Annotated in this window: 108 protein-coding genes and 2 tRNA genes (2 of these 110 running past the window's edge); 72 read left to right on the top strand and 38 right to left on the bottom strand. The window is 65.4% G+C overall.

What is annotated here, in order from left to right; all coding sequences use genetic code 11:
• The 5 genes from CI41S_RS05810 to CI41S_RS05790 form a co-directional block, all read left to right on the top strand.
• On the top strand, positions 1–6 hold the 3' portion of the coding sequence (locus tag CI41S_RS05810; RefSeq protein WP_139857789.1) for an NAD(P)(+) transhydrogenase (Re/Si-specific) subunit beta. Its footprint begins 1,392 nt before the window's first position; the window shows 6 of its 1,398 coding nt (coding positions 1,393–1,398); its start codon lies off the left edge, out of view; it ends in the stop codon at positions 4–6.
• 196 nt (positions 7–202) lie between these two features.
• On the top strand, positions 203–1,021 hold the full coding sequence (locus CI41S_RS05805) for an alpha/beta hydrolase (RefSeq protein WP_139857788.1): 819 nt from the start codon (positions 203–205) through the stop codon (positions 1,019–1,021).
• A gap of 56 nt (positions 1,022–1,077) precedes the next feature.
• Positions 1,078–2,175: a calcium:cation antiporter gene (locus tag CI41S_RS05800; RefSeq protein WP_139857787.1), complete on the top strand. Its 1,098-nt coding sequence runs from the start codon at positions 1,078–1,080 to the stop codon at positions 2,173–2,175.
• Between the two features lie 27 nt (positions 2,176–2,202).
• Positions 2,203–2,487: a cupin domain-containing protein gene (locus tag CI41S_RS05795; RefSeq protein WP_139857786.1), complete on the top strand. Its 285-nt coding sequence runs from the start codon at positions 2,203–2,205 to the stop codon at positions 2,485–2,487.
• A gap of 256 nt (positions 2,488–2,743) precedes the next feature.
• Positions 2,744–3,613: a hypothetical protein gene (locus tag CI41S_RS05790; protein WP_139857785.1), complete on the top strand. Its 870-nt coding sequence runs from the start codon at positions 2,744–2,746 to the stop codon at positions 3,611–3,613.
• A gap of 11 nt (positions 3,614–3,624) precedes the next feature.
• On the opposite strand, the gene CI41S_RS05785 is transcribed toward CI41S_RS05790, so the two are convergent.
• Positions 3,625–4,278 (bottom strand): tetratricopeptide repeat protein, encoded by a 654-nt coding sequence (locus CI41S_RS05785; RefSeq protein ID WP_139857784.1) that lies wholly within the window; start codon positions 4,276–4,278, stop codon positions 3,625–3,627.
• Positions 4,279–4,394: 116 nt separating this feature from the next.
• The gene (gene rpsU, locus CI41S_RS05780) at positions 4,395–4,697 is read right to left on the bottom strand and encodes a 30S ribosomal protein S21 (protein WP_139857783.1); all 303 of its coding nucleotides are present in this window, start codon (positions 4,695–4,697) and stop codon (positions 4,395–4,397) included.
• Positions 4,698–4,960: 263 nt separating this feature from the next.
• On the opposite strand from rpsU, the gene aqpZ reads away from it, so the two are divergent.
• Entirely contained in the window at positions 4,961–5,683 is a 723-nt protein-coding gene (gene aqpZ, locus CI41S_RS05775; RefSeq protein ID WP_139857782.1) for an aquaporin Z, read from the top strand.
• A 55-nt stretch (positions 5,684–5,738) separates the two neighbouring features.
• Here aqpZ and CI41S_RS05770 read toward each other — a convergent pair whose 3' ends face one another.
• Both CI41S_RS05770 and purE read right to left on the bottom strand, forming a co-directional pair.
• Positions 5,739–6,842, bottom strand: a complete 1,104-nt coding sequence (locus CI41S_RS05770) for a 5-(carboxyamino)imidazole ribonucleotide synthase (protein ID WP_139857781.1) — start codon at positions 6,840–6,842, stop codon at positions 5,739–5,741.
• Positions 6,839–7,327 (bottom strand): 5-(carboxyamino)imidazole ribonucleotide mutase, encoded by a 489-nt coding sequence (gene purE / locus CI41S_RS05765; RefSeq protein WP_139857780.1) that lies wholly within the window; start codon positions 7,325–7,327, stop codon positions 6,839–6,841. The genes CI41S_RS05770 and purE overlap by 4 nt, the downstream gene beginning before the upstream one ends.
• 154 nt (positions 7,328–7,481) lie before the next feature.
• Here purE and CI41S_RS05760 point away from each other — a divergent pair, with 154 nt between their 5' ends.
• Positions 7,482–8,213, top strand: a complete 732-nt coding sequence (locus tag CI41S_RS05760; RefSeq protein ID WP_139857779.1) for a GGDEF domain-containing protein — start codon at positions 7,482–7,484, stop codon at positions 8,211–8,213.
• A gap of 58 nt (positions 8,214–8,271) precedes the next feature.
• Here the strand turns inward: CI41S_RS05760 and CI41S_RS05755 are convergent, their stop codons facing one another.
• The 3 genes from CI41S_RS05755 to CI41S_RS05745 all read right to left on the bottom strand — a co-directional run bounded on the left by CI41S_RS05755 (position 8,272) and on the right by CI41S_RS05745 (position 9,147).
• Positions 8,272–8,523: a hypothetical protein gene (locus tag CI41S_RS05755; protein ID WP_139486584.1), complete on the bottom strand. Its 252-nt coding sequence runs from the start codon at positions 8,521–8,523 to the stop codon at positions 8,272–8,274.
• 18 nt (positions 8,524–8,541) lie between these two features.
• Positions 8,542–8,751 (bottom strand): hypothetical protein, encoded by a 210-nt coding sequence (locus tag CI41S_RS05750; RefSeq protein ID WP_139486585.1) that lies wholly within the window; start codon positions 8,749–8,751, stop codon positions 8,542–8,544.
• Between the two features lie 189 nt (positions 8,752–8,940).
• Positions 8,941–9,147 (bottom strand): YdcH family protein, encoded by a 207-nt coding sequence (locus tag CI41S_RS05745; RefSeq protein ID WP_029085523.1) that lies wholly within the window; start codon positions 9,145–9,147, stop codon positions 8,941–8,943.
• 243 nt (positions 9,148–9,390) lie between these two features.
• Between CI41S_RS05745 and CI41S_RS05740 the strand changes: the two genes are divergently transcribed.
• Complete coding sequence (locus CI41S_RS05740; RefSeq protein ID WP_139857778.1) at positions 9,391–9,582, top strand: YdcH family protein; 192 nt, start codon at positions 9,391–9,393, stop codon at positions 9,580–9,582.
• Between the two features lie 88 nt (positions 9,583–9,670).
• On the opposite strand, the gene CI41S_RS05735 is transcribed toward CI41S_RS05740, so the two are convergent.
• Positions 9,671–10,774 carry an NAD(P)/FAD-dependent oxidoreductase gene (locus tag CI41S_RS05735; protein WP_139858579.1) on the bottom strand — a complete coding sequence of 368 codons (1,104 nt, stop codon included), beginning with the start codon at positions 10,772–10,774 and terminating at the stop codon, positions 9,671–9,673.
• Positions 10,775–11,024: 250 nt separating this feature from the next.
• Here CI41S_RS05735 and CI41S_RS05730 point away from each other — a divergent pair, with 250 nt between their 5' ends.
• From CI41S_RS05730 to CI41S_RS05720, 3 genes are all read left to right on the top strand, one after another.
• A complete protein-coding gene (locus CI41S_RS05730; RefSeq protein ID WP_139857777.1) occupies positions 11,025–13,712 on the top strand; it encodes a sensor domain-containing protein in 2,688 nt (895 codons plus the stop codon).
• Positions 13,713–13,980: 268 nt separating this feature from the next.
• Positions 13,981–15,558, top strand: a complete 1,578-nt coding sequence (locus CI41S_RS05725) for an ABC-F family ATP-binding cassette domain-containing protein (RefSeq protein ID WP_244626410.1) — start codon at positions 13,981–13,983, stop codon at positions 15,556–15,558.
• A gap of 673 nt (positions 15,559–16,231) precedes the next feature.
• The gene (locus CI41S_RS05720; RefSeq protein WP_139857776.1) at positions 16,232–17,692 is read left to right on the top strand and encodes a glycerol-3-phosphate dehydrogenase; all 1,461 of its coding nucleotides are present in this window, start codon (positions 16,232–16,234) and stop codon (positions 17,690–17,692) included.
• A gap of 325 nt (positions 17,693–18,017) precedes the next feature.
• Here the strand turns inward: CI41S_RS05720 and CI41S_RS05715 are convergent, their stop codons facing one another.
• Entirely contained in the window at positions 18,018–19,247 is a 1,230-nt protein-coding gene (locus CI41S_RS05715; RefSeq protein ID WP_139858577.1) for a tetratricopeptide repeat protein, read from the bottom strand.
• Positions 19,248–19,518: 271 nt separating this feature from the next.
• Between CI41S_RS05715 and CI41S_RS05710 the strand changes: the two genes are divergently transcribed.
• The 3 genes from CI41S_RS05710 to CI41S_RS05700 are packed head-to-tail and all read left to right on the top strand — an operon-like array spanning position 19,519 to position 22,369.
• Positions 19,519–20,643, top strand: coding sequence for an ABC transporter ATP-binding protein (locus tag CI41S_RS05710; protein ID WP_139857775.1), 1,125 nt, complete (start codon positions 19,519–19,521; stop codon positions 20,641–20,643).
• Positions 20,640–21,554 carry an ABC transporter permease gene (locus tag CI41S_RS05705; RefSeq protein ID WP_139857774.1) on the top strand — a complete coding sequence of 305 codons (915 nt, stop codon included), beginning with the start codon at positions 20,640–20,642 and terminating at the stop codon, positions 21,552–21,554. The genes CI41S_RS05710 and CI41S_RS05705 overlap by 4 nt, the downstream gene beginning before the upstream one ends.
• Complete coding sequence (locus CI41S_RS05700; protein WP_139857773.1) at positions 21,554–22,369, top strand: ABC transporter permease; 816 nt, start codon at positions 21,554–21,556, stop codon at positions 22,367–22,369. Before CI41S_RS05705 ends, CI41S_RS05700 begins: the two co-directional genes overlap by 1 nt.
• Before the next feature lie 547 nt (positions 22,370–22,916).
• On the opposite strand, the gene CI41S_RS05695 is transcribed toward CI41S_RS05700, so the two are convergent.
• From CI41S_RS05695 to CI41S_RS05680, 4 genes are all read right to left on the bottom strand, one after another.
• On the bottom strand, positions 22,917–23,768 hold the full coding sequence (locus tag CI41S_RS05695) for a carbohydrate ABC transporter permease (protein WP_139857772.1): 852 nt from the start codon (positions 23,766–23,768) through the stop codon (positions 22,917–22,919).
• Positions 23,765–24,637, bottom strand: coding sequence for a carbohydrate ABC transporter permease (locus CI41S_RS05690; RefSeq protein ID WP_139486593.1), 873 nt, complete (start codon positions 24,635–24,637; stop codon positions 23,765–23,767). Before CI41S_RS05690 ends, CI41S_RS05695 begins: the two co-directional genes overlap by 4 nt.
• A gap of 185 nt (positions 24,638–24,822) precedes the next feature.
• Positions 24,823–26,208: an ABC transporter substrate-binding protein gene (locus CI41S_RS05685; RefSeq protein WP_139857771.1), complete on the bottom strand. Its 1,386-nt coding sequence runs from the start codon at positions 26,206–26,208 to the stop codon at positions 24,823–24,825.
• A 185-nt stretch (positions 26,209–26,393) separates the two neighbouring features.
• Positions 26,394–28,349 carry an AsmA family protein gene (locus CI41S_RS05680; protein ID WP_172627163.1) on the bottom strand — a complete coding sequence of 652 codons (1,956 nt, stop codon included), beginning with the start codon at positions 28,347–28,349 and terminating at the stop codon, positions 26,394–26,396.
• A gap of 246 nt (positions 28,350–28,595) precedes the next feature.
• On the opposite strand from CI41S_RS05680, the gene CI41S_RS05675 reads away from it, so the two are divergent.
• From CI41S_RS05675 to CI41S_RS05655, 5 genes are all read left to right on the top strand, one after another.
• Positions 28,596–29,303 (top strand): CoA transferase subunit A, encoded by a 708-nt coding sequence (locus tag CI41S_RS05675; protein ID WP_139486596.1) that lies wholly within the window; start codon positions 28,596–28,598, stop codon positions 29,301–29,303.
• A 24-nt stretch (positions 29,304–29,327) separates the two neighbouring features.
• Positions 29,328–29,978, top strand: coding sequence for a 3-oxoacid CoA-transferase subunit B (locus CI41S_RS05670; protein ID WP_139486597.1), 651 nt, complete (start codon positions 29,328–29,330; stop codon positions 29,976–29,978).
• A gap of 7 nt (positions 29,979–29,985) precedes the next feature.
• Complete coding sequence (locus CI41S_RS05665) at positions 29,986–30,624, top strand: GNAT family N-acetyltransferase (RefSeq protein ID WP_347339234.1); 639 nt, start codon at positions 29,986–29,988, stop codon at positions 30,622–30,624.
• 246 nt (positions 30,625–30,870) lie between these two features.
• A complete protein-coding gene (locus CI41S_RS05660; protein ID WP_139857769.1) occupies positions 30,871–32,814 on the top strand; it encodes a PASTA domain-containing protein in 1,944 nt (647 codons plus the stop codon).
• A gap of 266 nt (positions 32,815–33,080) precedes the next feature.
• Positions 33,081–33,566, top strand: a complete 486-nt coding sequence (locus CI41S_RS05655) for a Crp/Fnr family transcriptional regulator (protein WP_139857768.1) — start codon at positions 33,081–33,083, stop codon at positions 33,564–33,566.
• Here CI41S_RS05655 and CI41S_RS05650 read toward each other — a convergent pair.
• The 4 genes from CI41S_RS05650 to CI41S_RS05635 all read right to left on the bottom strand — a co-directional run bounded on the left by CI41S_RS05650 (position 33,505) and on the right by CI41S_RS05635 (position 38,440).
• Positions 33,505–34,332, bottom strand: coding sequence for a metallophosphoesterase family protein (locus tag CI41S_RS05650; protein WP_139857767.1), 828 nt, complete (start codon positions 34,330–34,332; stop codon positions 33,505–33,507). The two genes, CI41S_RS05655 and CI41S_RS05650, sit on opposite strands and share 62 nt — an antisense overlap.
• A 474-nt stretch (positions 34,333–34,806) precedes the next feature.
• Positions 34,807–36,174, bottom strand: coding sequence for an MFS transporter (locus tag CI41S_RS05645; protein ID WP_139857766.1), 1,368 nt, complete (start codon positions 36,172–36,174; stop codon positions 34,807–34,809).
• Between the two features lie 89 nt (positions 36,175–36,263).
• Positions 36,264–37,793, bottom strand: a complete 1,530-nt coding sequence (locus CI41S_RS05640; protein WP_139857765.1) for an aldehyde dehydrogenase — start codon at positions 37,791–37,793, stop codon at positions 36,264–36,266.
• Positions 37,790–38,440, bottom strand: a complete 651-nt coding sequence (locus CI41S_RS05635; RefSeq protein ID WP_139857764.1) for a GntR family transcriptional regulator — start codon at positions 38,438–38,440, stop codon at positions 37,790–37,792. The genes CI41S_RS05640 and CI41S_RS05635 overlap by 4 nt, the downstream gene beginning before the upstream one ends.
• Positions 38,441–38,617: 177 nt before the next feature.
• Between CI41S_RS05635 and CI41S_RS05630 the strand changes: the two genes are divergently transcribed.
• Complete coding sequence (locus CI41S_RS05630; protein WP_139857763.1) at positions 38,618–39,412, top strand: alpha/beta fold hydrolase; 795 nt, start codon at positions 38,618–38,620, stop codon at positions 39,410–39,412.
• A 300-nt stretch (positions 39,413–39,712) separates the two neighbouring features.
• Here CI41S_RS05630 and CI41S_RS05625 read toward each other — a convergent pair whose 3' ends face one another.
• Positions 39,713–43,462: a PAS domain-containing protein gene (locus CI41S_RS05625; RefSeq protein ID WP_139857762.1), complete on the bottom strand. Its 3,750-nt coding sequence runs from the start codon at positions 43,460–43,462 to the stop codon at positions 39,713–39,715.
• 341 nt (positions 43,463–43,803) lie between these two features.
• Between CI41S_RS05625 and CI41S_RS05620 the strand changes: the two genes are divergently transcribed.
• From CI41S_RS05620 to CI41S_RS05580, 9 genes are all read left to right on the top strand, one after another.
• Positions 43,804–44,187, top strand: a complete 384-nt coding sequence (locus CI41S_RS05620; RefSeq protein ID WP_139857761.1) for a phasin family protein — start codon at positions 43,804–43,806, stop codon at positions 44,185–44,187.
• Positions 44,188–44,448: 261 nt separating this feature from the next.
• On the top strand, positions 44,449–44,883 hold the full coding sequence (locus CI41S_RS05615; RefSeq protein WP_139486520.1) for a phasin: 435 nt from the start codon (positions 44,449–44,451) through the stop codon (positions 44,881–44,883).
• Positions 44,884–45,072: 189 nt separating this feature from the next.
• Positions 45,073–45,149, top strand: a tRNA-His gene (locus tag CI41S_RS05610).
• 582 nt (positions 45,150–45,731) lie between these two features.
• On the top strand, positions 45,732–48,071 hold the full coding sequence (locus tag CI41S_RS05605; RefSeq protein ID WP_139857760.1) for a hypothetical protein: 2,340 nt from the start codon (positions 45,732–45,734) through the stop codon (positions 48,069–48,071).
• A 93-nt stretch (positions 48,072–48,164) separates the two neighbouring features.
• Positions 48,165–49,181 (top strand): TAXI family TRAP transporter solute-binding subunit, encoded by a 1,017-nt coding sequence (locus CI41S_RS05600; RefSeq protein WP_139858576.1) that lies wholly within the window; start codon positions 48,165–48,167, stop codon positions 49,179–49,181.
• Positions 49,178–49,735, top strand: a complete 558-nt coding sequence (locus CI41S_RS05595) for a hypothetical protein (RefSeq protein WP_139857759.1) — start codon at positions 49,178–49,180, stop codon at positions 49,733–49,735. The genes CI41S_RS05600 and CI41S_RS05595 overlap by 4 nt, the downstream gene beginning before the upstream one ends.
• Positions 49,736–49,765: 30 nt before the next feature.
• On the top strand, positions 49,766–50,332 hold the full coding sequence (locus CI41S_RS05590; RefSeq protein WP_139857758.1) for a DsrE family protein: 567 nt from the start codon (positions 49,766–49,768) through the stop codon (positions 50,330–50,332).
• 259 nt (positions 50,333–50,591) lie between these two features.
• On the top strand, positions 50,592–50,897 hold the full coding sequence (locus tag CI41S_RS05585) for a hypothetical protein (protein WP_139486516.1): 306 nt from the start codon (positions 50,592–50,594) through the stop codon (positions 50,895–50,897).
• Between the two features lie 168 nt (positions 50,898–51,065).
• Entirely contained in the window at positions 51,066–51,383 is a 318-nt protein-coding gene (locus tag CI41S_RS05580) for a hypothetical protein (RefSeq protein ID WP_172627154.1), read from the top strand.
• Between the two features lie 9 nt (positions 51,384–51,392).
• Here the strand turns inward: CI41S_RS05580 and CI41S_RS05575 are convergent, their stop codons facing one another.
• Complete coding sequence (locus tag CI41S_RS05575) at positions 51,393–51,590, bottom strand: hypothetical protein (protein WP_139857757.1); 198 nt, start codon at positions 51,588–51,590, stop codon at positions 51,393–51,395.
• A gap of 34 nt (positions 51,591–51,624) precedes the next feature.
• Here CI41S_RS05575 and CI41S_RS05570 point away from each other — a divergent pair, with 34 nt between their 5' ends.
• Positions 51,625–52,305: a ParA family protein gene (locus CI41S_RS05570; RefSeq protein WP_139857756.1), complete on the top strand. Its 681-nt coding sequence runs from the start codon at positions 51,625–51,627 to the stop codon at positions 52,303–52,305.
• A gap of 181 nt (positions 52,306–52,486) precedes the next feature.
• On the opposite strand, the gene CI41S_RS43305 is transcribed toward CI41S_RS05570, so the two are convergent.
• On the bottom strand, positions 52,487–52,639 hold the full coding sequence (locus CI41S_RS43305) for a hypothetical protein (protein WP_172627927.1): 153 nt from the start codon (positions 52,637–52,639) through the stop codon (positions 52,487–52,489).
• A 146-nt stretch (positions 52,640–52,785) separates the two neighbouring features.
• On the bottom strand, positions 52,786–53,079 hold the full coding sequence (locus CI41S_RS05565; RefSeq protein ID WP_139857755.1) for a DUF4282 domain-containing protein: 294 nt from the start codon (positions 53,077–53,079) through the stop codon (positions 52,786–52,788).
• Between the two features lie 333 nt (positions 53,080–53,412).
• Here CI41S_RS05565 and CI41S_RS05560 point away from each other — a divergent pair, with 333 nt between their 5' ends.
• From CI41S_RS05560 to CI41S_RS43300, 3 genes are all read left to right on the top strand, one after another.
• Entirely contained in the window at positions 53,413–53,871 is a 459-nt protein-coding gene (locus CI41S_RS05560) for a MaoC family dehydratase (RefSeq protein ID WP_139857754.1), read from the top strand.
• Between the two features lies 1 nt (position 53,872).
• A complete protein-coding gene (locus tag CI41S_RS05555) occupies positions 53,873–54,355 on the top strand; it encodes a MaoC family dehydratase (RefSeq protein ID WP_139486510.1) in 483 nt (160 codons plus the stop codon).
• A gap of 160 nt (positions 54,356–54,515) precedes the next feature.
• On the top strand, positions 54,516–54,659 hold the full coding sequence (locus CI41S_RS43300) for a hypothetical protein (RefSeq protein WP_172627152.1): 144 nt from the start codon (positions 54,516–54,518) through the stop codon (positions 54,657–54,659).
• A gap of 51 nt (positions 54,660–54,710) precedes the next feature.
• Here CI41S_RS43300 and CI41S_RS05550 read toward each other — a convergent pair whose 3' ends face one another.
• The 4 genes from CI41S_RS05550 to CI41S_RS05535 form a co-directional block, all read right to left on the bottom strand.
• Complete coding sequence (locus tag CI41S_RS05550; RefSeq protein WP_139857753.1) at positions 54,711–54,911, bottom strand: hypothetical protein; 201 nt, start codon at positions 54,909–54,911, stop codon at positions 54,711–54,713.
• Between the two features lie 396 nt (positions 54,912–55,307).
• On the bottom strand, positions 55,308–56,348 hold the full coding sequence (locus tag CI41S_RS05545) for an IS110 family RNA-guided transposase (protein WP_139857752.1): 1,041 nt from the start codon (positions 56,346–56,348) through the stop codon (positions 55,308–55,310).
• Between the two features lie 187 nt (positions 56,349–56,535).
• Entirely contained in the window at positions 56,536–57,318 is a 783-nt protein-coding gene (gene pcaD / locus CI41S_RS05540; RefSeq protein ID WP_139857751.1) for a 3-oxoadipate enol-lactonase, read from the bottom strand.
• A 19-nt stretch (positions 57,319–57,337) separates the two neighbouring features.
• The gene (locus CI41S_RS05535) at positions 57,338–58,693 is read right to left on the bottom strand and encodes a 3-carboxy-cis,cis-muconate cycloisomerase (RefSeq protein ID WP_139857750.1); all 1,356 of its coding nucleotides are present in this window, start codon (positions 58,691–58,693) and stop codon (positions 57,338–57,340) included.
• Between the two features lie 219 nt (positions 58,694–58,912).
• Between CI41S_RS05535 and CI41S_RS05530 the strand changes: the two genes are divergently transcribed.
• The 9 genes from CI41S_RS05530 (at position 58,913) to CI41S_RS05490 (ending at position 66,638) form a co-directional block, all read left to right on the top strand.
• A complete protein-coding gene (locus CI41S_RS05530; protein ID WP_139857749.1) occupies positions 58,913–59,359 on the top strand; it encodes an SRPBCC family protein in 447 nt (148 codons plus the stop codon).
• Between the two features lie 155 nt (positions 59,360–59,514).
• Positions 59,515–60,000, top strand: a complete 486-nt coding sequence (locus CI41S_RS05525) for a (2Fe-2S)-binding protein (protein WP_139484683.1) — start codon at positions 59,515–59,517, stop codon at positions 59,998–60,000.
• Between the two features lie 85 nt (positions 60,001–60,085).
• Positions 60,086–60,892: an FAD binding domain-containing protein gene (locus CI41S_RS05520; protein ID WP_139857748.1), complete on the top strand. Its 807-nt coding sequence runs from the start codon at positions 60,086–60,088 to the stop codon at positions 60,890–60,892.
• 45 nt (positions 60,893–60,937) lie between these two features.
• Complete coding sequence (locus CI41S_RS05515; protein ID WP_139857747.1) at positions 60,938–61,846, top strand: AAA family ATPase; 909 nt, start codon at positions 60,938–60,940, stop codon at positions 61,844–61,846.
• Positions 61,847–61,964: 118 nt separating this feature from the next.
• Positions 61,965–63,167: a vWA domain-containing protein gene (locus CI41S_RS05510; protein ID WP_172627926.1), complete on the top strand. Its 1,203-nt coding sequence runs from the start codon at positions 61,965–61,967 to the stop codon at positions 63,165–63,167.
• Positions 63,168–63,195: 28 nt separating this feature from the next.
• Positions 63,196–63,519 carry an XdhC family protein gene (locus tag CI41S_RS05505; RefSeq protein ID WP_066499895.1) on the top strand — a complete coding sequence of 108 codons (324 nt, stop codon included), beginning with the start codon at positions 63,196–63,198 and terminating at the stop codon, positions 63,517–63,519.
• Between the two features lie 2 nt (positions 63,520–63,521).
• Positions 63,522–64,223 carry an XdhC family protein gene (locus CI41S_RS05500; protein ID WP_139857745.1) on the top strand — a complete coding sequence of 234 codons (702 nt, stop codon included), beginning with the start codon at positions 63,522–63,524 and terminating at the stop codon, positions 64,221–64,223.
• Entirely contained in the window at positions 64,220–65,824 is a 1,605-nt protein-coding gene (locus CI41S_RS05495; protein ID WP_139857744.1) for an NTP transferase domain-containing protein, read from the top strand. Before CI41S_RS05500 ends, CI41S_RS05495 begins: the two co-directional genes overlap by 4 nt.
• A 406-nt stretch (positions 65,825–66,230) precedes the next feature.
• Positions 66,231–66,638 (top strand): DUF4189 domain-containing protein, encoded by a 408-nt coding sequence (locus CI41S_RS05490; protein WP_244626409.1) that lies wholly within the window; start codon positions 66,231–66,233, stop codon positions 66,636–66,638.
• Between the two features lie 9 nt (positions 66,639–66,647).
• Here the strand turns inward: CI41S_RS05490 and CI41S_RS05485 are convergent, their stop codons facing one another.
• Both CI41S_RS05485 and CI41S_RS05480 read right to left on the bottom strand, forming a co-directional pair.
• Complete coding sequence (locus CI41S_RS05485; RefSeq protein ID WP_139857743.1) at positions 66,648–67,262, bottom strand: tetratricopeptide repeat protein; 615 nt, start codon at positions 67,260–67,262, stop codon at positions 66,648–66,650.
• 101 nt (positions 67,263–67,363) lie between these two features.
• A complete protein-coding gene (locus tag CI41S_RS05480; protein ID WP_139857742.1) occupies positions 67,364–68,812 on the bottom strand; it encodes a serine hydrolase domain-containing protein in 1,449 nt (482 codons plus the stop codon).
• Positions 68,813–68,910: 98 nt separating this feature from the next.
• Here CI41S_RS05480 and CI41S_RS05475 point away from each other — a divergent pair, with 98 nt between their 5' ends.
• Together CI41S_RS05475 and CI41S_RS05470 are read left to right on the top strand one after the other, a co-directional pair.
• Positions 68,911–69,639: a Crp/Fnr family transcriptional regulator gene (locus CI41S_RS05475; RefSeq protein ID WP_172627925.1), complete on the top strand. Its 729-nt coding sequence runs from the start codon at positions 68,911–68,913 to the stop codon at positions 69,637–69,639.
• A gap of 122 nt (positions 69,640–69,761) precedes the next feature.
• Positions 69,762–70,172 carry a DUF2000 family protein gene (locus tag CI41S_RS05470; protein ID WP_139857740.1) on the top strand — a complete coding sequence of 137 codons (411 nt, stop codon included), beginning with the start codon at positions 69,762–69,764 and terminating at the stop codon, positions 70,170–70,172.
• Between the two features lie 27 nt (positions 70,173–70,199).
• Here CI41S_RS05470 and CI41S_RS05465 read toward each other — a convergent pair whose 3' ends face one another.
• A complete protein-coding gene (locus CI41S_RS05465) occupies positions 70,200–71,189 on the bottom strand; it encodes a hypothetical protein (RefSeq protein ID WP_139857739.1) in 990 nt (329 codons plus the stop codon).
• 255 nt (positions 71,190–71,444) lie between these two features.
• Between CI41S_RS05465 and CI41S_RS05460 the strand changes: the two genes are divergently transcribed.
• The 4 genes from CI41S_RS05460 (at position 71,445) to CI41S_RS05445 (ending at position 75,354) form a co-directional block, all read left to right on the top strand.
• Complete coding sequence (locus CI41S_RS05460; RefSeq protein ID WP_210242623.1) at positions 71,445–71,789, top strand: VOC family protein; 345 nt, start codon at positions 71,445–71,447, stop codon at positions 71,787–71,789.
• Positions 71,790–71,992: 203 nt separating this feature from the next.
• Positions 71,993–72,454, top strand: coding sequence for a (2Fe-2S)-binding protein (locus tag CI41S_RS05455; RefSeq protein ID WP_172627924.1), 462 nt, complete (start codon positions 71,993–71,995; stop codon positions 72,452–72,454).
• Between the two features lies 1 nt (position 72,455).
• The gene (locus CI41S_RS05450; RefSeq protein WP_139857737.1) at positions 72,456–74,711 is read left to right on the top strand and encodes a xanthine dehydrogenase family protein molybdopterin-binding subunit; all 2,256 of its coding nucleotides are present in this window, start codon (positions 72,456–72,458) and stop codon (positions 74,709–74,711) included.
• 10 nt (positions 74,712–74,721) lie between these two features.
• Positions 74,722–75,354 carry a hypothetical protein gene (locus tag CI41S_RS05445; protein WP_139857736.1) on the top strand — a complete coding sequence of 211 codons (633 nt, stop codon included), beginning with the start codon at positions 74,722–74,724 and terminating at the stop codon, positions 75,352–75,354.
• 529 nt (positions 75,355–75,883) lie between these two features.
• On the opposite strand, the gene CI41S_RS05440 is transcribed toward CI41S_RS05445, so the two are convergent.
• Positions 75,884–77,122, bottom strand: a complete 1,239-nt coding sequence (locus CI41S_RS05440; protein WP_139857735.1) for a cytochrome P450 — start codon at positions 77,120–77,122, stop codon at positions 75,884–75,886.
• Between the two features lie 532 nt (positions 77,123–77,654).
• On the opposite strand from CI41S_RS05440, the gene CI41S_RS05435 reads away from it, so the two are divergent.
• The 6 genes from CI41S_RS05435 (at position 77,655) to CI41S_RS05405 (ending at position 83,859) form a co-directional block, all read left to right on the top strand.
• Positions 77,655–78,383, top strand: a complete 729-nt coding sequence (locus tag CI41S_RS05435) for a TetR/AcrR family transcriptional regulator (RefSeq protein WP_139857734.1) — start codon at positions 77,655–77,657, stop codon at positions 78,381–78,383.
• Positions 78,380–79,165: an HlyD family secretion protein gene (locus CI41S_RS05430; RefSeq protein WP_139857733.1), complete on the top strand. Its 786-nt coding sequence runs from the start codon at positions 78,380–78,382 to the stop codon at positions 79,163–79,165. Before CI41S_RS05435 ends, CI41S_RS05430 begins: the two co-directional genes overlap by 4 nt.
• Positions 79,162–80,124 carry an ABC transporter ATP-binding protein gene (locus tag CI41S_RS05425; protein ID WP_139857732.1) on the top strand — a complete coding sequence of 321 codons (963 nt, stop codon included), beginning with the start codon at positions 79,162–79,164 and terminating at the stop codon, positions 80,122–80,124. The genes CI41S_RS05430 and CI41S_RS05425 overlap by 4 nt, the downstream gene beginning before the upstream one ends.
• Positions 80,125–80,129: 5 nt before the next feature.
• Positions 80,130–81,293: an ABC transporter permease gene (locus CI41S_RS05420; RefSeq protein ID WP_139484700.1), complete on the top strand. Its 1,164-nt coding sequence runs from the start codon at positions 80,130–80,132 to the stop codon at positions 81,291–81,293.
• A 133-nt stretch (positions 81,294–81,426) separates the two neighbouring features.
• A complete protein-coding gene (locus CI41S_RS05415; RefSeq protein WP_139857731.1) occupies positions 81,427–82,740 on the top strand; it encodes an adenylate/guanylate cyclase domain-containing protein in 1,314 nt (437 codons plus the stop codon).
• Positions 82,741–82,941: 201 nt separating this feature from the next.
• On the top strand, positions 82,942–83,859 hold the full coding sequence (locus CI41S_RS05405) for a PhzF family phenazine biosynthesis protein (RefSeq protein WP_139857729.1): 918 nt from the start codon (positions 82,942–82,944) through the stop codon (positions 83,857–83,859).
• A 222-nt stretch (positions 83,860–84,081) separates the two neighbouring features.
• On the opposite strand, the gene CI41S_RS05400 is transcribed toward CI41S_RS05405, so the two are convergent.
• Together CI41S_RS05400 and CI41S_RS05395 are read right to left on the bottom strand one after the other, a co-directional pair.
• On the bottom strand, positions 84,082–84,543 hold the full coding sequence (locus tag CI41S_RS05400) for a DUF488 domain-containing protein (RefSeq protein ID WP_139857728.1): 462 nt from the start codon (positions 84,541–84,543) through the stop codon (positions 84,082–84,084).
• Between the two features lie 12 nt (positions 84,544–84,555).
• Positions 84,556–85,410, bottom strand: coding sequence for a DUF72 domain-containing protein (locus CI41S_RS05395; protein WP_430649998.1), 855 nt, complete (start codon positions 85,408–85,410; stop codon positions 84,556–84,558).
• Positions 85,411–85,525: 115 nt separating this feature from the next.
• On the opposite strand from CI41S_RS05395, the gene CI41S_RS05390 reads away from it, so the two are divergent.
• From CI41S_RS05390 to CI41S_RS05355, 8 genes are all read left to right on the top strand, one after another.
• On the top strand, positions 85,526–85,882 hold the full coding sequence (locus CI41S_RS05390) for a hypothetical protein (protein WP_139857726.1): 357 nt from the start codon (positions 85,526–85,528) through the stop codon (positions 85,880–85,882).
• A 70-nt stretch (positions 85,883–85,952) separates the two neighbouring features.
• The gene (locus tag CI41S_RS05385; RefSeq protein ID WP_139484706.1) at positions 85,953–86,153 is read left to right on the top strand and encodes a hypothetical protein; all 201 of its coding nucleotides are present in this window, start codon (positions 85,953–85,955) and stop codon (positions 86,151–86,153) included.
• A gap of 246 nt (positions 86,154–86,399) precedes the next feature.
• Positions 86,400–87,530, top strand: a complete 1,131-nt coding sequence (locus tag CI41S_RS05380) for a glycosyltransferase (protein ID WP_139857725.1) — start codon at positions 86,400–86,402, stop codon at positions 87,528–87,530.
• A gap of 7 nt (positions 87,531–87,537) precedes the next feature.
• Positions 87,538–89,055 carry a glycosyltransferase family 39 protein gene (locus CI41S_RS05375; RefSeq protein WP_139857724.1) on the top strand — a complete coding sequence of 506 codons (1,518 nt, stop codon included), beginning with the start codon at positions 87,538–87,540 and terminating at the stop codon, positions 89,053–89,055.
• Positions 89,056–89,201: 146 nt separating this feature from the next.
• A complete protein-coding gene (locus CI41S_RS05370; protein WP_139484709.1) occupies positions 89,202–89,897 on the top strand; it encodes a DUF899 family protein in 696 nt (231 codons plus the stop codon).
• A 428-nt stretch (positions 89,898–90,325) separates the two neighbouring features.
• The gene (locus CI41S_RS05365) at positions 90,326–91,495 is read left to right on the top strand and encodes a DUF2778 domain-containing protein (protein ID WP_430650006.1); all 1,170 of its coding nucleotides are present in this window, start codon (positions 90,326–90,328) and stop codon (positions 91,493–91,495) included.
• 117 nt (positions 91,496–91,612) lie between these two features.
• Complete coding sequence (locus CI41S_RS05360) at positions 91,613–93,109, top strand: AMP nucleosidase (protein WP_139857722.1); 1,497 nt, start codon at positions 91,613–91,615, stop codon at positions 93,107–93,109.
• 285 nt (positions 93,110–93,394) lie between these two features.
• The gene (locus CI41S_RS05355) at positions 93,395–93,616 is read left to right on the top strand and encodes a hypothetical protein (protein WP_139857721.1); all 222 of its coding nucleotides are present in this window, start codon (positions 93,395–93,397) and stop codon (positions 93,614–93,616) included.
• A 42-nt stretch (positions 93,617–93,658) separates the two neighbouring features.
• Here the strand turns inward: CI41S_RS05355 and CI41S_RS05350 are convergent, their stop codons facing one another.
• On the bottom strand, positions 93,659–94,252 hold the full coding sequence (locus CI41S_RS05350) for a cysteine hydrolase family protein (RefSeq protein ID WP_139857720.1): 594 nt from the start codon (positions 94,250–94,252) through the stop codon (positions 93,659–93,661).
• A gap of 132 nt (positions 94,253–94,384) precedes the next feature.
• On the opposite strand from CI41S_RS05350, the gene CI41S_RS05345 reads away from it, so the two are divergent.
• The 5 genes from CI41S_RS05345 to CI41S_RS05325 all read left to right on the top strand — a co-directional run bounded on the left by CI41S_RS05345 (position 94,385) and on the right by CI41S_RS05325 (position 101,715).
• On the top strand, positions 94,385–95,221 hold the full coding sequence (locus tag CI41S_RS05345; protein ID WP_139857719.1) for a LysR family transcriptional regulator: 837 nt from the start codon (positions 94,385–94,387) through the stop codon (positions 95,219–95,221).
• A gap of 264 nt (positions 95,222–95,485) precedes the next feature.
• A tRNA-Leu gene (locus tag CI41S_RS05340) sits at positions 95,486–95,551 on the top strand.
• 336 nt (positions 95,552–95,887) lie between these two features.
• Positions 95,888–97,051 (top strand): slipin family protein, encoded by a 1,164-nt coding sequence (locus CI41S_RS05335; protein WP_139857718.1) that lies wholly within the window; start codon positions 95,888–95,890, stop codon positions 97,049–97,051.
• 221 nt (positions 97,052–97,272) lie between these two features.
• Positions 97,273–100,641, top strand: a complete 3,369-nt coding sequence (locus CI41S_RS05330) for an adenylate/guanylate cyclase domain-containing protein (RefSeq protein WP_172627923.1) — start codon at positions 97,273–97,275, stop codon at positions 100,639–100,641.
• A gap of 294 nt (positions 100,642–100,935) precedes the next feature.
• Entirely contained in the window at positions 100,936–101,715 is a 780-nt protein-coding gene (locus CI41S_RS05325) for a Crp/Fnr family transcriptional regulator (RefSeq protein ID WP_139857716.1), read from the top strand.
• 16 nt (positions 101,716–101,731) lie between these two features.
• On the opposite strand, the gene CI41S_RS05320 is transcribed toward CI41S_RS05325, so the two are convergent.
• The 5 genes from CI41S_RS05320 to groES all read right to left on the bottom strand — a co-directional run bounded on the left by CI41S_RS05320 (position 101,732) and on the right by groES (position 105,289).
• Positions 101,732–101,923 carry a hypothetical protein gene (locus tag CI41S_RS05320; protein WP_139484718.1) on the bottom strand — a complete coding sequence of 64 codons (192 nt, stop codon included), beginning with the start codon at positions 101,921–101,923 and terminating at the stop codon, positions 101,732–101,734.
• Positions 101,924–101,944: 21 nt separating this feature from the next.
• Positions 101,945–102,169 (bottom strand): hypothetical protein, encoded by a 225-nt coding sequence (locus tag CI41S_RS05315; protein ID WP_139857715.1) that lies wholly within the window; start codon positions 102,167–102,169, stop codon positions 101,945–101,947.
• Positions 102,170–102,384: 215 nt separating this feature from the next.
• Positions 102,385–102,831 carry a phasin family protein gene (locus tag CI41S_RS05310; RefSeq protein WP_244626408.1) on the bottom strand — a complete coding sequence of 149 codons (447 nt, stop codon included), beginning with the start codon at positions 102,829–102,831 and terminating at the stop codon, positions 102,385–102,387.
• 454 nt (positions 102,832–103,285) lie between these two features.
• Entirely contained in the window at positions 103,286–104,926 is a 1,641-nt protein-coding gene (gene groL / locus CI41S_RS05305) for a chaperonin GroEL (RefSeq protein WP_139484721.1), read from the bottom strand.
• A 48-nt stretch (positions 104,927–104,974) separates the two neighbouring features.
• Positions 104,975–105,289 carry a co-chaperone GroES gene (gene groES / locus CI41S_RS05300; protein WP_139484722.1) on the bottom strand — a complete coding sequence of 105 codons (315 nt, stop codon included), beginning with the start codon at positions 105,287–105,289 and terminating at the stop codon, positions 104,975–104,977.
• A 385-nt stretch (positions 105,290–105,674) separates the two neighbouring features.
• Here groES and CI41S_RS05295 point away from each other — a divergent pair, with 385 nt between their 5' ends.
• The 4 genes from CI41S_RS05295 (at position 105,675) to CI41S_RS05280 (ending at position 109,375) form a co-directional block, all read left to right on the top strand.
• Complete coding sequence (locus tag CI41S_RS05295) at positions 105,675–105,965, top strand: usg protein (protein ID WP_139484723.1); 291 nt, start codon at positions 105,675–105,677, stop codon at positions 105,963–105,965.
• 129 nt (positions 105,966–106,094) lie between these two features.
• On the top strand, positions 106,095–106,646 hold the full coding sequence (locus CI41S_RS05290) for a cupin domain-containing protein (RefSeq protein ID WP_139857713.1): 552 nt from the start codon (positions 106,095–106,097) through the stop codon (positions 106,644–106,646).
• A 162-nt stretch (positions 106,647–106,808) separates the two neighbouring features.
• Positions 106,809–107,864 (top strand): caspase family protein, encoded by a 1,056-nt coding sequence (locus tag CI41S_RS05285; protein WP_139857712.1) that lies wholly within the window; start codon positions 106,809–106,811, stop codon positions 107,862–107,864.
• 107 nt (positions 107,865–107,971) lie between these two features.
• Positions 107,972–109,375, top strand: a complete 1,404-nt coding sequence (locus CI41S_RS05280) for an alpha/beta hydrolase family protein (RefSeq protein WP_172627922.1) — start codon at positions 107,972–107,974, stop codon at positions 109,373–109,375.
• Between the two features lie 145 nt (positions 109,376–109,520).
• On the opposite strand, the gene CI41S_RS05275 is transcribed toward CI41S_RS05280, so the two are convergent.
• Positions 109,521–110,777 carry a NupC/NupG family nucleoside CNT transporter gene (locus CI41S_RS05275; protein ID WP_139857710.1) on the bottom strand — a complete coding sequence of 419 codons (1,257 nt, stop codon included), beginning with the start codon at positions 110,775–110,777 and terminating at the stop codon, positions 109,521–109,523.
• Positions 110,778–110,991: 214 nt separating this feature from the next.
• Between CI41S_RS05275 and CI41S_RS05270 the strand changes: the two genes are divergently transcribed.
• Positions 110,992–111,690 carry the 5' portion of an MFS transporter gene (locus CI41S_RS05270; RefSeq protein WP_139484478.1) on the top strand. It continues 525 nt past the right edge of the window, so the window shows 699 of its 1,224 coding nt (coding positions 1–699); the start codon lies at positions 110,992–110,994; the stop codon falls past the right edge of the window.

Genomic DNA, 111,690 nt, shown 5'->3' with positions numbered 1-111,690 from the left:
ATGTGAGGCCGCTGCGGTGGTGCTGAACCGGGAGTGGCATCGCGAGCATCGCATGCCGCCCCGGGCGACGTGCGAGCAGCGGATCAAATGGCACGCGGCGCATGCAGTGGCCTGCGCCTGCCGTCCTGTCCCCGACGGCATCAGGCTTGAGGTCGAGAAGCGGCTCAAGCTCCGCCGCAGAAAATAGCCGCGGTGGCCCGTGATGGCACTGGTCCTCACGATCCTGAAATGGCTGCTGATCGCAGCGGTGGTGATTTATCTCGCCGGCCTCGTGGTGCTGTTCGTCAAGCAGCGCGAGTTGCTGTTTCCGGCGCCGCCGGTCGGGCGGACCGCGCCCGCGGTCGCAGGGCTCCCCGAAGCCGAGGAGCACGTGCTGACCACCGCCGACGGCGAGAAGGTCATCGTCTGGCACGTCCCGGCGAAGCCGGGGCGGCCGGTGGTGCTGTTCTTCCCCGGCAACGGCGATTTCCTCGCCGGCCGCGTGCCGCGCTTCAAGGGCATCACGGCCGACGGCACCGGGCTGGTCGCGCTGTCCTACCGCGGCTACGCCGGCTCGAGCGGATCTCCGAGCGAGCAGGGGCTGTTGCAGGATGGCGCGGCCGCCTACGCGTTTGCCGCCGCGCGCTACCCCGCCGAGCAAATCGTTCCCTGGGGATTTTCGCTCGGCACCGGCGTCGCGGTCGCGATCGCCGCCGAGCATCGCGTCGCCAGGTTGATCCTGGAGGCGCCCTACACGTCGACCGCCGATGTCGCCAGCGAGGCGTTCTGGTACGTACCGATCCGCCTGCTGATGCGGGATCAATTCCACTCCGACCGGCGGATTGCCCGCGTCACGGCGCCACTTCTGATCATGCATGGCACCGACGATCCGGTGATCCCGCTTCTGCTGGGCGAGCGCCTGTTCAGCCTCGCCAACGAGCCCAAGCAGTTCGTGCGCATGCAAGGCGGCGGGCACGACAACCTCGACGATTTCGGTGCCACCGGCGTCGCCATGCGATTTGTCAACGCGCCGGGAGGCTGACGGCGGCGATTGTCTGTCGCATAATCGCGGCCGATCGATGTGAGGGACCTGACGACATGAGCGCACACGGACCGATGCCGCGGTCGGCCTGGCTGTATCCGGTGCTGGCGATGCTGCTGTTTGCCGCGGTCACGGTGTCCGGCTACGGCTTCGCGCCGTCGCCCGGCGGCTGGCTGTTTGCGCTCGTCCTGCTGGTGATCCTGTTCGGCACGGTGTTCGCGGCGGTCCATCATGCCGAGATGATCGCCGAGCGGATCGGCGAGCCGTTCGGAACCCTGCTGCTGACGCTCGCGGTCACCATCATCGAGGTGGCGCTGATCGCGACCATCATGCTCGGCGACACGCCGGCCCCGACGCTGGCGCGCGACACGGTGTTCGCGGTGGTGATGATCGTCTGCAACGGCCTCGTCGGCCTGTGCATTTTCATCGGCGGGCTGCGCTACCGCGAGCAGGATTTCCAGATCACGGGGGCGAACCTCTATCTCAGCGTGCTGTTCGTGCTCGCAACCATCACGCTCGACATGCCGAACTTCACGCTGACGGCGCCGGGGCCGGTGTACTCCACTGCCCAACTCGCCGTCGTCAGCACCGTGACCCTGCTGCTCTATGCGGTGTTCCTCTACACCCAGACCATCCGTCACCGTGATTACTTCGTCAGCGGCGCCAATGCGGCGGCCGAACATGGCGAGGTGATGTCGGACCGCATGCTGGCGATCAGCATTGCGCTGCTGGTGCTGTCGCTGCTCGCCGTGGTGCTGCTGGCCAAGAAATTCTCGCTGGTGGTCGATGTCGTCACCGTGAAGATCGGCGCGCCGCCGGCATTCGCCGGCCTCCTGGTCGCGATCCTGATCCTGTTGCCGGAAAGCGTCGCCGCGCTGTCAGCGGCGCGCAAGAACGACCTGCAGAAGAGCATCAACCTCGCGCTGGGCTCGTCGATCGCCACGATCGGGCTCACGGTTCCCGCCGTGGCGCTTGCCGCCTACACGCTCGACAAGCAGCTCGTGCTCGGACTCAGCAACCAGCACATGCTGATCCTGCTGCTCACCTTCATGGTCAGCATGCTCACCTTCGGCACCGGCCGCACCAACATCATGTTCGGGCTGGTGCACATGGTGGTGTTCGCCGTATTCGTGTTCATGGTGTTCGTGCCGTAGTTTCGTGTCGCAATGGAGAATCAGAAAATGCTCAGCGCCAAATCGGACGTCCAGGTGGATACGGCGGAGGTCCGCGTGACCGAATGGCGGCTGGCGCCGGGCAGCGCGACCGGTCCCCACACCCATGAGATGGACTACGTCATCGTGCCGATCACGGCGGGCGAGATGACGATCGTGGCGCCGAACGGCGACCGCTCGAAGGCTCAGCTCGGCGTCGGCAAGTCCTACTTCCGCAAGGCCGGCGTCCAGCACGACGTGCTGAACGAGACCGCCAGCGAGATCGTGTTCCTCGAGGTCGAGCTGAAGCCCTGACGCCGCGCTGCCGGAACCTCTGCAAAGCCCGAATGGCAGTTCCGAGCCTCAACGCTTGTGGACATTCATAAGCCGTTAACGCCTGCACGATGATCTGGATGGCGGATGCGTTCTGCGCAGGGGGCGCCTCCGGCTGAAACCAAAGTGACACCAAAGGTGACTGGCGGAACGGGCGTTTGCCACCGATCCGACGCAGTTGATCCCTCAATGTGCCTCAAAGTTCCAGCATGAAATCCAGGGCGGGGAGTGGCAGGCCATGCTGAGTTACTTGAAGAAATTCGTGATGGACATCTTGCCGTCAGTGGCGGCGACCATCATCGGCGCCTACATCGTTAACCACTACATCGTCGCCAAACCGGACGCCCCGGCCACCGCCGCCGTGTCCGCCGCCGCCGATCCCAAAGCCACTGATGGAAGGGCCACCGCCAAGCCGACCGAGAAGCCTGAAGCCGGCGTGAAGGCGAAGGGCATGTCGGAGCGGACGCTGATCGAACGCGCCGCGGCCGAGAAGGCCACCGTCACCGAGAAGCCCGCCGAGCAGAAGACGGCCGATGCGCCGGCCGAGACCGCCAGCATCCCCACCGACCCGCGCCATCGTCAGGCTGCGCCCAAGGCGGTCGCCAAGCTGACGCCAACAGCAGTGCCGCAGCCGGCCGCTCCTGCCGCGACGACACCGGCTGCGCCGGTTGAGGCGGCTGCACCGGACGAGGCCCGTGACGCCAACGATCTCGCGCGTGCGGCGATCGAGCGGCTGCGCCGGGAGCGTCCGCAGGACGCCGCCCGGACCCCGGACGCCGCCCGCACCGATGTCGCCCGCCTGCCCGAGACCCCGCGCGCCGCGGCGTCGCCGCCGATCCGGCCGCTGCCGCCGACGATCATGGTGTCGAACCCGGCCGGAGAGAACGCCGACCAGCCCGCGCAGCCGCGTCCGCCCTATGCCGCCAGCCCCCAGGACGCGAATCGGCTGACGCCCCCGGCCGATATCCCGGTTCCGATCGTGCAAGCCCCGCCGCTCGACCTGCGCGCCGAGGCCTCGATGCCCGCGCCGAAGGATGAGCGGACGTCGGTCACCGACGACGTGTTCTCCGGCATGAAGTCGATGTTCCACGCCGTCCTGCCGAAGTAAGCCTGCGAGATCTAGCCGCCGACGCGCGCCAGTCCGCTGCGCGCGCTTTCGTCCCTTGGCCGCAGCGCCAGCGCGCGGTTGTAGGAGGCCGCGGCCTTGGCCTTGTCGCCGAGCCGCTCATAGGCCTGTCCACGCGCACTCCAGGCGGCCACGTTGTTCGGAGACGCCTGCACGGCCTCGTCGAGGTCGGCGGCGGCTTCCCTGGCCTTGTCGAGTGCGAGGTAGCTGGTGGCGCGTCCGATCAGCGGCTCGGCCTTCTGCGGCGATAGCCCGCTCGCCGCGGTGAAATCCTCGACCGCCTGCTGATGCTGGCCCCGGCCCTGATAGATCACGCCGCGGCCATAGAGCGCCTGGATGTTGTAGGGGTCGGATGTGAGCGCCTGGTCGAACGCCGCCAGCGCCTCGTCGGTCTTGCCGGCGCGCGCCAGATCCTGGCCGCGCGCCGCCTGATCCTTGGCGCTGCTGATGTCCTGGCTGGTGATCGTGTCCGCCGGCTTGTCGGCGACGGGAGCCGAGGTTTTCGGCTTGTCGTCCGAACCCCATGATCCGAGGTCGAAGGAACAGCCGCCGAGCGTCAGGCCGAGCGCGCCGGCAAGGATGACGAGTCGCGACGCGTGCCGGCGGTACGCGGGTCCGAGACGAGGGCGGGGCGCCGGAACAGCCATGATGCAAAACGCTCGTGCAGGGGCTTTTGCATAGGTAACCCGGATCGCCGCCTGCTTCAAAACAACAACGCGGGCCCAAGGCCCGCGTTGTTAGACTTTCAGATCGGCAAAACGGTTCAGCGCGGACCGCGACCAGGACCGCCCGCGCCGCCACGGCCGCCGGCGCCGCGATCGCCACCCGGACCAGCGCCGAACACCGGCTTCGGCTTCATCGGCAGCAGGCCTTCGCGCTGCAGCTTCTTGCGCGCCAGCTTGCGTGCGCGGCGCACGGCTTCGGCCTTTTCACGGGCCTTCTTCTCGGAGGGCTTTTCGTAGTGACCGCGGAGCTTCATCTCGCGGAAAATGCCCTCGCGCTGCATCTTCTTCTTCAGCGCCTTGAGAGCTTGGTCGACATTGTTATCGCGGACGAGAACCTGCACGCGGCATCCTCTTTTGCATTGATCGGTTCGGAATTCTGGCGAAGCAAGGGACAGCAAAAGGCCGGCCTCTTAACCCTAGGCGCGCGCATGTATCAGACAAATGCGCAGATGTCCACCGGTGGTGTGACTTTCGGGCCTACTAAAGCCACGAAATGCGGCGAAAATGCCCTTGTGTGGCCCTGATTTGGGAGGTTTGGCGCCGAGATCAGGGCTGCTCCCGGCGTTTTGAGCAACCCGGACATTGGAAATAGGGGAGATGCCACATGGATATGAAGAAATATGCGGCCGAGCTGATCGGCACGTTCTGGCTGACATTCGCCGGCTGCGGCAGTGCGGTGATTGCGGCCGGCTTTCCGCAGGTCGGTATAGGCCTGGTCGGCGTATCGTTGGCGTTCGGGCTGAGCGTGGTCACCATGGCCTATGCGATCGGCCATATCTCGGGTTGCCATCTCAACCCGGCCGTCACCGTCGGGCTCGCCGCCGGCGGGCGGTTTCCGACCGGCCAGATCCTGCCCTACATCATTGCGCAGGTCGTGGGCGCGATCGTCGCTGCCGCGGTGCTCTATGTGATCGCCAGCGGCGCGCCGGGCTTCGATGTCAGCAAGGGCTTTGCGTCGAACGGCTATGACGCGCATTCCCCCGGGCAGTACAGCATGGTGGTGTGCTTCATCACCGAGGTGGTGATGACGATGATGTTCCTGTTCATCATCATGGGATCGACCCATGGCAAGGCACCGGCCGGCTTCGCGCCGCTCGCGATCGGGCTCGCGCTGGTGATGATCCATCTCGTCAGCATTCCCGTCACCAACACGTCGGTCAATCCGGCGCGCAGCACCGGACCGGCGCTGTTCGTCGGCGGCTGGGCGACGGCGCAGCTCTGGCTGTTCTGGGTTGCACCGCTGATCGGCGGCGCGCTGGGCGGCGCGCTCTATCGCTGGCTCAGCGATGAGCCGACCGGTGTCGTCGCCGGTGTGAAGACGGCCTGATGGGCAGAATGGGATCGTGAACGTCACGGTCCCATTTTTCCATCGGCTGAGGGGACTATGGCTTGCGGGCCGGGGTCACTTCGGTGACATGGCCCATCTTGCGGCCGGGGCGCGGCACGCCCTTGCCGTAGAGATGCACCGTGGCGCCGGGAACGGTGAGCCACTGCTGATAGCTCAGGATGTCGTCGCCGATCAGGTTGGTCATGGTGACATCGCCATGGCGCACCGGCTTGCCCAGCGGCCAGCCGGCGATCGCGCGGATGTGCTGCTCGAACTGCGAGATCGAGGCGCCGTCCAGCGTCCAGTGTCCGGAATTGTGCACGCGCGGCGCGATCTCGTTGACCAGCACCGTCGGCGCGCCGTTGCCGGGCACCACGAACATCTCGACCGCGAGCACGCCGACATAGTCGAGCGCTGACGCGATCTTTTCCGCGATGGCCCGCGCCTGGGCCGCGAGCGCATCTGATATCGCCGCCGGCGCGCGCGAAAATTTCAGGATGTGATCGCGATGCTCGTTCTCGGTGACGTCGAAGCATTCGACTTCGCCCGTGGCCGAGCGCGCCGCGATCACCGAGATCTCGCGCTCGAACGGCACGAAGGCCTCGAGGATCGCCGATTTGGTGCCGAGATCCTCCCAGACCTGGTCGACGTCATCACCGTCGCGGATGATCGCCTGGCCCTTGCCGTCATAGCCGAAGCGGCGGGTCTTGATCACGGCGGGCAGGCCGATCCGCGCGATCGCCGCGTGCAGCCTGGCGATCGAGGTGACGTCGGCATAATCGGCGGTACCGATGCCGAGCTTGCTGACGAAATCCTTTTCGATCAGCCGGTCCTGCGTGGTTTCGAGGATCTTGTATGCCGGCAGCACCGGGCGGCGCGCGGCGAGCACCATTGCGGTCGCCGACGGCACGTTCTCGAATTCATAGGTGACGACGTCGACATCATTGGCGAACAGCTCGAGCGCCTCGACATCGGCATATTCGGCGCAGATCGCGTTCTGCACCACGTCGAATGCCGGCGAATCCGGATCGGGCGAGAACACCTGGCATCTGAGCCCGAGGCGCGCCGCGGCCATGGCCAGCATCCGGCCCAATTGCCCACCGCCGAGGATTCCAATGGTGTCGCCCGGCTTCAGCTTCACAGGACCAGAAGCCGTCACGCCGAGGCCTCCGGATCATCCTTGACCGCGTCGGTCTGCTGCTGTCGCCACGCCGCGAGCCGCGTCGCCAAGGCGGGATCGTTGAGCGCGAGCACGCTGGCGGCGAGCAGCGCGGCATTGATCGCTCCGGCCTTGCCGATGGCGAGCGTGCCGACCGGAACGCCGGCCGGCATCTGCACGATCGAGTAGAGCGAATCGACGCCGGACAGCGCCTTCGATTCGACGGGAACGCCGAACACCGGAAGCTCGGTCAGTGAGGCCGTCATGCCCGGCAAATGCGCGGCGCCGCCGGCGCCGGCGATGATCACCTTGTGGCCGGCCGCCTTGGCGCCCTTGGCAAAGGCATAGAGCCGGTCGGGGGTGCGGTGGGCGGACACGATCCGCGTTTCGCAGGCGACGCCGAGCGCCGCCAGCGTCTCGGCGGCGTGGCGCATGGTTTCCCAGTCGGACTGGCTTCCCATGATGATGGCGATCGGGGCGGTCATCTCGTCAATTCAGTGCAGGAATCCAAAAGCATAGGCCGATTATAGGGACGGCCCGGGCGGCATCCAAGGCGTGGCAAGGGAGTTAGAATGCACTATCCTGTCTTGGTGAATCCCGGCAAGCCTTCATTCAGCGGGCCTCAACAAGGATGCGCGCATGAAGAAGACGAAGGCGCCCGGCTCCAAGGCTAAGGCCAAGACTGGCTCCAGAACTGCCGCCAAGACCGCCAAGTCCGCAAAACGGCGGAAAGGTGCGGCCGGGGCGCGCCAGGCGGGGCCCGGCCGGAGCGGAACCGCCGATACCGCGCGGAAGCGGAAGGCGGCCGGTTCCGACGACAAATCGGCGATTCGCCGGCTGAAGGCGCAGCTGGCGCGGGCGCAGGCCCGGATCGAGGAACTGCAGGCCTCCGCCGAGACCGATTTCCTGCTCGACATCCTGAACCGGCGCGGCTTCGAGCGCGAGCTCGCCCGCTCGCTGTCCTTCATCAAGCGCTATCACGCCAGCGGCGCGCTGGTCCTGCTCGACGTCGATCGTCTCAAGCCGATCAACGATACCTATGGCCATGCGGCGGGCGACGAAGTGCTGAAGGCGATCGTCGCCGCCTTGTCGGACCAGGTGCGCGCCTCTGATGTGATCGGCCGGCTCGGCGGCGACGAGTTTGCCGTGCTGCTGTGGAATCTCAGCGAGACCGATGCCCACGCCAAGGCCGCAGCGCTGGAGGAAATGATCGACGATCTGAGCTTCGTGTTTCGCGGCAGCCAGGTCTCCGCGGGCGCGTCCGCCGGAGTCGCGATCTTGACGCCGCATTCGGATGTCCAGCGCGTCCTCGATGAGGCCGATCGCGCGATGTATGTGCGCAAGGCGCAACGGCGGCACGAAGCGCCTTAAGCGTGATCCGGAAAAGTGCGAAGCGGTTTTCCGAAAGAGATCACGCGCCCACAAGGAGCTAAAGCGCGCTCAAATCAGTCGGCACGTTGCCGAACGCCCGCAGCAGCTTGGCGTCGCCGAATTCGCCGATCGCGGGATCTCCGGTGCGGCTGAACGCGACCGCGCCGATGCTGCCGGGCATCCGCGACATCGTCTCCGCACGGCGCAGCGCAATGGTCGGACTCTGGCATTCCTCGGCATTGCCCGCGACCGGCTCGCCGTCATCGTCCTGCAGGAACGGCAGCGCCACGTAGTAGGTCACATCGGACATCGGTTGGCTCCTCACGGATCAGGCGGCGTCACTCGCCGCTTGCGTCGGCGCAGGCACGCAGCCGGCGGTGATCGCGGCCTGCAATTCCTCGAGCTCGGCTTCGAGATATTCGTTGGCCATGATCAGCGCCTTGATGGTGCTGCGCAGGTTGCCGTCGCACATCGCGATCGCCTGATCGCACGCCTTCTCGTAGCGGCTGTTGTCGGACAGGGAAGACGGCGCGGACATGGCAAAACTCCCTTGCTGGCTGGCGGGGCATGTTCTCCTTTTGTTCTAAAGGAGTCAAGGGCCGAAAATCGCCCCTTGCCGGTGTGTTGCCGCGAACGTGAAGCCGGCGGTTGCTGTGGATGACGGGGAAAACACCTGCGCGCCTTGAACCGATCCTGCCGACCGGCCGAACGCCAAAGAATGCGCGTGTCAGGCGATGATGTCGGGCGTGATCTGGTCTTCGATGAAGGCGATGCGATCGCGCAATTGCAGCTTCCGCTTCTTCAAGCGCTGCAGCATCAAGAGGTCCGGCGCCGGCGACTGATGCAGCGCGTCGATCGCGGCATCGAGATCGCGGTGCTCTTGTTGCAGACGCGCAAGCTCGGCGTGGAGTTCGCGCTCATCCTGGTCGTTCATGGGTGTAAGCTAACTGATAAGCACGATAAGGTTGTGGCGGACGAAGCAGCCGCCGCCTGGCGAAATATCGTCCTTGGGCACGCGCCGCGCAAGCTGGACTGGTTCCGTAGTCACGATTGGTTACAGATCAGCCGGAAAATCTGCATGTGGCATTTCGCGTCCCCCATCGACAGTCCGGCGCACTTGTGTACACTCCACCGTCCGGATCGAACCTGAGGTTTAACGCACCGAGGAGAGTTCGCAATGGCAATCCAGGCCCATCTCATTGAGCTGGAGCGTAAGCACAAAATACTAGAGAACGAACTGCACGAAGCCCTCGTGCACCCCTCCGTAGACGACCTCCACATTTGCGAGCTGAAGCGCCGCAAGTTGATGGTCAAGGATCAGATCGAACGGTTGAAGCACTCCGCAGTCCCTGACGATACGGTCCACTAGACCCCCACCAACATTAAAACCTGAGCTGATCTGCCGCCGGATGGACGCTTGAGCGCGACCATCCCTCGGCGGACTATGCTGCAGCTGCTCAGAGTCCGGCCAGCTCGCCGACGTGGCCGGCGATGGCCAGCGACGAGGTCAGCCCGGGCGATTCGATCCCGAACAGGTTGATCAGCCCGGCGACGCCGTGGTCGTGCGGCCCCTGAATCAGGAAATCCTGGGTCGCGACCGCCGGCGGCACGATCTTCGGCCGGATTCCCGAGTAGCTCGGCATCAGCGCGCCGTCCGGCAGGGTCGGCCAGTATTTCCGGATCGCCGGATAGAACCGCTCGGCCCGCGCCGGGTCGACGGCGTAATCGACGTGGTCGATCCATTCGACGTCGGGGCCGAACCGCGCCTGTCCCGCCATGTCGAGGGTCAGGTGCACGCCGAGCCCGCCGGGCTCCGGCACCGGGTAGATCAGGCGCGAGAACGGTGCCCGGGCGCTGCAGCTGAAATAATTGCCCTTGGCAAGGTAGGCGGTCGGGATCAGGTCGAGCGGCATGCCGTCGATGCCGCGGGCGACCGCGCATGCGCCGAGGCCGGCCGCGTTGACCAGGAGATCGCAGCCGAGCGCCATCGGCGCGGCGCCGCCCGCCTCGATCTCGAACCCGCCGGCGGTGGCCCTGGCGTGCAGCAGCGGCGTGTGGAAGGCGAACGCGGCGCCGGCCTCCTCGGCATCGCCGCGCAGCGCCAGCATGTAGGCATGGCTGTCGATGATCCCGGTGGAGGGCGACAGCAGCGCCGCGTCGCAGTTCAGCGCCGGCTCCAGCGCGCGTGCCTTCTCGCCCGACAACAGCTGCATGTCGTCGACGCCATTGGCCTCGGCATGGGCGCGGATCGCCTCCAGCTTCGCGGTTTCCGCAGGTGAGGTGGCGACGATCAGCTTGCCGCAATTCCGGTGCGGGATGCCGTGCTCGGCGCAGTAGCGGTACAGCGCGCGCTTGCCGCTGACGCACATGCGCGCCATCAGGCTGCCGGCGCGGTAGTAGATGCCGGCGTGGATCACCTCGCTGTTGCGCGACGAGGTGACGGTGCCGATCCCTTCGGCCTCCTCGATCACGACCACCTCGCGGCCGGCCTGTGCCAGCCGCCGCGCCACGGCGAGGCCGATCACCCCGGCGCCGACGATTACGCAATCAACCCTGTCCATCTTGTCCTTCAGATCCGCGCCTTCGGCACCGCAACGCGCCGCGATGATCGTTTTGCGCAAGCTCGTTCTCTCGAGCAAGTGCTTGTCGCATCTGGAATAGTCGCAGGAGCCATGCCCTGTTAGTGGACTATTAATCATGTCAGGGCAATTGCCGCAAAATTGAGCGGCATTTTCCGGTTGCATCGGTGTGCGTTTACCCGATCCAAACCGCCGACCCCGGACACTCCGCCGCGAAATCCGCGGGTGACTGATGAGTGGAAGGAAGTGGCAGGCGGGCGGGCAGGATTCGATTCCGGCAAGGGCCGGGCTTTGCCTGATTGCCGTCACCACGGGGAGCAGCGCCGCCTGGGCGGGCTCGGGCTCCTTCGCGCCGTCGGGCTATCTCGGTGACCTCGATCCCAACGTGGTCTGGGAGCTCCTGATCGGCTGCGTCGTCGTTGCCTCCTTCCTCGGTGCCATCGGGCTCTGGATCCTGTCAGCGCTGCGCAAGGCCAAGCGATCGCAACTGCGTCGCAACGCCTTCGTCTCGTCTGCCCTCAACCACCTCAACCAGGGCGTGGTGATGACCGACGCCTGCGGGCGGATCGTGTTCTGCAACGATCGCTATCTCGACATCTATGGCCTGTCGCGTGCCGACATCCGCCGCAACATGACCGGGCCCGAACTGCTGGAGCTGCGCTGCAGCCGCGGCGCGCTCGACGTCAGCCCCGACGATTTCTACACCAGGGCCGCGGCGCCCGAAGGCATGGTCACCGAACTGCCGGGCGGCCGCTCGGTGCTGGTGAAATATTTCCCGCTGCCGAACGGCGGTTCGGTGGCGACTCATCTCGATTGCACCGACCAGCGCCAGCTGTCGCGCAAGCTGGCCTCGACCACGCAGTTCCTGGAATCGGTGCTCGACAACGTCCCGGTCTGCGTCGCGGCCAAGAACATCGAGGATGGCCGCTACATCTTCGCCAACCGCGCTTTCGAGCGCTTCTCCCGCTTCTCGCGCGATCATATCGTCGGCAGGCACGCCGACGAGATCTTCCGCCCGGAGACTGCCGCCAGCATCGCGTCCGCCGACCGTGCGGCGCTGGACGCGCCGGCGGGATACCATCGCAGCGAGTTCGTCGTCGAGCGCGGCGCGGAGAAGCGCATTCTCGCCTCCAATCGCGTCGTCGCCCGCAACGAGGCGGGCGAACCGGAATTCCTGATCGCCCTGTTCGAGGACGTTACCGACCGCCGCTCGCTGTCGCGCGAGCTCGAGAACAACAAGAAATTCCTCGAACTGGTGGTCGACAACATCCCGGTCTCGCTGATCGTCCAGCGCGTCAGCGACGGCGGCTATCTGCTCGCCAACCGCAGCGCCGAGACCATCCTCAACCGCCGCCGCGAGGACGCCACCGGGCTGACCGCCACCGACATCTTCAACCCGCGCGAGGCCAAGCTGATCATCGCCCGTGACGAGGCGGCGATCCGCAAGCGCAGCATGGTCGCCGAGGAGCACCCGATCTCGACCAAGGACGGCCTGCGGCTGTTCCTGACCCGCCGCATGACCGTGCTCGACGACCATGGCGAGCCGCAATATCTGATCAAGACCCATGAGGACGTCACCGACCGGCGCCAGACCGAGTCGCGGATGGCGCACATGGCCTATCACGACGGCCTGACCGATCTGCCGAACCGCGCCGCATTCCTGCAGGCGCTGACCCAGATGATCGAAGCCTGCGCCGGCACCGACGAGGAGTTCGCGGTGCTCTGCGTCGATCTCGACGGGCTGAAGGAGATCAACGACGTCTTCGGCCATGCGATGGGCGACAAGGTGCTGATCGAGGTCGCGCAGCGCCTGCAATCGGTGGCGCGCGGCGGCGTCGTGGCGCGGCTGTCCGGCGACGAATTCGGCCTCATCATCGACGGCAAGCAGCCTGCCGCCGGCATCGCGCTGGCCGAACAGGCGGCCGAGGCGTTCGGCGAGGATTTTGTCATCGACGGCAAGTCGGTCCGCACCGGCATCACCACCGGCATCGCCGTGTTCCCGCATAACGGCTCGGATGCGGCCTCGCTGCTCGCCAATTCCGGCGCGGCGCTGTTCCGCGCCAAGGCGAAGTCGCGCGGCACGATCTCGATCTACGAGCCGGAGATGGACCAGCAGATCCGCGACCGCCGCGTGCTGCACCAGGAGCTGTCGGTCGCGATCAAGAACGGCGAATTGTCGCTCTACTACCAGCCGCAGACGACGGCGGGCGCGAGCGCTGCGGAAAGCTCGGTGATCGGTTTCGAGGCGCTGGCGCGCTGGCACCATCCGCAGCGCGGCTTCGTGCCGCCCGGCGACTTCATTCCGCTCGCCGAAGAGAGCGGCCTGATCGTCGAGATGGGCGAGTGGATCCTGCGCGAAGCCTGCCGCGAGGCGGCGTCCTGGGCGGTGCCGCTGCAGATCGCGGTCAACCTGTCGCCGGCGCAGTTCACCCATGGCGACCTCGTCGGCCTCGTGCATTCGATCCTGCTCGAAACCGGGCTGACCCCCGATAGGCTCGAGCTCGAGATCACCGAAGGCGTGCTGATCGAGGATCTCGACCGCGGCCTGTCGCTGTTGCGGCGGCTGAAGGCGCTCGGCGTGCGTATCTCGATGGACGATTTCGGCAGCGGCTATTCCTCGCTGAGCTATCTGCAGGCGTTTCCGTTCGACAAGATCAAGATCGACCGCGCCTTCGTCATCAATCTCGGCCGCAACCCGCAATCGGCCGCGATCGTGCGTGCGGTGATCGATCTCGGCCATGGCCTCGAAATGTCGATCGTCGCCGAGGGCGTCGAGACCGAGGCGCAACTCGGCTTCCTCGCGGAGGAGGGCTGCGACGCGGTGCAGGGCTATCTGCTCGGCAAGCCGGCGCCGATCGGCCAATATGCCGAGCTGGTCGGCGGCGGCCATCTCCTGGAGACCGTGCGCAAGGCCGGGTAGTTGGCCTGCGCTTGCCATCGGTTGCATGCGCGGCTAAGTTTCAAGCCCGCAACATTCCAGCCGCGAAAGGAGGGCTGCGTCGTGACCAAATATGCCGATCACCACCTGCGGCGTGGCCCCGGTAGCGCCCTGCAAATGCGTTTGCAGGGCTGACCGGAAACTCGCGTAGCACTTCTTCCTGGTCTGCCCTTCGTGGCCGTGCGGCGCCGAACGCGTGAGCGTTCGTGCCTGCACCTCAATCCCCGCCGCGCTTCGACACGCCCATCTGATGATGGCTGTTGCCTCGGATGTCGCGTTCGCCGGCAAGACCAGAGATTTGATCGTGACCATCATCAATATACGCAATCTCGGCGTGACGCTGAACGCGCCGCTGTTTTCCGAGCTCAACCTCGTCGTCAATGCCGGCGACCGCATCGGCCTCGTCGCCGCCAACGGCCGCGGCAAGTCCACGCTGCTGCGCTGTATCGCCGGCACCATGGAGGCCAATGCGGGCGAGATCACCCGGTCGCGTGGCCTCACCATCGGTCATGTCGAGCAGGACGCGCCGGCGGCGCTGCTAGAGGCGCCGTTTCACGCCGCCGTTCTCGCGATGCTAGCCGGCGAGCAGCGGGCCAGCGAAGGCTGGCGGGTCGATGTCGCCCTGCAATCGCTCGAGGTGCCGGAGGAGCTCTGGGAGCGGCCGTTGAAGCAGCTCAGCGGCGGCTGGCTGCGCTTTGCCATGCTCGCCCGCACTCTGGTGACCGAGCCCGATGTGCTGCTGCTGGACGAGCCGACCAACCATCTCGATCTCGCCAAGATCGGCCGGCTCGAAGCCTGGCTGACCACGCTGCCGCGCGAGATGCCGGTGGTGATCGCAAGCCACGACCGCGCCTTTCTCGATGCGACCACCAACCGGACGCTGTTCTTGCGCCCGGAACGCTCGGCGCTGTTCGCGCTGCCCTATACGCCGGCGCGCGCGGCGCTCGACGAGGTCGATGCTGCGGATGAGCGGCGTTACGCCAGGGACATGAAGACGGTGCGGCAGCTCCGCCAGCAAGCGGCGAAGCTCAACAACCTCGGCATCAATTCCGGCAGTGATCTCTTGCTGTCGAAGACCAAGCAGTTGAAGCAGCGCGCCGAAAGGCTGGAGGAGACGGCGAAGCCGGCGCATCTCGAACGCTCCGCCGGCACCATCCGGCTCGCCAACCGCGATACCCATGCCAAGGTTCTGGTCAGGCTCGACAACGCCGGCATCGCCGCGCCCGACGGACGGCTGCTGTTCCGGACCGGCCAGCAATTCATCTGCAAGGGCGACCGCATTGCCCTGCTGGGACCGAATGGCGCGGGCAAGACCCGCTTCGTCACGGCGCTGCGCCAGGCGATCCAGCATCCCGCGACGGCGCCGGTCGAGATCAAGGCGACGGAGTCGCTGGTGCTGGGCTATTGCGACCAGGCGCTCGCCGATCTCACCGAGACCGACACGCCGATGCGGATGCTGACCCGCCGCTTCGAGATCGGCGACCAGCGTGCGCGCGGCCTGCTTGCCGGCGCCGGCCTGTCGATCGAGATGCAGGGCCGTCCGATCGGGCGGCTGTCGGGCGGGCAGAAGGCCCGGCTCGGCATGCTGGTGCTGCGGCTGACCCAGCCGAACTTCTATCTGCTCGACGAGCCGACCAACCACCTCGACATCGAGGGGCAGGAGGCGCTGGAGGAGGAGCTGATGGAGCAGCAGGCCAGCTGCCTGTTGGTGTCGCACGATCGCCAGTTCGTGCGCGAGGTCGCCAACCGGTTCTGGGTGATCGAGGGGAAGAAGCTTGTGGAGGTCGATGGACCCGAGCGCTTCTTTGCCTCTGTTGGTGCGGGGTGATGGAGGGGCGCGACCAATATGGCGAAAACAACCCCATGCAAAGTAGCCGGCGGCGGCCGTTCGACCCGGCCACTGTCCGACCAAGCCGCTTGACACGTCGGGCAAGTCAGGGGTAATCTTCCAATATTCCGAAATTGTGCCGACGTCGTCCCTCGCCCCGCGGGCGGGAGGGCGAAGCGTTTCCGTGCGGCGACGCTCAGGGTGACGGGTTGGCCTGCTCAACTTGCTCGGTGTCATCACCCGCGCATGCGGGTGATCCGGTATTCCAGAGGCGGTTGTGCTTGAGCGGATAGGGTGCGGCGTACTGGATCGCCCGGTCCATGTGCGCAATTGCGCACAGGCCGGGCGATGACAGCGATGGGTGGGAAGAGGCGAAGCGTTTCCATGCGGCGCCAGCTCAGGGTTGCTCAACTTGCTCGGTGTCACCCGCACAAGCCCGGCCATGACGGCATGGGAATGGGGGCAGCTGTGATTGGTCGAGAGGCCGCGGCGTACTGGGTCCCCGGTCCCGTCTCCGCCAAGGCTTCGACGGGGCTCGGTATCAGGCACGCCGAAGCACCTTGCGAGGGCGGCAAGCCGGGGGACGACACTGAGTATGTGGCGCGCCATGCCGTGACGCGATTTGCGTGCGACGACGTATTCCGTTCGCACGGAAATGCGATAGGCATTGCGCATGGCGGACTACGATCTTGCGATCATCGGCGGCGGCTTGAACGGCACCAGCGTTGCGCGCGATGCCGCCGGCCGCGGCCTGCGCGTGATCCTGCTCGAGCAGGGCGATCTCGCCTCCGGTGCCTCGCAGGCTTCGCCGCGGCTGATCCATGGCGACCTCGCCGGGCTGGAGCGTCGCGCTCTGTTCCGCGTCCGGACCGCGTTGAAGGAGCGCGATGTCTGGCTGCGTATCGCACCGCATCTGGTGCGGCCGGTGCGCTTTGCGATTCCCGCCCATGCCGAGGAGCGGCCGCTCTGGCAGTTGCGCACCTGGCTGTTGCTCTACGACCGGCTGGCGTCGCGTAGCGGGCTGCCGCACTCAGTGACGGTCGATGTCACGCACCATCCGATCGGTGATGCGCTGAAGCGGCCGTTCGGAACCGCGTTCGAATATTCCGACTGCGTCGTCGACGATTCCCGGCTCGTCGTGCTCAACGCCGTCGATGCCGCCGCGCGCGGCGCCGATATCCGCACCGGCGCGCGCGTGGCCCGGGCCGACCGCGGTGACGTCTGGCGGCTGGCCGTGATCGATCGCGGCTATCGCCGGGTGATCACGGCGCGGTCGCTGGTCAACGCCACCGGCGCGTGGGCCGCCTCCGTCGCCGACACCGTGCTGCGCGTGGCTGCGCCGCCGCTCACGACCGTGCAGATCGGCCAGATCGTGGTGCGCAAGCTGTTCGACAACGACAATGTCTATGTGTTTCAGAACAGCGACGGCCGGCTGATCTTCGCCAGCCCCTATGAGCGCGACTTCACCCTGATCGGCACCGTCGGTCACGCCTTCAAGGGCGATCCGGCCGTGGTCGCGATGGGCATGCATGACGTCGCCTATCTCTGCGAGGCGGCCAATCGCTACTTCCGCCAGCAGATCGCGCCGTTCGACGTGGTGCGGACGGTGTCCGGCGCCAATTCCGTCATCGCGCGCCGCGCCGCACGCGATGGAGCGATGCGCCTCGATTTCGGACGCGGCAGGGCGCCATTGCTCACCATGCTCGGCGGCGACATCACCACCGCGCGGCGTCGTGCCGAGCGCGCCGTCTCCGAGTTCACCCGGTTCTATCCGATGACGCCGCGCTGGACCGCGACCGCGCCGTTGCCCGGCGGCGCGTTCGGCTGGCAGCTCTTCGAGACCGAGGTCGATATCGCCCGCGACCGCTGGCGCTTTCTCGGCGAGGCCGAGGCGCGGCGGCTGGTGGCCGCCTATGGGCTGAACGTCGAGGAGATCCTGGGCGATGCCAAGCAGAAGGCCGATCTCGGCCCGGCGTTCGGCCCCGAACTGACCGGCGCGGAGGTGCGCTATCTGATGCAACGGGAATGGGCGCGCTTTCCGGACGACGTGTTGTGGCGGCGCACGAAGCTCGGGCTCAGCATGCCGGAAGCCGACCGCGAGGCGCTCGCGGCCTTCATGGCGAAGTTTGATTGACAATTTAGCGCGGCGAGGAGAGAGAACGTTGCGCGCCGCGGGGACGTGAGGCGAGACAAGGGTGGCGCCAACCGCGTGAGGAACGCACCGGCGGAAGGATTCCCTCCCCCCTTGCGGGGGAGGGTTAGGGAGAGGGGTACCACACGGGGACTCTCTCTATTCAACCTATTCAACGCGCTTCAACGACACGCGATCGAGATTGCTGGACCGACGCTCGCGTCAATCATCTCGCCCGGGGCTTACCCCTCTCCCCACCCTCCCCCGCAAGGGGGGAGGGAGCCATACCAGCGTGCTCATCTCACGTCAGCTGCTAAACTGGGTTCGACTACTGCCGTGCCGCCTCCTGCGACCAGATCTGATCGCGCCGCGACGGGCGGCGGTGCAGACGTTCTGAGATCAAAGCGGTGGCTTGGCGGCCCTGGCCTGAGCGCAGGCAGGCCACAATGAACGTGTCTTCCCACAGCTCGCGCTGGGCGTGGCTGCCGCCGATCCGCACCAGCTCGGGCATCAGCGGCGCGAGGATGCGCACCGCTTCGCCATGGTCGCCGGCGGCGAAGGCGGCGATGCCGCGGCAGAGGCCGATCGCGGGTGCGCCGGGCGCCAGCTTGCCGTCGGCGTGGCGCGCTTCCATCTCGGTGAGCCGTCTGTCGAGCGCATCGCCCTTGGTGGTGGCCGCGACCAGTGCCTGGTGCACGTCGGCGAAATGTGCGCCGGCTTTCGGGAAATAGCCGTCGCCATAAGCGGCGACGTCCTTCCAATGCGGCTCGAGGCCGGTCTTGCCGGCGAGCGCCAGCCGCCACAGCAGCGAAGCAGTGTCGGTGTAGATGTTGAGCGGCGGATAGGGCCGGCCCGCCGGCTTGATGTGGCGCTCGTAGATGTCGAGCGCGGCGTCGGCGTCGCCCTCTTCGAGGTCAATCAGCGCGAGATGCCAGGCGAGGTGGCCCTGCAGAAAGCTGGTGCGATCGTTCGCCGGCAGCCAGGCCGAGAGGAACGCGCGGCCCTCCGCGCCGCTGCCCTGCTCGAACAGCGCATGCGCCACGGCATGCGCGGCGCCGGCATTCTCCGGCTTCAGTGCGTAGCCGCGCTCGGTGATGGCGCGGCCCGAGACGACGTCGCCGACCTCGGTCTTCGACCAGCCGAGATAGGTCAGGAACCACCAGTCGTCGCCATAATCGGCGGCGTAGCGTTCGCAGACCGCAAGGCGCGCCGCGTCATGGTCGGCGCGGCCCGAAAAGGCATAGAGGCCGAAGGCGCCGAGCAACAGCGACAGCACCGGCGCATCGCGCGGAAAGTCCTGCAGATGCTGCTCGGCTAACGTCAGGGCCTTCTTGCCCTGGCCCTCGATCGCGGCCGCGATGGTCTCGATGTGCTGGCGCTCGCGCGGGCTCGCGGCCACCGCCAGCTCTCGGGCCTTGGCGGCCTTGGCGCGGGCATCGCCGGCTTCCATGTTGAGCTGGTGCACGCGGGCGCGCCCGAGATGGGCCATCGCGAAGTCGCCGTCCTCGGCGATCGCCGCATCGAACGCCGCGTCCGCGCCATGCAGGGCGGCGAGCATGCGATCGACGCCGTCGACAAAGTAGGCGGCGGCACGGTCCGAGGCGGTGGTCAGCGGCAGGCCGTAGCGGTCGAGCTTCATCGGTTGTCCTCCCGAATTCGGCGCGAAGCTTACCAGAGATGAGGGACGCGACAATATTGCGGGAGTTGCCGCGTGAGGCGGTTGAGCCGGTGGCGATCCGCCGCTAGCTTGCGGCCATTATCGGAGCTGTGGGGAATCGGGGCTGAACGACGTGACGTCAAGCGAAGCGACCGCGGAGGCGGCAAGGCCGATGATCGAATCGGCCGGGCTCGACATGCCCTTGCTGCGCATCGAAGGCGTCGCAAAATCGTTCGGCAATTTTCGCGCGGTCGACCAGCTCTCGCTCGACATCCGCGCCGGCGAGTTTTTTGCGCTGCTCGGCCCAAGCGGCTGCGGCAAGACCACGCTGCTGCGCATGCTGGCCGGGTTCGAGACGCCGGACGAGGGCCGCATCCTGCTCGGCGGCAACGACATCGCCCAGGTGCTGCCGCACGAGCGTCCCGTCAACATGATGTTCCAGAACTACGCGTTGTTTCCGCATCTGTCGGTGCGCGACAACATCGCCTTCGGCCTGAGGCGTGCTGGCATGCCGCGCGCCGAGATCGCGACCCGCGTCGCGGAGATGGTGGCGCTGGTCAGGCTCGAGGGCATGGAGAAGCGCAAGCCGGACCAGCTCTCCGGCGGGCAGCGGCAGCGCGTCGCGCTGGCGCGCTCGCTGGCGCGCCGTCCGCAGGTGCTGCTGCTCGACGAGCCGCTGGCTGCGCTCGACAAGAAGCTGCGCGAGAGCACCCAGGCCGAATTGATGGAGCTGCAGCGCCGGCTCGGCACCACCTTCGTCATCGTCACTCACGACCAGGAGGAGGCGATGACGATGGCCGGCCGGATCGGGGTGATGAACGCCGGCCGTCTGGTGCAGGTCGCGACCCCGCGCAATCTCTACGAGGCGCCGGCGACGCGCTGGATCGCGGAGTTCGTCGGCGACATCAATCTGTTCGAGGGACAGGTGATCGCCAGCGGTCACAGCCGCCTGACCATCTCGACCTCGGAGGCAGGAACGCTCACGGTCTCCGAGTTGTGGCCGCCGGTGACGAAAAATGTCGTCAGCGTCGCGATCCGTCCCGAGAAGGTCAAGCTGTCGCGCCGCGCGCCGGCCATCGAGGAGGGCGGTCCGCAGGCCATCAACCGGCTGGAGGGTGTCGTCACCGAGGCCAACTATCTCGGCGGCGTCACCACCTACAAGGTGAAGCTGGAATCCGGCGCGGTGGTGCGCGCCGCGATGGCCAACACCGCGCGGCTCGATGTCGACGCCTATCTCGCCGGCCAGCGCGTGGTGGCGTGGTTCACCGCCGACGATTGCCTGGTGCTGGAGCAATGAGCGCGCGCCGCATCTTCGCCCGTCCGGCGCGGTTCGCCGCGATCGCGCCTTATCTCTGGATGGTGCTGTTCTTCCTGGTGCCATTCGGCTTCGTGCTGAAGATCAGCCTGTCGCAGACCGCGATCGCGCAGCCGCCCTACACGCCGGTGTTCGACTTCACCGAGGGCCGCGCGGCGCTGGCGGCGGCGTTCGCGCAATTGTCGTTCGACAATTTCAGGCTGCTGGTCTCCGACAATCTCTACATCCTGTCCTACCTGCGCAGCCTCGTCGTCGCGGTGACCTCGACGCTGATCCTGCTGCTGATCGGCTACCCGATCGCCTACGGCATGGCGCGATTGCCGCAGCGCTGGCAGGGCGTCGCGATGATGCTGGTGATCGTACCGTTCTGGACCTCGTTCCTGATCCGGATCTATGCCTGGATCAACATCTTGCAGCATGACGGCCTGCTCAACCAGATGCTGCTGGCGCTGCACATCGTCTCGGCGCCGGTGGTCTGGCTGTCGACCGACAGCGCGATGTATCTCGGCATCATCTATTCCTATCTGCCGTTCATGATCCTGCCGCTCTACGCGACGCTGTCGAAGATGGATGCCGCGCTGCTGGAGGCCGCCGGCGATCTCGGCGCCTCGCCGCGCCAGGCGTTCTGGCTGGTGACGTTTCCGCTGTCGCTGCCGGGTGTCGGCGCCGGCGCGCTGCTCTGCTTCATTCCGATCGTTGGCGAGTTCGTGATCCCGGATCTGCTCGCCGGCTCCAATTCGCTGATGATCGGGCAGACGCTGTGGCTCGAGTTCTTCACCAACAAGGACTGGCCGGTCGCCTCCGCCGCCGCGGTGGCGCTGCTGCTGCTGCTGGTGCCGCCGCTCGTGCTCTACGACCGCCTGCAGCGGCGCCAGCTCGAAGGACGTGGCTGATGGCGCGCACGGTCACCCGCCTCACGCGCTTCAACATGACCTCGCTGGCGCTGGGGCTGGCGTTCCTCTATCTGCCGATCGTTATTCTCGTCATCTATTCCTTCAACGCCTCGCGGCTGGTGACGGTGTGGGGCGGCTGGTCGCTGCGCTGGTACCACGAGTTCTTCAACGACCGCGCCATGCTGGACGCCGCCTGGATGAGCCTTGCCGTCGCCGCGGTGTCGGCGACGGCAGCCGCCCTGCTTGGCACGCTCGCGGCGATCGGGCTGGCGCGCGGCGAGCGGTTCCGGGGACGGGCGCTGTTCTCCGGCATGCTGTATTCGCCACTGGTCATGCCCGAGGTGATCTCCGGCCTGTCGCTGCTCTTGCTGTTCGTGGCGCTGAATGCCGAGCGCGGCTTCTGGACGGTGACGATCGCGCACACCACGCTGACGATGTGCTTCGTCACCGTCGTGGTGCAGTCGCGCCTCGCCGTACTCGACCGCAGCCTCGAGGAGGCGGCGATGGATCTCGGCTGCGATCCGGTGCGCGCCTTCCTGCTGGTGACCTTGCCGCAGATCGTGCCGGCGATCGTCGCCGGCTGGATGCTGGCCTTCATCCTGTCGCTCGACGACGTCGTGATCGCGAGCTTCACCACCGGGCCCGGCTCGGCGACGCTGCCGATCCGGATCTATTCCGAGGTTAGGCTCGGCGTGAAACCCGAGATCAACGCGATCTGCACGATGTTCATCGCGCTGATCGCCGTCATCATCGTGGTGGCCTCGTTCGCCTCGAAGCTGACCAACGCGCGCGGCGAGAGCGCCGCGCCGCTATAGACTCTCGTTTCACGCATTTTTCCCTGCGCGCCGTGAGGGAGCCACCGGCGGAAGGGCTCCCTCCCCCCTTGCGGGGGAGGGTTGGGGAGAGGGGTACCACACGGCACCCTCTCTCCGTTCGGCGCTTCAACAAAGCGGATTCGAGATTGCGAGACCGGCGCTCGCGTCAATCATCTCACCCGGGGTCACCCCTCTCCCCACCCTCCCCCGCAAGGGGGGAGGGAGCCTGCGCAGCGTGCTCGCCTCACGTCGGTTGCTAACGCAGTGAGGAGAGAGAGCTTGCACGTGCCGCCGGACGTGATGGGAGCCACCGGCGGAAGGGCTCCCTCCCCCCTTGCGGGGGAGGGTTGGGGAGAGGGGTGCTACACGGCACGCTCTCTCCGCTCAGCGCATCAACGAAGCGCGATCGAGATTGCGAGACCGACGCTCGCGTCAATCATCTCACCCGGGGGCACCCCTCTCCCCACCCTTCCCCGCAAGGGGGAGGGAGCCTGGGCAGCGTGCTCACCTCACGTCAGTTGCTAGCGCTCGAAAACGCTTCAGGTTCTTACGACTTCACGGCGCCGGCGGTCAGGCCGCCCACCATGTAGCGCTTGAAGGCGTAGTAGACCGCGGCCGGCGGCAGCGCGTAGATGAAGCCGGTGGTCATCAACAGCTCCCACGGCGAATCGTCGGCGGCGAGGAAGTTGCCAAGCGCGACCGGCAGCGTGATGTCGGTGTCCTTCGACAGCAGCAGGAAGGCGTAGAGATATTCGTTCCAGGCGAGCAGGATCGCATAGGTGCCGATCGCGACCAGCGAGGGCATCATCAAGGGCACATAGACCAGGCGGAACAGCTGCAGCGTGGTGGCGCCGTCCATCGTTGCGGCCTCGTCGAGCTCGACCGGCAGCTTGTCGGAGGCCTGCTTCAGCACCCAGATCGCGTAGGGCGAGGCGATCGTCACCATCGCCAGGATCAGCGACCAGTGATTATTCAACAGGCCGTAATTGCCCATGGTGCGGTACATCGGCACGGCGAGGAACGCGGCCGGAATGAAATAGGTGAACAGCGCGAGATTCATCACGGCGCGGCCGCCCGGCACCTTCAGCCGCGAGATCGAGAACGCGGCGGCGGTCGCGACGAACAGCGTCAGCGCGCCGGCGGCGAGCGCGATCACGGTCGAATTCCAGAATTGGATCCAGAAGTCGCGCAGGAAGTAGTGCTGCTGGTGAAACACGATCGAGAAATTATGCAGCGTCGGATGGTCCGGCCACAGCTTGCCGGAGAACGCGTCCTCCTTCGGCGAGATCGCGAACAGGAACATGTGATAGATCGGAATCATGGTCCAGATGAAGACCGGGATGCCGATCAAGAGCAGCTTGGCTTCGGTGCCGACTTCGCGGAGGGTGGGCAGCTTCATCGCGACAACCGTTTCATCATGAAATAGACCAGCGGCAGCACGAACGGCATAGCGCAGACGATCGAGGCCATCGCCAGTGAAAGCTGGTCGAGGCGGAGATAGCGGATGCCGAGCGTCGACAACACGTGGGTGAGGTCGGCCGGCCCGCCGCCGGTGAGCAGATAGACGCTGTTGAAGTCGCCCAGCGTCCAGATCATCGAGAGCAGCGTGCAGGTGACGTACAGCGTCTGCATCGACGGCCAGGTGATGTAGCGGAATTTCTGCCACCAATTGGCGCCGTCGACGTCGGATGCCTCGTACAAATCATGCGAGATGGCGAGCCGTCCGGTCAGCAGGATCAGGGTCCAGAACGGCAGCGACTTCCAGATGTGCACGCCGATCGCCATGGCGAGCGCGACCGCCGGATCGTTCAGCCAGTTCGGGCCGTCCTCGCCGGTGAACTTGAAGATCAATTGATTGACCACGCCCCATTCCGGATTGAGCATGAAGCGCACCGACAGGATGGTCGGGATCGACGGCACCGCCCAGGGCAGGATGAAGATCACCGACAGCCACCTGATCCACGGACGCTGCTGGGCAAAGAAGCCGGACAGGAACAGCGCGATCAGCATCTTGATGTTGATGCCGATGACCAGGAAGATCAGCGTGTTGACCGCGGCGCGCGCGAAGATCGGGTCATGATAGAGCGCGACATAGCTCGCCGGCTCGCGCGCCAGCCACAACCCGTAGCCGACCGGGTAGAGCACGAAGGCGAGGAATACCAGCAGGTAGGGCGTGAGCAGCACGATGCCCCAGACCTGCGGCGGCGTCAGCCGCGCCGACAGCGGCGGGCCCGGTAACGCCTGATCGCCGGAAATCGTGATTGCCATGGTTCGCTAACTCGTCCTCGTCTCTTGGTCTCTTGCACCTCTCCCCGCTTGCGGGGAGAGGTCGGATCACATCGCAGATGTGATCCGGGTGAGGGGGTACGGGACTATCCACGCGCATCGCTCGCGGAGAGAGCCCCTCACCCCGACCCCCTCCCCGTGAAGAACGGGGAGAGGGGGAGTCACTATCAGCCCGCGACCTGCTTGATGCGGGCGATCAGCTCGTCGACGGCCTTGTCCACCGGCACCTTCTCGCTGACCACGCGGTTCATCGCCTTGGCCCAGACGTTCTCGTTGTTCAAGATGGTGAACTTCCAGTTCTTGGTAAAGTCGAACGGCGCGGTGCCGCCGGTGAACTGATTCCACACCGCCATGCGGTGCCGGTCGGCCTGCCAGAACGGGCTGGCTTGGCTCGCCTTGGTCACCGGGAACCAGCGGCCGAGCGCGCCCTCGATATAGGGCCGCAGGTTCTCTTCCTGCATCAGGAACGCGATGAACTGCTTGCCCTCGGCCTTGTTCTTGGCGTTGGCGAAGATCAGCCCGGTCTTGACGTCGGAGCGGTAGCGGATCGTCGAGCCGTCCGGCGCCTTCGGGAACGAGGCGGTGATGATGTCCTGCTCATAGGCCTGCTTGCCGGCGGCGCGCTGCGCGTCGGTGAGCGCCGGGTTGGTGGAATCCTCGAACCACTTCGCCGCGATCGAGATCGTGAAATTGTGCGTCATCACGATCGTCTTGTTGTGGAAGGCGACGTTGTTGTCCGGGTCCTTCCAGGTCGTGGAGGAAGGCGGCGAGCAGCCCTTGATGTAGGTGTCGGTGTAGTCCTTCAGCGCGTGGATCAGCGCATCGCGCACCTTGGGATCGTCGACCAAAAGCTTGCCGTCGTCGTCGACCAGCTTGACGTGGTAGGCGTCCATGAAGGTGTAGAACGACTGGAACGAGTCGGTGGATTCCACGCCCATCGGCTGCCCGACGCCGTAGATGCGCTGGCCGGTCGCCTTGCGGATCGCCGGCTGCACCTTGTCGCACCAGAACGTCCAGTAGTCCTCCCACTTGGTCGGAATGTCGGCGGCCTTGAAGCCCGCCTTCTCCAGCATGTCGCCCCAGATCTGGACGTGCATGCTCTGCTGCTTCAGCGGGAAGCCGTAATAGGTCTTCTTCTTGGCGACGTCGTTGTAGAGCAGCGCCGTCTCCAGCGTGTTCGGCGCGAACGCGTCCTTCATCGGCAGCAGGATGTCGGAGAGATCCTCGAGCTTGCCCTCATAGGCCCATTTGCCCTGCGCCTGTACGTCATAGCTGTCGGAATAGGCGACGTCGGGCACGGTGCCGGAATCGAGCGCGGCGACCGTCTTCGGGATCATGTCCTGGATCGCATACTGCGACAGTTCGACCTTGATCCCGGTCTTGGCCTCGAACTTCTTGATGGTCTCGATCAGCGCGTCGTCTTCGGACTTGTAAAATCCCTTGCCCCACCAGACGGTAATCGTCTTGCCCTGGGCCAAAGCGGGTGCAGTTGCGGCGAAAAGGCCGACCGCAGCGACCGCGAGTGAAAGCGCAGCAATAACCTTGGATCTCACGTTGTTCTCCCTCAGTGAGGCCGGCTTTTTAACCGGTTGGATAAAACACTAGCGCATGGCCGTGACCTGATAAAGATGTCGCGGCGACGACTTCAGTAGGGGCTCGCGGTGCGAATGTGGATCAGTCCCGGCACATCGATGCGAAAAGTGAATGGATCAGTTCGACTTCTCAGTTCGACTTGCTCTCAGTTCGACTTGGCATTCTCGGCGGCCGCCGCCGGTCCGTTCGCCGGCGTCGCCGCATCGGGCGCCGCCTGCCGTGCGCCGCCGCCGGTGAGGCGGTCGAGCACCCCGCGCACCGCATCGCGCGCCTTGGGGTCCTTCAGCGAGTCGATCAATTGCGCGGCGCCGGGCGAGCGCCGGATCAGGATATCCGGATCGGGGAAGATCAAGGGATCGTCCCACGGGCCCTGCACCACGAACGGCAGATCGTAGGCCTTGCCGCCGCTCGATGCCGCAGTCAGGCTGGCGACGCCCTTGAGGTCGTATTCGCGCGACGGCACCGAGGCGGTGCCGGTCAGCGTGATCCGCGCCGCGGGTCCCTCGACGCGGATGTCCTCGGCGGTCGCAATCCCGTCGGCGAATTTCACCGAGATGTTGAGGTTGTCATAGGGCGTCGAGCCGGAGCGGAAATTGCCGCCGCCGGACAGCGGCCGCTTTTCCAGCCGCCGCAGCAGCTGCTCGACATTGAAGCCCGCGATCGCGCCGTCATGGCCGTTCAGCGTGGCGCTGCCGTCGAGCGAGGAGGCGAGGCCGAACGGGCTCGAGCCCGAGGCCATCAGCGAGACGCCGAGATTGCCGCGGCCGGACAGTTTTGTGATGCCGAACAATTCGCTGGCGCAGGCCTGCAGGTCGACATCGGTGAACTGAAATTGCGCCCGCACGTCGGCGACCGCATCCGAGCGCGCGATCGCGAACGAGCCCTTGGCGATGCCGCCGAACATCTGCGCCTCGCCGACGCTGAGCGCCAGCGCGCCGCCGCGCAAGTTTGCGCCGAGCGCGGTGCGGCCGAGCTTGGACGGACCGACGGTCACCTTCGCCGCCGACAGCCGCATGTCGAGGTCGGTCGAGGACAGCGAGGACAGGTCGAACAGCTGCCTGTTCCAGTCGCGCTGGCCGCTCGCCAGCAGGCGGAAGGTCGAGATGTAGGGCGTGAAGTCGAGGTTGCCGGCGGCCAGCGTCGCCTGCAGCGTCTGCCGGCCGTTATTGACGTAGGTCATGACGCCTTCGGCGACGTTGCCGTCGAGCTCGACATTGACATTGGTGAACGCGATCGAGCCGCCGACCACGTTGGTGCGCGCCTTCAGGGCGAAGCGGCCGAAGCCGCCGCCACCGCCGGGCGGTGCCTGTCCCATCCAGCGCAGCGCGTTGCGCAGCGACGGGCTATCCATGGTCGCGACGCCCTCCATCATCAGGCTGGAGCGGTTGGCGACGGTTCCGTCGAACGCGACCTTCAGCGGCGCGCTCGACAGCCGCGCCTTGAGGCCGGAGCGGTCGCCCGACAGCAGCGCGGCGAAATCGCTGGCGGCGATCGAGCCGTCGACCCGCTCGCCGCGCCAGTCGAACTGGCCGGTTGCGGCAAAAGAGCGCGAGATCGACGGCCAGGCCAGCGACAGGTCGATGTCGCCGAGCTTTTCGGAGACATGGTTGGTGCCGTCCTCGTAGTTCAGCTCGCCGTCCTGGATCCGGATCTCGGAGAACGACACCGCATTCTCCGCGCCTGGTGTCATCGCCTTCGCGATGGTCTCGACGAACGGTGTCCAGTTGCTCTCGCCGGCCGCATCGCGCACCACATGGATGTGCGGCCGCAGCATCATGACGTCGGCGATCTCGAACCGCCGCAGCAGCAGCGGCAGCAGCCGCAGGTTGGCGGTCAGCACGTCGACCTGCAGCGCGGGGTCGATGGTATCGGCACCCTTCAGGCCGACATTATGAAAGGAGACGTAGCTGCCCGGAAACACCGAGACGTCAATGTTTCCGTTGACGACCAGTTCGAGCCCGGTCACCGCGCGGATCTGCGCCTCCACCGCGCGCTGCAGCGCGTCCCGGTTGAGGAACCACGACGTGCCGACCAGACCGATCACCGCGAGGCCGAAAAGCGCCGCGATCGGCATCCCCAAGCGCTTAATTCCTTGGGCCATCGTCAATGACATGTCCGGGTCGGGTTGAGGTTTTGTCGGGTCGTCGTCGAGCACTGCGGGCGGCGCTTGGTAGCCCGAGCCAACCCCCGCAACTTGAAGGGTTTTCTTGTCGCTTTCAAGGCCATGTTGGTGTCGCAGGCTGCCGCGCCCCGCCGCCGGTGGGCCGTGATTGACGCATTGCGAAGATTTCGCCTAATAATCCCCGACGCCACCGCGGTTTCGCGCCCTCCATCAGGTATCTGTTTCATGAACAAGGTTTATCCCGACGCCAAATCGGCACTCGATGGTCTCCTCAAGGACGGCATCATGATCATGTCGGGCGGCTTCGGCCTCTGCGGCATCGCCGAGACCCTGTCGGACGCGATCCGCGATTCCGGCGTCAAGGGCCTGACGGTGGTCTCCAACAATGCCGGCGTCGACGGCATCGGCTTGAGCCGCCTCCTGGAAACCCGCCAGATCAAGAAGATGATCTCGTCCTATGTCGGCGAGAACAAGCTGTTCGCCCAGCAATATCTCGCCGGCGAGCTCGAGCTCGAGTTCAACCCGCAGGGCACGCTGGCCGAGCGCATCCGCGCCGGCGGCGCCGGCATCCCGGCCTTCTTCACCAAAACCGGCGTCGGCACGCTGATCGCCGAAGGCAAGGAAGTGAAGGAATTCGATGGCCAGAAATACATCATGGAGCGCGGCCTGTTCGCCGACCTCGCCATCGTCCACGCCTGGAAGGGCGACACAGCCGGCAACCTGGTCTACCGCAAGACCGCGCGCAACTTTAACCCGATGATGGCGACCGCCGCGAAGGTCACCGTCGCCGAGGTCGAGCACCTGGTGCCGGCCGGCGAGATCGATCCGGACCACATCCACACCCCCGGCATTTTCGTCAAACGCATCATCGAGGTCGGCACGGCGAAGAAGCGGATCGAGTTCCGCAACACCCGTCCGCGGCCCGCAGCGTAACCAGCAATTCGTCAGGAGAGCCTCATGGCCTGGACCCGTGAACAAATGGCCGCCCGCGCCGCCAAGGAGTTGCGCGACGGCTTCTACGTCAATCTCGGCATCGGCATCCCGACGCTGGTGTCGAACTACATTCCTGACGGCATCGACGTCAGCCTGCAGAGCGAAAATGGCATGCTCGGCATGGGCCCGTTCCCCTATGAGGACGAGGTCGACGCCGACCTGATCAATGCCGGCAAGCAGACCGTCAGCGAGTTGCCCTCGACCAGCTATTTCTCCTCGGCCGATTCCTTCGGCATGGTACGCGGCGGCCATATCGACCTGTCGATCCTCGGTGCCATGCAGGTGGCGCAGAACGGCGACCTCGCCAACTGGATGATCCCCGGCAAGATGGTGAAGGGCATGGGCGGCGCCATGGACCTCGTCGCCGGCGTCAAGCGCGTCGTCGTGGTGATGGAGCATTCCGCCAAGGACGGCCCAAAACTGCTCAAGCAGTGCAATCTGCCGCTGACCGGCGAGCGCGTGGTCGACATGGTCGTGACTGATCTTGCCGTGTTCACCATCGACAAGCACGGCAATGACGGCATGGCGCTGGTCGAGCTCGCCGACGGCGTCACCCTCGACGAGGTCAAGGCCAAGACCGAGGCCGAATTCCGCGTCGCGCTGAAGAACACCTGAGATGACCATGGCGGGAGGATCATCGATCCGTCCCGCCAATTCTGACGATGCGGCCTTCATCGCCCGCATCGTGCTGGCCGCGCAGCGCGGCCCACTGCCGCGCGGCTGGTGCGACATCGCGCTCGCTCGCTCCGAGCCGGAGTGTCTGGCTTTCATGGCGCGGCTCGCAATTGCGCAGGCGCGGTCATGGTATCACACCGATCATTTCCTGATCGCCGAGGTCGACGGCGTGCCGGCCGCGGCGCTGTGCGCGCTGCCGGCATCCGGAACGCTCGCGGCCGTGCGCGCGGCGATCGCGGAGGTCGTGGCCGAGACCGGCGATGATGCGGCGGCGATCTTCGCGCGCGGCGCCTACGCCCGTGATTGCTGGGTGCAGGGCGGCGAGGGTGACTGGTTGATCGAGCATGTCGCCACCAATCCGGCCTATCGCGGCGGCGGCCTGGTGCAGGGGTTGATCGCCCGCGCGCTCGCCGACGGCCGAGCGGCGGGTTTTGCGAAGGCGTCGATCTCGTTCCTGATCGGCAACGCTGCCGCCGAGCGCTGCTACGCCAAGGCCGGCTTTGCCTTCGCCGAAGAAAAGCGCGATGCCGCCTTCGCGGCGCTGACCGGCGCGCCCGGCTTTCGCCGGTTTGCCCGCGCGATGTGATTGACACGGCGATGCCAGGCTCGTCGTCCTGGCTTTGCGCCAGGACGACGCTGAATGCGTTGTACGGAGCTGCATCCGGGGCCGTGTTTCGCCGACCGCGCATCCTCAGCCGCGGCCGATGACCGCCTTTGAGACCCGTGCGCTACGGAGTTTGCTGCAACCAATTCGCAACCACAGCTTGTATTTTGCTGCCAAGTTCCTTAGCCTGCTGCCCCATAGGATCTGTGGGACGTTTTGGGGGCGAGCATGGAGTTCTTCCGTGTGCATGAGGCCGTTGGGACGCGAATTCCAACCTATTTCATCGAGAGCACCGCGCCGTACAATGTCGACGACACGCAGTCGCCGGAGTCCAAGGAGCGGAAAGCGGCCGCTTCCCGCGTGCAAAAGATCGATTCCGACGAAGCAATCAAGCAGATCGCCGCGCGACTGCTCGCCGGATCGCGGCCGAATCTTGTTGTGATGGTCCACGGCTTCAACAATCCTGAGCCGGCCGTCCTGAAGATGTACACGTCTGCTGCGCTTGCCGTCGACCGCGACCAGGCGATCAACGGCGGACAGGGCCTTGTCTGCGTGGGCTACCGCTGGCCGTCGGAAAGGATGGGAATGCCTTGGCGCGGAACGTGGGACGCGTTACCGACGCTGCCGACCTGGATCCTGTATTTCGGCGCGTTGGTCGTCCTGTTCACCTTCCCGCTGTTCTATTTCACATCGGAGACTAGGCAATGGTGGATCGATGTGTTCCGCTACGTCTGGAATCCGACGGCCGTCCACTTCATCACGTTGCTCGGCTGGACGATCGCCGGCCTCGTGCTGATGACGGTGCTGCTGAGGACCATCGTCTATTTCCGCGACAACTATCGGGCATCCAATTATGGCGTACCCGATCTCATCCAGGTGATCAGCGTCATCGATGCCGAGATCATGCGACAGCATCGGCAAAGCGGCGAGGCAAGCCCTCCGCCGAGCGTCGAGCTCTCTTTTATCGGTCACAGCATGGGGGCCTTCGTCGTCACCAACGCCATCCGCGCCCTCTCGGACGTCTTCGCGGTCCCCGCCCAATCCCTCAATTCCTACGGCGCGGCCGCCACGGACGAGGCGCCGAGGCACGGCATCGGCAGAGCGTTCCAGCTGAAGCGTTTTGTGCTCGCCTCGCCCGACATTCCAGCCGAGACGCTGCTGTCGAGCCGCAGCAACTTCCTCGCCTCCGCCCTGTCGCGCTTCGACGAGGCCTATCTGTTCAGCAACGAAGGCGACGCGGTGCTTCGCCAGATTTCGACGCTGGCGAACTACTTCGTGTTTCCGACCAAGAGCAAGAACCACGGCTTCCGTCTCGGCAACGTCGAAATCCTGTCGCGCAATTTCGGGCTCATCGATGTCGGCGGAGCCGATTTCCTGCGCGTCCTGCGCATCGGAAACCGGACCCTGCAACAGCTCTATGACGATCTCGAGGATGCCAAAGCGCAGCGCCAGCCGACCCAGCAATTGGGGCCGGAGCAGGCGCCGTTGCCGCAACGCTTCACCTATTTCGACTGCACCGACTACGTCGACATCGACGATCCAAACGAGGCGGACAAGCAGGGCAACAGGCGGCCGCTGCTCACCTTCGCAAAATGGAAAAAGCGGGACGACGCGGAGGCGCAGCTGCGTTGGTATTCGCACCTCTGGTTGCTGATCGTCTATGTGTTCAACCAACAGAAGCCGAACGTGCACGGCGGATATTTCGAAGGTCAGCTGTCGCAGCAATTGATCTATCGTCTCGCCTGTCTCGGCTATGGCGGCACTGTCGCGGCCTACGGCGGCGAGCCCGCGCTCGGCAAAGTTTGCGAGGACAAGCAGATCAGGATGCTGGTCTCGCCGATGCTGTGGTCGGCGCGCACGGGCGCTACCCCGGTTGCGCCGCCGAGGCCGGCAAATGCCAGGACACGGTCGGCGCCGCGCGGACCTGCTCAGCAAGCAGTACCCGCGGGTGTGATCGTGCCCGATCTGGTCGGCAAGCCGATCGTCGATGCACGCGCGCAAGTCGATGCATTGCGCGGCAGCGGACAAACGCCGCAACTCGTCCTTGTGGAGGTCGCACGAACGGCACGGGGGACCGGGCAGGCGGTGTCTGGATTCGTGTTGAGCCAGACGCCGGCTCCGGGCACCTCGGTCAAAGGACCGACGTCGATCGAGGTCATCGTCGTGAAATGACGAGGACTCAGCGGCTGAAATCCACCGCGGTGGTGTTGCCGCCGCTGATCACGACGGCGTTGCGTTCGCTTGGTACCCTCTCCCTAACCCTCCCCCGCAAGGGGCCCGCAAGGGGGGAGGGAGCCCGTCCGCCGGTGGCTCCCTTACACCGAGCGCGACGCTCGTGCCGGCGCCGCCTGCCGACAATTTGGGCAGAACGCCCAGCTAATCCGTTTTCATCCCGGCCGCATCTCCGCCTAGTCTGACGGAGACGGAGATGAGGCAGCATGCGTGCGATCCTTGATCATTGCAGCGGAGGGACCCGGCGGAGCGTGCCGGCGGGCACGGAGTTCATCCAGGAGGGCGGCAAGACCGGTCACCTGTTCGTGCTGATCGACGGCAAGGTGGAGGTCGTGAAGGGCGACAATCTGGTCGCCGTGATCGAGGAGCCCGGCGCGGTGTTCGGCGAGATGTCGGTGCTGCTCGACAAGCCGCACAGCGCAAGGGTGCGCGCCGCATCCGATTGCGTGCTGTACGAGTTCGACGATGCGGCATCGTTCCTGCGCGAGCGGCCCGCGATGGCGCTGTTGATCGCGCAGCTCTTGGCGCAGCGGCTTCACGTCGCCACCAGCTATCTCGCCGACCTGATGCATCAATATGCCGATCACGGCACCCATCTGGCGATGGTCGGCGAGGTGCTGCAGAGCATGATCAACCTGCCGCCGATGCAGGTCGCGCCAGGCTCGGATCAGCAATCCGATCCAAGGATCTGAGCCAGTCCGGCGCCTCGCGCAACGAAGCCGCCGGGCGCTGCAACGGCGCCTTGAGATCAATGCTCTGCGCAACGCCGGCGGACAGCCAGAATGCCTCGCTTCGATCGAGATCGAGCACGATGTAGACCGGCGGGCGGCCCGGCTGCAGCCCGGCATTGAACACCCAGGTGGTGTCGATCCGGTCGAACCACGAGCCGCTCGGGATGAACGGCGATTGATGCACATGACCCGAGATCACCATTTCCGGATGGTGGTGCGCGATCCAGCGCACCAGCTCGACATCGCCGAAGAAGCGCTTGCCGCCCCAGCTGGTCGGTGAATCCGCCGGCGGCGCGTGATGGACCCAGACCCAGCGGCGGTGCGGCAGCGCAGCCGCCTCGCGCAACTGGTCGTCGATGCGCGCCTTGACCAGCGGGCCGTCCCACCATGGGCACACCGTGAACAGCGTATCGCCGATGGTCAAATTGTCACCGTCGCAGACAATGCCAAATTCCCGGATGCCGGCAACCCAGCGCGCGATCTTCTCGCCGTCCGCGCTGCGCTCGTCGAGGTCATGATTGCCCGAGCAGAAGATCACGCGGGTGAGCGAGGCGAGCCGCGCGAGGTATTTGGTGACGACGACGATCTGGGCGCGGAAATCCACCGCCGAGCCGAGGTTGAGCGCATCGCCCGCGAAGATCACCAGATCGAACTGCGGCGCAGCCGCCAGCAGCCAGTCGAACTGCGGCAACGAATAATGCAAATCGGCAACGACGAGACAGCGCATCCGGCAAAATCCGATGCCCGGAAAACGGGCGGCCCCTACAACAATGCATGCAAATAATTCGGATTGCAGCAAGATCCATGCCGGTGCGGCGCGGATCGGGCGCGACAGAGTCTCGCAGGTCATGGACTGACGCTGGAGATTAAGCCGTCGGGCGCCGCGTCACGCCACGCTCTTAAGCTGTCGCACGTCGCTCACGTGAGGAGAGCACACCTCTCAGGCTCCCTCTCCCCTTGCGGGAGAGGGTTGGGGAGAGGGGTGGCCCCGGGCGAGATGATCGACGCGAGTGTCACTCTCGCAACGCTGGCTCGCGGGTCGTTGAAGCGTGTTGAGTGGAGAGAGTCCCCGTGTGGTACCCCTCTCCCTAACCCTCCCCCGCAAGGGGGGAGGGAACCCTTCCGCCGGTGGCTCCCTTACACGTAGAGCGTCACCCCATGACCCGGCATCGGCGCGGGCTGGCTTATGGCGCTCGCTGGCTTACGACGCTTCCTGGGGCAGCGCGGGTGCCGTCTCCTCGCCCTTCAGCTCCTCGAGGCTGCGGTGGCGCGGCTCGATGCCGAGGGCCCAGACCGTGACAATCTGGAGGACGAGCAGCCCGATCATCAGCGCCATCACGCCGGCGACGCCGCGTGCCTCGAACAGCATCACGACAAGGAACGGCGTGACGATGGTGGCGCCGCGGCCGAGCGTGTTGACGATGCCGGAGGCGCGCAGCCGCACCTCGGTCGGGAACAGTTCGGGGATGTAGATTCCGAACAGCAGCGCCACCAGCACGTAGATCGGCACGGTCAGCGCGAAGCCGACGGCGGGCAGCAGCACGGGATCCGAGATCATCGGATAGATCGCGCCGAGGATCACCGAGACCAGCGACGCGCCGATGATGGTGGGCTTGCGGCCCCAGCGGTCGGCAGTCAGGGCGCCGATCGCCGAGCCGATCGGCGCGCCGAGCGCCATCAAGAGCGAGTAGCCGAACGACGTCGCGATCGAGAGGCCCTGCTTGATGAAGAACACCGGCAGCCAGGTGACGAAACCGTAGAGCAGGGTGTTGATCGTGATCAGGCAGATCGCGCCGACGATCATGCGCGACAGCAGCGGCGCGGTAAACAGCGTGGCGAGTTCGCCCTGCACCGGTGCCGTCGTTGCCGCCGCGGGGGCCGGCAAAGGCTGGCCCTGGGCCGCTTCCTTCTCGATCGCCTGCATTAGCGCCTCGGCCTCGGCGGTTCGGCCGACGGCCTCGAGCCAGCGCGGCGATTCCGGCAGCGACTTGCGCAAGTACCAGACCACCATGGCGCCGACGCCGCCGAGCACGAACATGGCGCGCCAGCCGAAATGCGGTACGACGACGGACGCCACCAGCAGCGCCACGGGAAGCCCGGTCACCACGCAGACCGCGGTGAAGCCGAGCCACTTGCCGCGGCTGCGCGCCGGCACGAATTCGGTCATCGTGGAATAGCCGACGACGTTCTCGGCGCCGAGCCCGACGCCCATCACGAAACGGCAGGCAATCAGGAACGCCATGTTGGGCGCGAAAGCCGCCGCGAGCGAGGCGATGCCGAACAGGAGCAGATTGAACTGGTAGGTGAAGCGCCGGCCGTAGCGGTCGCCGAGAAAGCCGGTGCCGAACGACCCCAGCATCATGCCGACGAAGGTCGCCGAGATGAACGCGGCGTTCTCGGCGAGGGTGGAGAATCCGGTCTTCAGCGTCACGCCGAGCACGGTGCCGGCGATATAGATGTCGAAGCCGTCGAAGAACATGCCGATGCCGATCAGCAGCATGATGCGGCGATGAAACGGCCCGACCGGCAGCCGGTCGAGCCGGCCCCCCGCATTGACTGATGTCGACATGTGCGCGCTCCCTTGACTGTTTCCTCGGTGATGCGGCCCGCCGTCTGTGGGCGGTGCCGCCGGCAATGCTTTGGTCAGTTCAGACTTGGTCAGTTCAATCGGCGCTGGCTCGCCGTGTCGCGGTACCAGTCGAACGGCTGCTCGTGGGTCGCGACCATCACGCTCTTGGTGTTGAAGTGGGCGTCAAAACTCTCGGTGCCGCATTCGCGCCCGATGCCGGAATCGTCGACGCCGCCCCAGGGCGAGGCCGGATCGAGCCGGTGGTGGTCGTTGATCCAGACGATGCCGGCCTTGACCGCGGCGGCAACGCGATGCGCGCGCGCGACGTCGCGGGTGCGAATGGCGGCGGCAAGGCCGAACGGCGAGTCATTGGCGAGCCGCAGCGCGTCGGCCTCGTCCTTGAACGGGGTGACCGAGGTGAACGGACCGAACACCTCCTCCTGGAAGATGCGCATGTCGGAGCGGACGTCGGCGAACACGGTGGGCTCGACGAAATAGCCGTTCTCGTGGCCTGCAATCCTGGCGGCGACGCCGCCGGTGACGAGCCGCGCGCCGTCTTCATGGCCGTAGCGCGCGTAGCTCAGCACGCGGTCGCGCTGGCGGGCGGAGATCACCGGGCCGAGCTGGGTGTTGGGATCGAACGGATCGCCGATCCGGATCGCGCGGGTCTTCGCGTTCAGCTTCTCGACGAATTCGTCGTAGATCGAGGCCTGCACGATGTGGCGCGAGGCGCAGACACAGGTCTGGCCGGCGCCGATGAAGGCGCCGAACGCGGCGTAGTTGACGGCGCGGTCGACGTCGAAATCGTCGAACACCATCACCGGCGTCTTGCCGCCGAGCTCCATGGTCTGGTGCGCGAACACTTTTGCGGCCGCGCTGCCGGCGATGCGGCCCGCTTCGGTGCCGCCGGTCAGCACCAGCTTGTCGATGTCGCCATGCTCGGCCAGCATCTTGCCCGCGCTCTGGCCGAGCCCGAGCACGATGTTGAAGACGCCGGGCGGCAGCCCGGCCTCGGTGAAGATCTGGGCGAGCTTCAGCGTCGTCAGCGGGGTGTATTCCGACGGCTTGACCACGGTGACGCAGCCGGTGGCGAGCACCACGGCCAGCGACTTGCACAGGATCATCAGCGGATGATTGAACGGCGTGCAGTTGGCGACGATCCCGATCGGCGTGCGCAGTGTGTAGTTCAAATACGCGCCTTCCACGGGAATCACGTAGTCGCGGCGCGACAGCGCAACGCCGGCGAAGTAGCGGAAGAAATCCGGCAGGCGGGACAATTGCGCGCGGGTCTCGTTGACGGGACGGCCGTTGTTGAGGGTTTCCAGGCGGTACAGCGCGTCGAGATTGGCTTCGAACGCGTCGGCAAGCCTGTTGACGAGCCTTGCACGGGCGCGCGTATCCATGCCGCCCCACGCCTTGCCCTCGAAGGCTGCGCGCGCGCTCTTCATCGCGCGGTCGATGTCCGCGGCGGTGGAGTTCGGGATCCTGGCGATGACGTCGCCGGTCGCGGGGTTGCGGACATCGAGCATCTCGCCGCCTCCGGCCTCGACCTCGCGCCCGTCAATGAAATTGCCGTGGATCTCGACGTCGATCGACGCCGGCTTCGACGGGATGTTCATGCTGACCTCTCTTCGATAATCACTGCGTTGCGCTTGAGCGCCGGCAGCACGCGTTTTTCGGTGTCGGCGATGTGCGCCTTGATGATGCGGGCCGCGGTGCGCGCCTCGCGCTGTTGCATGGCGTCGATCAGGGCGGCGTGTTCGGCCACCAGCTTCGCCGGGTCGTGGCCCTTCAGATTGGAGATGCTGACGCGCACCAGCCGGTCGGCCTGGCCGATCAGGTCGCACAGCGCGCTCGCCATGCGGCGGTTGCCGGATGCATGCGCCAGCGCGGTGTGGAAGCTGCGATTGTAGGCGATGAAGTCCTCATGGTTGCCGGCGAAGCGGCGGAATTCATCGAGTGATTTCAGGACACTGTCGGGCGCGCTCTCGATCGCCTCGGCGACGCAGGCCGGCTCCAGCGCAAGGCGGAAACGTAACAGGTCGCGCGCGTCGGCCAGCGAGATCGGATTGACCCGGTAGCCCTGGCGGGGCTGCACCGTCACGAGGTGCTCGCGTTCGAGCCGCAGCAGGGCGTCGCGGACCGGCTGGCGGCTGACGGCGTAGCGCTCCGCCAGATCCTGCTCGCGTATTTCATCGCCCGGCGCTAACTCGCATGATAAAATATCAGCCCGTAGATTTTCGTAGATATTTTCGCGCAGCAGCATGGAACGACCAAGCCTCCTGGCTCTAATTTGGCAATCGTGAAATATCACGTCAAGCCCTCAATCCTTGAATTTCATGTCATTTCGGGTATCAATCGCCGTGGAAACGGCGCCCTGCTGCCCGGCCGCAAGGCCGTGTCGCAGCGTTGGGACGCCGTGAATTTGTGAAAGAGACCGGCAATGGACAGGCTTTTCGCGAGCGGCACCGTCAGCGCAGCAGTTTCGGGGGAGGGACCGCCGCTGCTGCTGTTTCACTCGCTGCTGTCGGACCGCGCGAGCTTCGACGCGGTCGTTCCCGATCTCGCCGCGTCGTTTCGCACCATCGTTCCGGAACTGCCAGGATTCGGCCGCTCGCATGCGGTCGACGGCGGCCTTGCGGCGGTTGCCGACCGCATGGCGGATGCCGTGCACGATGCGGCGGGCGGTGTGCCGGCCATCGTGCTCGGCAACGGCTATGGCGGCTTCGTCGCGCTGCAGATGGCGATCCGGCATCCGGCGGTCGTCAGCAAATTGATTCTCGCCGACGCCGGCGCTGCGTTTTCCGAACCGGGGCGCGAGGCGTTTCGGACCATGGCGAAGGTATCGCGCGAGAAGGGGCTGGCGGCGATCACCGACGTCGCGATGCGGCGGTTGTTCGCGGTGGAATTTCAGGCGCAGCATCCCGCGCTGATGCAGGACCGGCGCGACGCGTTCCTGCGCACCGACCCCGACGTGTTCCGCGCTGCATGCGACGCGCTGGCGAGCCTCGACCTCCGCGCCGACCTCGCCGGCATGACCGTGCCGACCCGCGTCGTGGTCGGCGAATTCGACGAGGCGACGCCGCCGCCGATGTCATACGAGCTTGCTGCCGCCCTGCCGCGCGCCAGTCTCAGGATCATCCCGGGATGCGCCCACGTCCCGCAACTGCAGTCGCCGAAACTGTTCCTCGATACGATCGGGGACTTCCTGTCGCTCAAGCAGACTGCTTCGGCCTGAGCGGGGCGTTCACGCCCGCGCCCTCATGCCCCAGCCTCGCCGAAGTGAGGAGAGCACGCTCGTCAGGCTCCCTCTCCCCTTGCGGGAGAGGGTTGGGGAGACGGGTAGCCCCGGACGAGATGATTGACGTGACCGTCGGTCCCGCAATCTCGATCGCGTGTCGATGAAGCGAGCTGAGTGGAGAGAGTCCCCGTGTGGTACCCCTCTCCCTAACCCCCCCCCCCGCAAGGGGGGAGGGAACCCTTCCGCCGGTGGCTGCCTTACACGAAGCGCGGAGAGCGTCGTGCTTGCGTTGCCCCCTTACGCTCTTGCTGCGGCGTGCGAAAACACCACTTCGATCAGGGTGCCGGAGCGGCCGGCGGTGCGGATCTGGAATTTGGCGCGGTTGGCTTCGACCAGCGCTTTGGTCAGCGACAGGCTGACGCCGCCGGAGCCGGCCTGGTCCGATGGCGCGGGGGCCCGGAACGGCTCCAGGGCGGCAGCGACCTCGTTGTCGTTCATGCTCTGGCCGGTGTCGCGCACCCGCAGCATCACCTCGCCGAAATCCGACAGCGCGGTCGAGACGATCACCTGGCCGCCGGCATTGGCGAGATGGATCGAGTTGCCGATCAGGTTCAGCGTGATCTGGCGCAGCGCGCGGGCGTCGGCGACAACAGGCGGCAGCGTATGCGCGAGCGAGGTGCGGATGATGATGCGCTCGCGGTTGGCCTGCGGCTGCATCACCGCGACGCAGCTCTCCACCATCTCGTTGAGGTTCTGGCTGGCGAAGGCGAGGTCGAGCTTGCCGGTCTCGATCTGCGCGAGGTCGAGCAGGTCGTTGACGATCGCGATCACGCGCTCGCCGGAGGCGCGGATGTCCTTCATGTATTCGACGTAGCGCTCGTTGCCGAGCGCGCCGAAGCGCTCGCCGATCATCACCTCGGCAAAGCCGATGATGGCGTTGAGCGGCGTGCGCAGCTCGTGGCTGATCCGTGCCAGCATGTCGGATCTTGCAGTGGCGGCGCGCTCGGCGAGCCGGCGCGCCTCGCGCAGCTCGCCCTCGCTCTTCTTCGCCTGCGAGAGGTCGCGGAACACGGCGAAGAAGTTCGGGCCGTCGGCGCGGGTGCGGCCCATCGTCACCGATAGCGGGATGATGCCGCCCTGGCGGACGCGGCCGAGCGTCTCGCGGCCGTGGTCGAGCAGGCTGGCGACGCCGGCCGATTTCACGCTCGTGAGATAGTCGAAGACGCCGGGCCGGCTTTCCGGCGCGAACAGATCGGCGAGGTTGTGCTTGATCAGCTCCTCGCCGTCATAGCCGAACAGCGCTTCCGCGCTGCGGTTGCAGGAATGGATCCGGCCCTCGGCATCGAACATGATGATGCCCTCGGCCGCGGTGTCGAGGATCGCGCCCAGCTCTTCGGCATCGGCGTGGCCGGCCTGCGGCTGCGCGGGCGCCAACACCGGCTCTGCGATGGCAGCGGGCTCGGGATCGGACAGCGCGGCGGCGATCGTGGCATCCTCGTCATGGGTGCGCGAGAAGATCAGCGCCAGCGCGGAGTCGTCGTCCCAGCTGATGGTGTGCAGCCGCGCCTCGGCGGAGACCGAGCGTGCGTCGTCACCGCCGTTTTGATTGGCCGAGATCGTGACCGGCGTGCCGGTGCCCGACGTGCTGCTGGCGTGCGAGACGCCGGGCTCGACATAAAGCGCATCGAGCCCGCCGGCGGCTTCCAGCGCGTGCAGGCTGTCATGGCCCATGCGGGTAAGGAAGGCCTGGTTGGCATAGAGCAGGCGGTCGAGCCGGTAGATCAAAATGCCGACCGGCAGCAGATCGAGCAGCGCGCGGTCGCGGCGCGAACTGCCGCGCGGCGCCGGCTCGGCCTTCGTCAACCATGCGGCCTGCTGGCGCTCGTCCTGCGGACGCTCTTCCTGCTGGCGCTCTTCATTACGCTGCCTGGGCTCCTCCTGCTGCGGCGCGCTTGCGGGCGGCTCGCGGACCGTCTCCGCGGCGGCGCTCTCGGTGGCAGCCGTGCGGCTCGCTTCGTTCTCGAGCCGCGCCGACAATTGACGGGCGAGCTCGTTGAAGGCGTGGTTCTCGACCGGCGTCAGCGACGGCGGCCTGGCGTCGCCGGTGTGCGGGAACGGCACCACATTCTGCGGCGTGTCGTAACGCACCTCGTGCGTGTCTTGCGGCGTTTCCACGGCGTGATCCGGATCGGCTGGGTGTGAAGTCTCTAGTGCTGTCGGCTCGTTCAATTCCTCGGGTGGTGAAGCTGCGTTGATCTCGGGCGGCGGCGCCGCTGGCGGCGTTGGGACGGCGGCCACCGGCTCGGGTGGCGCGACGTCGGCCGACAGCGGCTGCGGCGCGGAGCCGCTGAAGAACTCATAGCGGCGCAAGGCGGCGAGTCGCGCAAGGCCGTCGAGGTCGCGGCACACACCAAAGCCGCGATAGCCGGCGAAATTCCTGTTGCGGTCGAACACCGGCAGGCCGGACAGCTCGACCGGCAGCCGGCCGCCGCCGTCGACCGGCCAGTGCAGCGTGATGCCGCTCCAGGTGTCGTGGCCCGCGAACGCCTTCATGACGCGGCCCTCGGGATCGAGCCCGAAGGCCGCGGCGATGTCGCTCCAGAGCCGGCCGAAGCCGGCCGCCGTGTGCATGCCGATCAGGCGGGTGAATTCGTCCGAGCCGAGCGAGAAGCGGCCTTCATGGTCCATCTGCCACATGAAGCGCAGCGGATGCCGCCGCGTCGGCAGCGGTTCGTCGAGCCATGACGGCGCCGCCACCGGCGCGGGTGGCGCAGGCGCCGGCGCGGCATCCTGAGCGGGCAGGTCCGCGATCGCGTAGGGCGAGAGGACCGGCTCGGGCGGAGCTGCCGCAGGCACGGGAGCGGGCGTGCTGCCCTGAGGCGTGAGATCGGGCGCGGCCGCTTGGGGCGCTACTTCGGTTTCCGCAGCGGCTGTCACCTCGTCCTTGTCCGCCGCCACCTCCGTCAGCGCTTCTGTCAGCGGTTCGTCAGCCTCGTCCGGCGTCGCCTCCATCAGCGCTTCGATCAACAGCTCATCGGCCGGAGGAGCGTCGCCCGATGTGGCGTCAGGATGCGCGGGCACAGGTTCGGCCTGCGGAGTTTCCTCGGGCGGCGGCGGTTCTGCCGGCGCGGCGTCGGCAGTCTCCGGTGCGCCGACGACCGGCTCGGCCGTGGCAGGCTCTTCCGGCGACGGGTCGAGCGCGTCGAACAGCGTGAAGGTTTCGGGCGTGTTGCCGCTCGACGCGGGGGCTTCGTGAGGCGTCGGTTCTGCGACCGGCTCCGGCGGCGGCTCAGCCGCGACTGCGTCTTGCGGCGGGATCGGGGCCGGCGCTTCCGGAGCCGTCTCTGGCGCAACGATATCAGGCACGACCGGCGGCGCGGGCTGTGCCGCGCGAACCAGCCTCGGCTTGATCAGCGCGACCAGCGCGAGGTCGGCGCCGCGGCCGATCCGGTGCAGCACGACGCGGCCGATTGCAACGCTCTCCGATGCACGGCCCTGCTTCAGCGCATCAGTGCGCGCGGTGTCGAGTCCGGCCTCGGTGAGATCGTGCAGGCCGGGCAGCGGCCGCGCGCCGTCATTGGTGGCAATCAGCAGGCCGTCGCCGGAGAAAGCCGCGGCGGGGCGCGGCAGTCCCTGCACCAGCCGCTGCAGCCGTTCGGCCAGCGCCATGCTGCGGCCGGACCCGTTGATCGCGGTCATCAGCACGCCATGGCTGCGATCGGGCAAGTCGATCCGCGCGCAGCCGCAGGTCGCGAGCATTCCGGGCGCGGCGCCGAAGCCGGGCAGCCGTTCCAGCCGCACCGCGCCGCCCGCGGCCAGCGTCCTGCCGAGCCTTGCGACCTGGCGGCGGTGCGGATCGGCCGGACCGAAGGTGCGCTTCGCGAGCTCGGTGGCGTTTGCGGCACCAAACACCTGCGCGCCGACCGGATTGGCCCAGAGGATCCGCGCGCCGTCGGCCGACCACAGCCACGCCGGCAGCGCGCTGGCGGCATGGTCGGCTAGCCTCGCATCGCCGAGCGCCTGGATCTGGAATTCCGCGTCATTCATCGCGCAAGATTGGGTCGCATGGGTTGAGCTTTCCTCCTCGATCGCCGGAGCGGCCGGCGGCCCGGAAAGCCTTCAAGGGGGACAGCCTTAACAGATGGTTAGTATCGCAAGCCGACAGCGGCAGGTCCACGGCCCGGCCCGGCCGGGGCGCGGCAAAGGCGGGATAACGTTAACTCGGCTGAACGATCCACCGCGCTCTTGCGTTGAAGGGAAGCCGTTGCAGCAGGCGCAGGATGCGGAACCGGAGCGGCGCCGCGTCACACCTGCGATGCGGCACCCCGGTATATCTGCCGCGGCCTGCCAAGGCCATCCGGCAGGTCGATCAAGCCAAGGAGACGCCAATGACCAGTAACGGGCGTGACCATTTCGAGATTCCGAAGGACGTGCGATCGATGGCCGAAACCAGCTTCGACCAGGCACGCAAGGCGTTCGAGCAGTTCGTCTCGAACGCGGAAGCCGCGGCTGGCCGGATCGAGGAGCGCAACTCCACGATGCGCGCCGGCGCCAGGGACATTTCCACCAAAGCGCTCGCCTATGCCGAGCAGAACGTGCAGGCGTCGCTGGACTATGCCCAGTCGCTGCTCAAGGCCAAGGATTTCACCGAGATCATGAAGCTGCACGGCGAATATGTGCAGGGCCAGATGCGCGCGCTTGCCGAGCAGGCCAGCGAGATGGGCCAGACCGTCGGCCGCGCGGCGATGGAGGCGGTGAAGCCGAACAACTGACCGCCGGCCGAGCTGGCCGGCATCCCTTCGCCGGGCGCAGGTAACGGAATATTCCGTGTCATAAAAAATATGGCGTCGCACACGATCTTACGTTGCGTTGCACAAAATTGACATGATATGGGTGTTTACTTGTGAGGCCCGACGAAGGGCATTCCCCGTGAACCAAGGCAGCGTGATCCTCCTCAACGTTCGGACTTTCCAGGTTCCGGGACGTCGCGAGGGGTCACATCGATTACCACCCGTTGCGAAGGATGCACGTCAATGACCAACCCGTCCGATCCGTTTTCCGCTTCGATCATCCCGTTTGAGGTTCCCGAGCAGATGCGTGCGTTCGCCGAAAAGGGCGTGCTGCAGGCCCGCGACAGCTACGCCAAGTTCAAGGACGCTGCCGAGACCCACAACTCCACGGTCGAGGCCGTGTTCTCGTCCTACAACAAGGGCGCCAGCGCCTACTCGGCCAAGCTGATCGAGTTCTTCAAGGCCAACACCACCTCCTCGCTCGACTTCGCGCAGGAGCTGTTCGGCGTGAAGACGCCGTCGGAGGCGCTCGAGCTGTGGACGGCGCACGCGCGCAAGCAGTTCGAGACCTACACCGCGCAGGCCAAGGAACTGGCCGAGCTCGGCCAGAAGGTCGTCAACGAGGCCGCCGAGCCGATCAAGGCCAACGCCTCGAAGTACTACAAGCCGGCCGCCTGAGCGCGACCCGCAGACCATCAGCGAAGGCCCGGGCCGCGCGTCCGGGCCTTTTTCTTTAACGATGGGGCGCGAAAATCGCCCATTCCCAAGGTGCAAAAGCCTGCGTTACGGCCTTGCCAAACTCCGGCGTTGCACCTAGTTTCCGCCCGAAATCGCCGCCCCCCTTTCGGCGGGGCCGCGCGCCAGGATGCAGTTGTAGCTCAGTTGGTTAGAGCGCCTGTCTGTGGAACAGGAGGTCGGTGGTTCGAGCCCACCCAACTGTACCATCACCCGTTTGCAGCGCTCAGCCCTCAGCGTCTTACCGACGGGCCAGATCTGTCGCCCAAATCTGCTTGCCTCCGCGACGTTGGCGCAGCCTCACCGAACGCGCTGACCTCGCGGAATCTTCGCCTCGAGGTTGCGGTTGATGCGGCGGGCTGACGTGCTCCTTCCACCCAATTGAGCTCGACGATCCAGTTCACTCGGCCTTTGCGCCTGCTTCCCCGTATTGCGGTGGCCGCTCCACATGGAACCGCGCCAGTGGACGCGCTGACGCCGCCGCAATTTTTTCACCTTCGCCGCAGGCACAAATTCGGTACCCCTGAAGGAGTATTGAGGCGCTGTCCGCGCGGGCATAGCGTGCCGCGCTGGGGGAATGGAGCTGGAATAGTCCGATCACATCGTCAAAATAAATAATCGTCCTTGCTATGCGCCACGCGATCGAGACTGCACCGAGGGACGGGACAGTACTTATCCTCGAGCACGATCCGACTGGGACCAGTGATATCGCTTACTGGTCAGTTGAAGCCGGTCAATGGTTCGCTGAAGATGGTACGCCAAGCGAGATCACGCCGACGCATTGGCGGTCAGTGTCGGACGACGATGAATATCTCCCAGAAGAGTTCGATCAATCGAGCAACTCCTCTCGACTTGGACAGTGGTCGTTGGGCGCGCGGCTGCTTGCGGCCTGTCTGATCGCTGCGGCGGTCTTCGCGGCGGCGTATATGCGAATCAATTCCGATCTTGAGCAAGACAGCTTGTTAGCGGGCGAGGGCTCGCGGAAGAGCGAGATGTCGGCGCTTCAACAGCAGTCCGGGACCAAGGCCACATCGCAGGCGGCCGTGCGGGCCGGGCAGTCCGTGGACGCGTCGACGTCGCAGACGCAATCATCTCTGGAGCCGCGTCGAGAGTTCCTGGCGAACGAACTGTCCGAGGCCCGGCAGGCCGTCGAGCGGCTCGATGCGCAGCTAAGGGCGGAAGCCGCGAGGAGCGCGCAATTGCTGGACAAGGAGCAGCAGAAAACGGCTGCTCTCGCGCAGGAAGCCGCAGCCGCGCGACAGGAGCTGGCCACAAGCACGGCAGGACATCGTCAGGCGCTCGACGACGAACGCGCACGGAGTGCCGCGTTGGCGAGCGAACTCGCCACCGCGCAGCGCGACAACGAGGTGCAGGCTGCGCAATTGCGCAAGACGCGTGCGGAAATGGAGCAGCTCAGACAGGCAAAAGCTGCAGATAGCGCCCAATTGCTCGACCAGGAGCGGCAGAAAACGAATGCCCTCGCGGAGGAAGCTGCAGCCGCGCAGCGAGCGCTGACCGCAAGCACGGCAGCACATCGTCAGGCGCTCGACGAGGAACGCGCGCACAGCGCCGCGTTGGCGAGCGGACTCGCCACTGCGCAGCGTGAAAACGAGATGCAGGCGGCGCAATTGCGCAAGGCGGGCGAGGAGATGGAGCGGCTCAAGCAGGCGAGAGCGGCGAACAGTGCACAATCGCTCGACCAGGAGCGACAGAAGACCGATGCCCTCGCGCAGGAGGCGGCGGCCGCGCGAGAAGAGTTGACCACAAGCACGGCAAGACATGATCAAGCGCTCGACGAGGAGCGCGCGCACAGTGCCGCACTGGCGAGTGCGCTCGCCGCAGCGCAGCGCGAAAACGAGACGCAGGCGGCGCAATTGCGCAAGGCGAACGAGGACGCAGAGCGGCTCAAGCAGGCGGCAACAGCGAACGACGCACAATTGCACGACCTGGAGCGGCAGAAGACGGATGCCCTCACGCAGGCCGCGGCCGCGCAACAAGCGCTGACCGCGAGCACGGCAAAACATCGTCAAGCGCTCGACGAGGAACGCGCGCACAGCGCCGCGCTGGCAAGCGGACTCGCCACGGCGCAGCACGACAACGAGATGCAGGCGGCGAAACTGCGCAAGACGAGCGAGGACGCCGAGCAGCTCAGGCAGGCCGAAGTCGCGAACAGCGCGCAGGCGCTCGACCAGGAGCGGCAGAAAGCGGCTGCCCTCGCACAGGAGGCCGCGGCTGCGCGACAGGAGCTGGCTACGAGCACGGAGGAACATCGTCAAGCGCTCGACAAGGAACGCGCGCGCAGCGCCGCACTGGCGAGCGCGCTCGCCACGGCGCAGCACGACAATGAGGCGCAGGCGGCGCAATTGCGCAAGACGGGCGACGAAGCCGAGCAGCTCAGGCAGGCAGGAGCGGCGAGCAGCGCAAAATCGCTCGACCAGGAGCGGCAGAAGGCGGCTGCCCTCGCACAGGAGGCCGCGGCCGCGCGGCAAGAACTGGCCACAAGTACGGAAAAGCATCGTCAGGCGCTCGACGAGGAACGCGCGCGCACTGCCGCACTGGCGGACGAACTGGCCACCGCGCGGCGCGACAACGGGATACAGACGGCGCAATTGCAGAAGGCGAGCGAGGAAACGCTGCAGCTCCGGCGTTCGACGGAGAGTTCGATGACCGAGTTGCGACAAGCCCTGCAGCAAGAGCGCAGCCGGACCGAGGCGACGGCACGCGACGCCGAGTCCGCGCGGCGTGCGACCGATCTACGTGTTCCCGCCGAGGCCGCGGTCAACAGTAACACCTCCAGAACAGCGCAGGCGACGGACGCAGCGGCGACGGTGCAGCCGGCGACCGGAGAAGCGCCAGAAAATCCGGAGGCAACGAGGCTGATCGCGCGCGCCCGCACGCTGCTCGGTCAGGGAAACATCGGCGCGGCGCGGACCGTGCTCCAGCGCGCCGTCGAGACCGGCAGCGCACTGGCAAACTTCACGCTCGCGGAGACCTATGATCCCGGCATTCTCTCCACATGGGGAACATACGGAACACGGGGCGATGCGACGAAGGCGCGGGAATTTTACGTGAGGGCGCAGGCCGGCGGAATTCGGGTTGCGAAGGATCGATTGGACAAGCTGAATCAGTAGAAGAATTGACGTCGGATATTTTGCGCGTCGGGCTTCGACGTGGCCAGCGGCACCGAAGCCGAGGCGGTTTTGCGAGGGAGTTTTCCGATGAATATGACCCTTATATCGCGCTTGTTGCTCGCCGTGTTGGCGCCGGCGATTCTGGCTCTTCAGCCCGTCACTGTGGAGGCGCAGACGCAGCGCGTCCGCCAGATGCAGCGCTCTCCCGCCGAAATAGAAAGAAGGGAGCGGATGAATGCCTGGACGGTCGGCCTTGCCGGCGGGTTGATCGAGGGGGCGCCGCTTCGGCTTGCGGCCGAGATCGCTCGCGTCGTCGACGACGGGCCGAATCTGCATGTCCTGCCGATCGTCACCCGCGGCGCCACCGAGAACCTGAATTCGCTGCTCTATTTGCGCGGGGTCGATGTCGCGATCATCAATTCCGATGCGCTCGAAGAGTACAGGATCCAGGTCCCGGGGATTCAGCGCCGGATCACTTACCTGCTCAATCTCTTCCCCTCGGAGCTGCATGTTTTTGTTCGGCCCGAGATCCAGAGCCTGCAGGATCTCGCCGGCAAGAAGGTGAATTTCAACACCCAGGGCACGGCTGCCGCCTATTCGGGGCCGCTGATCTTCAGCCGTCTCGGCATCGAGGCGGAGAAGACCTTCATTCCGCATCAGGTCGCGCTGGAGCAGATGCGCAAGGGCGAGATGGCGGCGGTCGTTTTCATCACCTCGAAGCCGGTCGATGCGTTCGTGCGCGGACGCTGGGATCCCGGCTTCAAGTTCCTCCCCGTGAAATATGAAAGCAAATTCGAGGATTACTATCTTCCCGCGGTGCTGGAGGCGCGCGAGTACCCCAACCTGATCAAGCAGGACCAGAGTATACCGACCATTGCGGTGCCGACCGCCCTGGTTGCGTATAACTGGCCGGCTGAATCCAACCGCTATCAGCGCGTCGCCCGCCTCGTCGATACCCTGTTTTCCCGGATCGATAAGCTGCAGGCGCCGGGCTTCGACCCGAAATGGCAGTCGATCAATCTCGCCGCGACGGTGCCCGGCCTCGACCGGTTCGGGGCAGCGCAGGAGTGGCTGGATCGACAGGCGCGCACTGCGCGCGTATCGCGATGAGAGCGATCGCTCTGGCCATCGCATTGGAAATCGTGAGCGGGTTCGCTCTTGCGCAAGGCGCGACCGATGCGACCGGGGCTCTTGGGCCGGCTCGCCCGGCCACGGCGGTCGACAATTGGATTGTCAGCGCGACGACGTCGCCCGTGGACTACAAGCCGATTGTCACCGCCACGACCTTTTCGCGCGACGGCTCAAGTGGCTCGTCGATGCATCTGTCGATTCATTGCCATGCCGGCCGTACGGAGCTTGTCGTCGCAGGGCCGGCCTTCGAGCGCAGCAGGGACGGTTACGCGATTTCCTATCGCATCAATGACCATCCGCCGGTGACGCTTGCGGGAGCTTCGCCATTGTCTGGAACGGGCGTTGCGTTCACCGGCGACGTCGTGGGCTTGCTGCAGTCTTTTCCTGAAGAGGGAGAGGTTGCCATCCGTCTTGTGAGCCGAAACGGAGCGGCACTGGAAGGGCATTTCCTGCTTGCCGGACTGAAGCGGGTGCGGGGTCGGTTCGCCGAGGTGTGTAAATGGCCACAAGCCGCAGCGAAGCCACGCGGCTGAGCGTAGTCGAACTCTCAAGGGAGATACGTCATGATGAAGAGTGGAAATACCGTCGGAGTGGTGGCCTGGGTCATAGCGCTGTTCATCGCGGTGCCGCCATCTGCGGTCGCACAGGAGAAAACGCTCGCGACGCCGCCGTCGGTGGCAGCGCAGCCGAAGGCGCGCGTGGCGCCGTCGTCGGCGACGAAGCATGTGGCGACGGCGCAATCGAAGGGCCCTGCCGCCGCAAAATCGCATCGCCTGATCCTTCAGGTCAATGCCAACGATCCCGCGATGATGAACCTTGCGCTCAACAACGCAACCAACGTGATGCAGTATTACAAGGACCTCGGCGAGGAGGTGAAGGTCGACATCGTCGCTTACGGTCCTGGCCTGCACATGCTGCGCGACGACACCTCGCCGGTGAAGACGAGGATCAAGACCATCTCGGAAAACTCGCCGTCGATCTCCTTCGAAGCCTGCGGCAATACGCGGGAAAACATGAGCAAGGTTGAAAGCAAGGAGATCCCCCTGATTTCGGAGGCGAAGGTCGTGAAATCGGGCGTCGTGCGTGTCATGGAGCTGCAGGAGCAGGGATGGTCGTATGTGAAGCCGTGACGCGCTGCGATAGCAACGCCGAACCGGCACCATACCGCTCCGCATCATCTCCGTGATGCCGCCCAGCTGCGTCACGGAGCCAGATCTCGGGAAAAAATATAGGGATCAAGCCTATAAAGGGGGCCAAAGCCCCCACCACCCCGGCGTGTCATCTCGCCCGCTTGCGCTTCCTCGTCCGTTCACCCACTATCCCCCGAAACGCCGCCTTGGGGGGATGCGCATGGGGATCGCTGGTTCAAGGACAGTTTCGTTTGCGTTGATGTCAGCTTTCGGGCTTGCGGTCGCGCTGGTGCCGAGCCGGGGCGAGGCTTATACAGCCGAGCAGCAGCAGGCTTGCACGCCGGATGCGTTCCGGCTCTGCGGGCCCGAGATCCCGGATGTCGATCGGGTCACCGTCTGCATGATCAGGAACAAGGCGCTGCTGTCGCCGGCGTGCAAGGCGTTCTTCCGCCCGGGTCCGGAACCGCGCGAGGCGCGCGAGCGCATGGAACGGCGGCCGGTCGCGGTCAAGCGCAAGCCCGCGAAGTCGCATCGGGCGAAGAAGCCGAAACCGGCGGCCAACTGAGCGCGTTGGTCCACGCAGCTGGCGCCTGGCTGTGAACGCGTCGGCGGTTTCAAGGCCTGCATGCGCGACAGACTGACGCGTTGTGACGCTGTCACGCAGCATCATCTCTGCTGCTTGTGTGCTTTACGGACTCCGTTCCGCCACGCGGGATGGATGGAGAGGACAAGCGTGAGCGAATACTACAAACTGGAAATCGATCGGCACTTCGCCTGGTTCGAGGCAAAACTTCCCGCCGGGCCGGCGCGCTTCGTCGCGTGGCTGCGCAAGCCGTCGTCGATCTATGTGCGGATTCCGCTCGCGTTGCTCTTGATCGTCGGCGGCATCTTCAGCTTCCTGCCGGTGCTCGGACTCTGGATGCTGCCGCTCGGACTCCTTTTGTTCGCGCAGGATGTTCCGTTCCTGCAGAAACCCACCGCGCAATTGCTCGGCTGGATCGAACGCAAATGGATCGAGCGCGAGCGCGCAAAGGCCGCCGAAAAGCGCTAGGGCCGCGAGTCAAATCAAGCGGTTAGCTTTTTGTTTTGACTCGGCTTCTTCACACGGGACGCCGCTCGCGTCGCGCGCAAATCCATGCTCCATTTCCGGTTGTGTCATAAATGAAGTGTGACTCAAAAACCAGAATGCGCCGGTAATCTTGGCGGCTTTGCGATTTGCAAGAAGTTTTTTCTTTCGCGAATCATCGTGCTGATTCATTTTCGCCTCCTGGGGTCAATGTGGAGGCCAAGGTATGAACGTCATTGTTTTCGCTTCGCGTAAGGGGGGCTCGGGGAAAAGCACCCTGGCTGCTCACCTCGCCGCGCAAGTGCACAAGGCAACGAAGCCGTGTCTGCTGATCGATGCCGACCCGCAGGGCTCGCTGACCCTGTGGCACAAATTGCGCGGCACCAACGAGCCGCAGATCAAGACGGCCGTGAACTCGGTCGGTGGAATCCTGGCGCAAGCCAAGCGTGACGGTATCGAATGGGTGTTCATCGACACGCCGCCGAATCTCTCGGCCGTCGTCGACGACTCCATCAAGAACGCAACGATGGTGATCATTCCGGCGCGGCCCGGCGTGTTCGACGTCAATGCGGTGCAGGAAACCATCCAGACCTGCCGCTCGATGCGCAAGCCCTACGCCGTCGTGATCAACGGCGCGCCGGCGCAGCGCGACAATGCCGAAAGCCGCATCGTCGCGATCGCGCGCGAGGCGCTGGCGAAATTCCGCGCACCGGTGTGGAGCGGCCAGATCACCAACCGCGCCGATCTTCTGATGGCGCTCGGCCAGGGTGAAGGCGCCCGCGAATACTACGCGGAAGGCCGCGCCGCCGCCGAGATCCAGCGGCTGTGGGGCGCGATCGAACGCTCGATCAAGGCGATCCGCGGCACGGCGTCGGCGTCCGGCGCGATGCACAAGCAAGCGGCGTAACAACGCCGCTTTTTTTGCCCGAACTGGAAGAACGCGCGGGTCCCGCGCGTTTTTTGTGACCAGAAGTCATTCCGGGGCATGCGAAGCGTGAACCCGGACTCTCGAGATTCTCCGGTGCGCAATTGCGCACCATAGTTCGATGCTGACGCATCGCCCCGGAATGACGGTGGGTGAGTGCCGCTTACGCCACCATCAGCAAATAAAACAGGATCACCGGCGCCAGGGTCAGGATCACCGACCAGATGCCGACAGCCCACAAAATATCCTCGGCGGTAAAGCCCGGCTTGGTGACAAGTCCCGGCCTCACCGCAATCAAACGGCTATTGGAATTCACGACGCCCCCGCGTTGGTCTTCAGCTCAGCGGGGACGCTGATACGCGACCGGCCTTTAAAATCCCGGTCGCGATTTGTTTCGCATTTGCCGGCGGCTGCTACTTCGGATTAACCACGCGCGGGCCGATCGGACGTCCGCAGCAAGGCTCAGCGCGTGCCGCCCTGGTCGCGGATCGCGCCGAGATGCTCGTTGATGCGAAACACGATCAGGATGAACTCAGCGACGATGCGCGAGAACACGATGCCGACGATGACGCTGGCGATCGATGCCAGCAGCAGGATGAAGCCGACGAACGGGCTGATCGCCATCGCCGACAGCGCCGACAGGATGCCGGAGATCCCGAACAGCACGATGACACCGATCACCAGCCAGTAGAACGTCTTGATGATCGTGGGCGTGATGAAGCGGTCCCACTGGAACAGATCCTGGAAATCGAACATCGATAGTTCTCCCGGCAAGCCGAATGTGATTCGCGTCTCATCCTCATCCTACTGCGTCATAACCGGCCTGATCACCTCATCCTGAGGCGCTTGCGCAGCAAGCGTCGCGGCGGACGAGGGCACCGGCCGGGCCGCATGGTTCGAGAACGGCGCCAAGGCGCCTGCTCGCCATGAGGCCATTCAAGCCGCAGACTGTCCCCGCAAAGGGCCGGCCCTCAGCCGGGCGCCGGCGGCGAAGGGGCGAGCTATGCGAGTGGGCCGGTTGTGATTGCCGCAAATAACGGCCACAATCGGGCTCCCTCGGCACATATCCTCATCCCATCACCGCGCTAAATGACCACGCTGACCTTCGAAGACTTCAAGCCCGGCCGCCTCGGAACGTTCGGCCCGCGCCATGTTTCGCGCGAGGAAATCCTCGCTTTTGCCGCCGAATTCGACCCGCAGCCGATGCATCTCGACGAGGAGGCGGCGAAAAAATCCATGCTCAGGGGCCTTTCCGGCTCGGGCTGGCACCTCGGCTCGCTGATGATGCGGATGCTGTTCGACGGCTTCATCGGCCGCACCGCCTCGCTCGGCTCGCCCGGCGTCAACGAGATGCGCTGGATGGCGCCGCTGCGCCCCGGTGACGACCTGACGCTCGATGTCGACGTCGTCGAGGCCCGCGTTTCGAAGAGCCGCCCCGCGACCGGCATCGTCTCCTTCAAGGGCACGATCCGCAATGCGCGCGGCGAGGTGCTGTGCGAGATGGAGTCGCCGATCATCGTCAGCCGTCGCGACGGCGGGGGTGCGTAGCATGGCCTTCTTCGAAGACATCGAGATCGGCGACCGCCGCGCCTTCGGCTCGTTCACCTTCACGGCCGAGGACATCAAGCGCTTTGCCGCGCAGTTCGATCCGCAGCGCTTCCATCTCGACGAGGAGGCGGGGCGCAATTCGCTGTTCGGCGGGCTTGCCGCGTCGGGCTGGCACGTCGCCGCGGTCTGCATGAAGCTGTTGGTCGCCGACGGCCAGCGGCGGTCGGCAGAAGAGGCCGCGCGCGGTGAGACGGTCGCGGTCTGGGGCCCGTCGCCGGGCTTCCGCGAGTTGCGCTGGATTCGCCCGGTGTTGGCCGGCGACACCATCAGCTTCACCAACGAGGCCGAGACCAAGCGCACCTCGTCGAGCCGGCCCGAATGGGGCATCCTGCAGGCCCGCAACACCGGCACCAATCAGCGCGGCGAGGTGGTGTTCTCGTTCCTCGCGACCGCCTTCGTGCCGCGCCGCAATCCCGGTTCCTGATGTTGCCCGCAGGCATCTGATCTGTTGCGCCAAAGCCATGGTTGGCAGGTGACTTGCCGGCCCGCGCAGTTGTGCGTTGCATGGAACCCATTTTTTGCTAACGCATTTTGAACCTTTGTGCCTGCCTATGGATCGCGGGCACGAACTTCAGGGGATGACCATGGCAGACCGCAGCGCACTGAAGCTGGTCGGCATTATCTTCGCAACGGTGACGCTTGTGGTGATGTTGGCCACCGGTCTGGTCGTGAAGGGCTTTGCCGACGGCAATTACTCGTTCGAGACCACCGCGAGCATCAATCGCTAGTTCAGACACCGCTAACCATCGGCGCGGATCCGCGCCCGATCCACGCCTGACTTATCGATTCCAGATCAGCACCAGCACCACGGTCGCGGCCAGCAGCAGTCCGACAAACCGGATCATGATCGTGCCGACGCTGGTCTGTGGCCGGCGCAGCGGAATGGGATCGGTCGAATGCTCTGCATGAACGCCTGCCCCAGCCTGCCCGCCGCCTGATCGCGGCTGGAATTGGTCGCGGCCTGCGCATTTAAAGTTCAAATCGAATCCTGCAAGTTGTCTGGGCAACGGTCTGGGCCCCCGGGGGCTCCCATAGCCCGGATGAGCGAAGCGACATCCGGGGTCTCGTGCAACAGGAAGCACCGGTCCCGGACATCGCTTCGCTCATCCGGGCTTCTGTAACGGGCCTTGGTTAGTCAATCCCTTTTTGCATCATCCGCTCGCCGGGAACCTGCTTCTGTACGGGATCGGCGCGGTGGCCGTCGCCTGATGGGGTTCTAAGAGGAGCAGGTCGGCCAATCTAGGGAAGCGTGATCGCATCAACGGATGCGTCGACAACCCGGATGACGGCCTGACCTGATCCATCGTCCCGGCGAAGGGACTTCGCTTCGGGAAGGCTGGTGTGGTGACCCGCCCGAAAACTTGTTTGCTCCTGTTTTAAGCCGCCATGGCGGTTGCCTTGGCAGTCGCGTTGAAGGGGACGTTGTCCTTGAGCATGCGCAGCATGATCACGGCGAGCTTGCGCGCCAGCGCCACCTTGGCCTTGCTGATGCCGGCGCGGCGGGCGATCCGCATCGCCCAGCTCTTGAGCTGCGCGCAGCCCTTGATCGGCTTGCTCAGGATGCTGTGGGCGGCCTCATAGAGCGCCTCGCGCACCGCGGCGTCGCCGTTTTTGCTGATGCGGCCGGAATAGTCGGTCTCGCCCGACTGATACTTCTTCGGCGTCAGCCCGAACAGCGGCCCCGCCCGCTTCGACGAAATGAAGCGGGAGGTGTCGTCGATGGCGCTGGCATAGGTCAGCGAGGTGACCGGTCCTACGCCCGGCGTCGACATCAGCAGCCTGGCCTTGGCATCCAACCGCGACATCGCCCGCACCCGCTTCTCAAATCCGTTGAACTCGCGCACCAGCACCGTGTGGGCCGCGAGCAGCGCCTCGGCGATCGTCTCGAGCGCCGGATGACCGGCCACCAGCTCGCGGATCCGTGGCGCAAAGCTGCGCTTGGTTGTCTTGCCGACCTTCAAGCCGAAGCCGCGCAAGATCCCGCGCAGGCTGTTCTCGACGTCCTGGAGCTTGTTCTGGACCAGCTTGCGCGCCGTCAGCATTGCGCGGGTCTCCTGCGCGCTCATCGACTTGCAGTGGACCGGCCGGAACCAGCCGAGCCGGATCAATTGCGCGATATTGCGGGCATCGTTGCGGTCAGACTTCACCGGCATCGCCTTGAACGCGTCGCTCACATGGCGCGTCTCCAGAAGCTCGACCGCCAGACAGGCCTTCTTCATCGCCGCATAGAGCCATTGCGACAGCGGTCCGGCTTCAAGTCCGATCCTGGCCAGATCGAACCCGAGCGAGCGGAACCAGTCGATCAGCGCCTCCGGCTCGCTCGCCACCTTGGCCTCGCGAACGATCTTGCCGTTCGCATCGACAACGCACACGCTGGAGCATTCCAATGACACGTCGATTCCGGCATAATGGTCCATGGTCGTCTCTCCTCGATGCTTGGAGCGGGCTCAAGCCCCGACTCCGTTACACCATCAATGTGAGGGACGACCGCCCCCCTTCCAAGCAAGCCGCGCGACGCGCGCATCAAAACAGCGCCGTAGCTAGCGCGGCTTGCTTGGAAGGGAGGACCGCGGGCCCGTTACCCCATCTACGACGCAGCTTGGGCTAGCGTTGCGTCAGAAAGCCGACCACGGCTTCGGTGAAGGCGTGCGACTGCTCGACATTGGAAATATGTGCGGCGTCGAGCAGCGTCATGCTGGCGCCGGGGATGCCGCTGCGGATCATTTCTCCCGCCGACACCGGGGTTGCCATGTCCTGCCGTCCCACGATCACCAGCGTCGGGCTCTTGATCTTCGGCAGCAGCGCGCGCTGGTCGAGCGTCGACAGCGCCTCGCAGCAGGCGAGATAGCCTTCAACGGGAGAGGCCGTAAGCATCGCCTTCATGTTGGCCGTGGTCTGCGGCTCGCGCTCGCGGAAATCGGCGGTCAGCCAGCCCGCGATCACGGTGTCGGCGACGGCGGCGATGCCGCCTTCCTTCACCGCCTTGATGCGGTTCAGCCAGTTGGTCGGATCGGGATAGTAGCAGGCGGTGTTGGCGAGGATCAGCTTGCCGAACCGTTCGGGCGCGTTGGCGCCGAGCCATTGCCCGACCATGCCGCCCATCGACAGGCCGCACCAATGCACCTTCTCGATGTTGAGATCGTCGAGGATCGCCAGTACGTCGCGGCCGAACCGTTCCATGGAATAGGGGCCTGGCGGCACGCCTGATTTGCCATGGCCGCGGCGGTCGTAGCGGATGACGCGGAACATCTGCGTCAGCGCCCGCATCTGCGGCTCCCACATCTGCAGGGTGCAGCCGAGCGAGTTCGACAGCATCAAGGTGGGTCCGCCGTCGCGGCCTTCGACCTGGACGTTGAGCAGGCACCCGTCGGCATTGATCATCGGCATCGAACAATACTCCGGTCTCTTAGGTCTCGTTGAGCGAGGCGAGCAGGCGGTCGATCAGCGCCTGCGAGGCGCCCTGATAGGCCATCGGCTCGAACAGTTTTGCGATTGCGTTCGCGTCCAGCTGCGCAGTCACCTTGGCGTCCGCACTCAGCACGTCGCGCAGATGCTTCTTCCCGGCGACCGCCTGCTTGCTCGCGGCCTCGATCAGATGGTGCGCGTCGCTCTTGCCGATCTTTTCGGCAAGCGCAAACGTCACCGCTTCGGCCATGATCAGCCCGCCGGTGGTCTCCAGATTGCTGCGCATGCGCGCCGCGTCGACCTCCAGCCCCTCGGCGAGATCGACGATGGCCGCCAGCGCGCCTGACGTCACCAGCATCAGGCCCGGCAAGGTCGGCCATTCCGCATGCCAGGGGCCGGCGCTGCGCTCATGGTCCTGCACCTGCGCGGAAAAAATCGTGGCGGCGAGGTTCGGCGCCATGGTTGCGGCACCGAGCGCGCTCGCAGCGGCGACGGGATTGCGCTTGTGCGGCATGGTGGAGGAGCCGCCGCGGCCGGCGCCCGCGGGCTCGAAGGCTTCGCCGACATCGGTCTGCATCATCAGCGAAATGTCGCGCGCGATCTTGCCGCAGCTGCCGGACAGGATCGCGAACACGGACGCCGCCTCGGCGATGCGGTCGCGATGGGTGTGCCAGGGCGCATCGGGTAGTGGCAGGTCCAACTCTTTCGCGAGCTGCGCGGCGACCGCAAGTCCATTGCCGCCGAGCGCGGCCAGCGTGCCGGCGGCGCCGCCGAACTGCAGGGCGAGGGCCTCCTTGCGCAGCCGCAGCAAGCGCTTGCGCGAGCGGTGCAGCGCCGCGGCGTATTCGGCAAGCTTCAGCCCGAACGGCATCGGCAGCGCGTGCTGCAGCCAGGTGCGCGCCACCATCGGCGTGTCGCGATGGGCACGCGCGAGGGTGGCAAAGCCGGTGATGGCGCGGTCGAGATCGGTCAGCAGCGCATCGATGCCGGCGCGCAAGGTCAGCATCGTCGCGGTGTCGATCACGTCCTGGCTGGTCGCGCCCCAATGCACATAGCGGGCGGCCTCGCTGTCGGCCCTGGCCACATTGGCAGTCAGCGCCTTGACCAAGGGGATCGCCAGATTGCCCGACCGCGTCGCCGCCTCCGCCAGCGCTGCCTGGTCGAATGATTCGGCCTTGCAGGCGGCGCCGATCGGCCCCGCGGCCGGGGCGGGAATCACGCCGCAGGCGGCTTCCGCGCGGGCCAGCGCTGCCTCGAAATCCAGCATGTTCTGCAAGGTGGCCGCATCGTCGCATACCGCGCGCATCGCGGCGCTCGACAGCATCGGCGCAAGCAGGGGAGAGATGGCTGTGCTCATGGCGAGCGACCTAACCACTCCGCAGCGCCCCTGCCAATGGGCGCCGACGGCCTCTGCCGATTTTCAACCGCAAGCCGAGCTCGCGCGAATTTGTGAACGGCTGGACCATCTTGCTGCGGTTGCGAATATGCATCGCTCATCCTCCCAAGGTGCCCTTTCCTTTGCCCCCCGGCTGCTTTACTTGGAAAGCGAGGCTTTAAGCGATCGAGGAGGTGCCCCATGGCCATGACGATGACCGGCGAAGTCCAGCTTGCGGCGTCGCGCCAGGCCGTATGGGACAAGCTCAACGATCCCGAGGTGCTGAAGGCCTGCATTCCCGGCTGTGAGGAGCTCGAGAGGACCGACGACCAGGGCTTTCGCGCAACTGCGAAAATGAAGGTCGGGCCGGTGTCGGCGCGCTTCAAGGGCAAGGTCACATTGAGCGATCTCGATCCGCCCAACGGCTACAAGATCACCGGCGAGGGCGAGGGCGGGGTCGCCGGCTTCGCCAAGGGCGGCGCCACCGTCGGGCTCGCCGACAAGGATGGCGGCACGCTTCTGAGCTACAACGTCGAGGCGCAGATCGGCGGCAAGCTCGCCCAGCTCGGCCAGCGCCTAATCAACGGCGCCGCCAAGAAACTGGCCGATGAATTCTTTGCCAATTTTGCCAAGGCGGTGCAGGGTTAGCCCTGCTGATCGGCCGGATCATTTAGGTCCGGCCATGTCCTGGACGGGTGGCTCGAATGGTTGCCCATCGGGAAACCCGCCCATATTATGCCGTCTGGAATGATTTTAAACCGCCTGCTTCGCCGATATGCGGCGGCGCAGATAAGAGAGTGCTGATGGCCAAGATTTCAATGATCGTGAACGGCAACCCCGTGAACGCGAACGTCGACCCCCGTACCCTTCTGGTCCAGTTTCTGCGCGAAAATCTGCGCCTGACGGGCACGCATGTCGGCTGCGACACCTCGCAGTGCGGCGCCTGCGTCGTGCACCTCGACGGCAAGGCAGTGAAGTCCTGCACCACGCTCGCGGTGATGGCCGACGGTCATGAAGTGAGGACCATCGAGGGACTGGCGGCGGACGGTGCGCCGCTGCATCCGATGCAGGAGGCGTTCCGCGAGCATCACGGTCTGCAGTGCGGCTTCTGCACGCCCGGCATGATCATGACAGCGGTCGACCTTGTGCACCGCAAGGGCCACGACCTCTCTGACGAGGTGATCCGCGAGGAGCTGGAAGGCAACCTCTGCCGCTGCACCGGCTATCAGAACATCGTCGCCTCGATCGCCGCCGGCGCTAAGGCGATGGCCAAGTCCGATCTCGCTTAACGTCTGGTCTCGCCCAAGTCTGATCCCGTCTAGGTCGGACCTCGCCTCATCGAAATTCATCGCGACAAGCGATCAGGACATTCCAATGTACGAATTCAAATATCATCGTCCCGGGACCGTGCGGCAGGCCGCCAACCTTCTGGTGAAGAACGAGGACGCCAAGCTGATCGCCGGCGGCCACACGCTGGTGCCGGTCATGAAGCAGCGGCTTGCCAGCCCGCCGCATCTGGTCGACCTCTCCCACATCGAAGGTCTCGACACCATCGAGATGAAGGGCCGCTCGCTGGTGATCGGCGCCACCGCCAAACACGCCGACGTCGCGAGCTCCGCGGTTGTGGGCGAGGCGATACCGGCGCTCGCCGAGCTCGCCGGCCAGATCGGCGATCCCGCGGTGCGTCACCGCGGCACCATCGGCGGCTCGCTCGCCAACAACGACCCGACCGCCGACTATCCGGCCGCGGTACTGGCGCTCGGCGCCACCATCGTCACCAACAAGCGCCGGCTGAAGGCCGAGGAATTTTTCCAGGGCCTGTTCTCGACCGCGCTCGAGGCCGACGAGATCATCACCAAGGTGATGTTCCCGCTGCCGAAGAAGGCGGCCTATGTGAAATTCCGCAACCAGGCCTCGCGCTACGCGCTGGTCGGCGTGTTCGTCGCCAAGCGTCCGTCCGACGTGCGCGTCGCGGTGACCGGCGCCGGCTCGGACGGCGTGTTCCGCGTCACCTCGTTCGAGGAGGCGCTGAAGAAGCGCTTCTCGCACAAGGTGCTCGACGGCTTGACCGTTCCGGCCGATGGCCTGAACAGCGATTTGCATGGCAGTGCTGAATACCGCGCGCATCTGATCGGCGTTTTGGCGCGCCGGGCGGTGGAAGCCGCGACCGCCAAGGACTAGATACCAAGGCGTGATGTTGCTGACACCCCGAAGACTGGCTGTTCCATGAGTGCATCGGCGTTCCCCACTTCCGTCGATGCGCTCCTGGAGCTGTTGACGTCGCGCGGCTATCTCGCCGAGCGCTCCCTCGCCACCGTGACCTATCTCGCGCTGCGAATGGGCCGGCCGCTGTTTCTCGAAGGCGAGGCCGGGGTCGGCAAGACCGAGATCGCCAAGGTTTTGTCGGCCGCGCTCGGGCGCAAGCTGATCCGCCTGCAATGCTATGAAGGTCTCGACGTCGCCTCCGCGGTCTATGAGTGGAGCAGCGCGGCGCAGATGATCGCGATTCGCCTGGCCGAAGCCTCCGGCGATACCGACCGCGACCAGCTCGCCAGCGACATCTTCGCCGAACGCTTCCTGATCAAGCGGCCGCTGCTGCAGGCGCTCGAGCCCGACGTCGCCGGTCCGCCGGTGCTTCTGATCGACGAACTCGACCGCGCCGACGAGGCGTTCGAGGCGTATCTTTTGGAAATCCTCAGCGACTTCCAGGTCACGATCCCGGAGCTCGGCACCGTCAAGGCGCCGGCGCCGCCGATCGTGATCATCACCTCGAACCGCACTCGCGAGATCCACGACGCGCTGAAGCGCCGCTGCCTGTATCACTGGGTGGACTATCCCTCCGCCGAGCGCGAGCTTGCGATCGTCAAGTCGCGGGTGCCGAACATCTCCGCCAAGCTGTCGCAGCAGGTCGTCCGCTTCGTGCAGGCGCTGCGCAGCCAGGATTTCTACAAGTCGCCGGGTGTCGCCGAGACCATCGACTGGGCGACCGCGCTGTCCGAGCTCGACGCCCGCTCGCTGACCCCGCAGGTGGTCGGCGACACGCTGGGCGCGCTGCTGAAATACCAGGACGACATCGCGCGCATGCAGGGCGAGGCGCTGGCGAAGACATTGAAAGAAGCGACGAGCGACGTTTAGGTCGCGCGTCACAAGCAACATTCGTCATTCCGGGGCGCACGAAGTGCTAACCCGGAATCTCGAGGTTCCGGGTTCGCCCGCTTGGCGCGCGCCCCGGAACGACGGGGATTAGATTACGATGGCGATCAATCACCTCAATCCCCCGACGGGCCACATGGCCGACAACGTCATCGGCTTTGCCCGCGCGCTGCGCGCGGCCGGGCTGCCGGTCGGGCCGGGCTCGGTGATCGATGCGCTGAACGCGCTGCAGCTGATCGAGGTCGGCAACCGCGACGATTTCTACGCCACGCTGCAGGCGATCTTCGTCAAGCGCCACGAGCACGCGCTGATCTTCCGCCAGGCCTTCGACCTGTTCTTCCGCGCCGCCGAGGAGTGGAAGAGCATGCTGGACTCGGTGCCGCTGCCCGACCACGCCAAGAAGAAGCCGCCGCCGGCCTCGCGCCGGGTGCAGGAGGCGATGGCGCAGCCGGCGATGCGCGAGGAGCGGCCGCAGGCCCAGGAGCAGGAGCTGAAGCTCTCGGTCTCCGACAAGGAGGTGCTGCAGAAGAAGGATTTTGCGCAGATGACAGCGGCGGAGATCGCCGAGGTCGTCAGGGCGATCGCGCAGATGCGGCTGCCGCAGGCCGAGCTCGTCACCCGCCGCTACCAGCCGGATGCGCGCGGCTTGCGGCTCGACATGCGCCGCACGATCCGCAGCTCGCTGCGCACCGGCGGCGAGATCATCGATATCCGAAAGCTCGGGCGGATCGAGAAGCCGGCGCCGATCGTGGCGCTGCTCGATATCTCGGGCTCGATGAGCGAGTACACCCGCCTGTTCCTGCATTTCCTGCACGCCATCACCGACGCCCGCAAGCGGGTCTCGGTGTTCCTGTTCGGCACGCGGCTGACCAATGTGACGCGCGCGTTACGGGAGCGTGATCCCGATGAGGCGCTGGCGCGCTGCTCGTCCACGGTCGAGGACTGGGCCGGCGGCACCCGGATCGCGACCTCGCTGCACAGTTTTAACCAGCTCTGGGCCCGCCGGGTGCTCGGGCAAGGCGCCATCGTACTCCTTATATCCGATGGACTAGAACGGGAGGCGGATGCCAAACTGGCCTTCGAGATGGACCGGCTGCATCGTTCCTGCCGCCGCCTGATCTGGCTCAACCCGCTGCTGCGCTATTCCGGCTTCGAGGCCAAGGCGCAGGGGATCAAAATGATGCTGCCCCACGTTGACGAATTTCGCCCGGTGCATAACTTGACGTCCATCAAGGGGCTGATCGAGGCGCTGTCATCGCCGCCGCCGGCGCACCACCGCAGCCTGATCCGCTCCGTAGCCTGAGACGCATCCGAATTGACAGGAGGCCGCCATGCTCAATCGCGACGAGGACATTCTTCAGGCCGCCGAGACCTGGCAGAAGCAGGGCCATGGCGTGGCGCTCGCCACCGTGGTCGACACCTGGGGCTCGGCGCCGCGTCCGGCCGGCTCGAGCCTCGTGATCAACGATGAAGGCACCTTCCTCGGCTCGGTGTCCGGCGGCTGCGTCGAGGGCGCCGTGGTCACCGAGGCGCTCGACGTGATCGCCAGTGGCCAGCCCAAGATGCTGGAGTTCGGCGTCGCCGACGAGACCGCCTGGAATGTCGGCCTGTCCTGCGGCGGCACCATCCGCGTGTTCGTCGAGAAGGTCGGCTAGCCGTGAAGCTCGAAACCCTCAAGGAGTTGAACGCCGAGCGCGCCGCGCGCCGCCCGGTCATCGTCGTCACCGACACCGCCAATGGCGAGCAGCGGCTGGTCAAGGCGAACGACATCGCCGCCGATCCGTTGTGTGCTGAACTTTCGAAGCAGCTCAGGATGGGCAAGAGCGGTAATGTCGAGGTCGCCGGCAAAAAACTGTTTCTCAACGTTTACGCGCCGACCGCAAAGCTCGTGATCATCGGCGCGGTGCATATCAGCCAGGCCTTGGCGCCGCTGGCGCGCGCGCTCGACTACGACGTCACGGTGGTCGATCCGCGCACGGCCTTTGCCAGCCCCGAGCGCTTTCCCGACGTGCCGCTGATCGCCGAATGGCCCGACGTCGCACTGCCGCCGCTCAATGTCGATCACTACACCGCGTTCGTCGCGGTCACGCACGATCCGAAGATCGACGATCCGGCGCTGATGCACGCCTTCGACCGCGACTGCTTCTATATCGGCGCGCTCGGCTCGCGGAAGACCCATGCCAAGCGCGGCGAGCGGCTGCGCGCGCAGGGCGCCAAGGACAGCGACATCGCGCGCATCCACGCGCCGATCGGCCTCGACATCGGCGCGGTGTCGCCGGCGGAGATCGCGGTGGCGATCATGGCCGAGATCACCGCGCAGCTGCGTTTGCCTCCCAAAGAAAAAGAAGAAGCGGCATGAAGTTCGGTCCCGCCAGTCCGGCCGACGCGATTGGCGGCGTCACCGTGCACACGCTGCGCCAGGGCGCGCTGGTGCTCAAGAAGGGCACCACGATCGGCCCTGAAGAGGTCGAGGCGCTCACCAAGGCCGGCGTCAAGGACGTCGTCGTGGTGCGGCTCGAGGACGGCGACGTCTCCGAGGATGCCGCGGCCGCCAGCATCGCCCAGGCGGTGGCGGGCGAGGGCGTCAATGTCGAGCGCGCCTTCACCGGCCGCTCCAACCTGTTCGCGGGACGTCCGGGTGTTCTCGTCGTCGACCGCGCCGCGGTCGACCGCATCAACGACGTCGACGAGGCCATCACCTTCGCGACGCTCGCGGCCTACAAGCCGGTGGTCGAAGGCGAGATGATCGCGACCGTCAAGCTGATCCCGTTCGGCGTCGAAGGGCGGCTGCGCGATGCGGCGGTCGCGGTGGCCGGCAAGGATACGCTGCGCATCGCGCCCTATGTGATCAAGAAGGTCGGCGTGGTCTCGACCTTGCTGCCGGGGCTGTCGCCAAAAGTGATCGACAAGACGCTGCGCGTCACCGCGGAGCGGCTGGCGCCGGCGGGTGCCGAGATCATCGCCGAGCGCCGGGTGCCGCATGACGAGACGGTGCTGGCTGCGTCGATCAAGGAATTGCTCGGCTTGGGCGCCGAGCTCGTCATCGTGTTCGGGGCGTCCGCGATCGCCGACCGGCGCGACGTGATCCCGGCCGCAATCACCGAGATCGGCGGCGCGGTCGAGCATTTCGGCATGCCGGTCGATCCCGGCAATCTCTTGCTGATCGGCAGCGCCGGCGGCGTGCCGGTGCTGGGGGCGCCGGGCTGCGCGCGCTCGCCGGTCGAGAACGGCTTCGACTGGGTGCTGATGCGGCTGCTCGCCGGCATCAAGGTGACGCGCTCGGATCTCACCGGGATGGGCGTCGGCGGCCTGTTGATGGAGATCGTGACGCGGCCGCAGCCGCGCACCGTCCCCGACACCGAGGGCAACCGCAAGGTCGCGGCGATCGTGCTCGCCGCGGGACGCTCGACCCGGATGGGTGGCCCGAACAAGCTGCTCGCCGAGCTCGACGGCAAGAAGCTGGTCCGCATCGTCGCCGAGCAGGCGCTGGCCTCGAAGGCCGCGGAGGTGATCGTCGTCACCGGCCACCAGGCCGATCTGGTCGAGCAGGCCCTGCAAGGGCTCAACGTGACATTCGCCCGCAACCCGGATTTTGCCGGCGGCCTCGCGAGCTCGGTGAAGGCGGGCATCGCGGCGGTCTCCGACAGCGCCGACGGCGCCGTCGTCTGCCTCGGTGACATGCCGCTGATCGATGCGCAGCTGATCGACCGCCTGATCGAGACCTTTGCGCCGGACCGCGGCCATCTGATCGCCGTGCCCGTCAGCGAGGGCCGCCGCGGCAATCCGGTGCTGTGGTCACGCCGCTTCTTCAAGGAATTGATGACGCTCGACGGCGACATCGGCGCCCGCCATCTGATCGCCAAGCACGCCGAGGCCGTCGCCGAAGTCCCGGTCGAAGGCGACAGCGCCTTCCTCGACATCGACACCCCGCAGGCCCTGGAAGCCGCCAGGCGGGGTTAGTTGTCGTCCCGCCGAAGGCTGGCAACCGTTATGTCGGCTTTCGCCGGGACGGCACTGATGTGTTGCGTCGCTGACAAAACCTACCGCTAACAAACCCGTCATCCCCGCGCAAAGGCTTCGCCTTTGTCGCTGGAGGTGCTCGCCTCTTCGGCGAGCCTCGAAGGATGAATCGGCCACCAGCGGGGCCGTCGACCCTTCGAGGGCCGCTGAAGAAGCGGCCGCCTCAGGGTGACGGTGATAGATTGTGCGCACAACCTCTCCCCCGTCGTCCCGGCCCCGTGCGCAATTGCGCACTAGGCCGGGACGACGCGTCGATGGAGTTGGGTTGGTCTTCCATCAACCCGTCATTCACCATCTGGAAACGACCCCCGCGTAGAGTCCGCGCCGGGCTTTGGGGGAATTTCACTTGATCGTTTCGACCGCCGCCGCGCAGCGCCGCGCGCTGATGATTCTTGGCCTGACATTGCTGCTGGGCGCCGCCCGTTTCGCCACGGAGACCTTCATCACCAGGGCGCATGCGGCCGGCGCGTTCGCGGTCGGCAAGTGCGGCGCCTATGGCCAGGCCTACGACTACCCGGCGGAAGCCGCGGCGCGCGCCGCTGCGCAAAAACAATGCAAGGGCGACTGCACCACCGTCACCATGAGGCGCGCCTGCGCCGCGCTCTCGATCGACCTGAAAAATCCCTGCGGCGCGCATGGCTATGCGGTGGCGCCGCAAATCTCCTCTTCGCTCAACGCCGCCACCCGCAAATGCTACGACTATGGCGGCAAGGAATGCGTGATCCGCGCCTGGGCCTGCGACGCCAAGGGCTAGCAAATCCAACTACTGATCGACCTTGGGATCGATCTTCTTCGCCGCCGCAATGTCCGCCTCGGCGCCGGCCGCATCGCCGGTCTGGCGCCGCGTGATGCCGCGCCAGTACAGCGCGGCGGCGGAGGCCGGCTGCAGCTTCACCGCATGGTCGAACTCGGTGAGCGCGCGGTCGAGCTCGCCCTTGGCGAGGAAGACGATGCCGCGGCCGGCCATCGCCAGATCGTTGTTGGGGGCGAGCGCGATCGCCTTGTCATAGTCGGCCAGCGCGCCATCGTAATCCTTCCGCACCAGATGCAGATCGCCGCGCGCGCCGAACGCGAAGGCGTCGTCGGGATCGAGCCGGATCACCTGCTCGATATCGGCGAGGCTCCTGTCCAGATCGCCGGTCTGCGCATAGGCCTGTGCCCGGAAGGTGAGGGCCTTTGCAAGCGCCTTCCCCGCGTACTTCCCCGACTCGATTGCCGTGGTGCATCCCTCGACCTGCTCGCGCCAGGCGACGTCGGGCTTGCCGGTGCAGTTGGCGGCGAGCGGGACCTCGGCCTTGCTCTGGATCGTCGGCAGGATCAGCGCCGCGACGAAGCAGAGCATTGTGGCCGATGCAAGCAGCGAAAGACGTCTCTTCATCGATGCGGGTCCGAAGCGGGGACATACGGCTCTCGCGGAGCCGCACGTCTTTAGTCGCCGCCGCGCAATCGGCGGTTCAGGGCGCGCCGAAACCGCCGCGATCAGTATTTCGTCAATTTGTCCGGCTGCAGGGCGGCGATGGTCTCGCGAACCAGCCGCTCGGTCGCAACGCGGTCGTCATTGTCCGTGTAGGACCAGCCGATCCTGACGATCACGAGGTCGTGCGAGGGCATCACGATCGCATACTGGCCCTGGCTGCCGGCGGCCATGAAGCTGTCGGCTGGAAAGCCGCCGGCGATGCGGCCGCGCGCCGCGGCCGAGTTGCCGCGCTGGGTCCAGAAGCCGGCAGCATAGCCGTATTCGTCGGCGCTCTGCGGCGTGAGCGTGGCCGAATAGTCGACCCAGCCCTCGGGCAGGATGCGCCAGCCGCTCTCGGTGACGCCGTCGCGCAGATAGAGCTGGCCGAAGCGCGCCCAGTCGCGCGCGCTGGCCCACAGATGGATGGTGCCGAGCGGAATGCCGGTGCTGTCATATTCGATCGTGGCATGCTGCATCCCGACCGGCTCGAACAATTCGCGCGCGATAAACTGTCGGGTCGCATTGGCGTCGCCGCCGGCGAGGTTGCGGATGATCCGCGACAGCAGCACGAAATTGCCGTTGGTGTAGCGCCATTCCTGCCCGGGCTCGGCGCGCAGGCCGGCATTGGCCGCGAAGCCGGACTGATCGGCCATGTCGTATTCCATCTGGGCGTCGGCGTCGAAGATGGTGAAAAATCCCGCCGTATGAATCGACTGGCCGCAGCGGATGCCGCTTGTCATGCGCAGCATCTGGTCGGGCGTGATCGATCGGCGCGGGTCCTGCACCTTTGCCCATTCGACGATCGGCGCCGGTGCGCTCATGTCGAGCTTGCCGCTGCGCACGAGAATGCCGAGCAGGGCATTGGTCACGGATTTCGTCATCGACCAGCCGATCAGCGGCGTCGCCGGCGTGACGCCGTCCGCATAACGCTCGCCGACGATGCGTCCGCGATGCAGCACCACGACGGCTTTGGTAAAGCGCCGCGGCCCGGAATCGGATTCGGCAAACGCGTGCGCCAGCGCCTCGGCCAGTTTTGCATTGACCGGCGCGACGACCTCAGGGCCTGCGAGCGGCGGCATCGCCGCGGCGGCGGGCTGCTGATCGTCGTTCTCGCCGCGGAAGAACCGCGCCTCGCGCCCGGGATGCAGCACTCGGCATCCGAACGGCCCGTCGTTGACGGCGCGGCTCTCGACGAGGCCCGCGAGGCTGGTCCGCACCTCCTGCCGCTGCCGGTCGATCTCGTAACGGATCAGCCCGCCGGCCGGGCCGAGCTTCGGCTTGATCGCCTCGGCAAAGAACTGTGCAGGATCGAGTCCCGCCACGAAGGTCGCCGAGCACAGCTGGTGGCTGGCAAAATGCACGGGAACCGCGGCCGCGCGCGCCAGCGCGTCGCGCCCGACGAAGGCCGCCGTGGCCGAGCCCAGGCAAGCGATGGCCGAAGCCAGCTTCCAGTTGTAGCGCAGCGAAATCATTCAGTTCACCCACCGATGTTGCGTGGGCGATGGCATAGCCGCATCATGCGCGCGCCGTCTGTCGGCGGGCCGACACAGCGCACGGGGATGTGATGCAGATGGGAGCGACCAAGGAGGCCGGACGAGCCGCGGCGCTCACGCCTGCGCAGCAAGCCGTGCTGGAAAGCAGCGAGTGGTTCATCGCGCTCGATCCGGCGTTCCGGCAGGCCGTGCTCGATGTGTCACGCGTGATCACGGTGCCGGTCGGCGGCGCCGTGTTCCACCGCGGCGACGCCAGCGACGGCCTGTATTGCGTACTGTCGGGCGCGATCTGCTTCAGTGGCAGCGCGCCGTCGGGCCGCGGATCGATCGCCGCCATGGTCGAGGCGCCGCAATGGTTTGGCGAGATCGCGCTGTTCGACGGCGGTCCGCGCACCCACGACGCGCTCGCCGACATCGCCTCGACCGTGCTGCATCTGCCGCTGCGTCATTTGAGCAAGCTCCTGGCCGACGATCCCGGCCGCTGGCAGCAGCTTGGGCGTCTGCTGGTCGGTAAGCTCAGGATCGCGCTCACGCTGCTCGAGGACATGGCGCTGGAGCCGCCGAAGGTGCGGCTGGCGCGCTGCCTGATCAATCTGCTGGAGGGCTATGGCCAGCGAGTGGCGGCGCCGGAGCGCAGCGTGCGCGTCTCGCAGGAGCGGCTCGGCATGATGCTCTCGCTCAGCCGCCAGACCGTCAACGAACTGCTCCGCCATCTCGAGCAGGACGAGATCATTCAGTGCCGCCGCGGCGGCGTCCGCATTCTCGATCTCGGCCGGCTCAGCGACGTGGCGCGCGGGACTGCGTGAGGCGCGGTTCGACGAAACGTGCCGAGTCTCGATCCCGCATGTCGCGTGCACGGCGAATATGACAGGATGGAGTATGCCGTCAGGGCTGGTCTTGTTCGGTGCAATGCCGTTACACTCGCGCCATGCAATTCGATACCAAGATCGCGGTCGTGATCCGCACCGACCTGGAAGTCTGGCAGAAGCTCAACGTCGCGTCGTTCCTGTCGGGCGGCATCGCGGCGTCATTTCCCGAATGTATCGGCGACAATTACCAGGATGGCTCGGGGACGACATATCTGTCCCTGATCGGCCAGCCGATCTTGATCTACGGCGCCGACCGCGCCCAGCTGTCGCGGGCGCTGGAGCGCGCACTGGCGCGCGACGTCAAGCCTGCGCTCTACACCGAGGACATGTTCAAGACCACGCATGATGCCGCCAACCGCGAGGTGGTGAAGGCGGTGGCGCGCGCCGAGCTCAACCTGGTCGGCCTTGCCGTCCGCGCCGAGCGAAAGGTGGTCGACAAGATCCTCGACGGCTTGAAGTTTCACAGCTAGCGGCGGGCCGCGCCGACACCGATCACCTCAGGTAACGCAGAGCGGCCCGATCGCGCCGCATTGCCGGCAACGAAAGCTGCCGAGGAAATTGCGCAGCAGCACGGCAGGCCGCTGGGCCGGCGCGCGCTCCGCGAGCAACAGCAGCCGCGCCAGCGAAGGCGCGAGCGCGTCGGTGTCGGCCGCGGGGACGACCAGGCTGTCGTGTCGCGAGGCTGCCTTCTCCTTGTGGTCGCGCAGCAGCGCGCTGTCGGCGAAGATAGCCGCCGGCTTTGCCGAGGGTGGATGCTCATCGGCATAGAGGGCCATCTGGTTGCCGAACAGGAGGTATCGATAGCCCCAGCCGCAATGCGTGCACCTCAGTGAGCTGGCTTCTTCATGAAAGAGAAGGCCGGCGAGGTCGCGGTGCCCTTCCGCGGCGGCAACGCCTCCGAGCAACGGCACCAAGCCGCTCGCGTCATGCGACATCTCCACCAACGCCTGCTCGCACATCTTGCCGATCCGCGGCAGCGCGGACAGAAACTCGGTCCTGATTGCCTTGATCCGGACGATATCGGCGCGGCCGATCGGCGCCGCGCGCAGAATTTTCCCGTAGCGCGGCAACAGTTCATTGCGCTCGTAATGCGAGATGTCTCGGCCTCGATCCTCGAGGCTAGCGAGCAGGCTGCGATAGCAATCGAGCTTCCGATCCCACGCCTCGGTCGTTTCGGGAAGTCCGGGCAGCGCCTCATCCCCGGTTCGCCGGTGCTCCAGCACACAATGCACGACAAATCCGGCGAACAGTGCGATCTCGAACCGCTCACGCCGGTTGCCGTCAGGTTCGGCGATCTCAAGCAGATGCGGGATCGCGGCGTAGGTCGCCCCGTAACAGGTGCCCTGGTGGCAAAGACAGTCCCAGAGCAGCGACTTCGCAATCTCGTCATCCCAGGCTTGCGAAAACCTGGCAAGCAATTGCGGAATATCCCGGTCGCGATGCGCATCGTCGAGCTTGGTCCAGAGCGGATCATTCAGTGCAAGCATCGGCTCACCGGCAATTGGTGCTGTGGCAGCTCCGGAGGGTAGGGCAGGTCAAGCCTTGCTGCAATGAAGCGATAAGCGCCGTGGCGGGTTCGAGCGCTATCGGCAGATCGGCCGGGAGCCGCCTTCCCCCCGGAACGCATGCCGGCCCGCTCAGGTTTCCACGGCCGCAATGACATCGTAGGATGGGCAAAGGTGCGAAGCTGCCTCTCCAACCGCGGTGAGCGACATGCTTGATGGTTGCAGCCCGATGACCTTGTGGCGACGACCGACAGCGCGCGGGCGCGCGCGTTCTACGAGGGCGTGCTCGGCCTGCAATTCGTCTGCGATGACGATTTTGCCGTCGTCTACGATCTCGCGGGGATCGAGCTGCGGGTCCAGAAGGTGCGCGCGTTGATACCACAGCCGCATACCGTGCTCGGCTGGGCGGTCCCCGACATCGATGCTGCCGTGCGCGGCATCGCCGCTCGTGGCGGCGTGTTCGAGCGCTATCCGCGCCTCGCGCAGGATGAGCTCGGCGTCTGGCCATCGCCATCCGGCGCCCGGATCGCGTGGCTGAAGGATCCCGACGGCAATGTGCTGTCGATCACCGAGCGACCCTGACGCGCCGCGGCGATGATTTGTCGCATCCACGCGTCGCGAGCGCGTACGCAAGCACGCGCTATCACGTGTCGTCTCTCGCGTAATGCGACAGCGCTGGTTGCCTAATTGCCGTGCTTGGCAGCCCGGCAGGCCTACGTTACGCTGCCCCGGATACCAGTTACCCGGAAGTGAGGACGACAACATTCGCGAAGGGGCGTATCGACATGATCGAACTCACGGTCAATGGCATCAAGCATCGAGTTGACGTCGTTCCAGAGATGCCTTTGCTCTGGGTGTTGCGCGACGAGCTCGGTATCACCAGCCCCAAATACGGCTGCGGGATCGCGCAATGCGGTGCCTGCACCGTTCAGATCAACGGCGCGGCGGTCCGTTCCTGCCAGGCGCGGATCGGCGACCTCGCCGGCAAGTCGGTCGTCACCATCGACGGATTGGACAACAGGGAGCAGCACCCGGTCCTGCAAGCCTGGATCGAGCATCAGGTCCCGCAATGCGGCTACTGCCAGACCGGCCAGATCATGCAGGCCGTGTCGCTGCTCGAGCTGATCCCCAAGCCGACCGACGAACAGATCAACGAGGTGATGTCGGGCAATCTGTGCCGGTGCGGCACCTATCCGCGTATTCGCGCCGCGATCCATGCGGCTGCGGCCAAGATGGCGGAGAAGTGAGATGGGCGCCATGCAAAACCTGTCCCGCCGCGCGTTCATCATCGGCTCCGCCGCGGTCGCCGGCGGCGTTGCGTTCGGCCCCTGCAGCAATGCCGAACAGGCCGCTCCAGTCGCCAATGGCAATCCATTGGCCGCAGGGCTCGGGTCCAATTCCGCGACTTTCAATCCCTGGGTCGAGATCAGCCCGGAGAAGATCACGCTGATCGCGCAACACGCCGACATCGGCCAGGGCGTCGGCTCGGTGCAGCCGATCCTGATTGCCGAAGAGATGGACCTCGACCCCGGCCAGTTCGAAGTCCGCTTCGCGGGGCCGAGCCCCGCCTATTTCAACACCGGCTTTGCCGATGAGTTCGCGCCGTTCCTCGCCGCGGACCAAAGTCCGGCCGCTGAAGCCGCGCGCGCCGCCGTGCTGCAAAACCTGCGCAAGTCCGGCCTGCAGATGACCGGCGGATCCAGCACGATCCCGGACACCTACGAAAAGTTGCGCATTGCCGGCGCGGTCGCCCGCGAGACGCTGAAGGTCGCGGCGGCCGACCGCGCGGGCGTCGCGCTGGCCGACGTTCGCACCCAATCCGGCCATGTGATCTTGCCCAACGGAACCAAAATTCCCTACGTCGCGCTCGCGGCGGACGCCGCGAAGATTGCGCCGGTGCTCGACGTCAAGCCGCGCGACCCGTCGACATGGCGATTGGTCGGCAAGCCGATGACGCGGCTCGATATCAAATCGAAGGTGATGGGCGAACTCAAGTTCGGCATCGACCTGAAGATGGACGGCATGATGTATGCCTCCGTCAAGCTGAACCCCAACAAGGGCCAGCCGCTGAAGTCATATGACGCTCGCAAGGCGCAGGCGATGCCGGGGGTCAAGAAGATCCTCGAGATCAAGAACGGCGTTGCTGTCGTCGCGACCAACAGCTGGTACGCGATGAAAGCGGTCGCGGCGATCGATTGCGAGTGGGCGCCATCGACCTATCCCGCCGAGCAGGCCGACCATTGGAAGGTTCTGGAATCCTCATTCAAGCCGGAATTCTTGGGCAAGGAGTGGCGCAAGATCGGCGATGTCGAAACCGGGTTGAAGGCCGGCACGTTGGTGGAGGCGGAGTATCGCGCGCCCTATCTGGCGCATGCGCCGCTGGAGCCGCTGAACGGGATCGGCATTGTCACCGACACCGGGATGGAAATCTGGGTTGGCCATCAGAGCCCTCAATTCGTGCAGTCGGTCGCGGCGACGGCGATCGGCATCAAGCCGGAGCAGGTCACCTTCCACAATCAATGGACCGGTGGAAGTTTTGGCCACCGTCTCGAATACGAGAACGTGCGTGTGCTGGCCGAGATCGCCAACCAGATGCGCGGGACGCCGATCAAGCTGGTGTTTTCCCGCGAGGAAGATTTCATCCAGGACATTCCGCGACAGATTTCGATCGCCCGGCACAGAGGCGCCGTCGACAAGGGAAAGATCGTCGCGGCCGATTTGCAATTGGCCTCGACCGCGCCGCTCAAGGGGCTGCTCGAGCGTTCCGGCATCCCCTCGAAGGACCCCGATGCGCAATTGGCCTCCGGCCTGTGGAACGTCTACTACGACATCCCGAATTTCCGGGCCACGACCTTTGAGGCGCAGGGCCTGTCGCCGTGCACCACGTGGCGCTCGGTCGGCGCCTCCACCGCCGGCTTCTTCACCGAAAGTTTCATCGACGAACTGCTCCATGCGGCGGGCGTCGATCCGCTGAAGGGGCGGATCGAGATGTGCGCGGTCCCGCACTACCGTAAGCTGCTCGAGACCCTCGCCGAGATGTCGGACTGGAAGGGGCCGCTCGGCAACGGCAAGGGACGCGGCGTCGCCTTCGTCGAGGCCTTCGGCACGCCGACCGCGGAAGTCGTCGAAGTCACGGCGACCGACCGCGGTATCAGGATCGACAAGGTCTGGATCGCGGTCGATGTCGGCAAGGTGGTCGATCCCGTCAATTTCGAGAACCAGGTGCAGGGCGGGGTGGTGTGGGGGCTCGGCCACGCCATCAACTGCGAGCTCACCTACGCCAAGGGCGGCGTGCAGCAGACCAACTACCATCACCACGAAGCGATGCGGATCTACCAGTGTCCGGTCATCGAAGTGCGCGGGCTCGAGAACGATCCGAAGGTGAGGGGCGTCGGCGAGCCGCCGGTGCCTCCGGCCGCACCGGCGCTCGCCAACGCGATCTTCGCGGCGACCGGAAAACGGATCCGCGAAATGCCCTTCAACAAGTTCATCGATTTCGTGTGAGGGGCGCGCCATGAAAGCAGCATTGATCGCGATCGCGCTGGCGGCTGCGTCGATCGCGGCCCTGACCGGGATTGGGGTGGCCAAGGACGATGCCTCCAAAGATGCGCTGCCGGCGGGCAGCGTCAGCCGCGCCGACGGGCTCGAGGCATGGAAGCGGATCGAGGCGGTGGTGACCCATCCGCGTTGCGCCAACTGCCATGTCGACGCCAAGGCGATCCCGATGTGGACGCCGGCCGGCGAAACCAAAACCCGCGTGCATGGCATGAACATCCATGGCGGCGAGAGCCGGATCGGCGCCGAGACCATCGCCTGCTCGACCTGTCACATCACCACCACCTTGCCGAACGATCCCGCGCCGGCGCCGTTGCACGCCGGCATCGACTGGCAGCTGGCCCCGGTGGAGTTCATCTGGTTCGGCAAGAGCGGCGCGGAGATCTGCGCGCAACTGAAGGACCCCAAGCGCAACGGCGGCCGCGACGCCGTCGCACTGCTCGAGCACCTCAGGCACGACGCATCGCTCAGCGGCTTCATCCCCCGGGCCTGGGCCCCTGGGGCGGGCCGCACCACGCCGCCGGGCAGCTTCGAGGATCACGTCAAGGACATGGCGCTGTGGGGCGCCGCCGGGCAACCCTGCCCGAACTGACGCTTTCCCTCTGCGCTGTCATCGCCCGCGCAGGCGGGTGATCCAGTATTCCAGAGACATCGGTAATTGAGCCGAGAAGGCGCGGCGTACTGGACCGCCCGGTCTGCGCGGGTGATGACAGCGAATAAGGTGTTTGGCACTCGAATCAGACCAACCCGTCATCCTGAGGTGCGAGCCTTTTCGGCGAGCCTCGAAGGGTGCACGGCCCGGCTGGTGGCCGTCGATCCTTCGAGGCTCGCAAGAGCTCGCACCTCAGGATGACGGAACTGACCGCAGCGCGCGTATGCACACCCAGTTGGTATGTCGCATCAATCGACTTGACCGACGGTCAACCTGTCAGTGATGTGTCCGAACAGGTGTCAGCCATGTCTCCGGACTAAACAAGTCATCGGGCCGCGCTTCGCGCGGACCCGTTGGCGCTCCTCAGGGTGACGGTGCTGAGAGCGGCACCACAAACTCCGTGTCGTCCCAGCGAAGGCCGGGACCATCACCACGCGCGGTAATCCGAGATCGATGCCGCATCCGGATTTCACGGCTGCCAGGATATCCGCATGGAATCGACGCGGCGGATGCCGCTGTGCCCCTTGATCACAGGCGCCTCATCCAGTCGAAGGTGCGGGAGGCGGGCCGCGAGCGCCGCCAGGCTCTCCTCGAGTTCGACGCGCGCCAGCGCCTCACCGATGCAACGATGGGCGCCGGCGCCGAAGGCGGGAAGCAGCCGTGGCTGGTCGGTTCGACGGATGTCGAACACGTCGGGTCGGTCATAGGCGTCTCCGTCACGCGCGGCGGACATCGTCGACAAGATGATGAACTGCCGGGCCGGAAGAACCGCGCCGCCAAGCTCGATGTCCTCGGTCGTCACTCTGACGAACGATGCCACGCTCGGCTCGAAGCGCATCGCCTCCGCAACCGCGCCTGGAACGAGCGAGGGGTCGCGGCACACCGCGTCCCATTGCTCCCGGTGCTGGAGCAGCAGTGCCAGTTGCATCACGATGGCGACGCGGGTCGTGTCGGTGCCGCCGATGATCAGCTGCACGATCTGGAATACGATCTCGAGAGGTGACAGCTCGCCGGCTGCGTCCGCCTTGCCCAGGAAATCCGAGAGGAAATCGTCGCGAGGGGCGCTGCGCCTGTCGTCGAGCGTCTTTTCCACGTAATCGCGCAACCCTCGGCACGCCGCCTCCAATTCGGGGATTTCGTCCGGCACGATGCTCGAGCTGAAGAAGCGGGTCACGGAGTAGACAAGGTTCGTAAAGGACGGGATGTCGGCGCGCGGCAGGCCGAGAAGATTCCCTATGACGCGGGCAGGAAGTTGAGCTGCGAACTGATCGACAAATTCGACCCGACCATCGGCATACCAGCTCTCGATCAACTCCTCCGCGGAACGCCGTATCTGCGGCCTCAGATCGGCCATCGTGCGCGCCGCAAAGCTTCTGGAGAACGGTGAGCGCCGGCGACGATGAACGGCGCCATTCGCGGTGAGCATTCCCTGCTCGAACAAATCGAACAGCGCTCCCTCGGTGACACCGAACATTTCCGGGTGGGCCGTTTCGGATGCGGCCGTACCCGAACCATTGCCAAGCCGCTCAATGTCGGCATGGCGCAGTATGAGGTAACCTCCCGCTTGATGTCCGACAAAGGGATAGGCGGCGCGATACCTGCGGAACATGCCGTGAGGATCGGCGTCGAGGTCTGCCACATTCAGAACCGGCAGGCCGTCGAAAGCGCCGAGAGCCACCCGATCGCTCGTGCCGATAACTTCTGCCATTGGGATTCCCTCTCGTCCTTGACTGAGACTTCTCCTCTCTAGGCATCCCCGTTTTACGTCTCGATTGCCGGACGGCCGAAGTTCGTTGCAATCGTAATGGAGAGGGCTCCCGCCCACGAATGTCATCGCCCGGCCTGTGCGCAATTGCGCACATGGACCGGGCGATCCAGTACGCCGCGGCCTGTCGGCTCAAGCACGACCGCCCCTGGAATACTGGATCACCCGCATGCGCGGGTGATGACACCGAGCTAGCTGCGTGAGTTGCGGCTCGAACTCACCCCGTCATTGCGAGCGCAGCGAAGCAATCCATAGCGCCGCATATGCGGAGCGATGGATTGCTTCGTCGCTGTCGCGCCTCGCAATGACAGTGTGGCCCGGCGAAAGCAGGGACTTATAACCACCCGCGTCAATCGGTGCGCGACGCCGGAACGGCGAGTCGGATCGCAGCAAAACCGCCAGGAACGTTCCGCGCCGATATGCGTTTTCCTCCCATCATCTTGACAATGACTGACTAGTCAGTCATATTTGACTCATGACAAAGCGCACCGATAAACCGACCCGCCCATCGCCCCAACGGCCCCGCCAGGCCGCGATCCGGGCTGCCTCGGCCAAGACTCCGAAGGTCGTCTCGGCAAAACTGGCCGAGGCGAGGCCCGTGGCGAACCGCGCGGAAAGGTCGGCGGAGCGGCGGGCGGCCATCGTCGAGGCGGCGATGGACGAGTTCGTCGCGCGCGGCTTTGCCGCGACCCGGCTCGACGACATCGCCAAGCGGGCAGGGGTCGCCAAGGGCACGCTCTACCTGCACTTCAAGGACAAGGAGTCGATGTTCGAGGAGCTGATCCGCACCGCGCTGGTCCCGCTGATCAGCCGCTTGGCCGCGCCGCCCACGATCACCGGCCCGGTGCGCGATGCGGTGGAGGGATTTGCCGAGATTTTCATTCGCGAGGTGGCAACGACCCGGCGCGGCGACATCATTCGGCTGATCGTTTCGGAGGGGCCGCGCTTCCCGGCGATCGCCGATTTCTATTTCCGCGAGGTGGTGTCGAAGGGGCTGGCCGCCATGCACCGGCTGGTTCAACTCGCGATCACGCGCGGCGAGATCAGGCAGAAGGAGCTGGCGCACTTCCCGCAACTGATCGTCGCGCCCGCGATCGTCGCGGTGATTTGGCAGAGCCTGTTCGCCCGCCACGCGCCGCTCGACGGCATCGCGATGTTCAAGGTGCATCTCGATCTGATTTTTGGCGAACGGAGGACGACATGACCTCGTCGCGCATATTGCAGTGTCTCGCCGTCGCCGCGCTGGCGGCGGTGCTTGCCGGCTGTCAGGAGAAGCGCGACCCCGGCTTCCAGGGCTGGGTCGAGGCCGACATGATCTTCGCCAGCCCCGACGAGTCCGGCCGTGTCACCAAGCTCAACGTGCGCGAGGGCGACGAGGTCAAGCCCGGCGACCTGCTCTACACCGTCGACGACGATCTGCAGCGCGCCGATCTCAACCAGAGCAATGCGACGCTGGCCAATGCGCAGCAGACCTACGACCGCGCCGCCTCGCTGCGTGGCACCGGCTCCGGCACCCAGGCCAATCTGGATTCCGCGGTCTCGGCGCTGCGCATCGCCGAGGCGCGCGTCAACACCTCGCAGACCCGGCTCGACCGCCGCAAGGGTTTTGCCCCGATCGCCGGCGCGATCCAGCAGATCTATTTCCGTGAGGGCGAGATGGTGCAGGCGCAGCGGCCGGTGCTCTCGATTATGCCGCCCGGCAACATGAAGCTGCGCTTCTTCGTGCCGGAGACCGAGCTGCCGAAGCTCGCGCTCGGCGACGAGGTCAAGGTGAGCTGCGACAATTGCGCTGAAGATCTCACCGCAAAGATCTACTTCATCGCCACCACGGCGGAATACACCCCGCCTGTGATCTACAGCCTCGATGAGCGCAACAAGCTGGTCTATCTGATCCAGGCGCGGCCGAGCCGGCCCGATGTGCTGCGGGTCGGACAGCCGATCAGCATCCATCTCAACCCCAAGATCCCGGTGGCGGACCGCAGATGACCGTCGCCACCACCCATGCGCGCTCTGACGCATCCGGCTTCGCGATCGACGCCAGGGGCCTGACCAAATCGTTCGGCGGGCGCGAGGTGGTCCATGACCTGTCGATGCAGGTCAAGCGCGGCTCGATCTACGGCTTCCTCGGCCCCAACGGCAGCGGCAAGACCACCACCATCCGCATCCTGTGCGGCCTGCTGACGCCCGACAGCGGCGAGGGCACCTGCCTCGGCTACGACATCCGGCGCGACGCCGACAAGATCAAGCGCAAGGTCGGCTACATGACGCAGCGCTTCAGCCTGTATCAGGATCTCTCGGTGCGCGAGAACCTCGAATTCGTCGCCCGGCTCTATGGCCTGCCCGACGCGCCGCGCGCGGCGTCCGAGATGATCGCGCGGATCGGGCTCAAGGGCCGCGAGGAGCAGCTCGCCGGCGAATTGTCCGGCGGCTGGAAGCAGCGGCTCGCGCTCGGCGCCTGCACGCTGCCCAATCCGCAACTGCTGCTGCTGGACGAGCCGACCGCCGGCGTCGACCCCAAGGCGCGGCGCGACTTCTGGAACGAGATCCACGCGCTCGCCGCCGAAGGCCTCACCGTGCTGGTCTCGACCCACTACATGGACGAGGCCGAGCGCTGTCACGAGATCGCCTACATCGCCTACGGCCATCTGTTGGCGCACGGCACCGTGGACGAGGTGATCGCGGGCTCCGGCCTGTCGACCTACACGGTGACCGGCGACGATTTCAACGGGCTGATGGCCGAGCTGTCCGGCAAGCCCGGCGTCGACATGGTGGCGCCGTTCGGCACCAGCCTGCACGTCTCCGGCCGCGACAAGGCGGCGCTGGAGGCCGCCATCACGCCATACCGCGGCAACGCGAAATGGCACTGGCAGCCGAGCGAGCCGTCGCTCGAAGACGTCTTTATCGACCTGATGGGGCGCTCGAAGGACAATTTCCAGCAGGGATAGTTGCCATGAGTGCGACCGATGCGATCCAGAACCGCGAGACCAGGGAGCCGGCGTTCGGCTTCTGGCGGCGCAGCTATGCGATGCTGGTCAAGGAGTTCATCCAGCTTCGCCGCGACCGCGTCTCGTTCGCCATGATCATCATGCTGCCGGTGATGCAGCTGACGCTGTTCGGCTATGCCATCAACACCACGCCGCGCAATCTGCCGACCGCGGTGCTGACCCAGGAGGATAGCGATCTCGGCCGCTCGATCCTGAAGGCGATGCAGAACACCGCCTATTTCCGCTTTACCCAGGAGGTCCACAGCGTCGCCGAGTTCGACGAGCTGCTGCAATCCGGCAAGGTGCTGTTCGGCGTCGAGATCCCGCGCGGTTTCGAGCGCGCGGTGCGGCGCGGCGACAGGCCGGCGCTCCTGGTCGCCGCCGACGCCACCGACCCGGTGGCATCAGGCTCGGCGCTCGGCGCGCTCGGCCCGCTGGTGCAGACTGCGCTGGCGCACGACCTGCATATCGGCGATCCCCCGGAGATGCCGTTCGAGATCCGCGCCCACGCCCGCTACAATCCGGCGGCGGAATCCCGCCTCAACATCGTCCCCGGCCTGGTCGGCACCATTCTGACCATGACCATGCTGATCTTCACCGCGCTGTCGGTGACGCGCGAGATCGAGCGCGGCACCATGGAGAGCCTGCTGTCGATGCCGATCAAGCCGGTCGAGGTGATGTTCGGCAAGATCATCCCCTATGTGATCGTCGGCTTCGTCCAGGCCGCGCTGATCATCGGCATCGGCGTCGTCGTGTTCGGCGTGCCGATCATCGGCAGCCTGACGCTGCTGGCGCTCCTGACCACGCTGTTCATCACCACCAATCTGTCGATCGGCTACACCTTCTCGACCATCGTGCAGAACCAGCTGCAGGCGATGCAGCTCTCGATGATGTTCTTCCTGCCGAGCATCCTTTTGTCCGGCTTCATGTTTCCGTTCGCGGGCATGCCGGTCTGGGCGCAATATATCGGCGAGGGGCTGCCGCTGACCCATTTCGTCCGCATCGTCCGCGCCATCATGCTGAAGGGCGCGGCGATGGAGAACCTGCGCTACGACACCATCGCGCTGGCCTGCCTGATGCTGTTCGCCATGACGGTCGCCGTGACGCGCTTCCGCCGCACGCTGGATTGAGGCAGAATGCGCCTGGTTGTTCATCGTCATTCCAGGGGTGATGCGAAGCATCGAACTGGGATGTGCGATTGCACATCCGAGAATCTCGAGATTCCGGGTTCGCTTCGCGCCCCGGAATGACTGGGGCGGGGAAATGACGGAGTTGCAGGGCAAAGACAAACCGGCGCACGGCACCAACGTATCCGTGGATTTCCATCACGCCCTGATGCGCGAGGTGATGACCACCGAGCTGCTGCGCATCAAGGTGCTGATCGGGATCGCCGCGGGATTCTCGGTGATCAGCTCGATCATCTACTTCGTCAATCCCGAGGCGCTGGCCCGGGTCTGGCACGGCAATTTCAAGCCGTCCTATCTCTATACGGTGATCGGGCCGTTTATCCTGTTCGAATTGTGGGTGCACGGCGCGATCGTCAGGCACATGAAGCAGGACCGCGACCTGCCGATCGTCCGCCGCTATATCGGCGCCTTCATCGAGACGTCGATGCCGACCATCGCGCTCGCGCTGCACATCGACAGCATGGGCCCGGTCGCGGCGCTCGGCTGGGTCGCCCCGCTGATCTATTTCATCTTCATCATCGCCTCGACCTTGCGGCTGGATTTCTGGCTCTCGACCTTCACCGGATTCGTCGCCGCCGCTGAGCTGTTCTGGATGGCGATGTATTATCGTCCCGACGGGACGTTGGATCCCGCGCCCGACCTGTTCTACCATTCCGCGCGCAGCGTCGTGATCCTGATCTCCGGCGTGCTCGCGGGCACCGTCGGCATGCAGCTGCGCCAGCAGTTCGGCGCCAGCATCATGGCCGCCACCGCGCGCGACCGCATCACCAATCTGTTCGGCCAGCACGTCTCGCCGCAGGTGGTCGAGCGCTTGATGATGGAGGGCGCTTCGACCGAGAGCGACATCCGCCGCGTCGCGGTGATGTTCGTGGATTTCCGCAGCTTCACCGCGGGCGCGCGCACCCGCTCGCCGCAGGAGGTGGTGGATCGGCTCGACGGCGCCTTCGCGATACTGGTGGACATTCTCGATCGCCATGGCGGCATCGTGAACAAGTTTCTCGGCGACGGCTTTCTCGCGCTGTTCGGCGCGCCGATCCATGCCGTCGACGCCCCGCATCAGGCGGTCGCCGCCGCGCGCGAGATGCTCGCGGCCAATGAGCAGCTGAACGCCACCTCGAGTTGGCAGCTGCGCATGGGCATCGCCATCCATGTCGGCGACGTCGTCGCCGGCAATATCGGCTCGCCCAGGCGCAAGGAATACACCGTGATCGGCGACACCGTGAACTTTGCCGCGCGGCTCGAGGCGCTCAACAAGGAGCTCGGCTCGCAATTCTTGATCTCGTCCGAAGTGCGCGAGGCGCTCGGCGACGACTGCAAGGATGCGGTCTCGCGCGGCGAGATCCCGGTGCGCGGCTACGAACACCCGGTGGCGGTCTGGCAGCTGGGCTAGAGCGTTTTCGAGCGAAGTGGATGCCGGTTCGCGTGAAGAAAACGCGTCAAAACAAAAAGCTAGAGCTTCGGTTCTGATTCAATCAGAACCGCAATGCTCTGGCACGCGATTGCACCGAATGCTCTGAAGCGCGCGATTCCGGCCATGCTAGGATGCGCGCGATCGGTCGCCGGTTGCGACCCAGGCATGAGGACAAGCAAGATGCAGCGCCGCTATATCACTGTCGACGTATTCACCGACCGGGCCTTTGGCGGCAATCCGCTCGCCGTGGTGCTCGACGCCGGCGGGCTGTCGACGGCGCAGATGCAGGCGATTGCAACCGAGTTCAACTATTCCGAGACCACCTTCGTGCTGCCGCCGCAAGACGCGGCCAACGACGCCAAGGTTCGCATCTTCACGATGCGCGCGGAGATTCCGTTCGCCGGCCACCCCAATGTCGGCACGGCCTTCGTGCTGGCAACGCGCGCGGCCGCGGCGCCGGAGCGCTTGAGGTTCGAGGAGAAGGCGGGCCTCGTGCCGGTTGATGTTCTGTCCGATGGCGGCAGGGTGATCGGCGCCGAGCTGACCGCGCCGCAGCCGCTGCAGCGCTCGCACGAGGTGAGCGCCGCCGAGGTCGCCGCGTGCCTGTCGCTGTCGGCCGATGACATCAGGACCGACCGGCACATGCCGCAGGTCGCTTCCGTCGGCCTGCCGTTCCTGGTGACCGAGATCGCCTCGCGCGAGGCGCTCAAGCGCGCGACGCCGAATGCCGCGGCGTTCGCAAAAGTGCTGGCGCATATCGGCCGCGACGTCATCTATTTCTACACCCGCGACGTGCCGCCAAGCGAGCAGCCGCTCGACCTGCAGGCGCGCATGTTCCATCCGGGTGCGAGCGGCCTGTCCGAAGACCCCGCGACCGGCAGCGCGACCGGCGCGGCCGCGGCCCTGCTCGCCGACCTCGATCCGACGCGCGACGGCGAATTGCGCCTGCGGGTCGGGCAGGGCGTCGACATGGGCCGGCCGAGCCTGCTGCTCACGCGGGTGAAGAAGCAGGACGGCGCCATCACGTCGGTGCATGTCGGCGGCAGTTGCGTGAAGATGATGGAGGGCACGCTCAACGTGGCGGGCGAGGGCAGCTAGAGCATGATCCGGAAAAGTGCGAAGCGGTTTTCCGAAAGGATCATGGTCAAACAAAGAGCTAGAGCGCGATGATGATTCAACCCAATCTCATCGCGCTCTAGACTCGAATCCCGTTCCGATCCGTTCGCGTCATTGCGAGCGAAGCGAAGCAATCCATGGTGCCGCATATGCGGAAGGATGGATTGCTTCGTCGCTGGCGCTCCTCGCAATGACGGCGAGATTTTAGAGCTGCGGCGCGGCGAGATTGTCGATTTTGACGCCGTCGCGCTCCTCGATGATCTCGGCGATCCAGCGCCGGTGGCAGTGCTGATGGTCGCGCTCGTAGCAGAGGATGCAGACCGGGCCTGATGTCTTGACCAGCGCGGACAGCTCGTCGAGCTCCTCCTTGGCCTGCGCGGTCTTCAGATGCGCGGTGTAGATCTTCTCCAGCAGCTCATACTTGCCGCTGCGCGCCGCCTCGCGGCCGTTCTTCGGCGTGCCGAGCCCGCGCAGATGGACATAGGAAATGCCGCGCTCGTCGAGACCTGCGGCGAGCGCGCTCTTGGAGAAGCCCGGCCGGCGCGAGGAGGCCACCGCGCGGACGTCGACCAAGAGCTTGACGCCGGCCTGCGCGAGCTCGTCGAGCACCGCCTTCGAGGGGGTCTGCTCGTAGCCGATGGTGAACAGCTTCTTGGCCTTCGCCATGGCGTCTCCCGCTCAACTCACGCGCTCGATCAATTCCATCGCACCCGCCGGCGCGCGGATCTTGCCCTCGTGGATCACATAGGCGAACACGTCGCGCGGCGCCTTCTTCGGCGCTGTGTTGTCGACCCGCGGCAGGTCGTCCGGCTCGCCGCCGCCGGCCCAGTCCTGCAACCGCTTGGCCCAGGCATCGAGCTGTTTCGGCGGATAGCAGGTCTTCAGTTCGTCATTGCCCTTCTGCAGCCGCGCATAGACGAAGTCGCTGGCGATGTCGGCGATCGCCGGATATTTGCCGTGCTCGGCGAACACCACCGGCACCTGGTGCTCGCGCAGCAGCGCGATGAACTCCGGCACGCGGAAACTGTCGTGGCGTACCTCGACGACATGGCGCAGCGCGCGGCCCTCGAGCTTGCGCGGCAAGAGCTCGAGGAACTTGCCGAAGTCGGCGCCGTCGAACTTCTTGGTCGGCGCGAACTGCCAGAGCACCGGGCCGAGCCGGTCCTTCAGCTCCAGCACGCCGGAATCATAGAACCGCTTCACGGAATCGCCGGCTTCGGCCAGCACGCGGCGGTTGGTGGCGAAGCGCGGACCCTTCAGCGAGAAGATGAAGCCGTCGGGCACTTCGCTGGCCCATTTGCGGAAGCTCTCCGGCTTCTGCGAGCCATAATAGGTGCCGTTGATCTCGATCGAGGTCAGCTTCGAGGCCGCGTAGGACAGCTCCTTCGATTGCGCGAGCTTCTCCGGATAGAACACCCCGCGCCACGGCTCGAAGGTCCAGCCGCCGACGCCGATATAGATGTTGCCTGCGTCGGTCTTGGTCGTCTTTGTGTTGGTTGTCTTGGAGGGAGCTTTGGCCACGACTGCACTCATCGTGAGGAGGGAACAGGGATCGAGCCTAGTCAAAATAATCGTGATTGGCCAGTTTGCCAGACTGCCTATCGCGGTTGGCGGTCCTCGCTAGGATGCAAGAAACCGGAGAACAACAATGCGCATGCTGGCCGTCACCGTCCTCTTCCTCCTGCCTGCTGCTGCCATGGCCGACGATGCGGACGATGCGCACAAGCTCGCGATCACCGGCCGCGACGCCTACTGGAATTGCCTCGCCCGCGAGTATCCGCGCGACAGCAACAAGGCGATGTCCGACCAGGAATTCACGACGTTGATCGCGACCGTCTGTCCCTCGGAGCGGCAGAATTTTCGGGTGTCGCTGATCGACTTCCTGTCGCTGCAGTTTCCGAAGCAGGATGCGGATGCGCGCCTGACCACCGCCAATCGCGCGATCGAGCTCGCGCAAAAGGACATCGTAACCGCCTTCGTCCGCCGCAAGGCGGCGGTCAAATAGGCCGCCAGATCCTGTTGCGCGCGGCCGGTTTTTGCTATCAATCCGCGCACAGGCAATGGGACGGTCCGGCATGAACTCGCAATCGACGGCAGGCTTTCTGGGCGCAGTGGTCGCGGCCATCGCGCTGGCGGCGGCGTTCATCTACGGGCCGTCGCCGAGCCAGATGCGCAATCCCCAGCCGGCCGCGGTGCAGCAGGCGGCGCCCGCCGAAGCCGCCCCGGCGGCTCCGGTGCCGCGGGGACCGGTGATTCGCGAAGTCCCGAATAATTAGTCCCTTGCCCCTTGCGGGGCGCCTCGGGCTCCCCACATCATTTCGAATGGTGCCGTCGAGCCTTCCAGCTCTCCGGCACCGGGGACGACCACGAATGTTAGGCTGCGCCGGATGTACGCGCGCCCCTTGTTCGTGGTCGTTGGCATTTTGGGGGTATCCTGATCCCCGTTTTCCCACCGTCCGGGAGTGAGTTTGGACTCACCTGCGCTTGGCAGGGAGAGAGGCTGCAGCTATACGCTGGCGCTCATGAAAGACGCCCTCCAGCCGCTCGAGGCCCCTTTGCAGGCCGCCACATTGCCGCAGCTTTCGATCGTCGTCCCGACCTTCAACGAACGCGACAACGTCACGGTTTTGTACCGGCGGCTCGACGCGACGCTGAAGGACGTCGCCTGGGAGGTCATCTTCGTCGACGACAACTCGCCCGACGGAACCTCGGACGTGGTGCGCGGCCTGGCACGGCAGGATTCCCGGGTGCGCTGCATCCGCCGCATCGGCCGGCGCGGCCTGTCGGGGGCCTGCATCGAGGGCATTTTGGCCTCCAGCGCGCCCTATGCCGCGGTCATCGACGCCGACCTGCAGCATGACGAGGCCCAGCTGCCCAAGATGGTGGCGCTGCTGCAGAGCGGTGAGGCCGACCTCGTGGTCGGCAGCCGCTACATCGAGGGCTACAAGGCCGAGGGTTTTAACAAGCAGCGCGCCGGCGCCAGCGCCTTCGCCACCGAGATCGCCCGCCGCACGCTGAAGGTCGAGATCGCCGACCCGATGAGCGGCTTCTTCATGATCCGCCGCGACCGCTTCGAGCAGCTCGCGCCGCAACTGTCGACCCAGGGCTTCAAGATCCTGCTCGACGTGGTGGCGACCGGGCAGGGCAAGCTGCGCACGGTCGAAATCCCCTACACCTTCGGGGCCCGCCAGCATGGCGAAAGCAAGCTCGACTCGATGGTCGCACTCGACTTCCTCGGCCTGGTGCTGGCGAAGCTGACCAACGACGTGATCTCGCTGCGCTTCATCCTGTTCGCGACGGTCGGCGCGCTCGGCCTCCTGGTGCATCTCGCCGCGCTGTTCATTGCGCTGGAAGTGTTCCGCGCGCCGTTCGCGGAGGCCCAGGCCACCGGCGCGATCGTCGCCATGACCAGCAACTTCATCCTCAACAACTTCCTGACCTACCGCGACCAGCGGCTGAAGGGGTTTGGCATCCTGCGCGGCCTGTTGCTGTTCTATCTGGTCTGCAGCGTCGGTCTGCTGGCCAATGTCGGCGTCGCGTTCTCGGTCTACGACCAGGAGCCGATCTGGTGGCTGGCCGGTGCGGCCGGCGCGCTGATGGGCGTGGTCTGGAACTACGCGATGTCCGGGCTGTTCGTCTGGCGCAAGCGATGACGCCGGCATGAAACCGAATGAGGCGCGGCTCGCCCAGGACACCGCCATTGCGGTCTGCGCGCTGGTCGTGCTGCGGCTGGTGGCGGCGTACTGGACGCCGCTGACCTTCGACGAAGCCTATTACTGGATGTGGTCGAAGGCGCTCGCCGGCGGCTATTACGACCACCCGCCGATGGTCGCAGTCGTGATCCGGCTCGGCACCATGATCGCGGGCGACACGCCGTTCGGCGTGCGGCTGGTGTCGATCCTGCTCGCGCTGCCGATGAGCTGGGCGATCTACCGGGCCGCCGCGATCCTGTTCGGCGGCAGCCGCGTCGCGGCGGCGTCAACCATCCTGCTCAACGTCACGCTGATGGCCGCGGTCGGAACGCTGATCGTGACGCCGGATTCGCCGCTGCTGGTCGCCGCCAGCTTCCTGCTGTTCGCGCTCGCCAAGGTGCTGGACAGCGGCCGCGGCGCCTGGTGGCTCGCGGTCGGCGCCAGCGCCGGCGCCGCCCTGCTGTCGAAATACACCGCGCTGTTCTTCGGTCCTGCGATCCTGTTCTGGCTTGTGGCCGTGCCGAAGCTGCAGCACTGGTTTCGGTCGCCCTGGCTCTATCTCGGTGGCCTGGTTGCGCTCGGCATGTTCGCGCCGGTCATCCTCTGGAATGCCGACCATCACTGGGTGTCCTTCATCAAGCAGATGGGGCGCGCCCGGATCGAGGATTTCCGGCCCGTCTATATTGCCGAGCTGATCCCGACCCAGTTCGCCTTTGCGACGCCCCTGGTCTTCATCCTCGGCATGATGGGTCTGTACGCGCTGTATCAGCGCCGCGCCGGCGCGATGCCCGCCCGCGTGCTGATCAACACCACGTTCTGGACCATCGTCATCTATTTTGCCTGGCATGCGCTGCATGCGCGGGTCGAGGCCAACTGGTTCGCGCCGGTCTATCCGGCGTTTGCGATCGCAGCGGCGGTCGCCGCGATCCAGGTGCAATGGGGACCGCGTGCGCAGCGCACCGTCGATTTCTGCCGCCGCTGGTCGGCGCCTGGCGGCGTCGTGCTGTTCGCGCTGCTGATCGTGCAGGCCAACACCGGCGTGCTCTCGGCCTATCACCGCGACGCCACCGTGCGCAGCGTCGGTCTCGGCTGGGACGACCTTGCCAGCCGGATCGAGGCGGTGCGCAGTCGCACCGGCGCGACCTGCGTGCTGGCGCCGGATTACGGCACCACCGGGTGGCTCGCCTTCTATCTGCCCAAGGGCACCTGCGTCGCGCAGCACGGCCAGCGCATCCGCTGGATCAACATGCCGGAGCCGAGCCCGGCGCAGTTGGCCGGCAAGCTGTTGTTTGTGCATGAGTTCGGCCAGAACGTGCCGCCGTCGATCCGCGACGGCTTCAGCCATGTCGAGACCGTCGCCGAGGCCCAGCGCACCCGCGGGCCGCTGATCATCGAGACCTACGCGCTCGACCTGCTGGAAGGACCGAAGGGCGATGTCTTCGACCGCTCGCCGCCGCCGGAATTGCAGGAAAACAGCGGCAGCTAGCTAGAGCAGGATCGGGAAAAGCGCGAAGCGGTTTTCCCTCGCGACAAACGCGGAACGCGTTTGCGCGGAGATCATCGCGCATTAATGTCGGATACTCCGGTTCCGGCACGTCTTGTAGGAGTTCGCCAACCATACGAGGTTCCGACATGACCAGTTCCGCCCTCAAGCCGGCCGCCGATCTCGCCAACACCAACACCAGGCGCGTTCCCAATGAGAGCGCCGAATATCGCAAAGCGCGCCAGGCGCTGCTCGTCGAAGAGATCGAACTGCGCCGTCACATCGAGCGGGTCGCCGAGTTGCGCCGCGCCTTGCCGCCGGGCGGCGAGGTGACCAGGGCCTACGAGTTCGTCGGCGAGTCCGGCAAGGCCTCGCTCGCCGACCTGTTCGGCAACAAGCCGACGCTGATCGTCTACAGCTACATGTTCGGCGAGCGGCGCGAGAAGCCGTGTCCGATGTGCACGTCATTCATGAGCACATGGGAAAGCAAGCTGCCCGATGTCGAGCAGCGCGTCTCGTTCGTATTCGTGGCGCGGTCGCCGATCGCGCGGCTGATCGAGGCGAAGCAGGCGCGCGGCTGGACCGGCCACCGGCTGTATTCCGATCCGTCGGGCGACTACACGCGCGACTACGTCAGCAAGGAAGACGCCGATCTGCCCGGCTATAACGTCTTCACGCGGCACGACGGCACCATCCGCCATTTCTGGGGCGGCGAAATGGGGGCAGGGACCATGGATCCCGGCCAGGACCCGCGCGGCGCTCCTGACATGGATCCGCTGTGGACAATTCTCGACACCACGCCCGAAGGGCGCGGCAAGGACTGGTATCCGAAGCTGAGCTATTGAGGAGATCGTTTTTGCCGAAATCCCGCAGGATTACGGGCTGATCGGCAACGAAATTCTCCGCAGCCTCACCGCCGCCGGCCGGGCCCGTGGCGGCGAGGCGGCCTGTCCCATCATGAAACAGAAAATGGGCATTTCGCGACCCAGGCCGATCTTAAAAAAGCCCTATGCCACAGGCACTTCCCGCGCTGCAGGGGACCGCAGCCAGTTAAATCGTATTTAACTAAAAGTCGCCTTAATGGCCGTCTGTGCCCCCTGTGCGACAGCAAGCCGAACGGCGTTCGGCCGTAGTCGGGTGTGGGGACAAAGGTGGACCTGTTTTGAGCGCCGGGCGTATGAGTACGAGTGCGAGTGCGTATGTTCTTGGGGCGGCGAGCCGCAGGAAATCCTCCCGAAAAATTCTCCCCCAGCATTTCCTCGGCAGCGCCGCGGTGGCGGGGCTGGTGCTTGGCTGCGCCTGGACCGTCTATGCCAACATCTTTGCCGCGGGCGTCTATCCGACGGTGAACAGCGCAGCGTTCGACGCCCCGGTGGTGAAGCGGCCCGCGGCGGTGGCGGCGCGGCCGACACCGTCGTTCAACGACGTCTTCGCATCGCTGACGCCGCCGCCGGCCGCGCCCGCAAAGACCGAGGTCGCGAAGTCGGAAGCGCCGGCACCTTCGCTTATGTTTAACGATCGGTTTGCGGCGGCGTCGCCCGATGGCGTGCCGTCCAGCGTCGTGGCCGATGCCGCGCCGCAGATCGACCCGATCAAGCAGGCTGCCGCGCCAAAACTCGCCGACGCGCCCAAGGTGGTCGCGACGACAAAAATCGCCGAGGCCTCCAAGCCGCTGCCGTCGCCGAAGTCGGTCGAGGCCGCGAAGAAAGACGCCGCCGCCAGCCTGCAGGTGGCGCTCAACGATCCGGTTGCGAAGGTCACCGAAACCAAGGCTACGGAAAGCAAGGCTACCGAAAGCAAGGCTACCGACACCAAGCCTGCCGAGACGAAGACCGCGTCGAAATCCGGCAGCGTCACGGTGCGCGACATGGCCGCGCGCGCCAAGGCCGCGGTGATGTCGATTGCCTCGAACGAGCGGCAGACCATGGTCGAGAAGCTGTGGGGCAAGCGCGAGTCGAACGGCGGGCTGCTGTCCTTCGCGTCCGCCGACGCCAACGTCACCGGCAGCATCCCCTCGACGCTGGACCAGAACCCGATGCTCGGCGGCTCGCCGCCCTATGACCGCCAGACCGCGGTCTACGATATTTCGGCCAAGACGGTGTATCTGCCCGACGGCACCCGGCTCGAGGCGCATTCCGGCCTCGGCTCCAGGATCGACGATCCGCGTTCCTCGCATCTGAAGATGGTCGGCGTGACCCCGCCGCACATCTACGAGCTGAAGCCGCGCGAGGCACTGTTCCACGGCGTGCCGGCGCTGCGGCTGACGCCGATCGGCGGCGAGGGCAAGATCTTCAACCGCGTCGGCCTGCTCGCGCACACCTACATGCTCGGGCCCAATGGCGATTCCAACGGTTGCGTCTCGTTCAAGGACTACTACGCGTTCCTCGACGCATACCGCAACAAGGGCATCCGCCGCCTCGCGGTGCTGGCGAGGGTTCAGTAAAGCGCGTCTTCCGCACCGCTGACACAATTGGCGCGGTTTCCCGTACCGGGCCCGGCTGTGCTAATGTTGCGGCAATCTGCTGCGAGTCGAACTCGACAACGGATCGGCGCAAACGATATGTCTCCTGCAGCTCCCATCGAAACACCGCCGCCTCTTGCGACCGAAGCGTTCGCCGATGCCGACGCGGCGGTCGGCCGGATCGAGGAGATCTACGAGCGCAACACCCAGTTCCTGCGCAATCGGTTCGAGGCCTATGTCAACGGCGTGCCGTTCACGGCGCGGGTGCGCGCGTATTACCCGTTCGTGCGGATCACGACCTCGTCGCATGCGCGGCTGGATTCCCGTCTGGCCTACGGCTTCGTCGCGGGTCCCGGCGTGCACGAGACCAGCATCACCCGGCCGGACATTTTCCGGACCTATCTCACCGAGCAGATCGGGCTGCTGATCAAGAACCACGCTGTGGCGGTCGAGATCGGCGAATCGAGCGAGCCGATCCCGATCCATTTCGCCTACCGGCGCGACATCAACATCGAGGCCGCGCTGACCATTGCCGACAGCTCGGCCTTCACGAGGTCGCTGCGCGACGTGTTCGACACGCCCGATCCCGCCGGGATGGACGATGCGATCGCCGACGGCACCTTCGAGCTCAGGCTGGGCGCGCCGGAGCCGCTGGCGCTGTTCCGTGCGGCGCGCGTCGATTATTCGCTGCGCCGGCTCTATCACTACACCGGCACCGATCCGGAGCACTTCCAGAATTTTGTGATCTTCACCAACTACCAGTTCTATGTCGATGCCTTCGCGCAATCGAGCCAGCAACGCCTGGCGTCGGGCGAGGCCGGCATCGAGGCCTTCGTCGCACCAGGCAATGTCATCACGCAGAATGCGCGGCTCGGCGGCGGCACCACGGGGCTACCATCCGAGCGGGTGCCGCAAATGCCGGCGTTTCACCTGGTCGAGCCCGGCTATCGCGGCATCACCCTGATCAATATCGGGATCGGCCCGTCGAACGCGCGCAACATCACCGATCACGTCGCGGTGCTGCGGCCGCATGCCTGGCTGATGATCGGGCACTGCGCGGGCCTGCGCAACACGCAGCGGCTCGGCGACTACGTGCTGGCGCACGGCTATGTCCGCGAGGACCATGTGCTCGACCACGAGCTGCCGCTCTGGGTGCCGATCCCGGCGCTGGCGGAAATGCAGGTCGCGCTCGAGGAAGCCGTCGGCGAGGTGACGGGACTGTCCGGCTTCGAGCTGAAGCGGCTGATGCGCACCGGGACGGTCGCCAGCGTCGACAACCGCAACTGGGAGATCAGCGGGCCGCAGGTGATCCGGCGCATGTCGCAGTCGCGGTCGATCGCGCTCGACATGGAATCGGCGACGATCGCCGCCAACGGCTATCGCTTCCGCGTGCCCTACGGCACGCTGCTCTGCGTGTCCGACAAGCCGCTACACGGCGAGATCAAGCTTGCCGGCATGGCCAGCGAATTCTATCGCCAGCGCGTCGGCCAGCATCTGCAGATCGGCCTGAAGGCGCTGGAACGGCTGAAGCAGCAGGAATCCGAGCGCCTGCATTCCCGCAAGCTGCGCAGCTTTGCCGAAGTCGCGTTCCAGTAGCTTTTGCGCAGTTGCGCGCTGCTGACAATTCGGCAACCGTCGAGAGCGCACCCGAGCGGGTGACGCGTCGTGCGGCCTTGGCGCAAACCTTGCATTTCCTTTCAAGCAAAATTGACCGGCTCATGTGAACCGCGCCACACGGTGTTTCGCGGGAGCAGCGTAATCAGAGCGTGATTGCGAGTGAGGCAGTGCTGTCCGTTTGGGACACGCCTGCGGAAATTCTGGGCGACCAGCCGTTTTTTGACGCAGCTTTTTTCATCACGTGCCAAGTTGACGGAGTCATTGATGCAAGACTATTCCGCTGGCCGCGATCCGGAGGAACGTTCCGTAGTGCGCAAATGGCGCCTCTATGTGATGTCGTTCTACGGATCGCTCATTGCTATCCTGTTGCTGTTGTCCGCGATCGGCGACCGGCCGGTGCAGCTCGCCCGCAACGCAGACGCGCCGCATGCCGCGAGTTCGCTCGAGCATGTTCGACCTCAAGCTCACGCCGGGGTCAAGCCATGACGCTGTCTGCAAGCGATCAGGCGTTGTGCTGCATGGCGCTCATCAGGCCAGCACGTTGCCGCGGGCGATGATCGCGAAACGATCCGACAGTTCTGCCAACGCGACCTCGTGAATGGTGCGGGCCGCGAGCGTCCCGCCGAGACCGTCGGGCAGGTCGCGGGTCGCGCAGCTCTCGGCATCAACAGTGGTGCGGAAGCCGAGGTCGAGCGCGGCGCGGGCGGTCGAGCTGACGCACATATGGGTCATGAAGCCGGCGAGCACGAGCTCCTTGCGGCCGGTGGCGACCAGCTGTGCCTTCAAATCAGTGCCGGCAAAGGCGTTCGGCAACTCCTTCTCGATCACAGCCTCGCCTGCGCGCGGTGCGAGCGGAGCAACGATTGCGCCGCGGTCGGCAGTGCGGTCGAACAGGCTGCCGGGCTTGCCGCGATGCGCGATGTGAAAGATCGCAGCGCCGCTCTCCCGGGCACGCGCGAGCAGCGCCGCCGCACGCGCGATCGCAGCGTTGGCATCGGGCAGCGCGAGCGGGCCCGCGAGATATTCGTTCTGGATGTCGATCAGGACGAGGCAGGCATCGCCGAGGCGCGGCGGGGTGAGGTCGGCGCCGGCGAGCTGGAACAGGGTTTTGGCTGATGACATGGGCTTCTCGATCTCCGGAAGGTGTGGTTGCCTGGCCAGATATAGCCTGCGGGCGGCCTGCCGTTATGCAGGGATATCGCAGCCAGCGGCTGCAGGATTGCAGGAGGGGATCGGTCCCTGTAGCCTGACGCGATGAATTGGGACGACTTCCGCATCATCGCAGCCGTCAGGGACGAGGGCACCTACGCCGGCGCCAGCGCGCGGCTGCGCATCGACGAGACCACCGTGGGCCGCCGGTTGGCGCGCATCGAGCGCGCGCTCGGCCTGCGGCTGTTCGAGGCCGCCGACGGCGTGCGCAAACCGACGGCGCAATGCGAGATGGTGCTGGCGCATGTCCAGGCGATGGCCGTCCATGCCGACGAGATCGGCCGCATCGGCGAGAGCCTACCCGGTCCGGTGGGGCGGCTGCGCATCGCCTCGACCAGCGCGATCGCCGAGGAGGTGCTGGCGCCGCGCGCCGCAAATTTCCTGCGCGCGCATCCGGGGCTTTCGCTGCAATTCCTGACGTCGAGCGAGAACGTCAAATTCTCGCGCTGGGAAGCCGATCTCGCGATCCGGCTGCGCAAGCCCGACCGAGGCGACTTCGCGATCTCCAAGCTCGCCGAGATCCGCATCTATCTCTTCGAGCCGATCGCGGCCGCCGCAGGCGACGCGGTGATGTGCGTCTATCCCGATGAACTCGATGGCACGCCGGAGATGCAGTTCTTGCGCGCGCGGCGGGTGCGCGGGCGTTGCGTTACCGACAATGTCCGCGTCATCCGCACGCTGATCCAGTCGCATCAGGCCGCCGGCGTGCTGCCCGAGCACGGTTGCGCTGATCTCTTGAGCGATCGCCGCTTGCGCGCGACGCTGCTGCCCAAGCGTCGCGACGCCTGGCTCTTGGTGCAAAATCACCTCAAGCACGACGCTGCTGCGCGCATCACGATCGACTGGGTGCGGGCCTGCTTCCAGGAGATTTCGCGCGGCTGACGTCGCAAGGTGCGCCGTGGTAGCCGCGATGAAGCGCCGCGCCTGCGGCAAAAAAATCCTGCACTCCCTCTTGCAACCCAAGCGAGCTTGGTCTATTAGCCCGCTCCTTCGCTTTGGCCTCGGGTTCGGGCTCGTTGAGATCCCGACTGGCGCGAGCCGCGCTGCGGTGTCGTGTTCCGCCGAAATGAAGACCACGGGATGTAGCTCATGGAGAGCGTCGGGGTGAAACCCGAAGGCATCGGTTCGATTCCGATCTCTCACAAAGGATAGCTCAGTTAGGTAGAGCAGGTGACCGAGAATCATCTTGTCGCGGGTTCAAATCCCGCTCCAGCGCTCCGTTTCAGCCTGTAAAGCTGATACCTCTGACGAGGACCGGACGCGCGCTTCAGTCGCGGTCCGGCCGTTTTGCCGCAAGGCTTTCCGTCCGACCATCGACACTGTGAGACCGGCTTTGCGCCGCGGTGGATACCGCTTGCGCTGATGCCGGGTGGCTCCGCACGGCCGCGCGACATCTGTCGCGCGATCGCGCGCGTGCGCCCGTCATCACGCAGGCTCAAGCCGCGGCCCGCTTGGCCTGACAGGAAGCCGCGTTCGGTTCTCACGTCCTTTGCAATTGTAACCCGCTCTTCGGCCCATGGGCCGGAGCGCAAAACATGGAGGTGTGCCATGAAGCTGAATGAGACCTGGCATGTCCTGACGACCAGTGTGACGGTGAAGGATGGCGAGCGCGCGCTGCTCACGCGCAACGGCCGGCTCGAGCGCGTGCTCGCGCCCGGACGCTACAACCTGTTCGATCCCCTGCATCAGCTCAAGGCCGAGCTGTTCAGCGTCGTGCGGACCGAATTCCCCGCGGATCGCTTCGCGGTGATCCAGGCCGCGCGTCCCGATCTCGCTGGCGAGCTGTTCGAGGCGGTCGAGACCAGGGCGAATGAGATCGCGATCGTCAGCCTCGACGGCCGTCCCGTGCAGCTGATGACGCCCTGGCAGACCCGCGTCTACTGGAAGGTGGCGACCGCGGTCGACGTCGAGCGCATCGATGTCGCCGAGGATCCCCGTGTCACCGCGCGGCATCTGGCGATGATCCAGCCCAACCGGGCCGGCGTCATCACCGAGGCGGTGGTCGAGAACCACGAGGCCGGTCTGCTCACCGTCGAGGGCAGGCTGGTCCAGCGGCTCGCGCCCGGCCGGCACGCGTTCTGGATCGCGGGCCGCAAGATCGAGGTCAAGCGCCTCGACCTGCGTCCCCAGGCGGTCGAGATCACGGCGCAGGAGATGCTGACCAAGGATCGTATCGCGCTGCGCGTGACGCTGACCGCGTTCCGCCGGATCGTCGATCCCGAGCGCGTCGTGGCCAGCGTGCCCGACGTGGATGCGTGGCTGTACCGTTTGGTGCAGTTCGCGATCCGCGAGGCGGTGGCCGGCCGCACGCTCGACGAGGTGCTGTCGGCGAAGACGGCGCTCGATGCCGAGCTGCGCGACTACGTGCGCGAGCGTGTCGCGGAGAGCGGTGTCGAGGTCACCGAGCTCGGCGTCAAGGACGTGATCCTGCCCGGCGAGATCCGCGAGCTCGTCAACAAGGTGGTGGAGGCGGAGCGGCTGGCGAAGGCCAACCTGATCCGCCGCCAGGAGGAGACCGCGGCGACGCGGTCGCTGCTCAACACCGCCAAGCTGATGGAGGAGAACCCTCTGCTGCTGCGGCTCAAGGAGCTGGAGTCGCTCGAGCGCCTGGTCGAGAAGGTCGGCCGCATCGACCTGCATGCCGGCGACGGCCAGGGCCTCGATGCCCTGCTGACCAAGCTGGTGCGCCTCAAGGCGCCCGAGAGCGCATGAGAAGAAGGGCCGCCCACGGGCGGCCCTTTGCGTTCCGCAGGGACGAACGCCGGCATCCTTACGGATGTTAGCGTGCAAAGACCGCTGCAAGGGAGCGCCGCCGCGGCACAATGCCGGGCAGGCTGCCACAAACAAGGAGGTGCCACTGCGGACGGATTGCGGTAACGTTTGGTTCACCGTGGTCCGGAATTCGGCTGGCCGCCAACCCGTCGGTGGAGCCAATGCAACAGATTGCGGAATGGCTCGAGAAGCTGGGGCTTGGGCAATACGCGCTGCGTTTTGCCGAGAACGGGATCGACATCGGTGTTCTACCCGAGCTGACGGATGAAGACTTCGACAGGCTCGGGGTTCTGCTCGGGCATCGCCGTAAGATGCTGCGTGCGATCGCCGATGTCAGTCAGGCCGAACTGATCGCCGCGCCGGTTTCACCGCACGATGCCGAGCGACGCCACCTCACCGTGATGTTCTGCGATCTGGTCGGCTCGACGGCCTTGTCGGCGCGTCTCGATCCCGAGGACATGTGGGAGGTGATCCGCGCCTATCGCGCGGCCTGTGCGCGGGTGATCGCGACCTACGACGGCGTCGTTGCCAGATTTGTCGGCGATGGAATCCTCGCTTATTTCGGCTATCCCCGTGCCCACGAAGACGACGCGGAGCGCGCGGTGCGCGCCGGCCTCGACGTCATTGCTGCAATCGGCAAGCTCGAGACCCGCGCGGAGGAGGGAGTCGCCGTGCGGATCGCGATCGCGAGCGGGCTTGTCGTGGTCGGCGACCTCGTCTCCGGCGGCGCGTCGGAGGAGCAGGCGCTGGTCGGCGATGCGCCGAACATCGCCGCGCGGCTGCAGAGCCTTGCGGAGCCGGACGTGGTCGTCGTCGCCGCCTCGACACGTCGGCTGCTCGGCAATCTGTTCACGCTTCGCAATCTCGGCCGCCGCGAGGTCAAGGGCATCTCCGAGCCGATCGCGGTGTGGGCCGTCGAGGGCGAGCCGGCGTCGGAAAGCCGTTTCGAGGCGGTGCGCACCGCGCGCTCGATCGGCTTCGTCGGCCGCAAGGCGGAGATCGAATTTGCGCTGTCGCGCCAGCAACTGGCGTGGCAGGGCCAGGGCCAGGCGGTGCTGATATCGGGCGAAGCGGGTATCGGCAAATCGCGCATCGTGGCGATGCTCTCCGACAGCCTCGCGTCCGCGACGCATCGCCGTGTGCGGTATCAATGCTCGCCCTATCACAGCAACAGCGCGCTGTACCCCTTCATCGCCCAGCTGGAGCGTGCCGCCGGCATCAGGCCGGAAGATGTGCCGGAGCAGAAGCTGGACAAGCTCGAAGCCATGCTGGCGCTCGGGACGCTGCAGGTTCCTGCCGTGACACCGCTGATCGCGGCGCTGCTGTCGATCCCGACCGGCGAGCGATATCCGCCGCTCGGCCTGAGCCCGGCGCAGCAGCGGCGGCAGACATTCGCGGCGCTGCTGGATCAGCTCGAGGGCCTCGCCCGGCAGCAGCCGGTGCTTGTCGTCTGCGAAGACATGCATTGGGCCGACGCCACGTCGCTCGAGCTGCTCGACCTCGCGGTCGACCGGATCAGGGGACTGCCGATCCTGATGCTGATGACGTTCAGGCCCGAGTTCGAGCCGCCGTGGGCGGGCCTCGCCAATGTCAGCCTGCTGCGGCTCGATCGGCTCGACCGGCAGGACACGCGCGCGCTGATCGAACAGGTCACCGTCGGTCGGTCGCTCCCCGGCGAAATGATCACGCAGATCATCGAGCGGACCGATGGCGTCCCGCTGTTCGTCGAGGAACTGACCAAGATGGTCATGGAGTCGGGGCTGCTCGTCGAGAATGCCGGGCGCTATCGCCTCGACAATCCGCTGCCGCCGCTTGCGATTCCTGCGACGCTGCAGGACTCGCTGATGGCCCGACTTGACCGGCTGGCGCCGGTCAAGGAGGTGGCGCAGATCGGTGCTGCGATCGGCCGTGATTTCTCCTATGCGCTGCTGCGCAGCGTGGCCGGGCGCGATGATCTGACGCTAGCCGCGGCGCTTGCCCAGCTCGAAGAAGCCGAGTTGCTGTTGCGCCGAGGCACGCCACCGGACGCAAGCTACAGCTTCAAGCATGCCCTGGTCCAGGAAGCGGCTTACGACAGCCTGCTCAGGAGCCGCCGGCAATTGCTCCACAAGCTGATCGGCGACGCGCTGCGTGACAAGTTTGCCGAGATCGCGGAAATCGAGCCGGAAGTCGTTGCCTACCATTTCACCGAGGCAGGGCTCGGCGAAACCGCGCTGGCGTGGTGGCGCAAGGCGGGTCAGCAGGCGCTGAAGCGCTCGGCTTATCGCGAGGCGGTCGCGCATCTCGGCAAGGCGGTCGCGATAGCCGATGGATTGCCCGACGAGCCGGCTCGGATGATCGGCCGGCTCCATCTGCAAATCGCCTACGGCCGTGCGCTGCGAGGCAGCCTTGGGCACAGCGCGCCCGAGACCGTGGCCGCTTGGACGCGCGCCCGGCGGTTCGCCGCTGACATCGATGATCCAATCGAACTGGCGCCGATTCAGTCGGGCCTCTTCAATGCCTGCTTGACCCATGGCGAGCTCGCGCCGATGCGGGAGTTGGCCGAGGCGATTATGGGGGCGGCGGACCGGCATCCGGAATCGCCGGTGGCGACCATCGTCGCGCGCTGGACCGGAGGGGTGACCTGCTGGTTCGCGGGCGACTATCTGAACGCCGCTATCCATCTGGAGCAGGCGTTCGCGGCCTATACGGCCGAGCCGGATCCGGCGACCTTCAAGGCGTCGACGCTCGACCTGCCGTTCGTCATCATGAGATTTCTCGCCCTGGTGCTTTGGCCGCGCGGCGAGATTGATCGAGCCCGGCGGCTCGCAGGCGCAGCGGTGAGCATCGCCGGGGAACAGCGCGCGCTCGCGCGTGCCAATGCGCTGGTTCACAAGGCCGTTTTCGACGGGCTGTGCGGCAGCAGGTTGCGGCAGACCGAGACGATCCTTGCCCTTGGCCTGGCGCAAGACCACACGATGCCACTGTATGTCGCCGCCGGCACTTATCTCAATGGGCTGGCGAAGTGGCGCGCCGGCGACCGCGCGGCAGGTCTCGCGGAGATGCAGCGTGGCTGGACGTTGCTGCACGAAAACGACTGCTACCTCTGTGAGCCGTTCTGGGGATTGCAAATTGCGGTGGCGAATGCAGCAGCCGGGCATGCGGAGGCGGGGCTCGACATCGTCAATGAGCTGATCGACGCGACCGAGCAGTCCGGGCAGCACTGGCTGGATGCCGAGCTGTACCGCGTGCGGGGTGAGCTGCTGTCGCGTCGCGACAACCCTGACATTTCCGGCGCCGAGCAGGCCTTCCACCGCGCGCTGGAGATCGCTCGAAGGCAACAGACGAAGACATTCGAACTGCGTAGCGCGCTCGCAGTTGCACGCCTGTACGCCGGCATCGGCCGGGTGGATGCGGTGCCGGAGGTGCTTGCGCCGGTTCGCGCCGGCTTCGATGCGGAGCAGGATCTCGCCGAGATCCGGGATGCCGACGAACTGCTCAGCCAGGTGAATTGGCCGGGCCGCCACTCGCGCGCATTGCGCCGCGACTGAGCAATTGCGCGGCGGCTGTGCAATTGCGCATCACCGCTCGCGCGGAGCCCGTCATCAGGCCGCACTTTGCGGCGCTTGCCATGCGGCGAAATTGGAACTCCTTTGTTCCCGCGGTTCTACGGTGCGATCATGCGCATTTTGCTGTTGCGTTCGGCGGCTCATTTGCATCTAAACTCTGTGCGTGCTGTGCAGAAAAATTCCGCCTTGCGGTCAGGCGTTTGGAGATGTTTTTTTGAACGAGTATCTGAGTGAGTTGGTGCTCATTGCGCGTTGCTTCGATGCGGGACAGAGCCGGTGAGTCTTTGCGGCGGAACTGGTAATCGCCTTCTCGCGACACTGCCGACGGCGGATCTCGATCTGCTGAGACCTGATCTGGAGACGGTGGACATCAATCAGGATGAGATCCTGGCGCGAGCCGGTGACAAGATCGATTATGTCTTCTTTCCCCATAGCGGGGCGATCCTGCTGATGATCGACATGGCGGATGGGCAAACGGTTGCGACTGGCGTTGTCGGGCGCGAAGGGGCCGTGGGGAGTCTTTCGGTGCTCGGGTCGTCCCCATCGGGCGTTACAGCAGTCGTTCGTGCAGCGGGCACCGCCTCGCGGATTGCTGCGCCGCGATTTTACGCGGCGGTCGGCCGCAGTCCCGCAATCCGGAAGGCGATCCAGAATCACGTCAGGGCGATGCTGATCCAGTTCCAACTCGGTTCGGCCTGCAATGCGCTGCATCCGGTTGAAGCCCGCATGGCGCGTTGGCTGCTCCAGCTTCGCGATCGTGTCGACAGCGACGTGCTCCCGCTGACCCAGCAGGCGCTCTCGCAAATCCTCGGTGTGCGGCGAACGACGGTGACGCTGTTGATGCGCAATCTGCGCATGCGTGGCGCGATCACGTCCGAGCAACGTGGCCGGATCGAGATCGACCGGCCGCGGCTATCCGCGGCGGCGTGCGAATGCCACCGCGTCGTGCGGCTCGAAGTCGAGAAGATCTTCTCGGACAAAACCGCCCGGCCTCTCGCGGCGGCGCAAGCTGACGAGCCGCGCATTTCGGAAATCGAAGCCGACGACGTGGCGTGAGCGCGCTGCAACGCGATCAGCTTCTCCGATCAGGCTCCCGTGCGGGTCCGGATGCCGCCTCGAGCTTCGCGATCTCGCGCAGCACCTTCGCCGTCTGGCGTAACTCATCGCGCTCCGGCCCCGGTCTCAGCCGTCGTGCTTCGTCGAGAAAGTCTTTGGCCTGCAGCAACCAAATGGATGCTTCCGTTGCAGTCTGCGTGTGCGCCATGGTGTCCCTCCATCGCGTTCCTCAATGACCTGTGCCGAGGTCGAGGCCGACGAGCCGGCGTCGCGCGCGGATGCTCGGCTCGTCAACCCAGGCATCGCGCGCGAACCAGGCGTGATCAGTGCGGCAGAATGGGCAGCGGCTGCGCGAGAAGAACACCGCGCTGCGTCTAAAGCTCTCGTGATCAGTCCGGATGCCGGTGGGAATTGCGTGTCCGGTTTGCGGACATTTGACCATGAGCATGCCCATGTGAGCCTCCCTCGCGATTGCTTTTTGTCTTGTGCAGTAAAGAAACTCCGGCCGGTTGGATTACGCCTGCTGTCGGTGCGACTAGTTGGGGGGCATCGCCGCACCTGCGGCTTTGACAGAGCATTGGGCAGTGGGGGCTGTATGCTCGTTGCTAGGCTTATCCAACCGGCCGGATCCCTCCTCAAACGAGTTCTCGACGTGAATTGAGCGTCCTTTTAGTCGGCGTGGCCGAAAACCCTGGCGAAGTTGTTCCTGATCTGCCCGCCGGTTTCTGTTGCGAGCTTCCGGCCGAGTTCGCGCAATTCCTTGTTCTGCTCGGATGCCATGGCGAAGGCCTTGCGGGCCTGCTCGGTGGACAAGGTCAACACATCGGTTGCTGACTTGCTGTCGAGGAGATCGGCGTAGAAGTCGAGCGCGGAGGTGACATTGGCGTGTGAGATTTCGATCAGCTTGAGCCCGTAGTCGGCCGTGCCTCGCGCATTGCAAGAATACGTTTCGTCCAACGCCTCGGCCATCTGTTGGCAGGCGGTTCGCGCGCGGGCAAAACCCTGATCGGCTAGATCGCCGACAACGCCGGGCAAGCCCATCTTCGGGAAGCCGAACAACGGCATTCCAAAAACATTCGTGCCGTTCCCTGGGTCTTTCATTTCGCTTTCACTCAAGGCGCAGTCTCCTTTGCAAGCGAAAGCGTTCCTCGCAACGCTCGCTTGCGTCACGAGAGCCGACGCTCCGTGTTCAATTCAGATTTTGGGTGAGCTTCGATTTCAGTCCCGAGGCTACTGTGCGGGAGGAAAGCGGGACTGTCGGTTCGATTTGCGACTCTCGCGCAGAATTTTTTTTTAAGTGTCAACTCACACCAACGTATATTTGCGGGGTGCTGTGCATAACGTGGATATCCTGAGCAGCAGGAGACTGCTTCTTCAGCGTTAGATTGTGCAAAGCTCTGCGTTGGACGGCGTATCGCTTCTGCGACGCTGGCACTGGTCTCAGGCCCAGAACCTTGCAACGTAACCGTCAGCTCCGATAACGGCCTCGGCACAATGACCAAGCAAAACAAAAACCCCGGCATCGCTGCCGGGGTTTTGCATTTCTTCGATTGCCTGAGTTGGCCGGACCTTAGAAGTCCATGCCGCCCATGCCGCCGCCCGGAGGCATTGCGGGGCCGGCAGCGGCCTTCTTCGGCAGCTCGGCGACCATCGCTTCCGTGGTGATCAGCAGCGCTGCAACCGAGGCAGCGTTCTGGATCGCGGTGCGCACGACCTTGGTCGGGTCGATGATGCCCTTCTTGACGAGATCGGCATATTCGCCGGACTGGGAGTCGAAGCCGTAGGTGTAGGCCTTGTTCTCCAGGATCTTGCCGACGATCACCGAGCCGTCTTCACCGGCGTTGATCGCGATCTGGCGCGCCGGAGCCGACAGCGCCTTGCGCACGATCTCGACGCCGGTCTTCTGGTCGTCGTTCTTGGTGCGCAGACCCTTGAGCGCCTCGGAGGCACGGAGCAGGGCGACGCCGCCGCCCGGGACGATGCCTTCCTCGACCGCCGCGCGGGTCGCGTGCATCGCGTCATCAACGCGATCCTTGCGCTCCTTCACCTCGACCTCGGTCGCGCCGCCGACGCGGATCACCGCGACGCCGCCCGCGAGCTTGGCGAGACGCTCCTGCAGCTTCTCACGGTCGTAGTCCGAGGTGGTTTCCTCGATCTGCGCCTTGATCTGGGCAACGCGGGCGTCGATGTCGGCCTTCTTGCCGGCGCCGTTGACGATCGTGGTGTTCTCCTTGTCGATCATCACCTTCTTGGCACGGCCGAGCATCTGCAGCGTGACGTTCTCGAGCTTGATGCCGAGGTCTTCCGAGATCGCCTGGCCGCCGGTCAGGATCGCGATGTCCTGCAGCATGGCCTTGCGGCGATCGCCGAAGCCCGGAGCCTTGACGGCCGCGACCTTCAGGCCGCCACGCAGGCGGTTGACGACCAGGGTGGCCAGCGCCTCGCCTTCGACGTCCTCGGCGACGATGACCAGCGGCTTGCCGGTCTGCACCACGGCCTCGAGCAGCGGCAGCAACTCGTTCAACGAGGAGAGCTTCTTCTCGTTGATGAGGATGTAGGCATCGTCCATCTCAACGCGCATCTTGTCGGCGTTGGTGACGAAGTAGGGCGAGATGTAGCCGCGGTCGAACTGCATGCCCTCGACGACGTCGAGCTCGGTCTCGAGCGACTTGGCTTCCTCGACGGTGATCACGCCCTCGTTGCCGACCTTCTTCATGGCGTCGGAGAGGAACTTGCCGATCTCGGCGTCGCCGTTGGCCGAGATGGTGCCGACCTGGGCGATCTCCTCGTTCGAGGTGACCTTCTTGGAGTTCTTGACGAGGTCGGCGACCACGGCTTCCACGGCCAGGTCGATACCGCGCTTCAGGTCCATCGGGTTCATGCCGGCGGCGACCGACTTGGCGCCTTCACGGACGATCGCGGCCGCCAGCACGGTGGCGGTGGTGGTGCCGTCGCCGGCCGCGTCAGCGGACTTGGAGGCGACTTCGCGCACCATCTGGGCGCCCATGTTCTCGAACTTGTCCTCGAGCTCGATCTCCTTGGCGACGGTGACGCCGTCCTTGGTGATGCGGGGAGCGCCGAACGACTTCTCGAGCACCACATTGCGGCCCTTCGGACCGAGGGTGACCTTCACCGCATTGGCGAGGATGTCGACGCCGCGCAGCATCTTGTCGCGCGCATCGACCGAGAATTTGACTTCTTTGGCTGCCATCTGAATTTTTCCTTGAGAGGTTTAATCTTGAGGAGGGAGAGCGGGCGCTTAGGCCGCCTTCTTCTTGGAAGCGGGGACGTCGAGCACGCCCATGATGTCGCTTTCCTTCATGATCAACAGGTCTTCGCCGTCGATCTTGACCTCGGTGCCGGACCACTTGCCGAACAGCACGCGGTCGCCGACCTTGACGTCGATGGGGATCAGCTTGCCAGATTCATCGCGGCCACCCGGGCCGACGGCGATGACTTCGCCCTGCGAGGGCTTTTCCTTGGCAGTGTCCGGAATGATGATGCCGCCAGCGGTCTTCTCTTCGGCGTCGATACGCTTGACCACGACGCGGTCGTGAAGCGGACGGAATTTCATGCAGTCCTCCTAAATATTTGCGGATGCTGTAGATTTTTGAGTGTTAGCAGTCCAGCCGGGTGAGTGCCAGACTGCTGCGCAGGAGATAGGCCAAGGCCGGGCGGCGGGCAAGAGCCTCTAGCAGAAAATTTGGCGGCCGGGCGGTGCACTTAGCCGCGGTCGTTGCGGCATGCTTAACGCCGTCTCGCCGGTCGCCAAGGCTTGAGAAGCCTTATTAGCAGACGCGGTAAGCTGCTGCCAATGCAAGAGATTTCAACCAACCGTTAAACATTTAGGCTTGTGATGGGTTAGTCGCGTGCGTCACATTTCTCATGTGAGCGCATCCATGCCGGTGGTCCGGCGCGCCGGCCGCCATGTGAATGCGCTCCGTCACAGGAGGTTTGGCATGGTCTCGCGGGTTGGTGGCGTTGCTTCCGAGGACTTCCGGAAGCAACTGCTCGGATACGGTCTGACGACGGCGCAGATCCTTTACCGGATGCCGGATCATCCGGCGCTGCTGCAGACCTACGTCTGGCAGAACTACGACCTGTTCCCGAAATTTCCGGCGCTGCACGATTTCCTCGCCTTCTGGCAGGAGAAGCTCGAAGGGCCGCTGTTCTCGGTCACGGTGGCGCATTCCAAGCTGATCAAGCCGGCCGAGCTGCGCGCCGTCGACGGCGTATTCCGGCTGCACTGAGGCTGAATTCGGGATCCGTAGCGGGGCTCACCGTCTTGAGCTCGGGCACGGCGCACGTGCGCCTTTGCCTACCCTGCGCGGCGAAAAACTGTGCTAGCGTCGCCGCTTCAAAAAGACGGGAGGTAAACAATGGCCAAGCAAAAGGTGACCTCGAGGCCCGCGGCCAAGACTGCGGTCCGGAAGAAATGGACCGGGCTCACGACCGCCAAATCGTCCGCGCGCAAAACCATCAAGTCGAAGGGCCGCGTCTCGACCGCCAAGAAGACGGCGGCGAAGGCTGCCGCGAAAGCCCGGCCGAAGCAGAGCATCGCGATCAGCCATCACCGCGAAGAGGATTTCAAGGCCGACGGCCTGCGTGCCTACGCAAAATACCGCGACCTCGGCATCGCCGCGGCCACCCACGGCCTGGCGCAGGCGCACGTGATCCGGCTGCAGGGACCGTGCAATCCCGAGGAAGTCTCGAAGCTGCATTACCACGACGTCGAATTCCAGATGGTCTACGTGCTCAAGGGCTGGGTGAAGACCTACATGGAAGGCGAGGGCGAGACCTTGATGACGCAAGGCAGCGCCTGGACCCAGCCGCCGCGCATCCGGCACATGATTTTGGATTACTCCGGCGACGTCGAACTGCTCGAGGTGATCTTGCCGGCAGAGTTCAAGACGGTGGAGTTGAAGGCGTAGATTTCTGCGCCCGCCATGGCCGGGCTCGACCCGGCCATCCATCCCGCTTCGCAAGATTCGACTCTAGGGTGAGTACTCATAATTGCGCAGACGTCAGCTTCTGGGGTCTAAGCAGAAACTTTCTGCACTTTAACGCCCGACTGTATCTGCTGAAATTTGGAGATGGCCGATTGCGAACCAATCGGTCGCCTGTACTTTAACCAGTTTCACCGGAGTTTGCTGCAAATGCTGCGAACCGCCTTTCTTGCGACAATTCTTCTTTTGGCACCGCTCATCTCGGCGCATGCAGGCGGGGCGAGAATTGCTTTGGTTGTCGGAGTTTCAAATTACCTGCACGCGCCTCGTTTGGCTAACACGCTCAACGACGCGAACGATGTGTCAGCGATGCTGAAGCGGCTGGGCTTTGATGTGGAGACAATGTTGGATCCTACGCGGTCCGATCTCGAAGCAGCCGTCCGGCGCTACGGCAATAGGTCTCTCAATGCCGAAATCAGCATGTTTTACTATTCCGGACATGCCCTTGAATTAGGCGGACGCAATTGGCTGCTGCCAGCACCGGTAAACTTGAACGGTGAGCGTGACCTTCGCTTTGAGGCGGTCGAACTGAACACTATTCTTGAGCAAACCGATGGTGTTGCGAAAGCGTCGATCCTCGTTCTTGATGCATGTCGTGACAATCCCTTCGCGTCACGTCTTTCCGCAACCACGCGCAATTTGGTATCGCGCGGCTTGGCACGCATCGATACTCCCGTGAGTGGAACTCTGCTGGTCTATTCAACGACGCCTGGGCAGATTGCTCTCGATGGGGCGACAAAAAACAGTCCCTTCACCACAGCTTTGCTCCGCCATATTGAAACGCCAAGACTAGAAGTTAAAGCGATCTTGACCCGAGTGACAAAGGACGTCGTCGAAGAAACGAAAGGTAGGCAACGGCCCTGGTACAACTCATCTCTTGAAGGCGATCTCTATTTCGCGCCAGAGCCGTCGTCCCCCGCAGTGGCTGAAAACGCTAGCAATCTTGAAGGAATGTTTTGGGACTCAATCAAATCGAGCAGCAACCCAGCGGATTTCAACGCCTACCTTGCCAAGTTTCCCAACGGGTTATTCGCAGAGTTGGCCAAGAATCGCCTACTAGCGCTTGCACCGCAAATTTCTGAAGCCACTCCGGAGATCAGGGTGGCACAAGGCCCGCAGGCGGTCCTGGTACCGAGATATTGATCGACGACGTACCGCTTCCGCGCGAAATAAACGTCCTCGCGCCAAAAAGCACTTCAAGAACGCAGGAGAGCTTTTCTGGCACGTGGGTTGGGGCGTGGGGTGGTAAATTGCACCACATTCTGGTTGTTGAAAGCATCCGGGCGGATGGCAACGCAACTGTCATTTATTCAGTCGGAGACAACCCGGCAGAAAACATAAAACGCGGTTGGCGTCGACTTCAGGCTTCTGTCTCGGGCTCTGTTCTCACGATACCAGGGGTTGCCGAATATCAGTTCTTTGGATCCGGCAACTTGATCGCAAGTTTCAAGAAAGGTGTGAGCCGCGGCGCTCTGACAAAGACGACCCTTGCTGATCTCACAAAGGCCGGAAGTACCATTCCCTGGACCGGTGGGCGGTCCGAATTTCTTGATACCGATCTTGTGGAAGACGGCAAAGCGATCCGACTAGAAGCAATAGTCGCGAAACCATCTGGGTCAGGTCCTTTCCCGCTCGCTATTTTCAATCACGGCTCCACCGGCACCGGGAGGAATGGACAATTATTCGCTCAATCGTGGTGGAGTCCTGAAATTGCAAAGTTTCTAGTCGATCGCGGCTGGATGGTCGCTTTTCCGCAACGGAGAGGTAGAGGTAGATCTGGGGGCCTCTATGACGAGGGTTTCGCCGCGGATCGGTCGCAAGGTTATGCGTGCGATTCAGAACGGTCGCTCCCTGGAGCCGATCGCGCCCTGGCTGACATCGACGCTGCCGTGGAGGCACTTCGCAGACGCGCGGATGTTGCCGCGAAACCCATTCTTGTCGGGGGCCAAAGCAGGGGCGGCGTCCTAGCAATTGCGTATGCAGGCAAGCATGCAGAAAAGGTCGCTGGAGCGCTCAACTTTGTGGGCGGTTGGCAGGGGCAAGCCTGCAGCAACGCTGCAACCATAAACGGAACTCTGTTTCGAATGGGGGCGGCATTCGATCGATCAACATTGTGGTTGTACGGGGATCATGACCCATTCTACACACTAGACCACAGTCGCGGCAATTTTGCTGCATTCCAGCAGGCTAAGGGCAAGGGCGAATTCTTTCAATTTGAGGTGCCGGGCACCGAAAGCGGTCACTCCCTGGTATACTTTCCGCAGCTCTGGTCCGACAAGGTGGAAGCTTATCTGCGCCAACTCGAACGGTCTACGTCGGCGGCCAGTTCTTCAGAAAAGAATGCGAGTCAGGTTTTGCCAATCAACGTGTCGTCAGTGGAGACAGCTTTAACTCGCAATCAACTGAAAGCACTCCTCGTGGGCAAGACGGTCAAGTGGTCGGATGGCGGGCAGGGATATTTCAGCTCTCGGGGTCTCTACCGTTACACCTTCAATAAGGTTGTCAATGAGGGGACTTATCGGGTTTACGACGGGTTCACCTGTTTAGAATTCAAGAACGGATTTTCGCGATGTGACGATTGGTATCGAGCGGGAGCAGGATACTTCATGAAGACCCGACAAGGTCTTCGCTTCGAGGTGCTTCGTGTTGACTGATTCCCCGACCGAATGGATAGCTCAGGTTGCGGTAATGGAGCGAAGCGAAATCCGCCGTTTGCATCCGCGTCAAGATTCCCGGATTGCGCGGAGCCTGTCATTGGGCGCGCGTTCGCGCGACCCGTTGGCGTTGGCTCCATCCGGGCTACGGCTGCGTCAGCATCCCCACGATCGCGCCCATCAAACACGTCGTCAGCGTCCCTGAGACGATCGACTTCAGCCCGAGCGCGTTGATCTCGTCGCGGCGTTCGGGCGCCATGATGCCGAGGCCGCCGATCATGATGCCGAGGCTGGCGAAATTGGCAAAGCCGCACATCGCGTAGAGCATGATCAGCCGCGAACGCGGATCGAGCGCGTCTAGCCCGAGCTTCGACAGCTCGACATAGGCGATCAGCTCGTTCAGCACGGTCTTGGTGCCCATCAGGCTTCCCGCGGTGACCGCCTGCGGCCAGGGCAGGCCCATCAGCCAGCACACCGGCGCCATCAGGTAGCCGAGCAGCCGCTGCAGCGAGATTTTTGCGCCGCCGATCTCGGGCAACAGGCCCAGCATCGCGTTGACGAGATAGACCAGCGCCACCAGCACCAACAGCAGCGCGACGATGTTGAACAGCAGCTCGAGCCCCGCCGTGGTGCCCTTGACGATCGCATCCATCGTCGAGGAGACCTGCACCTCGGGATCGTCGAGCGATCCGCCGGTGCGCTTGTCGGAAGTTTCCGGCAGCATGATCAGGCTGACCAGGATCGCGGCCGGCGCGCCCAGCACCGAGGCGATGACGAAATGCGCCGCCGCATCCGGGATCAGCGGCGCCAGCAGCGTGGCGTAGAGCACCAGCACGGTGCCGGCAATGCCGGCCATGCCGCCGGTCATCACCAGAAACAATTCGCTGCGCGAGAGCTGCGCCAGATAGGGGCGGATGAACAGCGGCGCTTCCACCATGCCGAGGAAGATGTTGGCGGCGGTCGACAGCCCGACCGCGCCGCCGACGCCGAGCGTGCGCTCGAGCAGCCAGGCCATGCCGCGCACCACCGGCGGCAGCACCCGCCAATAAAACAGCAGCGTCGTCAGCACGCTCATGACCAGCACGATCGGCAGCGCCTGGAAGGCGAGTATGAAGTCGGAGCCCGGCACCTTGGGGTCGAACGGCAGCGTTCCGCCGCCGACATAGCCGAACACGAAGGCGGTGCCGGCCCGCGTCGCGGCGCCGATGGTGCCGACCGCGTCGTTGATCGCACCAAACGCCGTGGCGACCAGCGGCACCTTGAGCAGCACCAGCGCGGTGACGATGGTGACGGCGAGGCCGATCGCCGCCTGCCGTAGCGACACCGCGCGGCGGTTCTCACTGAGCGCCCAGGTGATCGCGAGTAACGCCACCACGCCGAACGCCGATTGTAATTGCAGCATCACGCCCCCGAAGACTCGTCGCGGGATTATGGCAGGGGTCCCGCACGGCGCAATGCTGTTGCGCATCGAAGCGTTCTCAAGCGAAGTGGGCCCGGTTCGCGTGAAAAGAACGCCTCCAAAACAAGAATCAAGAGCTCCGCTCCGATGTTATCGGAATGCAGCCCTGGCATTACCGGCATTGACAAGTTGCAGGCCGTCGGCCACGCAATCATTCATGTCCTCCGTCACGCCGGCCGGTGCCCGCGATCTGCTCGGCCACAGGCCATTCCTGTTCTTTTTGTCGTCGCGCAGCCTGTCGCGCTTTTCCAGCCAGATCGGCGCGGTCGCGATCGGCTGGCAGATCTACGAGCTGACCGGCAGCGCCTTCGACCTCGGCATGGTCGGACTGGTGCAATTCCTGCCGACGGCGCTCTTGGTGTTCGTCGCCGGCCACGCCGCCGACCGCTTTGAGCGCAAGCGCGTGGTGCAGGCCTGCCAGCTCGCGGAGGCGCTGACCGCGCTGTTCCTCGCGGCCAGCACCTTTGCCGGCACCATCTCCGAGATCCAGATCTTCGTCGCGACCTTCGTGCTCGGGATCGCCGGCGCGTTCGAGAGCCCGGCGACCGCGGCGCTGCTGCCGCTGATCGCCCCACAAGGCTCGCTGCAGCGGGCGACCGCGATCTCGAGCGGCGCCGCACAGGTTGCGACCATCACCGGTCCGGCGCTCGGCGGCTTCGCCTATGCGCTGATGCCGAGCGCGCCCTATGCCGTGATGCTGGTGTTCTGGCTGCTCGGCGCGGCCCTGACCGGCGGCATCGGCCGGCTGCAGCAGGCGCCGGTGAAGGATTCCGGTTCGTCCGACGATCTGTTCGCCGGCGTCACCTTCGTTCGCAGCAATCCGGCGATCCTCGGCACCATCTCGCTCGATCTGTTC

The sequence above is a fragment of the Bradyrhizobium ivorense genome, from assembly GCF_900696085.1.
GTDB classification, from domain to species: domain Bacteria; phylum Pseudomonadota; class Alphaproteobacteria; order Rhizobiales; family Xanthobacteraceae; genus Bradyrhizobium; species Bradyrhizobium ivorense.
The sequence above is the reverse complement of the archived record's forward strand: the minus strand, read 5'-3'. Positions and strand labels throughout refer to the sequence as shown.

Bases quoted from the DNA above. Each gene is read 5' to 3' on its own strand.
- CI41S_RS05790 (WP_139857785.1), top strand. From the start codon at position 2,744: ATGCTGAGTTACTTGAAGAAATTCGTGATGGACATCTTGCCGTCAGTG.
- CI41S_RS05675 (WP_139486596.1), top strand. From the start codon at position 28,596: ATGAACAAGGTTTATCCCGACGCCAAATCGGCACTCGATGGTCTCCTC.
- CI41S_RS05360 (WP_139857722.1), top strand. From the start codon at position 91,613: ATGTCTCCTGCAGCTCCCATCGAAACACCGCCGCCTCTTGCGACCGAA.
- CI41S_RS05515 (WP_139857747.1), top strand. From the start codon at position 60,938: ATGAGTGCATCGGCGTTCCCCACTTCCGTCGATGCGCTCCTGGAGCTG.
- CI41S_RS05665 (WP_347339234.1), top strand. From the start codon at position 29,986: ATGGCGGGAGGATCATCGATCCGTCCCGCCAATTCTGACGATGCGGCC.
- purE (WP_139857780.1), bottom strand. From the start codon at position 7,327: ATGACCGCCCCGATCGCCATCATCATGGGAAGCCAGTCCGACTGGGAA.
- CI41S_RS05755 (WP_139486584.1), bottom strand. From the start codon at position 8,523: ATGTCCGATGTGACCTACTACGTGGCGCTGCCGTTCCTGCAGGACGAT.
- CI41S_RS05750 (WP_139486585.1), bottom strand. From the start codon at position 8,751: ATGTCCGCGCCGTCTTCCCTGTCCGACAACAGCCGCTACGAGAAGGCG.
- CI41S_RS05480 (WP_139857742.1), bottom strand. From the start codon at position 68,812: ATGATTTCGCTGCGCTACAACTGGAAGCTGGCTTCGGCCATCGCTTGC.
- CI41S_RS05380 (WP_139857725.1), top strand. From the start codon at position 86,400: ATGAAAGACGCCCTCCAGCCGCTCGAGGCCCCTTTGCAGGCCGCCACA.
- CI41S_RS05545 (WP_139857752.1), bottom strand. From the start codon at position 56,348: ATGGACCATTATGCCGGAATCGACGTGTCATTGGAATGCTCCAGCGTG.
- CI41S_RS05400 (WP_139857728.1), bottom strand. From the start codon at position 84,543: ATGGCGAAGGCCAAGAAGCTGTTCACCATCGGCTACGAGCAGACCCCC.
- CI41S_RS05760 (WP_139857779.1), top strand. From the start codon at position 7,482: ATGAAGAAGACGAAGGCGCCCGGCTCCAAGGCTAAGGCCAAGACTGGC.
- CI41S_RS05690 (WP_139486593.1), bottom strand. From the start codon at position 24,637: ATGGCAATCACGATTTCCGGCGATCAGGCGTTACCGGGCCCGCCGCTG.
- CI41S_RS05475 (WP_172627925.1), top strand. From the start codon at position 68,911: ATGGGAGCGACCAAGGAGGCCGGACGAGCCGCGGCGCTCACGCCTGCG.
- CI41S_RS05395 (WP_430649998.1), bottom strand. From the start codon at position 85,410: ATGAGTGCAGTCGTGGCCAAAGCTCCCTCCAAGACAACCAACACAAAG.
- CI41S_RS05695 (WP_139857772.1), bottom strand. From the start codon at position 23,768: ATGAAGCTGCCCACCCTCCGCGAAGTCGGCACCGAAGCCAAGCTGCTC.
- CI41S_RS05795 (WP_139857786.1), top strand. From the start codon at position 2,203: ATGCTCAGCGCCAAATCGGACGTCCAGGTGGATACGGCGGAGGTCCGC.
- CI41S_RS05445 (WP_139857736.1), top strand. From the start codon at position 74,722: ATGAAAGCAGCATTGATCGCGATCGCGCTGGCGGCTGCGTCGATCGCG.
- CI41S_RS05370 (WP_139484709.1), top strand. From the start codon at position 89,202: ATGACCAGTTCCGCCCTCAAGCCGGCCGCCGATCTCGCCAACACCAAC.
- CI41S_RS05670 (WP_139486597.1), top strand. From the start codon at position 29,328: ATGGCCTGGACCCGTGAACAAATGGCCGCCCGCGCCGCCAAGGAGTTG.
- CI41S_RS05630 (WP_139857763.1), top strand. From the start codon at position 38,618: ATGGACAGGCTTTTCGCGAGCGGCACCGTCAGCGCAGCAGTTTCGGGG.
- CI41S_RS05465 (WP_139857739.1), bottom strand. From the start codon at position 71,189: ATGCTTGCACTGAATGATCCGCTCTGGACCAAGCTCGACGATGCGCAT.
- CI41S_RS05295 (WP_139484723.1), top strand. From the start codon at position 105,675: ATGGTCTCGCGGGTTGGTGGCGTTGCTTCCGAGGACTTCCGGAAGCAA.
- CI41S_RS05505 (WP_066499895.1), top strand. From the start codon at position 63,196: ATGCTCAATCGCGACGAGGACATTCTTCAGGCCGCCGAGACCTGGCAG.
- CI41S_RS05655 (WP_139857768.1), top strand. From the start codon at position 33,081: ATGCGTGCGATCCTTGATCATTGCAGCGGAGGGACCCGGCGGAGCGTG.
- CI41S_RS05525 (WP_139484683.1), top strand. From the start codon at position 59,515: ATGGCCAAGATTTCAATGATCGTGAACGGCAACCCCGTGAACGCGAAC.
- CI41S_RS05320 (WP_139484718.1), bottom strand. From the start codon at position 101,923: ATGGCGCACACGCAGACTGCAACGGAAGCATCCATTTGGTTGCTGCAG.
- CI41S_RS05640 (WP_139857765.1), bottom strand. From the start codon at position 37,793: ATGAACATCCCGTCGAAGCCGGCGTCGATCGACGTCGAGATCCACGGC.
- CI41S_RS05455 (WP_172627924.1), top strand. From the start codon at position 71,993: ATGATCGAACTCACGGTCAATGGCATCAAGCATCGAGTTGACGTCGTT.
- CI41S_RS05570 (WP_139857756.1), top strand. From the start codon at position 51,625: ATGAACGTCATTGTTTTCGCTTCGCGTAAGGGGGGCTCGGGGAAAAGC.
- CI41S_RS05495 (WP_139857744.1), top strand. From the start codon at position 64,220: ATGAAGTTCGGTCCCGCCAGTCCGGCCGACGCGATTGGCGGCGTCACC.
- CI41S_RS05590 (WP_139857758.1), top strand. From the start codon at position 49,766: ATGATGAAGAGTGGAAATACCGTCGGAGTGGTGGCCTGGGTCATAGCG.
- CI41S_RS05650 (WP_139857767.1), bottom strand. From the start codon at position 34,332: ATGCGCTGTCTCGTCGTTGCCGATTTGCATTATTCGTTGCCGCAGTTC.
- CI41S_RS05415 (WP_139857731.1), top strand. From the start codon at position 81,427: ATGACGGAGTTGCAGGGCAAAGACAAACCGGCGCACGGCACCAACGTA.
- CI41S_RS05555 (WP_139486510.1), top strand. From the start codon at position 53,873: ATGGCCTTCTTCGAAGACATCGAGATCGGCGACCGCCGCGCCTTCGGC.
- CI41S_RS05635 (WP_139857764.1), bottom strand. From the start codon at position 38,440: ATGCTGCTGCGCGAAAATATCTACGAAAATCTACGGGCTGATATTTTA.
- CI41S_RS05600 (WP_139858576.1), top strand. From the start codon at position 48,165: ATGACCCTTATATCGCGCTTGTTGCTCGCCGTGTTGGCGCCGGCGATT.
- CI41S_RS05535 (WP_139857750.1), bottom strand. From the start codon at position 58,693: ATGAGCACAGCCATCTCTCCCCTGCTTGCGCCGATGCTGTCGAGCGCC.
- groL (WP_139484721.1), bottom strand. From the start codon at position 104,926: ATGGCAGCCAAAGAAGTCAAATTCTCGGTCGATGCGCGCGACAAGATG.
- CI41S_RS05735 (WP_139858579.1), bottom strand. From the start codon at position 10,774: ATGGACAGGGTTGATTGCGTAATCGTCGGCGCCGGGGTGATCGGCCTC.
- CI41S_RS05625 (WP_139857762.1), bottom strand. From the start codon at position 43,462: ATGAATGACGCGGAATTCCAGATCCAGGCGCTCGGCGATGCGAGGCTA.
- CI41S_RS05405 (WP_139857729.1), top strand. From the start codon at position 82,942: ATGCAGCGCCGCTATATCACTGTCGACGTATTCACCGACCGGGCCTTT.
- CI41S_RS05425 (WP_139857732.1), top strand. From the start codon at position 79,162: ATGACCGTCGCCACCACCCATGCGCGCTCTGACGCATCCGGCTTCGCG.
- CI41S_RS05565 (WP_139857755.1), bottom strand. From the start codon at position 53,079: ATGTTCGATTTCCAGGATCTGTTCCAGTGGGACCGCTTCATCACGCCC.
- CI41S_RS05710 (WP_139857775.1), top strand. From the start codon at position 19,519: ATGATCGAATCGGCCGGGCTCGACATGCCCTTGCTGCGCATCGAAGGC.
- CI41S_RS05720 (WP_139857776.1), top strand. From the start codon at position 16,232: ATGGCGGACTACGATCTTGCGATCATCGGCGGCGGCTTGAACGGCACC.
- CI41S_RS05700 (WP_139857773.1), top strand. From the start codon at position 21,554: ATGGCGCGCACGGTCACCCGCCTCACGCGCTTCAACATGACCTCGCTG.
- groES (WP_139484722.1), bottom strand. From the start codon at position 105,289: ATGAAATTCCGTCCGCTTCACGACCGCGTCGTGGTCAAGCGTATCGAC.
- CI41S_RS05560 (WP_139857754.1), top strand. From the start codon at position 53,413: ATGACCACGCTGACCTTCGAAGACTTCAAGCCCGGCCGCCTCGGAACG.
- CI41S_RS05620 (WP_139857761.1), top strand. From the start codon at position 43,804: ATGACCAGTAACGGGCGTGACCATTTCGAGATTCCGAAGGACGTGCGA.
- CI41S_RS05345 (WP_139857719.1), top strand. From the start codon at position 94,385: ATGAATTGGGACGACTTCCGCATCATCGCAGCCGTCAGGGACGAGGGC.
- CI41S_RS05800 (WP_139857787.1), top strand. From the start codon at position 1,078: ATGAGCGCACACGGACCGATGCCGCGGTCGGCCTGGCTGTATCCGGTG.
- pcaD (WP_139857751.1), bottom strand. From the start codon at position 57,318: ATGCCGATGATCAATGCCGACGGGTGCCTGCTCAACGTCCAGGTCGAA.
- CI41S_RS05530 (WP_139857749.1), top strand. From the start codon at position 58,913: ATGGCCATGACGATGACCGGCGAAGTCCAGCTTGCGGCGTCGCGCCAG.
- CI41S_RS05385 (WP_139484706.1), top strand. From the start codon at position 85,953: ATGAACTCGCAATCGACGGCAGGCTTTCTGGGCGCAGTGGTCGCGGCC.
- CI41S_RS05615 (WP_139486520.1), top strand. From the start codon at position 44,449: ATGACCAACCCGTCCGATCCGTTTTCCGCTTCGATCATCCCGTTTGAG.
- CI41S_RS05470 (WP_139857740.1), top strand. From the start codon at position 69,762: ATGCAATTCGATACCAAGATCGCGGTCGTGATCCGCACCGACCTGGAA.
- CI41S_RS05805 (WP_139857788.1), top strand. From the start codon at position 203: ATGGCACTGGTCCTCACGATCCTGAAATGGCTGCTGATCGCAGCGGTG.
- CI41S_RS05315 (WP_139857715.1), bottom strand. From the start codon at position 102,169: ATGGGCATGCTCATGGTCAAATGTCCGCAAACCGGACACGCAATTCCC.
- CI41S_RS05520 (WP_139857748.1), top strand. From the start codon at position 60,086: ATGTACGAATTCAAATATCATCGTCCCGGGACCGTGCGGCAGGCCGCC.
- CI41S_RS05510 (WP_172627926.1), top strand. From the start codon at position 61,965: ATGGCGATCAATCACCTCAATCCCCCGACGGGCCACATGGCCGACAAC.
- CI41S_RS05430 (WP_139857733.1), top strand. From the start codon at position 78,380: ATGACCTCGTCGCGCATATTGCAGTGTCTCGCCGTCGCCGCGCTGGCG.
- CI41S_RS05595 (WP_139857759.1), top strand. From the start codon at position 49,178: ATGAGAGCGATCGCTCTGGCCATCGCATTGGAAATCGTGAGCGGGTTC.
- CI41S_RS05705 (WP_139857774.1), top strand. From the start codon at position 20,640: ATGAGCGCGCGCCGCATCTTCGCCCGTCCGGCGCGGTTCGCCGCGATC.
- CI41S_RS05575 (WP_139857757.1), bottom strand. From the start codon at position 51,590: ATGAATCAGCACGATGATTCGCGAAAGAAAAAACTTCTTGCAAATCGC.
- CI41S_RS05390 (WP_139857726.1), top strand. From the start codon at position 85,526: ATGCGCATGCTGGCCGTCACCGTCCTCTTCCTCCTGCCTGCTGCTGCC.
- CI41S_RS05660 (WP_139857769.1), top strand. From the start codon at position 30,871: ATGGAGTTCTTCCGTGTGCATGAGGCCGTTGGGACGCGAATTCCAACC.
- CI41S_RS05420 (WP_139484700.1), top strand. From the start codon at position 80,130: ATGAGTGCGACCGATGCGATCCAGAACCGCGAGACCAGGGAGCCGGCG.
- CI41S_RS05450 (WP_139857737.1), top strand. From the start codon at position 72,456: ATGGGCGCCATGCAAAACCTGTCCCGCCGCGCGTTCATCATCGGCTCC.
- CI41S_RS05335 (WP_139857718.1), top strand. From the start codon at position 95,888: ATGAAGCTGAATGAGACCTGGCATGTCCTGACGACCAGTGTGACGGTG.
- CI41S_RS05375 (WP_139857724.1), top strand. From the start codon at position 87,538: ATGAAACCGAATGAGGCGCGGCTCGCCCAGGACACCGCCATTGCGGTC.
- CI41S_RS05350 (WP_139857720.1), bottom strand. From the start codon at position 94,252: ATGTCATCAGCCAAAACCCTGTTCCAGCTCGCCGGCGCCGACCTCACC.
- aqpZ (WP_139857782.1), top strand. From the start codon at position 4,961: ATGGATATGAAGAAATATGCGGCCGAGCTGATCGGCACGTTCTGGCTG.
- CI41S_RS05585 (WP_139486516.1), top strand. From the start codon at position 50,592: ATGTCAGCTTTCGGGCTTGCGGTCGCGCTGGTGCCGAGCCGGGGCGAG.
- CI41S_RS05330 (WP_172627923.1), top strand. From the start codon at position 97,273: ATGCAACAGATTGCGGAATGGCTCGAGAAGCTGGGGCTTGGGCAATAC.
- CI41S_RS05645 (WP_139857766.1), bottom strand. From the start codon at position 36,174: ATGTCGACATCAGTCAATGCGGGGGGCCGGCTCGACCGGCTGCCGGTC.
- CI41S_RS05730 (WP_139857777.1), top strand. From the start codon at position 11,025: ATGAGTGGAAGGAAGTGGCAGGCGGGCGGGCAGGATTCGATTCCGGCA.
- CI41S_RS05355 (WP_139857721.1), top strand. From the start codon at position 93,395: ATGCAAGACTATTCCGCTGGCCGCGATCCGGAGGAACGTTCCGTAGTG.
- CI41S_RS05715 (WP_139858577.1), bottom strand. From the start codon at position 19,247: ATGCTCGCCGCCCTGCATGGCGCGGACGCGGCGTTCGATGCGGCGATC.
- CI41S_RS05275 (WP_139857710.1), bottom strand. From the start codon at position 110,777: ATGCTGCAATTACAATCGGCGTTCGGCGTGGTGGCGTTACTCGCGATC.
- CI41S_RS05485 (WP_139857743.1), bottom strand. From the start codon at position 67,262: ATGAAGAGACGTCTTTCGCTGCTTGCATCGGCCACAATGCTCTGCTTC.
- CI41S_RS05740 (WP_139857778.1), top strand. From the start codon at position 9,391: ATGGCAATCCAGGCCCATCTCATTGAGCTGGAGCGTAAGCACAAAATA.
- CI41S_RS05680 (WP_172627163.1), bottom strand. From the start codon at position 28,349: ATGGCCCAAGGAATTAAGCGCTTGGGGATGCCGATCGCGGCGCTTTTC.
- CI41S_RS05745 (WP_029085523.1), bottom strand. From the start codon at position 9,147: ATGAACGACCAGGATGAGCGCGAACTCCACGCCGAGCTTGCGCGTCTG.
- CI41S_RS05285 (WP_139857712.1), top strand. From the start codon at position 106,809: ATGGCCGATTGCGAACCAATCGGTCGCCTGTACTTTAACCAGTTTCAC.
- CI41S_RS05725 (WP_244626410.1), top strand. From the start codon at position 13,981: ATGATGGCTGTTGCCTCGGATGTCGCGTTCGCCGGCAAGACCAGAGAT.
- CI41S_RS05290 (WP_139857713.1), top strand. From the start codon at position 106,095: ATGGCCAAGCAAAAGGTGACCTCGAGGCCCGCGGCCAAGACTGCGGTC.
- CI41S_RS05435 (WP_139857734.1), top strand. From the start codon at position 77,655: ATGACAAAGCGCACCGATAAACCGACCCGCCCATCGCCCCAACGGCCC.
- CI41S_RS05440 (WP_139857735.1), bottom strand. From the start codon at position 77,122: ATGGCAGAAGTTATCGGCACGAGCGATCGGGTGGCTCTCGGCGCTTTC.
- CI41S_RS05785 (WP_139857784.1), bottom strand. From the start codon at position 4,278: ATGGCTGTTCCGGCGCCCCGCCCTCGTCTCGGACCCGCGTACCGCCGG.
- CI41S_RS43300 (WP_172627152.1), top strand. From the start codon at position 54,516: ATGGCAGACCGCAGCGCACTGAAGCTGGTCGGCATTATCTTCGCAACG.